The 115,343-nt window shown below is 42.6% G+C and carries 96 protein-coding genes, 3 tRNA genes and 4 pseudogenes (2 of these 103 cut by a window edge); 66 read left to right on the forward strand and 37 right to left on the reverse strand.

The annotated features are described in order from the left end of the window. The 11 genes from rfbD to G7Y45_RS09150 all read left to right on the forward strand — a co-directional run. Nucleotides 1–254: the 3' portion of a dTDP-4-dehydrorhamnose reductase gene (gene rfbD / locus G7Y45_RS09100; RefSeq protein ID WP_022011862.1), read on the forward strand. It extends 610 nt beyond the left edge of the window; the window shows 254 of its 864 coding nt (coding positions 611–864); the start codon falls outside the window, past its left edge; its stop codon occupies nt 252–254. 24 nt (nt 255–278) lie between these two features. Beyond that, nucleotides 279–1,853, forward strand: coding sequence for a peptide chain release factor 3 (locus G7Y45_RS09105; RefSeq protein WP_005809698.1), 1,575 nt, complete (start codon nt 279–281; stop codon nt 1,851–1,853). A gap of 193 nt (nt 1,854–2,046) precedes the next feature. Beyond that, nucleotides 2,047–3,279 (forward strand): Cof-type HAD-IIB family hydrolase, encoded by a 1,233-nt coding sequence (locus tag G7Y45_RS09110; RefSeq protein ID WP_005776021.1) that lies wholly within the window; start codon nt 2,047–2,049, stop codon nt 3,277–3,279. Beyond that, entirely contained in the window at nt 3,276–4,385 is a 1,110-nt protein-coding gene (locus G7Y45_RS09115; RefSeq protein WP_032540687.1) for an isochorismate synthase, read from the forward strand. Before G7Y45_RS09110 ends, G7Y45_RS09115 begins: the two co-directional genes overlap by 4 nt. A 16-nt stretch (nt 4,386–4,401) precedes the next feature. Further along, nucleotides 4,402–6,069: a 2-succinyl-5-enolpyruvyl-6-hydroxy-3-cyclohexene-1-carboxylic-acid synthase gene (gene menD, locus G7Y45_RS09120; protein ID WP_005776024.1), complete on the forward strand. Its 1,668-nt coding sequence runs from the start codon at nt 4,402–4,404 to the stop codon at nt 6,067–6,069. Nucleotides 6,070–6,073: 4 nt separating this feature from the next. After that, nucleotides 6,074–7,078: a hypothetical protein gene (locus tag G7Y45_RS09125; protein ID WP_005809696.1), complete on the forward strand. Its 1,005-nt coding sequence runs from the start codon at nt 6,074–6,076 to the stop codon at nt 7,076–7,078. Nucleotides 7,079–7,096: 18 nt separating this feature from the next. Beyond that, nucleotides 7,097–7,921: a 1,4-dihydroxy-2-naphthoyl-CoA synthase gene (gene menB, locus G7Y45_RS09130; protein WP_005776026.1), complete on the forward strand. Its 825-nt coding sequence runs from the start codon at nt 7,097–7,099 to the stop codon at nt 7,919–7,921. 47 nt (nt 7,922–7,968) lie between these two features. Beyond that, on the forward strand, nt 7,969–8,988 hold the full coding sequence (locus G7Y45_RS09135) for an o-succinylbenzoate synthase (protein WP_032541491.1): 1,020 nt from the start codon (nt 7,969–7,971) through the stop codon (nt 8,986–8,988). 11 nt (nt 8,989–8,999) lie between these two features. Beyond that, a complete protein-coding gene (locus G7Y45_RS09140) occupies nt 9,000–10,094 on the forward strand; it encodes an AMP-binding protein (RefSeq protein WP_165016060.1) in 1,095 nt (364 codons plus the stop codon). Nucleotides 10,095–10,164: 70 nt separating this feature from the next. Further along, nucleotides 10,165–11,022, forward strand: coding sequence for an endonuclease/exonuclease/phosphatase family protein (locus G7Y45_RS09145; protein ID WP_032542956.1), 858 nt, complete (start codon nt 10,165–10,167; stop codon nt 11,020–11,022). A 24-nt stretch (nt 11,023–11,046) separates the two neighbouring features. Beyond that, the gene (locus tag G7Y45_RS09150; RefSeq protein WP_165016062.1) at nt 11,047–13,062 is read left to right on the forward strand and encodes a glycoside hydrolase family 97 protein; all 2,016 of its coding nucleotides are present in this window, start codon (nt 11,047–11,049) and stop codon (nt 13,060–13,062) included. Here the strand turns inward: G7Y45_RS09150 and G7Y45_RS09155 are convergent. Then, nucleotides 13,039–13,638 carry an RNA polymerase sigma-70 factor gene (locus G7Y45_RS09155; protein WP_005776032.1) on the reverse strand — a complete coding sequence of 200 codons (600 nt, stop codon included), beginning with the start codon at nt 13,636–13,638 and terminating at the stop codon, nt 13,039–13,041. The genes G7Y45_RS09150 and G7Y45_RS09155 overlap by 24 nt on opposite strands. A 165-nt stretch (nt 13,639–13,803) precedes the next feature. Between G7Y45_RS09155 and G7Y45_RS09160 the strand changes: the two genes are divergently transcribed. The 8 genes from G7Y45_RS09160 to G7Y45_RS09195 all read left to right on the forward strand — a co-directional run bounded on the left by G7Y45_RS09160 (nt 13,804) and on the right by G7Y45_RS09195 (nt 25,822). Further along, nucleotides 13,804–14,814, forward strand: coding sequence for a FecR family protein (locus tag G7Y45_RS09160; RefSeq protein ID WP_005809688.1), 1,011 nt, complete (start codon nt 13,804–13,806; stop codon nt 14,812–14,814). A gap of 309 nt (nt 14,815–15,123) precedes the next feature. Then, nucleotides 15,124–18,429, forward strand: a complete 3,306-nt coding sequence (locus tag G7Y45_RS09165; protein WP_044299738.1) for a SusC/RagA family TonB-linked outer membrane protein — start codon at nt 15,124–15,126, stop codon at nt 18,427–18,429. Between the two features lie 12 nt (nt 18,430–18,441). Further along, nucleotides 18,442–19,986: a SusD/RagB family nutrient-binding outer membrane lipoprotein gene (locus G7Y45_RS09170; RefSeq protein ID WP_005809684.1), complete on the forward strand. Its 1,545-nt coding sequence runs from the start codon at nt 18,442–18,444 to the stop codon at nt 19,984–19,986. Nucleotides 19,987–20,012: 26 nt separating this feature from the next. Further along, nucleotides 20,013–21,065, forward strand: a complete 1,053-nt coding sequence (locus G7Y45_RS09175) for a glycoside hydrolase family 18 (RefSeq protein ID WP_005818929.1) — start codon at nt 20,013–20,015, stop codon at nt 21,063–21,065. 17 nt (nt 21,066–21,082) lie between these two features. Continuing rightward, complete coding sequence (locus G7Y45_RS09180; protein ID WP_165016066.1) at nt 21,083–22,219, forward strand: DUF1735 and LamG domain-containing protein; 1,137 nt, start codon at nt 21,083–21,085, stop codon at nt 22,217–22,219. A gap of 22 nt (nt 22,220–22,241) precedes the next feature. Beyond that, nucleotides 22,242–23,255 carry a BT_3987 domain-containing protein gene (locus G7Y45_RS09185; RefSeq protein WP_165016069.1) on the forward strand — a complete coding sequence of 338 codons (1,014 nt, stop codon included), beginning with the start codon at nt 22,242–22,244 and terminating at the stop codon, nt 23,253–23,255. Nucleotides 23,256–23,501: 246 nt separating this feature from the next. Beyond that, nucleotides 23,502–24,770, forward strand: a complete 1,269-nt coding sequence (locus tag G7Y45_RS09190; RefSeq protein ID WP_005809672.1) for an MFS transporter — start codon at nt 23,502–23,504, stop codon at nt 24,768–24,770. Nucleotides 24,771–24,823: 53 nt separating this feature from the next. Beyond that, nucleotides 24,824–25,822, forward strand: coding sequence for a glycoside hydrolase family 130 protein (locus G7Y45_RS09195; RefSeq protein ID WP_005776041.1), 999 nt, complete (start codon nt 24,824–24,826; stop codon nt 25,820–25,822). A 103-nt stretch (nt 25,823–25,925) separates the two neighbouring features. Here G7Y45_RS09195 and G7Y45_RS09200 read toward each other — a convergent pair whose 3' ends face one another. After that, nucleotides 25,926–26,399, reverse strand: coding sequence for a Dps family protein (locus G7Y45_RS09200; RefSeq protein ID WP_005818936.1), 474 nt, complete (start codon nt 26,397–26,399; stop codon nt 25,926–25,928). 140 nt (nt 26,400–26,539) lie between these two features. Between G7Y45_RS09200 and G7Y45_RS09205 the strand changes: the two genes are divergently transcribed. Next, complete coding sequence (locus G7Y45_RS09205; RefSeq protein WP_165016072.1) at nt 26,540–27,466, forward strand: hydrogen peroxide-inducible genes activator; 927 nt, start codon at nt 26,540–26,542, stop codon at nt 27,464–27,466. Between the two features lie 103 nt (nt 27,467–27,569). Here the strand turns inward: G7Y45_RS09205 and G7Y45_RS09210 are convergent, their stop codons facing one another. Continuing rightward, the gene (locus G7Y45_RS09210; RefSeq protein WP_165016075.1) at nt 27,570–28,325 is read right to left on the reverse strand and encodes a NigD-like protein; all 756 of its coding nucleotides are present in this window, start codon (nt 28,323–28,325) and stop codon (nt 27,570–27,572) included. A 189-nt stretch (nt 28,326–28,514) separates the two neighbouring features. Here G7Y45_RS09210 and G7Y45_RS09215 point away from each other — a divergent pair, with 189 nt between their 5' ends. Together G7Y45_RS09215 and G7Y45_RS09220 are read left to right on the forward strand one after the other, a co-directional pair. Further along, nucleotides 28,515–29,063: an RNA polymerase sigma factor gene (locus tag G7Y45_RS09215; RefSeq protein WP_005776045.1), complete on the forward strand. Its 549-nt coding sequence runs from the start codon at nt 28,515–28,517 to the stop codon at nt 29,061–29,063. 53 nt (nt 29,064–29,116) lie between these two features. Next, a complete protein-coding gene (locus G7Y45_RS09220; RefSeq protein WP_165016101.1) occupies nt 29,117–30,376 on the forward strand; it encodes a porin family protein in 1,260 nt (419 codons plus the stop codon). Between the two features lie 192 nt (nt 30,377–30,568). On the opposite strand, the gene pflA is transcribed toward G7Y45_RS09220, so the two are convergent. Then, nucleotides 30,569–31,294, reverse strand: coding sequence for a pyruvate formate-lyase-activating protein (gene pflA / locus G7Y45_RS09225; RefSeq protein WP_165016078.1), 726 nt, complete (start codon nt 31,292–31,294; stop codon nt 30,569–30,571). Nucleotides 31,295–31,298: 4 nt separating this feature from the next. Continuing rightward, nucleotides 31,299–33,527, reverse strand: a complete 2,229-nt coding sequence (gene pflB, locus G7Y45_RS09230; RefSeq protein WP_165016081.1) for a formate C-acetyltransferase — start codon at nt 33,525–33,527, stop codon at nt 31,299–31,301. A gap of 814 nt (nt 33,528–34,341) precedes the next feature. Between pflB and G7Y45_RS09235 the strand changes: the two genes are divergently transcribed. The 3 genes from G7Y45_RS09235 to G7Y45_RS09245 all read left to right on the forward strand — a co-directional run bounded on the left by G7Y45_RS09235 (nt 34,342) and on the right by G7Y45_RS09245 (nt 36,369). Beyond that, nucleotides 34,342–34,426: transfer RNA gene (locus G7Y45_RS09235), tRNA-Ser, on the forward strand. A gap of 130 nt (nt 34,427–34,556) precedes the next feature. Next, on the forward strand, nt 34,557–35,120 hold the full coding sequence (locus G7Y45_RS09240; RefSeq protein WP_165016084.1) for a Crp/Fnr family transcriptional regulator: 564 nt from the start codon (nt 34,557–34,559) through the stop codon (nt 35,118–35,120). 109 nt (nt 35,121–35,229) lie between these two features. Beyond that, the gene (locus G7Y45_RS09245) at nt 35,230–36,369 is read left to right on the forward strand and encodes an acyltransferase (RefSeq protein WP_005776051.1); all 1,140 of its coding nucleotides are present in this window, start codon (nt 35,230–35,232) and stop codon (nt 36,367–36,369) included. 189 nt (nt 36,370–36,558) lie between these two features. Here G7Y45_RS09245 and G7Y45_RS09250 read toward each other — a convergent pair whose 3' ends face one another. Together G7Y45_RS09250 and G7Y45_RS09255 are read right to left on the reverse strand one after the other, a co-directional pair. Further along, nucleotides 36,559–39,132 carry a hypothetical protein gene (locus G7Y45_RS09250; RefSeq protein ID WP_165016087.1) on the reverse strand — a complete coding sequence of 858 codons (2,574 nt, stop codon included), beginning with the start codon at nt 39,130–39,132 and terminating at the stop codon, nt 36,559–36,561. Between the two features lie 51 nt (nt 39,133–39,183). Continuing rightward, on the reverse strand, nt 39,184–39,579 hold the full coding sequence (locus tag G7Y45_RS09255; protein ID WP_005776054.1) for a PH domain-containing protein: 396 nt from the start codon (nt 39,577–39,579) through the stop codon (nt 39,184–39,186). Between the two features lie 224 nt (nt 39,580–39,803). On the opposite strand from G7Y45_RS09255, the gene G7Y45_RS09260 reads away from it, so the two are divergent. After that, on the forward strand, nt 39,804–41,393 hold the full coding sequence (locus G7Y45_RS09260; RefSeq protein WP_165016090.1) for a glycoside hydrolase family 31 protein: 1,590 nt from the start codon (nt 39,804–39,806) through the stop codon (nt 41,391–41,393). Nucleotides 41,394–41,472: 79 nt separating this feature from the next. Here the strand turns inward: G7Y45_RS09260 and G7Y45_RS09265 are convergent, their stop codons facing one another. From G7Y45_RS09265 to G7Y45_RS09280, 4 genes are all read right to left on the reverse strand, one after another. Beyond that, complete coding sequence (locus G7Y45_RS09265; protein WP_005776056.1) at nt 41,473–41,946, reverse strand: copper resistance protein NlpE N-terminal domain-containing protein; 474 nt, start codon at nt 41,944–41,946, stop codon at nt 41,473–41,475. 41 nt (nt 41,947–41,987) lie between these two features. Beyond that, the gene (locus G7Y45_RS09270) at nt 41,988–43,274 is read right to left on the reverse strand and encodes a hemolysin family protein (RefSeq protein ID WP_005776058.1); all 1,287 of its coding nucleotides are present in this window, start codon (nt 43,272–43,274) and stop codon (nt 41,988–41,990) included. A 158-nt stretch (nt 43,275–43,432) separates the two neighbouring features. Beyond that, a complete protein-coding gene (locus G7Y45_RS09275) occupies nt 43,433–44,233 on the reverse strand; it encodes a M48 family metallopeptidase (protein WP_005776059.1) in 801 nt (266 codons plus the stop codon). 42 nt (nt 44,234–44,275) lie between these two features. After that, a complete protein-coding gene (locus tag G7Y45_RS09280; RefSeq protein WP_165016093.1) occupies nt 44,276–46,648 on the reverse strand; it encodes a TonB-dependent receptor in 2,373 nt (790 codons plus the stop codon). A gap of 107 nt (nt 46,649–46,755) precedes the next feature. On the opposite strand from G7Y45_RS09280, the gene G7Y45_RS09285 reads away from it, so the two are divergent. Both G7Y45_RS09285 and G7Y45_RS09290 read left to right on the forward strand, forming a co-directional pair. Beyond that, on the forward strand, nt 46,756–47,193 hold the full coding sequence (locus tag G7Y45_RS09285) for a putative signal transducing protein (RefSeq protein ID WP_005809635.1): 438 nt from the start codon (nt 46,756–46,758) through the stop codon (nt 47,191–47,193). A gap of 31 nt (nt 47,194–47,224) precedes the next feature. Then, the gene (locus tag G7Y45_RS09290) at nt 47,225–48,043 is read left to right on the forward strand and encodes an alpha/beta hydrolase family protein (protein WP_165016095.1); all 819 of its coding nucleotides are present in this window, start codon (nt 47,225–47,227) and stop codon (nt 48,041–48,043) included. A 128-nt stretch (nt 48,044–48,171) separates the two neighbouring features. Here G7Y45_RS09290 and G7Y45_RS09295 read toward each other — a convergent pair whose 3' ends face one another. Beyond that, nucleotides 48,172–48,993, reverse strand: coding sequence for a DUF4595 domain-containing protein (locus tag G7Y45_RS09295; protein WP_005809630.1), 822 nt, complete (start codon nt 48,991–48,993; stop codon nt 48,172–48,174). Between the two features lie 168 nt (nt 48,994–49,161). Between G7Y45_RS09295 and G7Y45_RS09300 the strand changes: the two genes are divergently transcribed. Together G7Y45_RS09300 and mnmA are read left to right on the forward strand one after the other, a co-directional pair. After that, nucleotides 49,162–50,448 carry an O-acetylhomoserine aminocarboxypropyltransferase/cysteine synthase family protein gene (locus tag G7Y45_RS09300; protein WP_005809628.1) on the forward strand — a complete coding sequence of 429 codons (1,287 nt, stop codon included), beginning with the start codon at nt 49,162–49,164 and terminating at the stop codon, nt 50,446–50,448. A 3-nt stretch (nt 50,449–50,451) separates the two neighbouring features. Beyond that, nucleotides 50,452–51,513, forward strand: coding sequence for a tRNA 2-thiouridine(34) synthase MnmA (mnmA, locus tag G7Y45_RS09305; RefSeq protein ID WP_005776066.1), 1,062 nt, complete (start codon nt 50,452–50,454; stop codon nt 51,511–51,513). 31 nt (nt 51,514–51,544) lie between these two features. Here mnmA and G7Y45_RS09310 read toward each other — a convergent pair whose 3' ends face one another. The 9 genes from G7Y45_RS09310 to tilS form a co-directional block, all read right to left on the reverse strand. Then, nucleotides 51,545–52,222 carry a response regulator transcription factor gene (locus tag G7Y45_RS09310; protein ID WP_005809625.1) on the reverse strand — a complete coding sequence of 226 codons (678 nt, stop codon included), beginning with the start codon at nt 52,220–52,222 and terminating at the stop codon, nt 51,545–51,547. A gap of 103 nt (nt 52,223–52,325) precedes the next feature. Continuing rightward, nucleotides 52,326–52,916, reverse strand: a complete 591-nt coding sequence (locus tag G7Y45_RS09315) for a DUF4251 domain-containing protein (protein ID WP_005776068.1) — start codon at nt 52,914–52,916, stop codon at nt 52,326–52,328. 68 nt (nt 52,917–52,984) lie between these two features. Then, nucleotides 52,985–54,415, reverse strand: coding sequence for a Na+/H+ antiporter NhaC family protein (locus G7Y45_RS09320; protein WP_005776069.1), 1,431 nt, complete (start codon nt 54,413–54,415; stop codon nt 52,985–52,987). Nucleotides 54,416–54,439: 24 nt separating this feature from the next. Continuing rightward, nucleotides 54,440–55,318 (reverse strand): VIT1/CCC1 transporter family protein, encoded by an 879-nt coding sequence (locus G7Y45_RS09325; protein WP_101602900.1) that lies wholly within the window; start codon nt 55,316–55,318, stop codon nt 54,440–54,442. 5 nt (nt 55,319–55,323) lie between these two features. Continuing rightward, nucleotides 55,324–55,761 carry a hypothetical protein gene (locus G7Y45_RS09330; RefSeq protein WP_005776072.1) on the reverse strand — a complete coding sequence of 146 codons (438 nt, stop codon included), beginning with the start codon at nt 55,759–55,761 and terminating at the stop codon, nt 55,324–55,326. Between the two features lie 31 nt (nt 55,762–55,792). Further along, complete coding sequence (locus tag G7Y45_RS09335; RefSeq protein WP_005809619.1) at nt 55,793–56,968, reverse strand: MFS transporter; 1,176 nt, start codon at nt 56,966–56,968, stop codon at nt 55,793–55,795. A gap of 24 nt (nt 56,969–56,992) precedes the next feature. Continuing rightward, the gene (gene pbpC / locus G7Y45_RS09340) at nt 56,993–59,353 is read right to left on the reverse strand and encodes a penicillin-binding protein 1C (RefSeq protein ID WP_165016097.1); all 2,361 of its coding nucleotides are present in this window, start codon (nt 59,351–59,353) and stop codon (nt 56,993–56,995) included. Nucleotides 59,354–59,372: 19 nt separating this feature from the next. Continuing rightward, nucleotides 59,373–64,961: an alpha-2-macroglobulin gene (locus G7Y45_RS09345; protein WP_165016099.1), complete on the reverse strand. Its 5,589-nt coding sequence runs from the start codon at nt 64,959–64,961 to the stop codon at nt 59,373–59,375. Between the two features lie 325 nt (nt 64,962–65,286). Then, nucleotides 65,287–66,582, reverse strand: a complete 1,296-nt coding sequence (gene tilS / locus G7Y45_RS09350) for a tRNA lysidine(34) synthetase TilS (RefSeq protein ID WP_005809613.1) — start codon at nt 66,580–66,582, stop codon at nt 65,287–65,289. A 124-nt stretch (nt 66,583–66,706) separates the two neighbouring features. Between tilS and feoB the strand changes: the two genes are divergently transcribed. The 3 genes from feoB to G7Y45_RS09365 all read left to right on the forward strand — a co-directional run bounded on the left by feoB (nt 66,707) and on the right by G7Y45_RS09365 (nt 69,522). After that, nucleotides 66,707–69,190, forward strand: coding sequence for a ferrous iron transport protein B (feoB, locus tag G7Y45_RS09355; protein ID WP_005776077.1), 2,484 nt, complete (start codon nt 66,707–66,709; stop codon nt 69,188–69,190). Then, the gene (locus tag G7Y45_RS09360; protein ID WP_005809609.1) at nt 69,187–69,399 is read left to right on the forward strand and encodes a hypothetical protein; all 213 of its coding nucleotides are present in this window, start codon (nt 69,187–69,189) and stop codon (nt 69,397–69,399) included. The genes feoB and G7Y45_RS09360 overlap by 4 nt, the downstream gene beginning before the upstream one ends. Before the next feature lie 51 nt (nt 69,400–69,450). Then, nucleotides 69,451–69,522, forward strand: a tRNA-Cys gene (locus tag G7Y45_RS09365). Nucleotides 69,523–69,623: 101 nt separating this feature from the next. Here G7Y45_RS09365 and G7Y45_RS09370 read toward each other — a convergent pair. The 7 genes and pseudogenes from G7Y45_RS09370 to G7Y45_RS09400 all read right to left on the reverse strand — a co-directional run. Continuing rightward, the gene (locus G7Y45_RS09370) at nt 69,624–70,577 is read right to left on the reverse strand and encodes a transposase (RefSeq protein WP_165018068.1); all 954 of its coding nucleotides are present in this window, start codon (nt 70,575–70,577) and stop codon (nt 69,624–69,626) included. 25 nt (nt 70,578–70,602) lie between these two features. Then, nucleotides 70,603–70,944 (reverse strand): transposase family protein, encoded by a 342-nt coding sequence (locus tag G7Y45_RS09375; protein WP_033572485.1) that lies wholly within the window; start codon nt 70,942–70,944, stop codon nt 70,603–70,605. A 56-nt stretch (nt 70,945–71,000) separates the two neighbouring features. Further along, a complete protein-coding gene (locus G7Y45_RS09380; protein WP_122296943.1) occupies nt 71,001–71,840 on the reverse strand; it encodes a transposase in 840 nt (279 codons plus the stop codon). Beyond that, entirely contained in the window at nt 71,806–72,189 is a 384-nt protein-coding gene (locus G7Y45_RS09385) for a hypothetical protein (RefSeq protein WP_032542196.1), read from the reverse strand. Before G7Y45_RS09385 ends, G7Y45_RS09380 begins: the two co-directional genes overlap by 35 nt. A 515-nt stretch (nt 72,190–72,704) precedes the next feature. Continuing rightward, nucleotides 72,705–73,127, reverse strand: coding sequence for a DUF5053 domain-containing protein (locus G7Y45_RS09390; protein ID WP_010992954.1), 423 nt, complete (start codon nt 73,125–73,127; stop codon nt 72,705–72,707). A gap of 84 nt (nt 73,128–73,211) precedes the next feature. Beyond that, the gene (locus G7Y45_RS09395) at nt 73,212–73,388 is read right to left on the reverse strand and encodes a hypothetical protein (protein WP_155268088.1); all 177 of its coding nucleotides are present in this window, start codon (nt 73,386–73,388) and stop codon (nt 73,212–73,214) included. Nucleotides 73,389–73,630: 242 nt separating this feature from the next. Beyond that, nucleotides 73,631–74,243 (reverse strand): annotated as a pseudogene (locus G7Y45_RS09400) (IS982 family transposase); the annotation flags it as partial. Between G7Y45_RS09400 and G7Y45_RS09405 the strand changes: the two are divergent. The 8 genes and pseudogenes from G7Y45_RS09405 (at nt 74,202) to G7Y45_RS09445 (ending at nt 82,781) form a co-directional block, all read left to right on the forward strand. Continuing rightward, nucleotides 74,202–74,531, forward strand: coding sequence for a tyrosine-type recombinase/integrase (locus G7Y45_RS09405; RefSeq protein WP_080720178.1), 330 nt, complete (start codon nt 74,202–74,204; stop codon nt 74,529–74,531). The pseudogene G7Y45_RS09400 and the gene G7Y45_RS09405 sit on opposite strands and share 42 nt — an antisense overlap. A gap of 483 nt (nt 74,532–75,014) precedes the next feature. Then, nucleotides 75,015–76,928: an endonuclease MutS2 gene (locus tag G7Y45_RS09410; protein ID WP_165017965.1), complete on the forward strand. Its 1,914-nt coding sequence runs from the start codon at nt 75,015–75,017 to the stop codon at nt 76,926–76,928. 195 nt (nt 76,929–77,123) lie between these two features. Next, complete coding sequence (locus G7Y45_RS09415) at nt 77,124–77,723, forward strand: hypothetical protein (RefSeq protein ID WP_050550821.1); 600 nt, start codon at nt 77,124–77,126, stop codon at nt 77,721–77,723. A 391-nt stretch (nt 77,724–78,114) separates the two neighbouring features. Beyond that, the gene (locus G7Y45_RS09425; protein WP_032542192.1) at nt 78,115–78,777 is read left to right on the forward strand and encodes a helix-turn-helix transcriptional regulator; all 663 of its coding nucleotides are present in this window, start codon (nt 78,115–78,117) and stop codon (nt 78,775–78,777) included. Between the two features lie 9 nt (nt 78,778–78,786). After that, nucleotides 78,787–79,527 carry a Fic family protein gene (locus tag G7Y45_RS09430; protein ID WP_032542191.1) on the forward strand — a complete coding sequence of 247 codons (741 nt, stop codon included), beginning with the start codon at nt 78,787–78,789 and terminating at the stop codon, nt 79,525–79,527. Between the two features lie 2 nt (nt 79,528–79,529). Continuing rightward, a pseudogene (locus tag G7Y45_RS09435) lies at nt 79,530–80,291 on the forward strand (Fic family protein). A gap of 501 nt (nt 80,292–80,792) precedes the next feature. After that, the gene (locus G7Y45_RS09440; protein ID WP_005809607.1) at nt 80,793–81,878 is read left to right on the forward strand and encodes a pilus assembly protein N-terminal domain-containing protein; all 1,086 of its coding nucleotides are present in this window, start codon (nt 80,793–80,795) and stop codon (nt 81,876–81,878) included. A 150-nt stretch (nt 81,879–82,028) separates the two neighbouring features. After that, nucleotides 82,029–82,781, forward strand: coding sequence for a GNAT family N-acetyltransferase (locus G7Y45_RS09445; protein ID WP_005809603.1), 753 nt, complete (start codon nt 82,029–82,031; stop codon nt 82,779–82,781). A gap of 160 nt (nt 82,782–82,941) precedes the next feature. Here the strand turns inward: G7Y45_RS09445 and G7Y45_RS09450 are convergent, their stop codons facing one another. Further along, nucleotides 82,942–85,971 carry a glycoside hydrolase domain-containing protein gene (locus G7Y45_RS09450; protein WP_165017968.1) on the reverse strand — a complete coding sequence of 1,010 codons (3,030 nt, stop codon included), beginning with the start codon at nt 85,969–85,971 and terminating at the stop codon, nt 82,942–82,944. 188 nt (nt 85,972–86,159) lie between these two features. On the opposite strand from G7Y45_RS09450, the gene G7Y45_RS09455 reads away from it, so the two are divergent. The 3 genes from G7Y45_RS09455 to G7Y45_RS09465 all read left to right on the forward strand — a co-directional run bounded on the left by G7Y45_RS09455 (nt 86,160) and on the right by G7Y45_RS09465 (nt 89,385). Next, nucleotides 86,160–87,254 carry a hypothetical protein gene (locus tag G7Y45_RS09455; RefSeq protein ID WP_165017971.1) on the forward strand — a complete coding sequence of 365 codons (1,095 nt, stop codon included), beginning with the start codon at nt 86,160–86,162 and terminating at the stop codon, nt 87,252–87,254. Further along, nucleotides 87,251–88,264 (forward strand): hypothetical protein, encoded by a 1,014-nt coding sequence (locus G7Y45_RS09460; RefSeq protein ID WP_165017974.1) that lies wholly within the window; start codon nt 87,251–87,253, stop codon nt 88,262–88,264. The genes G7Y45_RS09455 and G7Y45_RS09460 overlap by 4 nt, the downstream gene beginning before the upstream one ends. Nucleotides 88,265–88,377: 113 nt before the next feature. After that, a complete protein-coding gene (locus tag G7Y45_RS09465; RefSeq protein WP_165017976.1) occupies nt 88,378–89,385 on the forward strand; it encodes a hypothetical protein in 1,008 nt (335 codons plus the stop codon). Nucleotides 89,386–89,435: 50 nt separating this feature from the next. Here the strand turns inward: G7Y45_RS09465 and G7Y45_RS19945 are convergent. Continuing rightward, a pseudogene (locus G7Y45_RS19945) lies at nt 89,436–89,657 on the reverse strand (hypothetical protein). 716 nt (nt 89,658–90,373) lie between these two features. Here G7Y45_RS19945 and upaY point away from each other — a divergent pair. The 19 genes from upaY to G7Y45_RS09560 are packed head-to-tail and all read left to right on the forward strand — an operon-like array spanning nt 90,374 to nt 107,749. Next, the gene (gene upaY / locus G7Y45_RS09470; RefSeq protein WP_005776089.1) at nt 90,374–90,892 is read left to right on the forward strand and encodes a capsular polysaccharide transcription antiterminator UpaY; all 519 of its coding nucleotides are present in this window, start codon (nt 90,374–90,376) and stop codon (nt 90,890–90,892) included. Between the two features lie 19 nt (nt 90,893–90,911). Next, a complete protein-coding gene (locus G7Y45_RS09475; protein WP_022011128.1) occupies nt 90,912–91,385 on the forward strand; it encodes a UpxZ family transcription anti-terminator antagonist in 474 nt (157 codons plus the stop codon). Between the two features lie 31 nt (nt 91,386–91,416). After that, nucleotides 91,417–92,625 carry a UDP-N-acetylglucosamine 4,6-dehydratase gene (locus G7Y45_RS09480; RefSeq protein WP_032540995.1) on the forward strand — a complete coding sequence of 403 codons (1,209 nt, stop codon included), beginning with the start codon at nt 91,417–91,419 and terminating at the stop codon, nt 92,623–92,625. 11 nt (nt 92,626–92,636) lie between these two features. After that, nucleotides 92,637–93,779, forward strand: a complete 1,143-nt coding sequence (locus tag G7Y45_RS09485; RefSeq protein ID WP_209377357.1) for a LegC family aminotransferase — start codon at nt 92,637–92,639, stop codon at nt 93,777–93,779. A 5-nt stretch (nt 93,780–93,784) separates the two neighbouring features. Further along, nucleotides 93,785–94,006 carry a phosphopantetheine-binding protein gene (locus tag G7Y45_RS09490; RefSeq protein WP_005776094.1) on the forward strand — a complete coding sequence of 74 codons (222 nt, stop codon included), beginning with the start codon at nt 93,785–93,787 and terminating at the stop codon, nt 94,004–94,006. Nucleotide 94,007: 1 nt separating this feature from the next. After that, nucleotides 94,008–95,225: a fatty acid--CoA ligase family protein gene (locus G7Y45_RS09495; protein WP_032541327.1), complete on the forward strand. Its 1,218-nt coding sequence runs from the start codon at nt 94,008–94,010 to the stop codon at nt 95,223–95,225. Beyond that, nucleotides 95,222–95,944, forward strand: a complete 723-nt coding sequence (locus G7Y45_RS09500) for an SDR family oxidoreductase (RefSeq protein WP_005776096.1) — start codon at nt 95,222–95,224, stop codon at nt 95,942–95,944. The genes G7Y45_RS09495 and G7Y45_RS09500 overlap by 4 nt, the downstream gene beginning before the upstream one ends. 2 nt (nt 95,945–95,946) lie before the next feature. Beyond that, complete coding sequence (locus tag G7Y45_RS09505; RefSeq protein WP_005795360.1) at nt 95,947–96,588, forward strand: acetyltransferase; 642 nt, start codon at nt 95,947–95,949, stop codon at nt 96,586–96,588. A gap of 14 nt (nt 96,589–96,602) precedes the next feature. Beyond that, nucleotides 96,603–97,652 carry a nucleotidyltransferase family protein gene (locus G7Y45_RS09510; RefSeq protein ID WP_032542185.1) on the forward strand — a complete coding sequence of 350 codons (1,050 nt, stop codon included), beginning with the start codon at nt 96,603–96,605 and terminating at the stop codon, nt 97,650–97,652. Nucleotides 97,653–97,667: 15 nt separating this feature from the next. Then, nucleotides 97,668–98,846 carry a glycosyltransferase gene (locus G7Y45_RS09515; protein WP_022011135.1) on the forward strand — a complete coding sequence of 393 codons (1,179 nt, stop codon included), beginning with the start codon at nt 97,668–97,670 and terminating at the stop codon, nt 98,844–98,846. After that, on the forward strand, nt 98,824–99,348 hold the full coding sequence (locus tag G7Y45_RS09520; RefSeq protein ID WP_005776101.1) for a DapH/DapD/GlmU-related protein: 525 nt from the start codon (nt 98,824–98,826) through the stop codon (nt 99,346–99,348). The genes G7Y45_RS09515 and G7Y45_RS09520 overlap by 23 nt, the downstream gene beginning before the upstream one ends. Then, nucleotides 99,345–100,529: a hypothetical protein gene (locus G7Y45_RS09525; protein ID WP_005776102.1), complete on the forward strand. Its 1,185-nt coding sequence runs from the start codon at nt 99,345–99,347 to the stop codon at nt 100,527–100,529. Before G7Y45_RS09520 ends, G7Y45_RS09525 begins: the two co-directional genes overlap by 4 nt. Continuing rightward, a complete protein-coding gene (locus G7Y45_RS09530) occupies nt 100,516–101,772 on the forward strand; it encodes a lipopolysaccharide biosynthesis protein (RefSeq protein ID WP_101602906.1) in 1,257 nt (418 codons plus the stop codon). Before G7Y45_RS09525 ends, G7Y45_RS09530 begins: the two co-directional genes overlap by 14 nt. Before the next feature lie 6 nt (nt 101,773–101,778). Next, nucleotides 101,779–102,816 carry an EpsG family protein gene (locus tag G7Y45_RS09535; protein ID WP_032543285.1) on the forward strand — a complete coding sequence of 346 codons (1,038 nt, stop codon included), beginning with the start codon at nt 101,779–101,781 and terminating at the stop codon, nt 102,814–102,816. 10 nt (nt 102,817–102,826) lie between these two features. Continuing rightward, a complete protein-coding gene (locus tag G7Y45_RS09540) occupies nt 102,827–104,083 on the forward strand; it encodes a nucleotide sugar dehydrogenase (protein WP_032543284.1) in 1,257 nt (418 codons plus the stop codon). 7 nt (nt 104,084–104,090) lie between these two features. After that, complete coding sequence (locus tag G7Y45_RS09545) at nt 104,091–105,062, forward strand: glycosyltransferase family 2 protein (protein ID WP_032543290.1); 972 nt, start codon at nt 104,091–104,093, stop codon at nt 105,060–105,062. A gap of 8 nt (nt 105,063–105,070) precedes the next feature. Next, complete coding sequence (locus G7Y45_RS09550) at nt 105,071–105,877, forward strand: glycosyltransferase (RefSeq protein WP_032543283.1); 807 nt, start codon at nt 105,071–105,073, stop codon at nt 105,875–105,877. A 29-nt stretch (nt 105,878–105,906) separates the two neighbouring features. Continuing rightward, the gene (locus tag G7Y45_RS09555) at nt 105,907–107,130 is read left to right on the forward strand and encodes a DegT/DnrJ/EryC1/StrS aminotransferase family protein (RefSeq protein ID WP_032530178.1); all 1,224 of its coding nucleotides are present in this window, start codon (nt 105,907–105,909) and stop codon (nt 107,128–107,130) included. Nucleotides 107,131–107,161: 31 nt separating this feature from the next. After that, nucleotides 107,162–107,749 (forward strand): sugar transferase, encoded by a 588-nt coding sequence (locus G7Y45_RS09560; RefSeq protein ID WP_032535971.1) that lies wholly within the window; start codon nt 107,162–107,164, stop codon nt 107,747–107,749. 159 nt (nt 107,750–107,908) lie between these two features. Here the strand turns inward: G7Y45_RS09560 and G7Y45_RS09565 are convergent. After that, nucleotides 107,909–107,982, reverse strand: a tRNA-Thr gene (locus G7Y45_RS09565). 140 nt (nt 107,983–108,122) lie between these two features. Here G7Y45_RS09565 and G7Y45_RS09570 point away from each other — a divergent pair. Together G7Y45_RS09570 and G7Y45_RS09575 are read left to right on the forward strand one after the other, a co-directional pair. After that, complete coding sequence (locus tag G7Y45_RS09570) at nt 108,123–108,719, forward strand: TlpA disulfide reductase family protein (RefSeq protein WP_005776111.1); 597 nt, start codon at nt 108,123–108,125, stop codon at nt 108,717–108,719. A 60-nt stretch (nt 108,720–108,779) separates the two neighbouring features. Beyond that, nucleotides 108,780–110,646, forward strand: a pseudogene (locus G7Y45_RS09575) (SLC13 family permease). A 44-nt stretch (nt 110,647–110,690) separates the two neighbouring features. Here G7Y45_RS09575 and G7Y45_RS09580 read toward each other — a convergent pair. Next, nucleotides 110,691–111,425 (reverse strand): bifunctional 2-polyprenyl-6-hydroxyphenol methylase/3-demethylubiquinol 3-O-methyltransferase UbiG, encoded by a 735-nt coding sequence (locus G7Y45_RS09580; protein ID WP_022011513.1) that lies wholly within the window; start codon nt 111,423–111,425, stop codon nt 110,691–110,693. Between the two features lie 97 nt (nt 111,426–111,522). Between G7Y45_RS09580 and G7Y45_RS09585 the strand changes: the two genes are divergently transcribed. After that, nucleotides 111,523–111,711: a hypothetical protein gene (locus tag G7Y45_RS09585; RefSeq protein ID WP_005776115.1), complete on the forward strand. Its 189-nt coding sequence runs from the start codon at nt 111,523–111,525 to the stop codon at nt 111,709–111,711. Nucleotides 111,712–111,796: 85 nt separating this feature from the next. On the opposite strand, the gene G7Y45_RS09590 is transcribed toward G7Y45_RS09585, so the two are convergent. The 5 genes from G7Y45_RS09590 to G7Y45_RS09610 form a co-directional block, all read right to left on the reverse strand. Then, on the reverse strand, nt 111,797–112,177 hold the full coding sequence (locus G7Y45_RS09590) for a VOC family protein (RefSeq protein WP_005776116.1): 381 nt from the start codon (nt 112,175–112,177) through the stop codon (nt 111,797–111,799). 143 nt (nt 112,178–112,320) lie between these two features. Next, nucleotides 112,321–113,400 (reverse strand): DUF4468 domain-containing protein, encoded by a 1,080-nt coding sequence (locus tag G7Y45_RS09595; RefSeq protein WP_005776117.1) that lies wholly within the window; start codon nt 113,398–113,400, stop codon nt 112,321–112,323. A 19-nt stretch (nt 113,401–113,419) separates the two neighbouring features. Then, a complete protein-coding gene (locus G7Y45_RS09600) occupies nt 113,420–114,145 on the reverse strand; it encodes an MBL fold metallo-hydrolase (RefSeq protein ID WP_165017578.1) in 726 nt (241 codons plus the stop codon). Between the two features lie 71 nt (nt 114,146–114,216). Further along, entirely contained in the window at nt 114,217–114,924 is a 708-nt protein-coding gene (gene pdxH / locus G7Y45_RS09605; protein ID WP_122143564.1) for a pyridoxamine 5'-phosphate oxidase, read from the reverse strand. A 17-nt stretch (nt 114,925–114,941) separates the two neighbouring features. Then, a protein-coding gene (locus G7Y45_RS09610; protein ID WP_165017581.1) for a pirin family protein crosses the window boundary here: on the reverse strand, nt 114,942–115,343 show its 3' portion. Its footprint extends 303 nt past the window's final position; 402 of the gene's 705 nt are visible here — the last part of the coding sequence; its start codon lies off the right edge, out of view; its stop codon occupies nt 114,942–114,944.

The following is a 115,343-nucleotide window of genomic DNA, read 5'->3' on the forward strand; positions in this document are numbered from 1 at the left end:
GTGGTATCTATCACTTTAGCGATGAGGGAGTTTGTTCTTGGTACGACTTTACAATAGCCATTCATCGTTTAGCGGGAATCACTTCATGTAAGGTGAAACCATTGCATACTGCTGATTATCCGGCAAAGGCACCTCGTCCGCATTATTCCGTACTCGATAAGACGAAAATAAAAGAGACATTTGGCATTGAAATCCCGCATTGGGAAGAAAGCCTGAAACGTTGCATTAATCAATTAAGAGTGGAGAATCTGTGATTCTTCATCCTCAATTCTTGAAATATGGCAGATAATACAGAAATATTAAGAAGGCGCACTTTCGCCATTATTGCACACCCGGATGCCGGTAAGACTTCACTGACTGAGAAATTGTTGTTGTTTGGCGGACAGATACAGGTGGCAGGAGCAGTAAAAAGTAACAAGATTAAAAAGACGGCGACTTCCGACTGGATGGAGATCGAAAAACAACGTGGTATCTCAGTCACTACTTCGGTGATGGAATTCGATTACCGGGACTATAAGATTAATATTCTGGACACTCCGGGACACCAGGATTTTGCCGAGGACACATACCGTACCCTGACGGCTGTGGATAGCGTTATCATTGTGGTAGATGGCGCGAAGGGTGTGGAAACTCAGACTCGTAAGTTGATGGAGGTTTGCCGGATGCGGAATACACCGGTGATTATCTTTGTCAACAAGATGGACCGTGAAGGGAAAGATCCGTTTGACCTGCTGGATGAACTGGAAGAAGAACTGATGATTCAGGTGCGCCCATTGTCGTGGCCTATCGAACAGGGTGCCCGTTTCAAAGGAGTTTATAATATTTACGAACAGAAACTCGATCTTTATCAACCCTCTAAACAGGTGGTAACGGAAAAAGTGGAAGTGGATATTCATTCCGAGGAATTGAACAAGCAGATTGGTGATACGCTGGCTGATAAATTACGTGGTGATCTGGAGCTGATTGAAGGTGTGTATCCTGAATTTGATGTAGAAACTTATTTGCAGGGAGAGTGTGCTCCTGTATTTTTCGGTTCGGCTTTGAATAACTTTGGTGTGCAGGAATTGCTCAATTGCTTTGTTGAGATTGCTCCCGCTCCCCGTCCGGTACATGCTGAAGAACGTGAGGTGATTCCCGAAGAACCTAAATTTACCGGTTTTATTTTCAAGATAACAGCTAACATCGACCCTAACCATCGTTCATGTGTGGCATTCTGCAAGATTTGTTCTGGCAAATTTGTAAGAAATGCGCCTTATTTGCATGTGCGCCATGGCAAGACGATGCGTTTCTCTTCGCCCACCCAATTTATGGCACAGCGTAAGACAACTATCGATGAGGCTTGGGCGGGAGATATTATCGGTTTACCGGATAACGGAACGTTTAAAATTGGCGATACGCTTACCGAAGGCGAACAGCTTCATTTCCGTGGTTTACCGAGTTTTTCACCGGAGATGTTCAAGTATATTGAGAATGCCGATCCGATGAAGCAGAAACAGCTTGCCAAGGGCATCGACCAGTTGATGGACGAAGGTGTGGCCCAGTTGTTTGTCAACCAGTTCAATGGCCGCAAGATTATCGGTACAGTGGGGCAATTGCAGTTTGAGGTCATTCAGTATCGTTTGTTGAACGAATACAATGCTTCTTGTCGCTGGGAGCCATTAAGTCTGTACAAAGCATGCTGGATTGAGAGTGATGATCTGGAAGAACTGGAAGCATTCAAAAAGCGTAAATATCAGTATATGGCCAAAGACCGCGAAGGGCGTGATGTCTTTCTGGCCGATTCGAATTATGTGCTTCAGATGGCACAGATGGATTTCAAAAATATTAGGTTCCACTTTACGAGCGAGTTCTGATTCGCTTTACGAAATAAATTGGATTAAGACGGTGGGCGGGTTGCAGAACAGTGCAATTTGTCCACCGTTTGTTCTCTTTCTGACAATATAAAAACACCTTGTTAACGCATTCTTATGGTATAATTTTCCCTAAATAAGGGGCGATGTTGCCTTAAAAATTTTACCTTTGTAATCTAAACAAAAACTCGAAGTCATGAAGTATAAATTGTTAGTCCTTGATGTAGACGGGACATTGCTTAATGATGAAAAGGAGATTACTCCACGTACCCTCGCTACCTTATTGAAAGTGCAGCAGATGGGTGTACATCTTGTTTTAGCATCGGGCAGGCCTACCTATGGGATTTTGCCATTGGCTAAAAAACTGGAATTGGGTAACTATGGCGGATATATCGTGTCTTATAACGGTGCGCAGGTTATTAATGCAAAAAATGGAGAAGTATTGCTTGAGCGGCGTATTAATCCGGAAATGTTGCCCTATTTGGAGAAAAAGGCACGTAAAAACGGATTTTCTATCTTTACATACACCGAAGATCGGATGATTGCCGATTATGCTAATAATGAACATATTCTTTGGGAAGCACGTCTCAATGGGATGGAGCTGATTGAGGAACCCGAATTTTCGGCAGCTGTAGATTTTGCTCCTTCCAAATGTATGTTGGTCAGTGATGATGAAGAAGCATTGGTAGCTTTGGAAGAACATTGGAAGAAACGTTTGAACGGTGCACTCGATGTATTCCGTTCGGAACCTTATTTTCTTGAAGTGTTGCCTTGCGGTATCGATAAGTCTACCTCTTTGGGAGCACTGTTGTCCCACCTTGATATTACACCCGAAGAAACGATTGTGATAGGCGACGGTGTCTGCGATGTTTCGATGATACAGTTTGCCGGATTGGGTATTGCCATGGGGAATGCCCAGGATTCTGTGAAAGTTTGTGCCGATGTGGTGACTGCATCGAACGAAGAAGACGGAGTTGCCCTTGCCGTAGAAAAGGCGATTCTTGCAGAGATCCGTCCTGCCGAGATTCCACTTGATCAGTTAAACGAGCGTGCTCGTCACGCATTGATGGGGAATCTGGGTATTCAATATACTTATGCGTCCGAGGACCGGGTTGAGGCTACCATGCCGGTGGACGAACGAACCCGACAGCCTTTTGGCATTCTGCATGGAGGGGCTACTCTGGCATTGGCCGAAACTGTAGCCGGATTGGGGTCGATGATTCTTTGCCAGCCTGACGAGATTGTCGTTGGTATGCAAGTCAGCGGTAATCACATGTCATCTGCCCACGAAGGAGACACGGTGCGGGCTGTCGGCACCATCATCCACAAAGGTCGTTCATCTCATGTCTGGAATGTGGACGTATTTACGTCGACCGACAAGTTGGTGTCTTCTATTCGGGTGGTGAATAGTATATTAAAGAAGAGATGACGTCAGAAGAAACAAATAATTGTGAGATTATAGATGAGTTGATCCGGCAGGGAAGAAGTTTTGCGATGTATCGCAATCCGGGGGAAGAAGAACCTCACTTTCTGATGCAGACTTACGGAGAAGTACGTTTGGTTCGGGAAATGGAAGAACTAAACGGACAGACAGGTTTTGTTATCGCTCCTTTCCGGGTTACTCCGCAATGTCCTATCATACTGATTCAACCGGACTGTCAAGAAATTCCTTCCTGTGCAGGCAGCCCGCGCAGGAGTGTGCAGCCTGTCTGCACAGAGGTGTGCAGCCTGTCTGCACAAAACGAACGGCCTGTGAGAGCAAAGGAAGCTTATGCAGCCTGTTTTGATATTTTTATCCGGGCTTTACGGGCACATACTTTCGATAAGCTGGTGCTGTCCCGCAAAGTGACGGTGAAGAAAGAACCGGGGTTCTCTCCTGCAAGCGCTTTCTATAAAGCTTGCAGGCGTTATATTTACTCCTATGTCTATCTTTGCTATACTCCGCAAACGGGAGTGTGGATGGGCAGTACACCGGAAATCATTTTATCGGGTGAGAAGGGAGAGTGGAATACTGTGGCATTGGCCGGAACCCAGTCTTTACAAAATGGTGAACTTCCTCAGCATTGGGATGAGAAGAACCGGGAGGAACAGGAATATGTAGCCGCATATATCCGTAATCAACTCCGATCGTTAGGTATTTCTCCGGTGGAGAAGGGACCTTATCCGGCTTTTGCCGGAGCTTTATCGCATCTGAAAACCGATTTCCGTTTCTCACTGAACGATAGTCGTAAATTGGGGGATTTGTTGAAGCTATTGCATCCTACTCCGGCTGTGTGCGGATTACCCAAGGAGGAAGCCTATCGGTTTATTCTCGATAATGAAGGCTATGACCGCAGTTATTATTCCGGATTTATCGGCTGGCTCAAACCGGAGGGGAAGACAGACCTGTATGTCAACCTACGCTGTATGAATGTGAAAGAGGATACTCTGACACTTTATGCCGGAGGTGGGTTACTGGCATCTTCCGAATTGGATGATGAATTTCAAGAGACTGAAAAGAAGATGCAGACGATGAAGAACTTGAACTCTTTATAAATAACTTAATAGAGCGATGTATTCAGATAAGGAAAACATATTGCAGTTGGTAGCGTTGCTTCGGGCACACGGAGTGACGAAAGTGGTCTTATGCCCCGGAAGCCGGAATGCTCCGATTGTACACACACTTGCCGGACATCCTGATTTCACCTGTTATTCGGTAACAGACGAGCGGAGTGCCGGTTTTTTTGCTATCGGGCTTGCCTTACATGGCGGAAAACCTGCGGCAGTCTGTTGCACATCCGGTACGGCTCTGCTGAATTTGCATCCTGCCGTGGCGGAAGCCTATTATCAGAAAGTACCTTTAGTAGTTATTTCTGCCGATCGTCCCGCAGCCTGGATTAACCAGATGGATGGGCAGACTTTACCGCAACCGGGTGTCTTTCAGTCGTTGGTGAAGATGTCTGCGAACTTGCCTGAGATACATACCGACGAAGACAAATGGTATTGTAACCGTTTGCTGAACGAAGCATTACTTGAACTGAATCACCATGGCAAAGGACCTGTGCATATTAATGTACCGGTTTCGGAGCCTTTGTTCCAGTTTACGGCAGATGTTCTTCCCGAAGAGCGTGTTATAACACGTTATCAGGGACTGAATGTTTATGATCGCGATTACGACGGTCTGATTGATCGGCTTAATAAATACAACCGGCGCATGATAATTGTCGGACAGATGAATCTGATTTACCTGTTTGAGAAGAAATATTCAAAGATGCTGTATAAGCAGTTTGCTTGGTTTACCGAACATTTGGGTAACCAGACTGTTCCCGGTATTCCGATCCGGAATTTTGATGCTGCTTTATATGCCATGTCTCCGGAAATGCAGGAAAAGATGATGCCCGAACTGGTAATCACTTATGGAGGACATATCGTCTCCAAGCGGATGAAAAAATTCCTTCGTCAACATCCGCCCAAGGAGCATTGGCATGTGTCGACGGATGGTGAAGTGATTGATCTGTTCCAAGGTTCACTCACGACGGTCATTGAAATGGACCCGTTTGAGTTCCTTGAGAAAATAGCTTTCTTGCTGGACAACCGTACACCAGAGTATCCTCGGCAATGGGAAAATTTTTGCAAAGAACTTCCCCAACCAGAGTTGCCCTATTCGGAGATGTCTGCCATAGGAGCGTTGATAAAGGCTTTGCCTGCTTCATGTGCTTTACACCTGGCCAATAGTTCGGTTGTACGCTATGCTCAACTATACCCTTTACCCGATACAATAGAGGTTTGCTGTAACCGTGGAACAAGTGGTATCGAAGGTTCCTTATCGACAGCAGTCGGTTATGCCGCTGCCTCCGGAAAGTTGAATTTTGTGGTCATTGGGGACCTGAGTTTTTTCTATGACATGAATGCGTTGTGGAATAATCATTTCGGAAGTAATCTCCGCATACTTCTCTTAAATAATGGGGGAGGAGAAATCTTTCATACTCTGCCCGGCTTGGAAATGTCCGGCACTTCGCATCGTTTTGTGACTGCCGTACACAAGACGTCTGCTAAAGGGTGGGCTGAAGAACGTGGCTTCCTTTACCAGGAAGTGCAGGATGAAAATCAGCTGGACGAAGCAATGAAGGTTTTCACCCAAGCCGAGTTATTGACTCAGCCTGTGTTAATGGAAGTTTTCACAAACAAGAATAAAGATGCACGTATTTTGAAAGACTATTATCATCAACTAAAAAAATAAGATTATGATTAAGCAAGGGGTGATGTTGATTGGTGGCTTATTGCTGTTTGTTATAAGCCCACTTGTGGAGAAGGTTGGGGCCATGTCTCCCGGGAATACCGTATTACAGGAGGTGACGGCTCATGTAGATACAATCGATTTTAGGTTGGCCTCTGCCGAAGAAGCTAAACGCCTGATAGTGGTTGAGGATCATTATACGCGTAACTGGACTCCGTTTGATATTGCAGCCCGTCTTGAGAATCCCGAAGGAAAAAGAGAAGATCTTGTCAGTCTGGCTATTGGTGAAGTTCGTGAATGGACTCCCCGGGAGGCGCAACAGATTGAACGGATCAGAAAAAGCCTGAATGACACGATTCGTAAGTATGGTTACCGGATTCCTTTCCCGAAAGAAATAGTATTGGTAAAAACAGCAATGAAAGATGAAGGAGGAGCCGGAGGGTATACTCGCAGTAACTGGATAGCACTGACTGACGTTACTTTTCAGCGGGGAAACGAGCAGTCGCATACTCGTCTGTTGGTGCATGAAATTTTTCATATCCTGACACGTTTCAATCCCGGATTCAAAAAGAAAATGTACGAGGCTATTGAATTTAATATTCTGCCAAAAGAGATTGAATTGCCCGAAGATATTCGGGAATACCGGATTTCCAATCCCGATGTCAGCCGTTGGGACAGCTATGCCACTTTTACAATCGATGGTAAACCTCAGAATTGTACCATGGTTATATATGCCAACAGGCCCTATACCGTTGGTAAGTTCTATCAGTATATCAATGTCGGTTTGATTCCTTTGGATAAAGCATTCAAACCAGTTCGGGAAAATGGCAAGACAGTTATTTATCCGTTGCAGAAAGCTGCCGACTTTTTTGATAAGGTTGGGCGGAATACCGGATACGTTATCGATCCGGAAGAGGTGATGGCAGATAATTTCGCTATCGCAATGTTGAACAACCCCAATGTAAAGACACCCGGACTCCAGAAGAAAGTACAGGAATTATTAAAGAAATAACCATTAAAATGAATAAAGATGGAAACGAAAAGAGAGTGGACTCCTATTAAAGAATATGAAGATATTCTATTTGATTACTATAATGGCATTGCTCGTATTACAATTAACCGCGAGCGTTATCGCAACGCTTTCACACCGACCACAACCGGTGAGATGAGTGATGCTTTGCGTATTTGTCGTGAAGAGCCTGACATTAATGTCGTGGTACTGACCGGTGCCGGTGACAAAGCTTTCTGCTCGGGAGGTGACCAGAATGTAAAAGGACGAGGCGGATACATCGGTAAAGACGGGGTGCCCCGTCTGAGTGTGTTGGACGTACAGAAACAAATCCGTTCGATACCTAAACCGGTTATTGCCGCTGTCAACGGATTTGCTATCGGTGGCGGACATGTACTGCACGTAGTATGTGATCTTTCCATTGCCTCCGAGAATGCAATCTTCGGCCAGACCGGACCGCGTGTAGGTAGCTTCGATGCAGGATTCGGCTCTTCTTATCTTGCCCGTGTGGTGGGACAAAAAAAAGCTCGTGAAATTTGGTTCCTTTGCCGCAAGTATAATGCTCAGGAAGCTTTGGATATGGGACTTGTCAACAAGGTAGTGCCTTTGGAAAAACTGGAAGACGAGTATGTCCAATGGGCCGAAGAGATGATGCAGCTCAGTCCATTGGCGCTCCGCATGATTAAAGCCGGCTTGAATGCCGAACTTGACGGGCAGGCAGGTATTCAAGAGTTAGCCGGTGACGCGACTCTGCTTTATTATCTTACCGATGAAGCACAGGAGGGCAAGAATGCATTCCTTGAAAAGCGCAAACCAGATTTTAAGCAATATCCTAAGTTCCCATAAGTAAAAAAGGCCTTCTTGATGGGAGGCCTTTGCTTTATAGTATTCCTATGTATACAATAAATATTATTCCCCGTATCCTCCATTTCAAGCAGCCGGCAGGAACTTCCCGCGGTACCTATACTACCCGGAAGGTTTGGTATATCTATCTTTCTACGACAGAGTATCCGGAACGTGTCGGAGTGGGAGAGTGTGCTCCGTTGCCTAAACTGAGTTGTGACGACCTGCCGGATTATGAACAAATACTCTGCAATGCTTGCCGGTGTTTGGAGCAGACAGGCGAACTGGATACGGAAGCTTTGCGTGATTATCCTTCGATTCTGTTTGGACTTGAAACAGCTCTTCGTCATTATGAAACTCAGAGTTGGGCATTATGGGATACTCCTTTTTCCCGGGGAGAAACCGGTATACCCATCAACGGACTTATCTGGATGGGCGATTTTGATAGGATGTTGCAACAGATCGAAGTAAAGATGCAGTCAGGATACCGTTGCATCAAACTGAAAATAGGTGCGATAAACTTCGAAGAAGAATTGGCACTGCTGAAGCATATCCGTGCTCATTATTCGGCGAGGGAAATAGAGTTGAGAGTGGATGCCAATGGTGCTTTTTCACCCGTTGACGCTATGGAAAAACTGAATAGGTTGGCTGAATTGGAACTACACTCCATCGAACAGCCCATCCGTGCCGGGCAGTGGGAGGAAATGGCCCGCCTGACGGCAGACACTCCGCTTCCCATTGCATTGGACGAAGAACTGATTGGCTGTAATACTCCCGAAGGAAAACAAGATCTGTTGACGTCTGTCCGTCCTCAATACATTATATTGAAACCATCTTTACATGGTGGAATCAGTGGTGGTAATGAATGGATTGCAGAAGCGGAAAAGCAGCATATCGGTTGGTGGATTACTTCTGCACTGGAATCGAATATCGGACTGAATGCTATTGCACAATGGTGTGCTACTTTCCGTAGTCCGCTGCCTCAGGGATTAGGAACCGGACTGTTGTTTACAGACAATATCGAAATGCCCCTTGAGATTCGAAAAGATTGTTTATGGTTTTGTAAATAAAAGAAATACTTATGATATTTAATCGGGAAGAACAACAGCTGATGCTGGAAGGCAATTTGCTTTCCCGGGAAGATGTAAAAAGACTTGTTGCCAATTGTACAGACGCAACGCCGGTATTTCTGTGTGAACTCTACCGTTTTCTGGACGATTGGTTCAACGATTCTCCTTATCTTACTGTAAAGACGTCCGGTTCTACCGGAACACCCAAACAAATGAAGGTCCTTAAAGACCGGATGATGCAGAGTGCCCGGTTGACTTGTGAGTATCTGGGGCTTCGGCGGGGGGATAGTGCGCTATTGTGTATGCCTTTGCAATACATTGCCGGAAAGATGGTTGTGGTGCGGGCTTTGGTTGCCGGGCTGAATCTGGTTGTCCGCACTCCTTCCGGTCATCCGATGGCGGATTTGGATCAGCCGTTACGTTTCTCGGCCATGGTTCCGCTGCAGGTTTACAATACTTTGCAGATAGCCGCGGAAAGAGAAAGGCTCTGCCGGACCGATATCCTTATAATTGGCGGTGGTGCGATAGATGCCGGCCTGGAAGCTGAGATACGTCAATTACCGGGTGAGGTGTATTCTACGTACGGCATGACGGAAACCCTGTCGCATATTGCTTTAAGACGGCTGAACGGACCGGACGCGAGTACTCTTTATTATCCTTTTCCTTCGGTACGACTTTCTTTGTCACCCGAGCATACATTGATTATTGATGCTCCGCTGGTTTGCGATACGATTTTGGTGACAAATGATGTGGCGGAAATAAATTCGGACGGTAGCTTTTCTATCCTGGGCAGAAAAGACAATACCATCAACACCGGAGGTATCAAAGTGCAGGCGGAGCAGGTGGAAGATATACTGCGTCCTTGGATACATGTTCCCTTTGCCATCACTTCCGTTTCCGATGCCGCATTAGGGGAGGCCGTTGTTCTTTTGATAGAAAATGGAGGGTATACGGAACGGTTGGAGGAGAAGATGAAAGAGCTTCTTACCAAGTACCAGTTGCCTAAAATGGTTTTTTCAGTGGGCACTATACCCTTGACGGAAACAGGGAAAATAAATCGTGCCGGTTGCCGGCAATTAGCTGCTACTTATCAGGTGGGGCGTTAAGTGTTTTTTCTTTTTCAGTTGTATCATATACGGAATGGCTTTAAATTTAATAACCAACACATATAAACTAATGAATAAGATTTACTTTTTTATCGGAGCTTTTATTACCCTGCTTCTGGCGGGTTGCAGTTCCAGTCCGATTTCACATGTCCGTTTGGCTACCTTCAACATCCGTTACGATAATCCGGGCGATAGCCTGAATTCTTGGAAATACCGTAAAGACCGGGTTTGTGAGTTTATCCGTGAAAAACAACCGGATGTACTGGGTATGCAGGAGGTGTTACATCATCAGTTAGAAGACTTGTTGGCCGGACTGCCCGATTATGCCTATGTAGGCGTGGGACGTGAGGATGGAAAAACTCAAGGTGAATATGCTCCGGTTTTCTATCGGAAAGATAAATATGACTTACTGGACAGCAATACATTCTGGTTGTCCGAACATCCGGATAGTGTCGGTAAACTTGGTTGGGATGCTGCCTGTACCCGTGTTGCCACCTGGGCTAAACTGAAGGAGAAATCCACCGGAAAAGAATTCCTGATGGTAAATACTCATTTTGATCACGTAGGGACAGAAGCCCGGAGGAACAGTGCATTGCTTATTATTGATAAGATAAAAGAGATAGCCGGTACACACCCCTCTATGATGACCGGAGATTTTAATGTTTCTGAGGAATGGGAAGCTTATAAAACAATTACATCCAATGAGTTCATATTGAAAGATGCGTGGAAGATAGCTGCGAAACAGACAGGAGAAAGCTATACTTTCCATGATTTTGGAAGGGTACCGGTGGCTGAGCGGGAGAAGATCGATTTTATTTTCGTAACTCCGCAAATAAAGGTGGCGGATGCGGAAATTATTTCTTCCGCGATTACAGACTCTACCTATTTGTCTGATCACAACGCGCATTTGGCCGACCTGGAATTCTAAACCACATAAACAGATTACATGACCATGAAACAAAACTTGCATTTGTTATTTGTCGCTTTTATACTGATGAGTTTTTATAGTTGTACTCCGAAGACTGAGTTATCCTCTCCGGACGGACACATCAAGGTGGCTTTTGCAACAGAACCTGACGGAAAGATGGTTTATCGGGTGGCGGTCAATGATACTCTTTTGTTGGACAACTCATCGCTTGGTTTCGAGGCGAAAGACGGGATCGACCTTAATCAAGGATTTCGTGTCGTGAAAACTACGTTTACAGATAAAGATGAAACCTGGACCCAACCGTGGGGAGAGAATAAAATGAACAGGAATCATTATAATGAAATGGCGGTTTTCTTGAAGAACGATGCCAATATAGAGTTAACTCTTCGTTTTCGTGCATTTGATGACGGTATAGCTTTTCGTTATGAATATGAGGTGCCCGGCGTTGACTCTTTGCTCGTCACCGACGAATTGACTGCTTTCCGCTTTCACGAAGATGGAATTTCCTGGTCAATTCCGGCCAGCTTCGAAACCTATGAATTGTTGTATTCGGAACAGAAGATCAGTGAAGTGAAGAATGCCAATACTCCTTTCACTTTCAAAACTCCCGGTGGGATATATGGCAGCATTCATGAAGCTGCTCTTTATGATTTTCCGGAGATGACACTAAAGCAGGATGGAGGCCATGCTCTAAAGTCGGAACTTGCTTCATGGCCCGACGGTATCAAGGCCCGTAAAGGGAATAATTTCATGACATCATGGCGTACCATTCAGATTGCTCCGGCAGCTGTCGGCCTGATTAATTCGTCCTTGATTCTGAATTTGAATGAACCTTGTAAACTGGAAACTACCGACTGGATTAAACCGATTAAATATGTTGGCGTTTGGTGGGGAATGCATCTGGGGGTAGAAACCTGGAAGATGGATGACCGTCACGGAGCCACAACCGCCAATGCGAAAAAGTATATCGATTTTGCTCATGACAATAATATCGAAGGAGTATTATTCGAGGGGTGGAACGAAGGCTGGGAGAGCTGGGGTGGTATGCAGAATTTTGATTTTACCAAACCGTACGCTGATTTTGATATTGATGAAATAGTCCGTTATGCACGTGAGAAAAATGTTCAGATCATCGGACATCATGAAACCGGAGGAAATATTCCCAACTACGAACGCCAGATGGAAAAAGCGATCAAGTGGTATACCGAAAAAGGTATTCATATACTGAAAACCGGTTATGCGGGTGCTTTTCCCGACGGACATTCGCATCACGGACAATACGGAGTCAATCATTACCAAAAGGTAGTTGAAACGGCTGCTCGTTACCATATGACTTTGGATGCGCACGAGCCTATCAAAGATACGGGAATACGCCGTACCTGGCCCAATATGATGACTCGTGAAGGTGCCCGTGGGATGGAGTGGAATGCCTGGAGTGAGGGAAATCCTCCTTCCCATCACGAGATGTTACCGTTTACCCGTTTACTGGGTGGCCCGATGGATTATACTCCGGGTATTTTCGACATATTGTTTACACAGACGAAAGATTCTCCTAAACGCCAGAAGTGGAATGACCAGGATAAAGGCAATAGCCGTGTCAATACGACACTGGCCAAACAGTTGGCAAATTGGGTTATCTTATATTCCCCGTTACAGATGGCTTCTGATATGATTGAGCATTATGAAGGACATCCCGCTTTCCAGTTCTTTCGTGATTTCGATCCGGACTGTGATGAATCAAAAGCATTGGCCGGTGAGCCGGGAGAATTTGTAGTGATAGTGCGCAAGGCTAAACAGAATTATTTCCTGGGAGCTTCTACGAATGAGGAACCACGGACTTTACCGGTCAGCCTTGATTTTCTGGAAAAGGGGAAGACTTATAAAGCAATAAGCTATGCTGATGGCGAGCAGGCTGACTGGAAAACCAATCCGACCGAATATCAGATTACGGAACAGGAGGTGACGGCAAGAGACACAATAAATATCCGCATGGCCGCCGGTGGTGGGCAAGCCATCTCATTTATGCCCTTGCAGAAATAGAAACAGCATGATAAGAGGGAGGTAGTCCTTCAATTCCGAACGCAATATTTTCAGGGCTTGCCCTATGCGATAATTGACAGTTTGCGGAGAGACGTTTAGTTTCTCCGCAATTTCTTTATGAGTCAGTTGTTGATTTCGGTTCATTTCATATGCCTGACGAAATTCTGCCGGTAGCTTTCTTAAAGCCTCTTCATACAACCTGAAAAGTTCGTTTTCCAGATAAAAGTCAGGTGAAGAAAATTCGCTTTCATATTTTTCGGCAATTTCCAGATGTACCTTACGCTTTATTTCGAAATGGGAGATTTTATTAAGTGCCTTGTTCTTGACAATAGTAAAAAGAAGAGTTTTTAAGGTTAGTTCCGGAATGAGGGTTTTTCTGTTTTCCCATAACCACATCATGGTGTCCTGCACGATTTCTTCCGATTCACTCAGTGTGACGTACTGAGAACAAAAGACGCATAGTCCGCGAAAGTAATGGCGGTAAACATTGTCAAATACTTCTTCGCACCCTTCTCTCAAGGCTGATATAACGGCATTATTATCATTTATGTTTAGGTTAGTCAGAGTCTGTGCCATTCTTTTTTTCATTGTTATTAGCGAACAAACGTAGCTAAATTTTCGGTACTGACAAAATGATTCTTCGAAGAAAAAAAGTTTGTGTTTTTATTTAGTAACTTTGCTTTCTGAAATGTATTATACATAACAACGTATGATATAGGTATAAAAGATTTGGTTAATACAATGGATGAAACAAAACTACTGAACTACTTGAAAGGAGAATCAGATGCTGAAGAGTGTCTGGAAGTAGAGACATGGTACCATGACTCTGCGGAACATAAAAAACAACTTGAACAACTATATTATATGCTTTTTGTCGGTGAGCGCAAAGCGGTGATGGATGCGGTGGACACCGAAAGTTCACTGAGCGCTTTGAAGGATCGGATGAAGCAGAAAGAGCCGGATAGAAAATCGGTGGGTAAAATGCGTGTTTCAAAATGGAAGCGTTATGCAGTACCTTTGGCTGCCTTTTTGTGCGGTTTACTGATTTCTACCGGAGCTTTGTATTGGATGTCTTCCGGCAAGTCTGACGGATATGTTTTTGCTACGGAAGCCGGTCAACGGGCACGTGCTGTTTTGCCGGATGGCACGAAGGTGTGGTTGAATGCTTCAACGCAGCTTGTTTATAAACCTTCTTTCTGGAAGCGGGAAAGATTGGTTGATTTGAATGGTGAGGCTTATTTTGAGGTCTCTCATAATAAGCATAAACCCTTTGTTGTTAATAGTAAAGATGTCAGGACTTGTGTGCTCGGTACAAAATTCAATGTCCGGGCACGCTCGTCCGAAGCAAAGGTTGTGACGACTTTATTGAAAGGATTGGTGCAAGTGCAGCTGCCGGGACAGTCCGAAGAAGAAGGGATCTTACTGAAACCGGGACAAACGTTGAGTGTGGATACCCGTACGATGCAGTTGATGCTTACCGAAGCTGATCGTCCGGGTGATGTGTTGCTTTGGATTAACGGAAAACTGAAATTCGAACAAGCTACACTCGTGGAGATTGTGCAATGTCTGGAAAAGCATTTTGATGTACATTTCATTATTTCTGATGCACAGTTGAAAAAAGAACGTTTCACCTGTACTTTTAGTACGGATGATGATATCAGACAAATTCTTTCTATACTTGCTCTTACCAAACGTTTTGATTATAAATGTGAGGATAATAACATAATATTGACTCCCAAGGCGGGTAGATAGCGATTTATTATTATAACCTAAATCAGTAAAAGGGACTGTTTCCAATGTGGAATGGTTCCTTTTTTTTATTTCTTAATCTGTATTCTTATTCTTTTTTTATTCTTTTTTTGAAAAAAGTCGCCTCTTGATTTAGTATGCTTATAGGTTGAAATGTATTATTAGCAGAAAAGTGAATATAGTTAACCCTAAAATCTGTAACGATGAACAAGGACCCTTAATTAAAAACCAACCTTAATATGAATTAGCAGTTTTCTTTTGCTAAACCTTTCAATTTTTACCTAAAACATTTTCTAATTAAAAAAGAACAAGATGAAGAAATCAGTGAAACACAAGTTTCAGTACTTGCTATTTTTTCTATTGTCGATGCCTGCTTTTATTTTTGCTTCAGCGCAAGATATCCGGGTAAATATCGACTTCACTAAAGCCCCTTTAGGTAATGTCCTGGATGAAATCGGACATCAAACCTCATTATCTATTGTGTATAACACCAGGGATGTTAACCCCAATCAACCCGTTTCCGTTAAAGCTACTAATGAAAATATTACGTCTGTGATGAATCGTTTGCTTCGGGGGACGGGGATTTCCTATTCTATTATGAACAAACACCTCATTCTTTCAGCTAATGATAAGGATAAAGCTATTCAGCAGGAGAAAATTACGGTTACGGGAAATGTCTCGGACGCTAAAGGCGAACCATTGATCGGAGTAAGTATATTGGTGAAAGGAACATCCAACGGGACAATCACCGATATGAACGGACACTTTTCAATATCGGCTGCCAAAGGAGATGTCATCGAGATATCCTATATCGGCTATGCTTCGCAGGCCATTACAGTGACAGACTCTAAGCCACTGAAAATTGTGATGCAAGAAGACACGGAAGTGCTTGACGAGGTTGTTGTAACGGCTTTAGGTATCAAGCGGGCACAAAAGGCATTGAGCTACAATGTGCAACAAGTGGGTGGCGATGCCATCAATACAGTGAAAGATGCCAATTTCATTAACTCTTTGCAGGGCAAAGTTGCCGGAGTAACGATTAACAATTCCGCCGGTGGTGTCGGTTCGGCCTCCAGGGTAGTGATGCGAGGTACTAAGTCTATAACAAAGGATAACAATGCCCTTTATGTAATCGACGGTATTCCAATGTTCAATGTCAGTTTTGGCAAGAGCGAAGGTTCCTTTGCTACTCAGAGTGGTTCGGACGGTGTGGCCGACCTTAATCCAGATGATATTGAAAGTATTAATATGCTGACCGGTCCTTCCGCAGCTGCTTTATACGGCAATGCGGCTGCCAATGGAGTTGTATTGATTAACACGAAAAAGGGATCTGCCGAGAAGACAACTCTGACAGTCAGCAATAATACCATGTTCTCTGATGCGTATATTATGCCGGAGATGCAAAACCGGTATGGAAATAATCCGGGAGAATTTGCAAGCTGGGGCAATAAAACCAGACAGGGTTATGATCCTGCCCGTTTCTTTAATACCGGAGTGAATGTAATTAATGCCATCTCTTTCTCGACCGGAACAAAGAAAAACCAGACTTATGCATCGGCTTCAACAACGAATGCAACCGGTATCCTGCCTAATAACAGTTATAGCCGTTACAACTTCTCAATCCGGAATACGGCTACTTTCCTGAAAGATAAACTGACTCTGGACATCGGTGCCAGTTACATCATCCAGAATGATAAAAATATAACGGCACAGGGACAATATTTCAATCCGTTGCCGGCATTATATCTGTTTCCTCGTAATGATAATTTTGAGGAGATCCGTATGTTCGAACGTTATAGCGAGAGCCGTGGGGTGAATGCGCAGTTCTGGCCTTACGGGCATCAGGGGCTGAGTTTGCAAAACCCGTACTGGATTATGAAACGCATGAACCGTAAAACAGAAAAGAAACGTTACATGATCAATGCAAGCCTGACTTATAAACTTACGGATTGGCTGAACGTTGCGGGCCGTGTTAAAGTAGATAATTCGGATATTCGTTTGACTCAGGAGCGTTATGCATCTACCCTGACTACTTTTGCGGGAGCCAATGGTTTCTACTCGGACCAGAACCGTACAGACCGTAATACATATGCTGATATTATGGTAAATATCGATAAGAGGATAGGGGATTTCTCGCTGAATGCCAATATCGGTGCATCTATTAAAGATTTGGTTTACGAACAAATGGGTAATGAAGGCGATCTGGCCGGTATACCCAATTTCTTTACAGTGAGAAATATTAATTATGAAAGTAATTATAAGCCCAAACAGTTCGGATATCATGACCAGTCCCAGGGGGTATTTGCGAATATAGAATTAGGTTGGCGCAGCATGGCATATCTGACCTTGACCGGACGGAACGACTGGGAGTCGCAGCTTGCCTTTACTAAACACTCCTCTTTCTTCTATCCTTCCATCGGCGGATCTGTCGTTCTGTCGGAGATGTTCCGGTTGCCCGAGTTCATCTCTTATGCGAAACTGCGTGGTTCATACAGTTCGGTGGCTTCGTCTTTCGAACGTTATTTATCGAATCCGGGCTTTGAGTTCAATGAACAGTCCCATCAGTGGGGCTCTTCAACAACTTTGCCTGCCACTAATCTGAAGCCGGAAGACACACGTTCGTGGGAGGTGGGTTTAAATGCCAGATTATGGAACCACTTCAGTATAGATGCCACTTACTATCATTCGAATACGTATAACCAAACCTTTAACATCACCCTGGCGTCGTCGAGCGGTTATTCTTCGGCTATTGTACAGACAGGTAATATCCAGAATTATGGTTTGGAACTGGCATTGGGATATAATAATACATGGAGGGATTTCAGCTGGAACAGCAGCCTGACTTATACCATGAATCGTAATAAGGTGAAACGTCTGGCCAGTGGCGCGACGAATCCGATAACCGGTGAAATCATCGATATGCCGGAGTTGCGTATGGCTGTGTTGGGAGCCGACGGTTATGGTCCCAGAGTCATCCTGAGAGAAGGTGGAACGATGGGGGATCTGTATGTAGATAAAGGGCTTCGTACAGATGGTAACGGAAATATCTGGGTAGATCCCCAGACAGGTAAAGTCGGAGTGCAGGACTATGCCGAACCTAAAAAAATAGGTACGATGAATCCTGATTTCAATATGGGATTCAGCAATACCTTCTCTTATAAAGGCGTTAGTCTGGGCGTGGTTCTGACCGCGCGTGTCGGTGGATTATGCGTGTCGAACACTCAGGGTATACTCGATTATTACGGTGTGTCCAAAGCTACAGCCGATGCACGTGATGCCGGCGGAGTGTGGATCAATAACGGATTCGTAGATGCCAAGTCTTATTTTCAAACCATCGGAGGCTCTACCGGAGGATTGGGACAATACTACACTTATAGTGCGACGAACGTACGCCTTTCCGAGTTGAACCTGAGTTATACATTACCTCGTAAGTGGTTTAACAATAAAGTGGGCATAACGGCAGGTATCGTAGGAAAGAATCTTTGGATGATTTATTGTAAAGCCCCGTTCGATCCGGAAATGACCCCTTCTACTACCAGCAATTTCTATCAGGGGGTAGATTACTTTATGCAGCCGAGCACACGTAATATTGGCTTCAATGTTAAGTTTCAATTTTAAAACAAGTCTATTATGAAAAATAAAATATTAAATATGGCTTTGGCCGCAGCTATCACGCCACTCTTGTGTTGCTGTACCAGTAATTTTGAGGAATACAACACTAATCCGTACGAACCCCATTCACTTAATCCGCCCATGCTGTTTGCAACAATGATTACTACCGGAATCAATGTACAGCAGAATGACAATCAGATGATTGACCAGATGGTAGCGGGACCTTTTAGCGGCTATCTGACAATGGCTAACTCATGGGGTGGTTCTAACTTCAATACATTCAACCAGACGGAATCCTGGAATCAGATTCCTTTCAATACGCCTTTTGAGAAATTCTATTCCAACTACTTTAAATTGGAAACGGCAACCGGCGGAAAAGGTCACTATTGGGCAATGGCGAAGCTGCTTCGCGTAAATACAATGTTGCGTGTGACCGATTGTTACGGCCCCATTCCCTACAGTCAAGTGGCCAATGGCAAAACGGCTGTTGCATACGACAGTCAGGAAGATGTATATAAACACATGTTTGAAGATTTGGATTATGCAGTACAGATATTGGGCGAATTTGTAGACGAGGTCGGCGGATTGAAGCCGTTGGAGGGCTATGATCCGGTCTATAATGGAGATTATAATAAGTGGATGCGTTTTGCTAATTCGCTTAAATTGCGTCTGGCTGTCCGTATCAGTAATGTGGCGCCCGAACTTGCCCGTGCGAAAGCTGAGGAAGCGGTGAAGAGTGCCCGCGGACTGATAGATACGAATGATAATAATGCATATGTCGGTGTAGGTGCCGAACCCAATCCGCTGTGGCTGGTAGCCTCCAGTTGGGGCGAAATCCGTATCAATGCCACTATTGCCAGTTACATGAAAGGGTATTCCGATCCTCGTAGCGCAGTCTATTTCACGACATCCAAGTTGGGAGGCAATAGCCCGTATATGGGTATGCGTTCGGGATTGGAAGGAGTGAAGCCGGCCACTTATGCAGGATACTCTATGCCCAATTACGATCAGAAAGACGATATGTTGATGTTCTGTGCGGCTGAAACAGCCTTTTTGCGTGCTGAAGGTGCTCTGCGTGGTTGGGATATGGGAGGTAGTGCCCGTGACTTCTACGAACAAGGCGTTAAACTTTCATTCGACCAGCGGAAAGTGGGTGGAGCAGAAGAATATCTGGCAAATGCAGTGGCAGTGCCTGAACCTTTTGTCGACCCGACTAACCCGGTTAAATGCAATTATACACCGAAAACCAAGATAACGATTGCGTGGAATGAAGGTGCTCCTACGGAAGAAAAACTGGAGCGTATCATTACTCAGAAATGGATAGCCAATTTCCCTCTGGGCTTTGAAGGTTGGGCCGATTATCGGCGTACAGGTTATCCGGAAGTGTTTCCATCTGTCAGCAATCTGAGTAACGGAGTAATTGACACCAACCGGCAATTGCGGCGTTTGCCTTTCCCATTGTCCGAGAAGCAGGGAAATGCTGCCAATGTTTCGGTAGCCGTCTCAATGTTGGGGGGCCCGGATACTGGGGCTACCGACCTTTGGTGGGCTAAAAAGAATTGATGTTTAAGCTAAAAAGAGAAAAGAAAATGAAAAAGAGATATTTAAATATAGTGGTTTTTGCGTTGTTCGTCAGTATGCTTCTGGGTTGCAGTGACTGGACCAAACCCGAGGCAGAGGATTTTTTTGAAATGCCGGGAAATGACTACTACGAGAATCTGAGAGCTTATAAACGTTCGGAGCATTCGGTTGCGTTTGGCTGGTTTGGAGGCTGGACAGGTGTGGGAGCTTCGATGGTGGGGAGTCTGATGGGACTTCCCGATAGTGTGGACTTCGTTTCCATTTGGGGAAACTGGAAGAATCTGGATGAAGCCCGGATGCTGGATAAGAAAAAAGTGAAAGAACTGAAAGGTACGCGTGCATTGATGTGCTTTATCGTAGCTAATGTAGGCGATCAGTTGACTCCCGAAGAGTATAAAGAGAATTATAAAGAATATTGGGGTTGGAAAGATGGCGATCAGGAAGCTATCGACGGCGCGATCAGAAAATATGCAAATGCCATTTGTGACTCCATCGATAAGTATGGATATGATGGTTTCGATATCGATTATGAACCTAATTATGGATCTCCCGGAAATTTGGCCAGCTATCCCGAAAATATGCTCACTTTCGTAAAGGCGTTAGGAGAGAGAATAGGACCCAAATCGGGCACGGGGCGACTGCTTGTGATCGATGGTGAGCCACAAAGCATTCATCCGGAAACCGGACCTTATTTTGATTACTTCATCGTGCAGGCATACTCCAACCTTGCGGGTAACTCCGATACTAATCTTGACAGGCGGCTGGCCGGTACAATTGCCAATTTTAAAGAGGTACTCACTCCCGAGAAAGTGGCTAATATGTACATCGTCACAGAAAATTTCGAATCCTATGCTCCGACAGGAGGAGGCGATTATGTAGATCGTTACGGAAATAAAATGCGGGCACTTGCCGGAATGGCACGCTGGACTCCGGTCATTGATGGTAAACAAGTTCGAAAGGGCGGAGTAGGGACATATCATATGGAATATGATTATCCGGGCGACGTTGAATACAAATACTTGCGTGAGGCAATCAGAATTATGAATCCCGCTGTAAAATGACTTAAATGAATTTGATTATGAAAAGAATAACAATAAAATCTTATTTGCTTGCTTGTGTTGTTCTGCCGATGATTCTGGCTGGATGCGAAGATGCCGATTACCGTGTGATTGACAATGCTATTTATCTGAATGAAGCATCCGAGAATGGTTCGGCAAAGGTTACGGTTGATCCTGAAAATGTTACCACAACTACTTTGACCGTACGCATGGGGCAGCCTGTTGCCGGAGATGTAACTGCTGTTTTGACGATTGACCCCTCTATTCTTAAAGAGTACAATGAAGCCAATGAAACTTCGTACGAGGTTCTTCCTGAACAATATTTTTCTTATGATAAAGAGATAAAGATTCAGGCGGGTGATGTAAGTGCGGTACCATCAGAATTTAAGGTGAAACCTTATTCGAATGAAAACGGAGAACTCTATGCCATTCCGGTATCCCTCACCGAAATTCAAGGACCGGTGTCTACGATCGGGCTTTCGTCGAAGTTTATTATTTTACTGGACAAGCCGCTGATACAGTCTGTGCCGTTTATGAATACGACAAATGCTGTAAAACCGTCCAAAGAAGGTTTGTGGGGAGTGACAACCAACGAATGGTCGCTTGAAGCCTGGATACAAATGGATGGCTTTGACATTAATAATCAGGCTATCTTCAATTCGGGTAGCAAAGACCATGAGGTATATATCCGTTTTGGTGACGCTATGATTCCTTATAATTCATTGCAGGTGAAAACGCTGGGAAGTCAGGTTAATACGGTGACTTTGTTTGAGAAAGACAAATGGTATCATCTGGCGTTCGTCTATAATTCTTCCGGATTGTTATCGATTTATATTAACGGGGTGCTTGATGTGACTTTACAAACGAAAGGAGGCCCGGTACGGTTCGACACGATGAACATGGTTTCAAGCGGCAGCTACTTCCGGAACAATTGCCAGATGGCTCAGGTACGTCTTTGGAAGACAGCGATCAGCCAGACACAAATTCAGTCTAACATGTATTTTGCCGTGAAACCCGCTGATCCGAACCTGATAGGCTACTGGAAAATGGACGAGGGCAAAGGAAATGCTTTTGCCGATTGTACCGGACACGGATACGACCTCACGGCAGGAGGGACCCTTGTATGGAAAGAGCATGTTCGTTTTGATAAACAATAACTATGTAAAAGAAGAATAAGATATGAATAGACATTTGAATTTTGTGACCTTAATCTGTTTGATAACAGGGTTTGTATCATTGGCTTCGTGTAGTAACGATGATGATGAAATGAACAAATATCAAAAAATATATATCAGAACGGGAGTAGCACCGGGGGCTGAAATGAGTGCTGTAGTAGTGGTAGATCGCGTAAGTAATTCATCTACCGCTGACCGTTCTGATTTTGAAATACAACTGTGTGCCGTACAACCCGTTTCACGGGAGGTCACCGCTACTTTAGGTATCGATACCCTGAAAGTAAATGCTTATAATTCGGCTAAAAAGACGAAATGCGAGTTATTGCCCGGAGATAATTATGACATTGAGAAAAAAGAGTCTACTCTGAAAACCGGACAGACTGTGGCCGAGTCTTCTTTCCGTGTGGTTTTGAAGAACATAGAGAAATTGAGTAACCCTGACGGATACGTACTCCCGGTGATGCTTAAAGAAGTTACCGGTATGGACGGACAGGCTGTAAGTATATCTATGAATACGGTCTATATCCGGATTTATGCCAGCATACTCTATACCGGCTATACGAAGCCTGCAGACTGGGCGGCAGTGGACCGCAGTGCATGGGATGTAAGTTGCAGTAATGCATACGCAAACGATGATGCCAGATATGGTGCACATCTGGCTATCGATGGTGAAGCAAATACATCTTGGTTTTCGTGGGGAGTAGCCAATGCTGAAGAGTGCTGGTGGAATACAGTATTGCCCCGGCCTGTTACTTTGGCAGGATTTTCGGTTACTAAACAGAGTGCTTACGGATCGTCATACAATCTGAAAAGTGCGGAGATCAAAGTCAGGAAAGACGGAGCGACAGAATGGGTGACTTATCAGAGGACTTTGACTTTCAGGAGCTTTAAAGGAAACGAGCCGCAGTATGCAGTCATCGAACCACCTATCGGGGATGTTAAAGAGTTCAGGATTGATTGTCTGAGCCCGGATAGCTATACCGGATTTGCGGAAATAAATTTATTTGTGAAGCAATAGAGGTGTTTAGATTGTAGATAAGGGGGAGAAGCATCGGGGCCATGGGGTTTCGGTGCTTCTTTTGTGTACTTCATCCCGACAGAGCAAAAAAAAAGAACCGGTAAGGATTAGTGATTTTGTGAAGTCAGTTGTATTATTATGTAGTGAATGCAACTTCTTGTCGTAATTTTGGGCTATGTTTTTAATATCCCCTATCTTTGCTTACTGGAATTGTTAACCGATGGAATTATTATAAAAAACTAACTGATGAATAAAAAGCCGATAAGCCCTGTATGTTGGGTGCCTACTGTTTACTTTGCGATGGGATTGCCGTTTGTGGCCCTTTCGATGGTTTCTGTCCTTATGTTTTCCGATATGGAAGTGTCGAATGCACAGATTGCTTTCTGGACTTCTCTCATTATGCTTCCCTGGACATTGAAGCCTTTATGGAGTCCGTTTCTGGAGATGTTTAAGACGAAGAAGTACTTTGTTGTCGCTACAGAAATCATTACCGGACTGGCATTTGCGTTGGTGGCACTTTCGCTGCCGTTGCCCGATTTTTTTCGTTATGCCATCGCTCTGATGGGGATCATTGCTCTCAGTGGTGCGACTCATGACATTGCGGGTGACGGAGTATACCTGACGGAGCTGACTGCTACCCAGCAAGCCAAGTATATCGGTTGGCAGGGAGCTTTTTATAATTTGGCCAAGATACTTGCCAACGGAGGCTTGGTTTGGCTGGCAGGTATGCTGAAGGATGAATTTGGAGTGGTACATGCCTGGATGATTGTGATGTTGATGTGTGCGGGTATTATGATTTTGATCGGCCTTTACCACATTCGGATTCTGCCTTCGGGAGGAGGTGCTTCCGGCGAAGTAAATACGGTGAGAGATGCATTGAACGTGCTTTGGGAAGTCATTCGTTCTTTTTTCCAAAAAAAACATATTGCTTTCTACATTGTCTTTATCATTTTGTACCGATTTGCCGAAGGATACGCCCTGAAGATTGTACCGTTGTTCCTGAAAGCACCGGTTGCAGATGGCGGATTGGGTCTTAGTACTCAGGACATCGGATTGGTATACGGTACGTTCGGAGCAGGAGCATTTATCCTCGGTTCGCTCTTGGCGGGTTATTACATTTCGGCTTACGGACTTCGGAAGACCTTGTTTTCTTTGTGTTGCGCTTTTAATATTCCGTTTTTGGTATACTTCCTGTTGGCACTTTACCAACCCTCTAACCTGTTGATTATCGGTACGGCCATTGTATTTGAATATTTGGGGTACGGATTTGGTTTCGTCGGATTAATGCTCTTTATGATGCAGCAAGTAGCCCCCGGCAAACACCAGATGGCACATTATGCTTTTGCCACCGGTATCATGAATTTAGGAGTAATGCTTCCGGGGATGATGAGTGGATATCTGAGCGACTGGCTGGGTTATCGTGATTTCTTTGTCTGGGTGCTGATCGCTACCATACCGGCTTTTGTCGTCACTTGGCTGGTACCTTTTACGTATCCGGACGGAAAGAAGAAATAAAAGAGAATTTCAATATAAACGAGATATATACATAATATTAATTTAATCGAATCATGGAAGAATTTAAAATTGCAGGTGCTGCTTTGCCGGCCATGCCTTGGGAAGAACGTCCGGCAGGATGCAAAGATGTAGTGTGGCGTTGTTCGGCAAATCCGATTATTCCGCGCGACTTGCTCCCTACTTCAAACAGTATATTCAACAGTGCCGTAGTTCCGTTTAAGGATGGCTATGCAGGAGTGTTCCGTTGTGATGATACCAACCGTCGCATGCGTCTGCATGTGGGGTTCAGTAAAGATGCCGTTCGTTGGGACATCAATGAAGAGCCGTTGAAGTTTCAATGTGACGATGCGGAGATCGGGAACTGGGTTTATGGATATGATCCCAGGGTTTGCTTCATTGAGGACCGCTATTATGTGACTTGGTGCAACGGTTATCATGGTCCTACTATTGGTGTTGCTTATACCTATGACTTTGTAACGTTCCATCAGCTGGAAAACGCCTTTATTCCTTTTAACCGGAATGGAGTTTTGTTTCCTCGTAAGATAAACGGCCGTTTTGCCATGTTGAGTCGTCCGAGCGACAATGGACATACTCCTTTCGGAGATATTTTTTATAGTGAATCTCCCGATATGGAATTTTGGGGACGCCATCGTCATGTAATGTCTCCGGCTCCGTTTGAAGACAGTGCCTGGCAGTGCACCAAGATCGGTGCAGGACCTATTCCGATTGAAACATCAGAAGGCTGGTTGCTGATCTATCACGGTGTATTAGCTTCATGCAATGGTTTTGTGTATAGTTTCGGTTCCGCATTGCTTGACCTTGATGAACCCTGGAAAGTGAAATTCCGTTCGGGACCTTACTTGATTTCACCCCAGAAAGAGTACGAATGCATGGGCGATGTGCCTAATGTCTGCTTCCCGTGCGCGGCGCTTCATGATTCGGAGACCGGACGAATTGCCATCTATTACGGATGTGCAGATACGGTGACGGGACTTGCATTCGGATATATTCCGGAAATTATAGAATTTACAAAACGTACAAGTATCATCTGAATCGGATAAAAGAGAAAGGGTGTAGCTATCCTGCCGGGATGGCTACACCCTTTTGTCTGTATGGCTACACCCTTTAGATAAAAGGGCGTAACCCTGTTTGGAGTTATCCGTTGTATGCTGTCAGCATCCAAACCATTTTTTCCTGTTCCTTCAGATAGTCGCTCATCATAGCCACTGTTACCTCATCGTTGTGTGAAGAGGCGAGAGACAGGACTTTACGCTCTTCTGCTATCAGGTGCCCGTAAGTTTCAAGAATATGATTCAACGCGTCATCGGCTTTGCTCACTCCGTCCACTTCCTTGATTTGTGCCATCTTCAGGTAGTCACTGTACTTATTGGCGGGAGTTCCTCCAAGCATCAATATGCGTTCGGCTATTTCGTCCACCTTTTCGGCAGCTCCGTTATAGAGGTCTTCGAATTTACTGTGTAGTACGAAGAAACCGTGTCCTTTGATATTCCAATGAAATCCTCTTAAGTTTGCATAGTGAATTTGAAAATCGGCAAGTAATTGCTGCAATGATACTACGATGTTGTTAGCTCCCTTTTCATCCAAATGTGTATAATTTAAAGTTTTCATAATGCTATTGTTTTTTTGAGTTAATACTATATATCTTCTTTTTATCTGGAACAAAGATACGGCACAAAATGATTCGTGTCAAACTGAAAATTTCTATCTTTGCATTGATAGATTCTATATCTTTAATAAATCAGAGAACGATGACTATACAACAATTGGAATATATTCTGGCCGTCGATCAGTTCCGGCACTTTGCAAAAGCTGCCGAGTATTGCCGGGTGACGCAACCTACTTTGAGTGCGATGATCCAGAAACTGGAAGACGAATTGGGAGTGAAGCTGTTCGACCGCAGTATGACTCCGGTTTGTCCCACTGCCATCGGTAAGAAGGTGCTGGAACAGGCACGCAAAATCCTTTCGGAAACTACCTGCGTCAAGGAGATTATCAATGAGGAACAGCATTCTTTGTCCGGTACGTTCCGGCTGGCCGTATTGCCTACGATTGCACCTTATCTTTTGCCTCGTTTTTTTCCGCAACTGATGGAGAAATACCCCGATCTTGATATACGGGTTATGGAAATGAAAACACCGGATATCCGCAAGGCTTTGCTGACGGGTGAAGCAGATGCCGCTATCATTGCCAGCCTGCTGGATGATGCTGCATTAACAGAGGAGACTTTGTTTTATGAGCAGTTCTTCGGTTACGTTTCGAAAAAGGAACCATTGTTCAAACACGATGTGATTCGTACGTCCGACGTGACCGGAGAGCGGCTTTGGCTTCTTGACGAAGGACATTGCTTTCGCGATCAGTTGGTCCGTTTCTGCCAGATGGAAGCGGTAAAGGTCAGCCAAATGGCTTATCGCTTGGGCAGTATGGAGACTTTTATGCATATGGTGGAGAGCGGTAAGGGCATTACATTTATTCCGGAGCTGGCAGTGATGCAACTGAGCGAAGAACAGAAGGAACTGGTCCGTCCGTTTGCCATCCCAAGGCCCACTCGCCAGATTGTCCTGGTTACACGAAAAGACTTTATCCGTACCAGCCTGCTGCAAGTATTGAAAGAAGAGATCCAGGCAGCAGTCCCCAAAGAGATGCTTACTTTACAGGCTGTTCAGTGCCTGGTATAAAAAAAACAGCGGCGATATTTTCACAAACATCGCCGCTTTATTTCTTTTATATATCAGAATTATTCTTAGTTTTGTCAAATTTGTGCAGGTGTCTTCTGTTGTTTTATTGAGAATGAAATGATTTTATTTTTAAGTTCTTATCTTCATTGATATCTATTGTGATATACTGTATGTTGTCATAAATCGTGTTTACACGGAGCTTTATTCCTTTTGCTGTCGGCAACAGATCGGCTATATTGGCCAGTTTGAAGGAGACGAGGCTTGAACCCAGTTTACTGGGAGAGTCGTCAAAGGCGTTATGCCTGAATTCCAGACAGATATATCCGTCGTCTTCAACAGGACCTGTAATTTCGTTTTGTACCAGATTCAGCATGTGCTTTTTATTCTCGTCCATACTGCCCAGATACTGGTATTCGATGGTGAGATAATCCTTTGTAAGTGCATGCGCCGTGACGTTGATGCGGTCGTCTCCAATGCTGTCCGCCGTTGCTTCCGTCAGCGGGATGATATCCTTTGTCAGTATATCTTCTATCGTGAATATCTTACCGTTTTCATATCCGGGCTTTTCTTCTTCTTCCATCTTCACGTAACCCACAAAAACCCTCTGTCCTTCTGCGACGGTGTATTTCCAGTTGCGAATATCGGCCGTATCTGCGGGGAATACGTTATTTCCGTTGTCCAGGGCAATAAAAAAATCCCTCGGGGTGTCCGCATTGGGAATTTTCATTGTACCGATGGCCAGTATCCCACCCGGAGGACAAGTGACCCAATAATCATTGTCTTCATTGTCCAGACAAGACTGCAGGATGGGCAGTAGTGCCAGAATGAGGGTAAAAGTTACTAATTTAAATTTTCTCATAAGTTCCTGTTGGTTTTAGTATCCTATTTATTCATTGAGATTTATTCTTCGCTGTATTGAAGAAATGCGGGGAGCCGTGAAATATTGCATCGTAAAATGTTAAAGAAACAAAAGTGATAAAAGAGTTGTTCTCTCAGTGCAGTATTTCTATCTTTGCTGCATTTATAAGGTAAACACGTGTTTAGGAGAATGAATGAATTAGAGCTGTCGGAACGTTGCAGGCAGGGAGATAATCGTGCCCGCAAAGAACTTTATGAGCAGTACGCAGGGCGCATGCTTGGTGTCTGTCTTCGTTATGCCGGAGACAGAGACATGGCACAGGACCTGGTACACGACGGTTTCCTGAAAATTTTCGACTCCTTCGACAAGTTTACCTGGCGGGGTGAAGGCTCTCTTAGAGCATGGATGGAGCGTGTAATGGTGAATACGGCTTTACAGTTCTTAAGAAAGAACGATGTGATGAACCAAACCATGGCACTGGATGAAGTTCCCGAAACTTATGACGAACCCGATGCTTCGGCTGTCGAAGCGATTCCTCAGAAAGTGCTGATGCAATTTATTAACGAACTCCCCGCCGGATATCGTACCGTATTCAACTTATACACCTTTGAAGATAAGTCGCACAAGGAAATCGCACAGATGTTGGGGATTAATGAAAAATCTTCGGCTTCACAACTTTTTCGGGCAAAGAGTGTATTAGCCAAGAAAGTAAAGGAATGGTTGATGATCAACGGTTGACGTATGTCTTCGGACACCAAGTGAACCCGGGATTTCTAAAATAGAATAGAATGATGAAAGAAAACGAAAAATGGATAAAGGCATTCAAAGAGAAGCTCGAGGATTATTCCGAGCCGATACCTGCTTCCGGTTGGGAACGACTGGAAAAGGAACTGATGCCCGTAACCGAAAGACGAATATATCCGTACCGCCGATGGGCCGTTGCCGCGGCTGCCGTAGTGTTGGTGGTGACGACTGCTGTAAGTTTGTATTTCCTGAATAGTCCGGTCGCAGATGAAATTCGCTATGCGACGGCTCCTTCATTGGCTGTCAATCCGGATATATTGCCGGAACCGGCTTTACCGGATGTACAGGTTGCCGTGTCCGAGCCAATGAAGCCGGCGGGAGGGACAGACGTGAGTTCCGCTTCTGGGTATTTGGCGAAAGGGAATGATCCAAAGATCACTCCGGAAGCCTTTCCGGGGGCAGAGAAACATCCGGAGGCTGTGGTGGCGGAGAAGCCTGCCGAATCACACTCTGAAGCAGCTGCTGTAACGGAGAAAAAAGAGAGTACTGCGTCACAAATAGAAAAAAGGAAAGAGGCCCGGAGGCCATCCGGTAAAGACAAATACCAGTTGCCCATTGAGAGTTCTTCTGCAAAGCGGAATGGAAAATGGTCGATGGGAGTAGGGGTAGGCAATGGGGGAGGACCTCCGACGAATGGTTCGGAAAGTTTTGCACCCCGTCCGATGAGCAACAGGGTAGACCTGATGACAATTATGAATGGGGCCGTGAATATTCCCGCAGATCAGGAAGTTGTGTTTGAAGGGGGAGTTCCTTATCTGAAGTCCAGTACGACTACTGTGATGGATTATGAACATCATCAGCCGGTAAGTTTCGGATTGTCCGTACGTAAATCCCTTCCGAAAGGTTTCTCCGTAGAAACCGGATTGACTTATACGTTATTGTCTTCCGATGTCAAGCGACAGGGAGATAACAAGATGCAGACTCAGAAACTGCATTATATCGGTATCCCGGTACGTGGAAACTGGAATTTCCTGGAAAAGAAATACTTTACGCTTTATGTATCTGCCGGTGGAATGGTTGAGAAATGCGTATATGGAAAACTGGCGGGCGATAAAGTGAATGTGAAACCTCTGCAATTTTCTGTAGCAGGTGCAGTAGGAGCTCAGTTCAATGCAACGGAGCATGTGGGATTTTATGTGGAACCGGGAGTTTCGTATTTCTTTGACGATGGTTCGAAAATACAGACTATCCGAAAAGAAACACCTTGTAACTTTAATTTGCAGGCAGGATTGCGATTCACTTATTAAAGTAAGGCAGATGTAAGCCGGAGTGGCGGTGGAGTTTGAACAGAGTGGCGGTGGCATTTAATCGGAATGCCGGTGGCACTTCATTAGAATGGCGGTGGCTCTCTGGAATGATAAAAAAGTAAAGGGGATGGGGCTGTGTCCTCTGTGTTGAAAAGACTTTCGATACACTCTCATCCCCTTCTTAATGATAAGCTAATTTACTTGTACTGTCCGGAAGTATTGCCTGAATAATTTTTCGGCCTTTTCTATTTGCTCCGGAGTGTTTTCTTTCACTCCTTTCAAGAGATATTCTTTGTCCATCGCTTCGTATTTATGAACTCCTAAAGTATGATAAGGCAATATCTCTACACGCTGAATCATCCGGTACGTTCCAAGATGTTCTCCCAACTGCCGGATATCGTCTTCGAAGTCGCTGTAGCCGGGCACTAATACATAGCGCAGCCAGAATGGCTTTTGATTGGCTTCGAGCCAGGCGGCGGTTTTCAGTGTTTGTTCGTTACTTCTTCCGGTCAGAGACTGGTGGTGTTCCGGATTGAACTCTTTGATATCCAATAAAACCAAATCAGTCAACCCCAAGAGTTCTTCAACATCATTGTGCCACAGTCCGCCGTTGGTGTCGAGGCAGATGTGAATTCCAGCTTCCTTCAGTCTTTTAAAAAGTGGGATAAGAGCTTTCGCCTGAAAAGTGGGTTCTCCACCGGAGAAAGTTATTCCTCCTTTCTTACCGAAAAAAGCTTTTTGGCTGACAGCCATGCGGACAATTTCATCCGGATGGGTTGGCGTACCTCCTTTGGCTTCGATTGTGTCCGGATTGGCACAATACAGGCACCGGAAGTTACACCCCTGAAGGAAAACGACGAGCCGGAGACCCGGCCCGTCGAATGTTCCCATTGACTCGTATGAGTGTACGTTTATCATTCAATTACATTCTTTCGTGGAAACTTCGGCTGATAACTTCCAGCTGGTGTTCGCGGCTCAGCTTCACGAAGTTGACGGCATATCCTGAAACGCGGATAGTCAGTTGTGGATACTTTTCGGGATGTTCCATTGCATCCTGTAGCATTTCACGGTTCAGTACGTTCACGTTCAGGTGGTGTGCGCCTTTGGTGAAGTATCCGTCCATCATGGTCACCAGGTTGTCGATACGATCCTCTTGAGTTGCGCCTAATGATTTCGGAACGATAGAGAATGTGTTACTGATGCCATCCTGTGAATCACGGTAGCGCAACTTAGCTACTGAACTGAGCGAAGCAATCGCACCATTCTTGTCACGTCCGTGCATGGGGTTGGCACCCGGTGCAAAGGCGATGCCTTTGGCACGCCCGTCGGGAGTGGCACCTGTTTTCTTGCCATACATCACGTTCGAAGTGATGGTCAGCAACGAGAGGGTAGGACGGGCATTCTTGTATACCGGGAGTTTCTTCAGTTCTTCGCTGAAGAAGTATACCAGGTCTACACCCAAGTGGTCTACACGGTCATCATCGTTACCGAAGCAGGGGAAAGCGCCTTCGATATCGAATCCTTCAGTCAGGCCGATGTCATTGCGGCGCGCTTTCACATGCGCATATTTGATGGCAGACAGTGAATCGATAGCGATTGAAAGTCCGGCTACACCATAAGCAAGGTTAATGCGCGGATCAGTATCTACGAAAGCCATCTGAGCCTTTTCGTAATAATACTTATCGTGCATATAGTGGATGATGTTCATAGCCTCGTTATATACACGGGCGATCTGTACCAATACCTTTTTATAGTTGGCCATTACTTCTTCGAACTTCAGCGTTTCGTCTGTCAATACAGGGATGTCTTTTACCATGACAGTGCCTGTGTTTTCGCAACGTCCTCCGTTGATTGCCAGCAACAATGCTTTTGCAAGGTTGGCACGGGCACCGAAGAACTGAATTTGCTTTCCGATTTCCTGGTAAGAAACACAACAAGCGATACCGTAATCGTCCGATTGGCGGACCTCACGCATCAAGTCATCGTTTTCGTACTGTACGGATGAAGTATCGATGGATACTTGTGCACAGAATGCCTTGAAACCTTCCGGCAGTTCAGGACTCCATAGTACAGTCATGTTAGGTTCCGGTGACGGACCTAAGTTGTAGAGTGTCTGTAAGAAACGGAAAGATGTTTTAGTGACCTTTGTACGCCCGTCGTTGAAACGTCCTCCGATGGATTCGGTTACCCATGTCGGGTCACCTGCAAAAATATCGTTGTACGACTGCATACGCAAGTGACGTACCATACGGAGTTTGATAACGAACTGGTCGATCAACTCCTGAGCGAATGTTTCCGTAATAGTTCCCTGGCTCAGTTCATATTCCAGATAGATATCGAGGAATGAAGACACGTTACCCAATGACATGGCAGCACCGTCCTGCTCTTTTACAGCAGCCAGATAAGCCATGTACACCCATTGTACGGCTTCTTGTGCGGTATATGCCGGGCGGCTGAGATCCAGACCGTAGTATTCACCCAACACCTTGATTTCTTTCAGTGCCTTGATCTGTTCGGCCACCTCTTCGCGGAGGCGAATGCGGGCTTCTGTCATCGGACCTGTAAGATTATGGAGGTCCTCTTTCTTGGCTTCGATCAGACGGTCGAGACCATAAAGGGCAAGGCGGCGATAGTCACCGATGATACGTCCGCGTGCATAATTATCAGGAAGCCCGGTCAGGAATCCCAAAGAACGGAATGAACGGATTTCATCAGTGTATACATCGAATACTCCGTCGTTGTGTGTCTTGCGGTAATGAGTGAAGATATCCTTTACTCTATCATCCACCTCTACTCCGTTTTCACGGCAAGCCTTCATTACTACATTGATTCCGCCGAACGGTTTGATGGCACGTTTCAGTACCTGATCGGTTTGTAATCCGACGATCAGTTCGTTCTCTTTATCGATATAGCCGGCAGGGTGGGAGGTTATAGTAGATACTGTAGTGTAATCAAGTGCGCGAATTCCATTGTTGTTTCTCTCTTCTTCGAGAGCTTTGAGACAGTTGTTCCAGACAGCCTTAGTGCGTTCAGTAGGTCCTTGCAGGAAAGAAGCATCCCCTTCGTAAGGAGTAATGTTGTTACTGACGAAATCTCTGACGTTGATTTCTTTGCTCCAAAGTCCATCTTTAAAGGTCTTATTCAATTCCATAAAATTAATCAGTTAGTGGTTAGTTATCCTTTAGAGCGTGCAAATTTACGATCTTTTTTCGGTTTAGGGATATAAAAGGTTCCTATTTTATGTTGAATAGCATAAAAATACCTACTTATAGGGAGGTTGTGTTCCTCTCTGTTGAAGTACTCTTTCCCACGGCTCTTTCATTTACCCCGCCTTCTTCTCATACAAAAAACACGTTTCGATCTTCCATCTTCCACTTTTTAGAATGCATGTCGTTGATTGTAAGATGTATAGATTGGTGGAAGATGCGGTTTTTATGCCATTTATCTTCCACCCCCATCTTCCATCTTCCACCCGCTGTTTTAGGGTATATTTCAGTAGTAACTATTTGGAAAACAAATTGATATATCCAATTACTTATCCGTTAATCTCTCTAAAAGCATTTCATTTCCCTTATTCTCTTTAGTGCAAATGGTCGGATCTTTATCTCAGTCCGGGCATGCGGGCTCATCGGCCCGGGTATGCGGGCTCATCAGCCCGGGCATGTGGGCTCATCAGCCTGGGTATGCGGGCTGGGATAAAGAGTTGTATGACAATGGTTAATCTACTACACTTCTCCGGTAATAGCCGGCCGGATTCTTTCTTAAAAAAGAAACAACGAAGCGCTGTTTCCGCATCGCTGTGTGCGAATGGAAGGTTTTGCGGGGGGGGACAAGGGAGGAAGGCGGTTGTTAAATGAAAGAGCCGTGACTCTTTCCAAATATTTTTGCGGAAAAATTTGCAGATTAAAAAATGATTCGTACCTTTGCAGCGCTTTAAGAGAAAAGCACTATTGAAAAGTAGTTTTGGAGAGGTGGCAGAGTGGTCGATTGCGGCGGTCTTGAAAACCGTTGTACTGCGAGGTACCCGGGGTTCGAATCCCTGTCTCTCCGCAAGAAACATTGATAATCAATGTTCTACAGGATAAACACCCAACTTTACTTTCAAACTGTAAAGTTGGGTGTTTCTATTTTAAGGCTTAGTCTGAATGACTTTTATAGATATTCAATTATCCGAAGCTTTATGACGAATGTTATAGATAAGATAAATTCTGTGTGTCTGCTTTCTGACGATACAATACAAGCGTTGAAAGAGAGTGTGACCTTATGCCATTTTCCCAAAAAACATTTGTTGATAAAGGAAAATACATTTTGCAAGTTCGCTTATTTTATAGAAAAAGGGATGACCCGTTCTTTCTGGCTTGTGAACGGGGAAGAAATAACTACTTCTTTTTCTTGTGAAGGGGGAATTGTCTTTAGCATGGATGAATTATATTATAATAAGTTGAGTGAAGAATTTGTAGAAACACTTGAAGACGTTGTTGCATACAAAATATCACTGGCTGACTTGAACAGGTTTTTTCAAACCAATATCGAACTGGCTAACTGGGGACGGATTATCCATCAAAATGAATATAGACGTTTGCAGCGTTCACATAAGGAACGGCTTGCATTGCCGGGCAAAGAACGTTACGAAGAGTTTAAGCAGCAGTTTCCTCAAGTGTGCCAACGGGCTAATTTGGGATATATCGCATCATATCTGGGGATCAAGCTTTCTACACTTAGTCGTCTTAGGGCCCAAAAATGATTTTTATACGATAAGATTTTGCCATAGAACAAATTTTATGTTTTTCAAGTTGCGTAACTTTGCCGCATTATTATGTAACCGTTAACAAAAAACAAATTTGTAAATTATCATGCAAAAAGGAACTACTACTGCATTTTTAGACACAAAACCTCATTATGAACTTCTTGACGGATTGAGAGGGGTCGCTGCTCTCATGGTAATATGGTACCATATATTCGAAGGTTTTGCAACAAGTCCCATGGACCAGCGATTTAATCACGGATATCTGGCTGTCGATTTCTTCTTTATCTTATCGGGGTTTGTTATCGGCTATGCTTATGATGACCGTTGGAAAACGATGAAAACAAAAGATTTTTTCAAACGCAGATTAATTCGTTTGCATCCGATGGTGGTTCTGGGAGCTGTTTTGGGTAGCATTACGTTTTGCATACAGGGTTGTGAGAAGTGGGATGGTTCACAGGTTTCCATTTCGATGGTAATGTTGGCTATGCTTATGGGGATATTTTTGATTCCTGTTGCGCCGGGGGCAGGTCCCGAAGTCCGTGGAAACGGTGAGATGTACCCTTTGAATGGTCCCAGTTGGTCTTTGTTTTTTGAGTATATCGGAAACATACTATATGCATTGTTTATTCGCAAGTTGTCTACGAAGGCTCTCACGGTGCTGGTTGTATTGGCCGGAATCGGACTGGCTTCATTTGCCATATTCAATTTTTCCGGTTATGGCCACTTGGGTGTGGGATGGTCAATGGCAGATTATAATCTGATCGGAGGTTTCCTGCGTTTATTGTTTTCATTCTCTATCGGATTGTTGATGACGCGTGTTTTTAAACCGCTTCAGGTTAGAGGTGCCTTTTGGATATGCAGTCTGGCAATTATTGTTTTGCTTTCCATGCCTTATATCGGTGGTAGTGAATTTCCGTGGATGAATGGTATTTATGATTCTGTATGTGCCATCATTATTTTTCCGTTACTTGTCTATCTGGGTGCTTCGGGAAAAACAACAGATAAAAAGTCATCTAAAATCTGTGAATTCTTAGGAAACATATCTTACCCGTTGTATATAGTACACTACCCTTTCATGTATCTGTTTTATGCGTGGGTATGGAGTAAAGAACTCAGCTTTTCACAGGCGTGGCCGATGGCATTGGTTGTATTTTTCGGAAACATCTTACTGGCTTATCTCTGCCTGAAGTTCTATGATGAACCAGTCAGAAGATGGTTGACTAAGAAGTTTCTGGCAAAGAAATAAAAATAACATCACTGTATCATAAATGAAGGGGTTGCAAAAATCGTTTTTTGCAACCCCTTCATTTATGCCCGGCATATAAACTTAAAGTCTGACCCCCTGCTCCCCATTATCCTGCGTACAGAGATGGGCCAAAGAATAAATTTAATCTTTCCATCTTATACAAGACAGATTTCAGTGTATATAAGAAAATCAATTCTCGTATATTCCGATTAGCCCATCCGCCGTGATGGTTTCTGCATTTATTTTTAGTTTCCGGCATCTGCTATTATTGTAGAAGCGGATGTGGGCTTTGCCGTCCTTGTCCGTACTAACTGAGGGATTCCAGTAAAGAGTACGGCGATAATCGGGAACGGGAGGAAGTGCGGAGTAATTCGGCTGATAGAACTCTTTGACCGGACTATATCCGTCAAGCCATGTTTTTCTGACACCTTTGCCTGCCTCTGTCGGTATTTTGCCTTCCGGATAGGTTTCAATCAATACGGCGCAACCATATAAGTCGGATACATCGAAGGGTGAAAGCCGTGGGTCTGCATACCGGCAAATAGTGGAAAGGTTTTCAGTAATATAAATCGATTTGATGGCTTCAAGCCTTATATATTTGTATTTATTATAGTCCATCTCAGTATGTCGGGTACATTCATAATTGATAACGAAGAGCGGCATTTTACTTTTGTAATATAAATAATTCCTTTGTGGGACAGGGCTGAAATTCTTATTCATATTCAGCATCAGTTCGTGTATGTCGTCACCGATGAATTTTCCGCTGTCCTTTATGTCGTCCAGTTCAGAATGGACGTCATAATAAGCTATTGATTTTGAACGACTGTCGTAAATCTCTTTTTCTTTACTTCTTTTTTTAGCTTTGATGGTCACCTCTTTCAATCGATAGTTCTTTTCGTGGTTGCCTGCTTTAGACAGTGAATCTGTATAGGCGGCAAAGAAGGTTTCGATGTCGTCTTCTGTCAAGACATTTGTTTCTTTATCCGGAATAGTATCTTCTTCTTTTTTCGTATTGGCGATGTTCACCTGCATGTCGGCATAATGATATTTTGCGGGGGGAGGGCTGAACAATCTGTCTAATAGAATACGATAATCTTTCTTTTTTCTGTTGACTGTCACTGCCAATATCAAGTCCCATTTCCCATAGATATCCGATATCAGTGAAAAACGTCCTAAACTATCGGTAGTAATAGCCTCGATGAAGCTGCTGTTTTCTTCATTTTCTCCCCGTTTTTTCAAAAAGCACGATACTTCTACGTTGGGTTTTGGAAGTTGCCGGACGAAAGAAACAACCTGGCCCCGTGTTTCGATACCTCTTTCGGGACCATATTTGAGGTTGAGAGGTTCAATTCCGGTCATTTGCTTCCAAGAGTAGCGGCGCCAACCCTGTATCCTCAATAACAGATCGATTGCCATGCGGTGTGTGTCGTCTTCCGCTTCAAAATAATAGCCGGGATTGCGGACATACCCTTTTATCTCGGACATTAATAGGAGGTCGGTCAGCATATTGCGTCCTGATTCCACTTCATTCATGCCATCTCTTACGGATAAAGCAAATGTGTTTTGTACCGGTTGCATTTCAGCTCCGGTTAAGGTAAATTCCAGATTTACTAATTCATAGGGATTGTATGTTTCTTTGTCTGTCCGTGCTTTTATAGATAATCGTTTTTGAGGGTGAATGAATATCAAACGGTCGGACAGGACTTCTCCGCCACCATTGAATAACGCGATACGGGAGACTCCGGGTGTCAATCTGCTCTTATCTATTTTGAAGCGAATGATTTCATTTCCTTCAACGTCGATCAGACAAAACTTGTAAAGCTTTCCTCCGCTGATAACTGCTAATCCCAATAGAGTTGCGGGAGTATTGGGATTCTTTTGCAAAGCAATTTCCACACTGTCTGTGTATGACAGATTATCAACATGTAGCGCATACCCTGCTGGCAGGGCTTCCGGCATATTAAACTGGTGTTTTTTACCATTAAACTCGACGACTGCTTTTTGTTTATCACCTGTAGGTGTGTAATTGAAAACTCCCCGTCCGTCATGGATTGCGGTGAAATGGGCTGTTTCCTGTTTTTCGTCGTTGATAACAGTACCACTCAATGTTATGGGGTTGCCATAGGCATCTGTCGCTTCGAAAGCGATTTGTGACTCTATTCCCTGAATCAGGTTTCCACTTTCGGGGAAGAACTTTAAATTTACTTTTTTGCCTTTTGTCGGTTTGGGGCGCTCCATCGGGTAATTTCCTGTTGAATATTTCCGCATCTCTTTTTCAGCGAAGTTTCCTTCTGTTTGGGGCTTGTCGAAGACCGGCAGAAGTCTTGAAAAAATAATATCTTCCCCAAAGTTAAGCATGTATTTCGTATAGGCACGAACCTCGTAAAAGCCCGAATAAAAGGGTATTTGGTTTAAAGTGAAATCTCCGTGACATTGGCCGTTCTCTATTTTTAATATCCGTTTGTCGATTATTTCACCTCCGGGATTCAATAATTCGACATATAAAGTTTTACTCAGGTTTGTGGCCGGGTATAGATCGGAGGTGACCAGAAAACATTTAAACCAGATATCATCACCTTGATAATAGCTGGTATTATCGAATTGCAGGTAAACTTTCTCCTGTGGAATATGTTTTGAGAAATTTTCTATCAGACAGGCGTATTGGCTCAACTTTTGGACAAGGCTGTCTTTGTTTTGTGCAGATACATGAAGACAAAACAGGCATAGGAATAAGTATCCCGTCCATTTTTTTGTTGTTTTCATCTTATTATAGCTTGGTTAAACGGTTATTCTTATTTTCTGCTATATCTTGTTTCAGGTAAAGTTCCTTACTGTCATGCCGGGATTTACCTCTTGCAGGGCTTTTATCAGTTCCTGAGGTGACTCCGGGTCTACCATGACAAATCCAGTGGCATGTTTGATTTTTATTTTCTGTATACCCAAGGCATGGGGAGTATATGTAATACTGGTGATATGATTGAAAGAGCGTTTTTGATGGAAGCCGTTCACAATTTGCAGCATTCCGTTTTCTTTGACGATGTATCTACTGGTTGCTTGCGAAAAGTAGATTGTCGCACCCGGACCTAAGCATGCAGCGCCTATCCATATTGCCTGAATTGTTATGAAACTGATGACAATGCAAGCTACTATGCCTATAGCGAATAGCCAAAGCCCTATCTTGGGATTTCTTGCTTTAAATGTTTGTTCCATCTTTTTTAAGATTATGTTTGTAACTGTCTGATAAAGATAGGAAAAAATAGAATAAAAGAATGAAATAACTTTCTTTTTTTGAGTATTGGCTATGAAAAGATTGATTTGGGTCCTATCCGTGCAGAGATAGACCGGAAAAATAATTCTTTGCCGGTAAACCATTAATTCTGCCTTTTTATCTATTTTTGCCACTTGAGAATTTTTTTAATATTAATCTAACTATCATGAGACGAAAAGCGACTTTACTATTGCTCGTAACATTCGGACTACTGCTTGGCGCAGTGGCACAGGAAAAAATGAAAACAGTGATCGAACCCTTGAAAAATGAAAGATGGTGGGGAGGATTCGTAGCTTTAGGTAACCAGATGCCGTTTGGTGATCATTTGCGGATGCAGGATATGTCACGCAATAATATGAATAATCAGGTAGTTCCGTTCATGCTTTCTTCCGAAGGCCGATATATATGGGCCGAGAAATCTTTCTGTTTTGAGGTGAAAGACGGACAATTGATTATCTATTCGGATTCGGAAAAGATAGAACCGGTAAAAGCGGGGAATACACTGAAAGAAGCTTTACTGGCAGCTTCGGCGAAACACTTTCCACCTTCGGGACAGATACCGGAACCTGCTTTCTTTTCTCTTCCACAGTATAATACATGGATTGAACTGATGTATGATCAGAATCAGGAGGACATTATGAATTATGCCCATAAAGCCGTAGAAAACGGATTTCCCCAAGGCGTATTCATGGTAGATGATAACTGGCAGAGATATTATGGTAACTTTGACTTCAAATCCGAAAGATTTCCTGACCCGAAAGGAATGACCGACGAACTGCACAAGATGGGATTCAAAGTAATGCTGTGGGTTGCTCCTTATGTATCGCCGGACAGTCCTGAATTCCGTGAACTGGAAGCAAAGGGATATTTATTGAAAGATAAGAATGGACGTACAGCCATCATCCATTGGTGGAATGGTTACAGTGCCTGTTATGACACCACGAATCCGGAGGCTATGAATCATCTGAAGGAACAGTTAAAAGCCAATCAGGAGAAATATGGTATCGACGGATTTAAATTTGATGGTGGAGACGTTGCTTATATGACAGGAGAATATGCTTTTCATGATAAAGAGGCCGATGTGAATACTTTTATGGAGAAATGGGCCGAGATAGGTTTGAGCTTTCCCTACAATGAATTGCGTGCTGCCTGGAAGTTGGGTGGTCAGGCATTGGTACAGAGGCTGGGCGATAAGGATTATTCCTGGCGTGCGACTCAGTTGCTAATTCCCGATATGACTGCTGCGGGATTATTGGGACATTATTATACTTGTCCGGACATGGTAGGCGGAGGCCAGTTTGGTGCTTTTCTGAATGTGAAGAAGTTTGATGAAGAGTTGATTGTACGCTCCTGTCAGGTACACGCCCTGATGCCGATGATGCAATTCTCCGTGGCTCCCTGGCGCATCCTGAGTAAAGAAAATGTAGCGATTTGTGCTAAGTATGCCCATTTGCATCAACAAATGGGAGATTATATTCTGGGATTGGCAAAGCATGCTTCCGAAACGGGTGAACCTATTGTTCGGCACATGGAATACCAGTATCCCCATCAAGGATTTATCGATTGTAAAGACCAGTTTATGTTGGGTGACAAATACTTGGTTGCTCCGATGCTGACTTCCGGGACAAGCCGTACGGTGATGCTGCCCAAAGGTAAATGGAGAGATGATCGGGGGAAGGTATTTAAAGGTCCGAAAACAATAACAATAGATGTCCCGCTGGAGCGCTTGCCGTATTTTGAGAAGCTGACTAAATAGTAATTTCTATAATTAAAGAGAAAAGCCACGCTAACATTACATAGCGTGGCTTTTGTTTTGGGTTTAAACTACTTCTGTGTTATTTTACACGAATGATGTTGTAATTCAGGTCGCTGGCAGATACTTCCAGGCTGTCGTCAGCCAGGGTAAGGGTAGTATCATTAGCGATTACGAAATAAACAGGTTCGCTTCCGTCACTCGGGTTCAGTTTAAGAGCCGTTTTCTTTTTATTCTTTACGGTTTTCTCCACTGTCACCGGTTTTCCTTTAGAAGTGAAGGTTTTGTCTTTACCTTTGCCTTCGGCATCCAGATAAGTGACGTCCAGTGTATACGTTGTATCGGCCGCATTCGCCAGTGTGTTCAAGGTTAACACGTAGCGGATACCCGGACCGTCAGCAGCGGGAAGTACACCTTCGTAAACCTGAGTTTCTTCCATAGTGGGTTCCATAACCACTGCCAAACTGTCTGCGGCTGCTTCTTCAGCTTTTGTTCCTTTTGATTGGCAGGATACCAATGCAGCAACAACGGCTGCCAACATAATTACTTTTTTCATTGTTAAGTGCTTTAAATTAATATAAAAAGTGAGTGCTATTCCTACTCTTCTTCTTTCTTTATGACAAGCAGCTTATCGACCCTCCCGCGGTCCATGTCCACTACTTCGAACTGCAGGTTTTTATAAATGAATATATCTCCGGCTTTTGGAATGCGTCCTATCAGGAACATCGCCAGTCCGCCCAATGTGGTAAAGTCTTCCGACTCGATGTCATCATAGGAGAGAATTCCCATCTCTTCCATAAAGTCCCCGATGTTCATCGAAGCTTCTACCAACAAAGAGCCGTCCTGTCTGCGAACGATTTCCTCTTCTTCAGTATCGTCCTCTTCCAGAATGTCTCCAAAGATACTTTCGGTCAGGTCGTGCAGGGTAATAATGCCCTCCGTGCTGCCATACTCGTTAACAACAACTCCGAACTTATTTTTGTTCTTCTTAAATAGCTCTAAAACTTTTTTTGCGTACAAACTTTCCGGTATAAATAGTGCCGGACGGGTGATTTCTTTCAGATCAAACTCCTGTTCGGTGCCTACCATTAAGATAATATCTTTTACAGAAACGACGCCTGCTATCTCTTCTGTATTATCATCGATCAGCAGGTATTTGCTGAAGTGTTTATCTTCGATGGTCTGAAGGACTTTTTCTTTACTGTCTGTCGTATGCAGAACGATCAGGTCGCGACGATGGGTCATCAGTTCGTTGGCACGTTTATCCGAAAACCGGAATACATCGCGCAACATTTCGGTTTCTTCTTTGTCGATGACTCCCTGTTCCGAACTTTGATGCAGAATCATTTTCAATTCTTCTTGGGTCATCAGCCGCTCTTCACTTTTCAGCCCAATCAGCTTATTAAGCAGGCGGGTAGAGATGCTGAGTAACCATACGAAAGGATAAGAAATTTTAGTCAGCAGAATCATGACGGGGCTTAACAGGGTTGCATAGCGTTCCGGATTACTAAGAGCAATGGATTTGGGAACCAGCTCTCCGATGATCAGCGACAAATAAGTAATGATGACTACTGTGGTAATCATAGCGAGGTCTTTTGCATAAGGTTCGGCTCCCGGAATCATAGCGAAAAGGGGAACTACATCGTCGGCAATGGCCACTCCACCATAAGCACCCGATATGATACCGATCAGCGTAATACCAATCTGGATGGTAGAAAGAAATTTTTCGGGTTCTTCCAATTGTTTCAGTACTCCCCGTGCTGATTTATTTCCTTTGCTTACCAGGGTTTCAAGGCGTGCTTTACTTGAAGATACTAAGGCGATCTCGTACATGGCAAAAATACCATTCAGTACGAGTAAAAGAATAATGATTAAGAATTCCATATAGATGTGAATAGTTTCATGACCGCAAATTACACTAAAGTACGGACTCATGCAAAATCTATCGAAATTATTAATGAATTTTTTCAAAAAAAGTTGAGGCCGACCCTCCGGATGTGGGGGCCGGCCTTATGCAGGATCAGAAAATGTTGTATCCGGGTTTATTTATTCTTGGTGTATTCGTCAGCTTTTTCTTTAGCGCGGGCTACGCGTTTGGCTGTATCCGGATGTGAAGAGAACATTTTCTGGAATTTGGATTCTTTCGGGGCTTCGGCCGATAATTCCAATAATTTGTTCAATGCATTGTACATTGCGTATGGATCGATATTATGTTTGATGCTAAATTCAAAACCATAGTCGTCCGCCTCTGTCTCCTGTTTCTGAGAGTATTGCGCACCGGCCAATGCTTCCGCCATGGCACCCAGTTCAGAATCTGACAGTTTAGCTACAGTCGAGCTGGCAGCTCCTGCGGCATTTTTTACGGCCGAACGGAGATAAGCATTCTTCATTGCATCTTTTGAGTCTGTATGAATCACGTGTCCGATTTCGTGTCCTACTACAGCCATTACTTCATCGTCTGTCATAATGTCCATCAGACCGGCACAAATGCGTACACTGCCGTCACCACATGCAAAAGCGTTCACATCCACAACCTCGTATACGCCGAAATTTACTTTCAGTCCGTCCACTTCTTTGATGTGTCCGGTCAGTTTCTCCAGTCGTTTGCCATACTCACTGTCAGCAGCTGTCAGCGGATTGTGGGTATCCATCCATTGCATATATTCTTTGCTCATAGCTGCAATGTCGGCATCCGACAGCGTGATTGCTTTAGCTGCGTCACTTCCTGCCTGTACCACTTTGCCTACATTGATTTTTTTACCGCCGATTTTAAATTGTGCCGAGGCAGTCGTGAAGCACATTCCACATAACAGTGCTGCGATAAAAACAATTCTCTTTTTCATTTTAGTAAGTTTTTGTAATTAATAATATAGTTGTCTATGTGTTTAATATTCAAATGTGATTCCTAATGTAGGCATTAAAGTTCCGCTTTTTTGAGAGATGTATTTCATCTTATAGCGTTGTTCGGCTATCGGAGCCGACGGATTTTCGATGACTCCCGTACTCATCAATATGTCCGGCTGGCGGAACTTGCTGTTTGTCACATTTTGCAGGTCAATGTAAAAACCGAGCATACAGCGTTTCAAATAGAATGTTTTGTCAACGCGGACATCCAGTTGCCCAAAGGCCGGCAAGCGTCCCGTATTATATTGGCCGTAATCATAATAGGGCCGTCCTTGGGCATTCCATGCCGTCACCAGAGAGGATTTGTCAATATCGTAAGGTGTGTAGGGGGCTCCGCCGATGCAACTGACCTTCATTCCCAGACTCCAGTTGTGAGGAAAGTTATAGGTTCCACTCATATTGAATATGTATCGGTTGTCCCAGGCGGAAGCTATGTACTCGGATTCTTTGTTGTTGCGGTATTCACTTTTGAATAACGTGAACGAAGTGGACAGATTCAGCTTTTTGGCTATCAGCCATTTCATCAGTATTTCTGCTCCATATGCCCTTCCTTGTGAGGTAGAACTTAATGCTTCATTCCCGATCACTCCGTAATCGTTTCCTTTACAGGCCAGAGGTATCCCGTCGACAATAGAGAATGGTATTTTATCATATTTTTTATAGAAACCTTCAATAGATAACTCGAAGGTATTGCGCGGACGCCAACTCAGCCCTATGCTTTCCTGACTGACTCTCATGTAACGGAGGTATTTGTTGACCAGTTTGCCATTGTTATCCTTGAATCCCAATCCGGTATAAGGAGGCAACTGATAATAGAGTCCGGCATTCCCGCTCAAGTAGACTCCATCCGTCAGCCGGTAGGAGAGTGACAGGCGGGGAGACAACTGATCGGACATTCCCTTCATGCCGGAAGAGAAGTTGTTGGCATCAGTCCGTACTCCGAGTGAGGTGGTAAACCGTTCGTCGGGTGTAGCATAACTAATGGTTCCGAATAATCCCCAGCGCCAAAATCCCAAATAGGTATGATAATCGAAGGTCTTGCCTCCATCGATATAAACCCGCTGGAAAGTGGTATTGGTATATTGCGAATAGTCCAGGTTAGCTCCCAAATTTACTTTCCAGTTTCCGAACGTCGAGGCATTTTCTATCCGGAACTTGGTCTCCTGTTCCACCGAGCGTAATTTCAATGACAGGTTTTTTGCACTACTTTCGTCGTTGTTCAGATATTTGGTGTTGCGGTTATTCAGATAACTGTGGCTTATAACAACAGATTGTACATGGGCTCCGGCATAATGACGGTATACCGCTCCCAGTGTGAAGGTTTCCTGCTGAATTTTAGGTAAATAGCTGAGGATATATTCGGCTTTTTCTCCGTCGAGTTTCGTGTTCAGTTTCATGTTGTTGATGCCGCCAAGCCCCAGTACAGTCAGTTCGTTAGTCGTATTGAAACGGGTTTTCAATTTGAATTGCGCATCTGTAAATGTAGGCAGAAATGGTAGGCCCAGCATATCGAACAGGAATTGGAGGTAAGACTGCCGTACTGAAACCAGATAGGAAGTCTTTTTGCCAAGATGTCCGTTAGATGCTAAAGATACCTCCGAGGCACCCAGTGTCGCCTTGAGTGAATTGCGTTCCATGTCGCCGTCACGCAATTTGAAGTCAAGCACCGAGCTGAGTGAATTGCCTTTGTCGGCAGGAAAGGCTCCGGTATAGAAATTCACTTCACGGACCAAGTCGGCATTGATGATTCCTACGGGACCACCCGATGCCCCTTGTGTACTGAAATGATTAATGTTAGGTATTTCCACTCCGTCCAGATAGAATCGGTTTTCGGATGGAGAACCACCCCGGACAATCAGGTCGTTCCTGTATCCTGCCGGAGAGAAAGCAACCCCCGGATATGACTGTACGATGCGTGAAATATCCCGGTTGGCCCCCGGACTTTTCTCAATTTCCTGCAGGCCGATGATGCGTAGTCCGACAGGACTTTCCAGATCACGCCGGAAGGGGGAGGCGGTCACTGTGACTCCTTCCAGTTCGGTCAGGTTCTCTTCCGTTTCGATTTGGATGGTAAGATCTTTAGTGGAGACAATATATTCGGGGGTAAGTACCGTTTTATATCCTACCGCAGATGCCTGAAGGCGATAAATACCGGGGGGGACTTCCTGGATGTTGAAGTGCCCTTCAGCATCTGTCACCGCTCCACGTCCCAGCCCCAAGATCAGTACATTGATAAATTCCAGTGGTTGACGGCTGGCTTTGTCAATTACAGTCCCCTTGATTTTGTGCGTTGGTTGCGCACCGGCTGCCGTGAGCAAGCCCAAAAGAAACAGGAAGAAAACAGTTTTTTTCATTGGCCTGGTTTCGATATACTTTGTGAATTCTGTGCAAAGTTATATAAAAAAGGTTTTGGCTCTCGTTTTTATCTGCTATTTTTGTGGGGAAGTTTTAAATATAAATTATGAAAACCATAAAGCTGATTACTTGTAATGATGCCGTTCAAGCTCATATCATTCAGGGAGCACTTGCTAACGAAGGCATCGACTCTCTGTTACATAATGAAAATATGTCGACATTGTTGCGAGGTTATGTCCGTGACATCTCCGGAGTAGATGTTTTGGTGGCCGATTGTGATTACGAAGCGGCCGTGCGATTGTTACAGCAGAATCAGATGATTCCTGAAGAACAGAAGTTTTGTCCTTTCTGCGGTTCGGATCAAATCAGGTTTGTTCTTAAAAAGGAGCACCGGATGAAAGCCATCAGCGCTGCCATCGCTTCTATGCTGGCAGGTGTTCCGCCGGGAGATAATCATTGGGAATATATTTGCAGCCACTGTGGAAAAGCTTTTGAGAAACCGGTTGCGGAATTCAATCCTGTTGTTCCCGAAGTGGGGGATTAAAATGGTAAACTCTAAAAAACATAGATTAAAAATGAAAAGAAGAAACTTTATTTTGGCTTGTCTGCTCTTACTCGCTTTACCTCTTAGTGCTGCAAAAGTGGATACGCTGATGGTGAAGAGCCCCTCTATGAATAAGGAGGTTCAAGTAGTGGTAGTGACTCCTGATGTTGCTTCTGGAAAACAGGCAGTGGAGTGTCCCGTGCTCTATTTGTTGCACGGTTATGGCGGCCATGCCAAGACTTGGATTCAGATAAAACCGAACTTACCGGAAATCGCGGATGAAAAAGGTATTATTTTTGTATGTCCCGACGGGAAAGACAGTTGGTACTGGGATAGCCCCAAGAATCCGGCGTACCGGTATGAAACATTTGTTTCTTCGGAGTTAGTGAGTTATATTGACCGGAATTATAAAACGATTGCCAACCGTAAGGGGCGTGCCATCACCGGACTCAGTATGGGAGGACATGGGGCTATGTGGCTCGGCATCCGTCATAAAGATGTGTTTGGAGCGGCAGGAAGCACCAGTGGAGGTGTCGATATCCGCCCTTTTCCGCAGAATTGGAGTATGAACAAACAGTTGGGTGAAATGGCTTCCAATAAAAAGGTGTGGGATGAACATACGGTAGTCAATCAACTTGATAAAATTCAGAATGGCGATCTCGCTTTGATTATTGATTGTGGTGAAGATGATTTTTTTCTGAATGTAAACAAAGACTTTCATAACCGGTTGTTGGGGCGCAAGATCAATCATGATTTTATTACCCGTCCCGGTGAACATAACGGGAAATACTGGAATAATTCCATTGATTATCAAATCCTCTTCTTCAGTAAGTTCTTTGCCAAGAAGTAGGGAACAGGTGACAAAGAGTCTTCTGGGATTATAAGTGTCACTTTTCTCCCTCTGTATATGAAGCCTGGGTAGGTTTGGATGGGGCATTACTTCACTACTTCGTGAGGGCAGAGGCAAAGCCGTTCTTCTTATTCAATATTGATATTGATGGTCCTCGTATCTGTTTTCGTTTCATTGTATGCATTACCGTTTATATCGATCACAGTACCCGTAGAGGTAGTCTTTGCTATGATTCCGGTTGGTTTGCCGTCTTTATCCAGTTCATAAGTGTATTTTGTATATTCCTCCTCGTTTCCTTCCGGAGTGTTTCCGATAATCAGATACTTTGACTGGGTGCCCAACAGTCTGGCATAAATAGCGTCGGTGTGGAGGGACAGGGGGTAAATATCACAAACCTGCAGGCAGGGAAGCTGATACAGGTTCTTCGTATTTCCCACCTGATAATTGGTTTGCTGGCCATTGGCTATGATATGGCTTAAATTTCCGTTATCGTATGCCAATTCCACAGAAGAATAAGGTGTACCGTCTATTTCTTCGTCGATCCGGGTAAGATATTCGCTGGAATATGTGAATTTATACTTTCTGATCTGGCTGGACAATTTATAAGTGCATTCGGTGGCATATCCCGTATCTCCTAAAATATAGGTACCCGTATTCCCGTTTTCATCTGTCAACGTCACTTCGTTGCCGGAGTAGGAAAGAGTCACTTCGTGTGTCAGGCTCTGTCCGTAGAACTCCTGTACAGTGGTGTGGGTCGTTAATTTATTGTTATTGAATACGTAAGTATCCGTGCGGTATACATCGCCTCCGTCACTGTGCAAATTTTCCTTCAGGGTCATTTGGTTGAAATCGGGAACCGGGGGAAGATTCTGCTCTTCCTTATCATCGGTACATGCCGAAACAGCCATGACAGAAAATGATAAAAGGAAACAGTATAAAAGTTTATTCATATCAATAATGTTTTATTCGCCTGCAAATGTAGTTAATAACCTCTTTATCTACCACGATTATGGTATAAAAATGCCTTCAATGTGCGATTTCTTCCCCGGTCGGATTCTTCTATCTTTGCAACATATAAAAATTGGACACTGACAATGAACTCTAAATATAGATAGCAAATGGAAACGAAGAAATTACATTTTGAGACTTTACAACTCCATGTTGGACAAGAGACTCCCGATCCGGCAACTGATGCACGTGCCGTACCTATTTATCAGACAACTTCCTATGTATTCCGGGATTCGGCCCACGCTGCCGCACGTTTCGGATTGCAGGACCCGGGGAATATTTATGGACGTCTTACCAATTCCACTCAGGGAGTATTGGAAGAGCGTATAGCAGTTCTCGAGGGTGGAGTAGGCGGTCTTGCCGTTGCTTCCGGAGCCGCAGCCGTGACATATGCTATCGAGAATATCACTCGTTCCGGTGACCATATTGTAGCTGCCAAGACCATTTATGGGGGCACATACAACTTGCTGGCACATACTCTGCCTACTTATGGAGTAACAACCACTTTTGTAGATCCGTCCGACCTTTTTAATTTCGAACGGGCTATTCGTGAAAATACAAAGGCGATATTTATCGAAACTCTGGGAAACCCCAATTCCAATATTATCGATATGGATGCCGTAGCCGCCATTGCCCATAAATATCGGATTCCGCTGATTGTGGATAATACTTTCGGTACGCCTTACCTTATCCGTCCCATTGAGCATGGAGCAGATATCGTAATACATTCTGCCACTAAATTCATTGGTGGACACGGCAGTTCGTTGGGAGGGGTTATTGTCGATTCCGGTAAATTTGATTGGGTCGCTTCCGGTAAATTCCCTCAACTGACCGAACCTGATGCAAGCTATCATGGTGTACGGTTTGTAGATGCTGCCGGGGCAGCTGCCTATATTGTCCGTATACGTGCCGTACTGTTGCGCGATACGGGGGCTGCCATCAGTCCGTTCAATGCTTTTATTCTGTTACAGGGATTAGAGACTTTGTCTTTGCGTGTAGAACGACATGTAGCCAATGCTTTGAAGGTTATTGATTTTCTGGTGAACCATCCGAAGGTAGCAGCTGTTAATCATCCATCGCTGCCCGATCATCCGGATCATACTATCTATCAGCGTTATTTCCCTGATGGAGCAGGTTCTATCTTCACTTTTGAGGTAAAAGGAGGAACGGAGGAAGCGCAGAAATTTATCGATAGTCTGCAGATATTCTCTTTGCTGGCCAATGTGGCCGATGTGAAGTCGCTGGTGATTCATCCGGCCACTACCACACACTCGCAACTGAATGCACAGGAGTTGGCGGAGCAGGGAATTAAGCCCGGAACGGTAAGACTTTCGATAGGTACGGAACATATTGAAGATATTATTGATGACTTGCGTCAGGCATTAGAGAAAATTTAAAAAATGGATATAGCAGCATTATTATCAGGAGGAGTAGACAGTTCGGTTGTGGTACACTTGCTTTGTGAGCAGGGATATAAACCTACACTTTTTTACATAAAAATAGGGATGGACGGAGCGGAATACATGGATTGTTCCGCCGAAGAGGATATCGAGTTATCTACTGCCATAGCCCGGCGTTACGGTTTGGAACTGGAAGTTGTGGACCTGCATCGGGAATATTGGGATAATGTGGCTGCTTATGCCATCGAGAAGATACGGAAGGGACAGACACCGAATCCGGATGTGATGTGCAATAAACTGATCAAGTTTGGATGTTTTGAACAGCAGGTAGGAAAAGATTTCGATCTTACGGCAACTGGGCATTATGCTACGACTTTGCAACTGGGGGAGAAAACTTGGTTGGGTACAGCTAAAGATCCTATAAAAGACCAGACCGATTTTCTGGCTCAGATTGATTATCTGCAAGTTTCAAAGTTACTGTTTCCGATAGGAGGACTGATGAAGCATGAAGTTCGCGAGATAGCTTTGAAGGCCGGGTTGCCCAGTGCCCGCCGGAAAGACAGCCAGGGAATTTGTTTTTTAGGCAAGATAAATTATAACGATTTCGTCCGTCGCTTTCTGGGTGAAAAAGAAGGGGCGGTGATCGAACTCGAAACAGGTAAAAAGATTGGAACCCATCGCGGCTATTGGTTTCATACCATTGGCCAGCGAAAGGGGTTGGGATTGGGGGGAGGCCCCTGGTTCGTTGTGAAAAAGGATATTCAGGATAACATTATTTACGTCTCACATGGGTACGATGCTGATAAACAGTACGGATACGAATTCAGGATGAAAGACTTCAACTTTATCACAAGTAATCCGTGGAAAGATTCGACAGGTGAGGAGGACGTTACGTTTAAGATCCGGCATACACCGGAGTTTATCAAAGGCCGTTTGATACAGGATGCAGACGGTTACCGGATTATCTCTTCCGAGAAATTACAGGGAATTGCTCCGGGACAGTTCGGGGTGATTTACGATGCCGAATCCAGAATTTGTTTCGGGAGTGGTGAAATAGGATGATGCCCCTCCCGAAAATCTTTCTTTCGTTTTTTCAAATATAATATTCCGCCAAGTCAACAATGCCTGCCCGCATGGCATATTTGATGGCCTCGTGCACATTGTTCACTCCCAGTTTACGGAATATATTCTTTCGGTGACTGTTGATGGTATGGAAGCTCAGATTCTTCTCTGCGGCTATCTCTTTGGTCGTTTTTCCCAAAGCTATTTCTTTCAGGATTATTTTTTCTGTCGGTGTAAGCAGGCGGTCTTCCTGCGGCACGAAAGTATGCACGGATGAAGCAGTGTTTGTATTTCCGCTTCCCGATAACAGCAGATTGCTTACGTGATTGCAGATAAAGCGTTCTTTGCGTGATGCGCATTGCAGAGCCGACATAATTTCTTCTTTGGAGTTATCTTTCAACACTACTCCGAACGCATGGCTGCTGAACAAGACCTGCCTCAGGAAGCCGATACTCAATTCGTCGGAGAACAAGAGCCAGTCCGACTCTTTGAATCGTTCCTGAAGGATAATCAGTTCATCCGCACCGGAAAAATCGAACAATGTATAATCTAAAATAACCACCGCTTGCGGATGAATGCGTAATAGCTGAACCAACTCTATTTTATTGTCGGCTTCCAGCAACAGGCTTACTTCTTTCTGCTTGCTTAACAAAAACATCATTCCTGCTTTCGTGATGTCCTGGTTATCTGCGATGATATATTCTCTCATAATCTATCCATAAAAAAACTCCGTTGCAAATGTACACTTTTTGTGCGATTTGCAACGGAGTTATGTGAATTAGTTACGAGTAGAGGGCCACTCGTTACTTTTATTACCATGAACGGCCTTTAAATACATCCGACTGACTCAGCGGAACGAGGTTACCGCTCAGAGTTAATGTATTGGAGTTGAAGTTCGGGTTAATGGTTACAGTAGCGTTATTTCCACCGTTGGTCAATGTGATAAATACCTGAGCCGAGATACCGATACCCTGTACGCTGAAGTTACAGTTTACGTTTCCTCTTTTATCGGTAGTCACTTTTACGTCCGAAGTAGTTCCATCCACAGTTACACCACCAATTCCGTTAGGGCCGGGGTACGGAGTGTTGAATGCCACCTGCACAGTTGCTCTCTGTCCATTCAGCATCACAAAGTTAGTGTTTGACGACACGAAAGCGGTCTGGCCACGTTTGAAAATCACTTGGTCGGCTTCCAGTACAAACTGTTTGTCTTTGATAGCTTGTACGGCTTGTTGATACGCTACTTGGTCGGCAGCCTGTTCTTCGGCTTTCAGTCTGGCTCTTTCGGCGTCTCTTTGTGCCTTGCGGTCTGCCCGACGCACCTCCCTGTTAGACTCTTGTGCATACATCATGGTCGATGCACTTACTAATACCAATGCTACTAATGCAATAAACTTTTTCATAACTTTTTTTTGTTTAGGTTTAAAACTGTTGTTCGTTTATTCCAAGAACAACTCCCTTTTCAGATTGTTCACTTGCGTCTCACAATTTTATATCCGATAGCGGCAATCGTAATGCTCATTAACGGACTGATAATGTTGAAGAAGCAATAAGGAAGATAAACCAGTGTCGGAACACTTAATATCGTGGCCTGTGTCATTCCGCAGGTATTCCATGGTATCAAGACGGAAGTTACTGTAACAGAATCTTCCGTAGTCCGGCTGAGCAGACAGCTTTCATAACCTTTCTTTTCATATATATCCCGGAACATGTTTCCGGTCAGGATAATGCTGATATATTGGTCGGCTGTGGCGAGGTTCAGGAAGATACCCGAACAGACCGTAGAAGCCACCATGCTAACCGTATTTTTCATGAAGCGGACAAATACGGAAGTGATACTTCCCAACATTCCGCTGGCAGTCATGGCTCCTCCGAAGCACATGGCACAGATGATAAGCCATACCGTATTCATCATACCCGCCATGCCACGGGTGGCCACAAGTTCGGTGAGTGCTTCGTTGCTTGTCTGTAGGCTGGTTCCTCCATAAAGGGTCATCATCAATCCTTTAAAGATGGACTGAATACCTTCGGAATTCTGAGCACCGGATATTTCTTGCAATAGATCGGGTTGGAAGAATACCGCAAATACTCCTGCCAATGCTGCCGACAAGAACAAGGTGATAATGGAAGGTACCCGACGGGCAATCAGTATGCCTGTTCCTATCGGTACAATCAGCAACCATGGCGTAATGTGGAATTTTCCTGCCAGTGCTGCCGAGAACTCTGCTATATGTTCTGTATTTCCGGCATTGTGTGACAGCCCGGCTACAGTGAAGATTATCAAGGTGATGATTAATGATGGCACAGTGGTTATCAGCATATAGCGGATGTGCTTGAACAGGGGGGTGTCGGTAACCGAGGCGGCTAATATCGTAGTATCCGATAACGGTGAGATTTTATCTCCGAAGTAAGCTCCCGAAATAATAGCTCCGGCGATCCACCCTTCTTCAAAACCTTGTGCTTTCCCGATTCCCATTAGGGCGATCCCGATGGTGGCAATCGTGGTCCAGGAACTTCCGGTCATAACCGATACCAATGCGCAAATAATGCAGGTAGAGGTCAGGAAAAAACTGGGATGAATGATTTGTATACCGTAATAAATCAGTGTCGGAACTACGCCACTGATCATCCACGCACCACTCAGGGCGCCAATAATTAAGAGGATAATCAGTGCGGAAGATACACCGGTAATATTGTTCGTAATAGCCAGTTCAAAGTCTTTCCATCCTATCTTGTAGAATCCCATGCCGATCAGTACACAAACAGCTGTTGTGGTCAGGAGGGACACCTGGCTGCCTCCGCTGAGTGCATCGCTGCCAAATGTGCGTATGGTGGCAAATAGCAGGGCAACCAGTACGATCAAGGGGATCAACGAGACAAGGGGCGAGGGGATTTTTTTCATGATTCTTCTTTTCCTTTTTTATTTTCAAGCATCTATTCCTGTAAATGTTTTCAGTGCGTAACCTATCAGGAAGCTGATACCGGCTACACTGAAACTGAGTACCGCCATTTCGGTAAATCTTTTGCGAAAGCTCTCTCCGCGTGCCACGGAATAGTAGTAATTGAACAATGCGATGATCATTAAAGCCATGGCCAACATTACCCCTAAAGCTATCAGTACGTTTTCAATCAGGATGAACGGAGCAACCAGTGCCGCCACCGTGATGATATAGGCGATTCCCGTATAGATAGCTGCTTTTACCGGGTGTTTGTTTTCTCCGCCTTCCGATTTGGTCGAGAGGTATTCGGACGAAGCCATTGATAAAGCTGCCGCTATTCCGGTGATGCTTCCGGTCAGGGCAATCAGCCTGGAGTCGCTTAATGCCAAAGTGAAACCGGCCAGTGCTCCGGTAAACTCTACCAAGGCATCATTTAGGCCGAGTACTACCGATCCTATATATTCAAGCCGCTCTTCGTTGATCAGTCCGATTAGTTTCTGTTCGTGGATTTCCTCTTCTTTGGCCAACTGCTGGAGATCCGGAAAATCGGTATATTTGGCATAATCATGATGTGCGTTCTCTTCGCTCGATTCCATCAGCTTAATTGCAAATGTAATACCCAGGACCCGTGCCAACCAGTAGTATTTGGCTATACGCATCCGGTCGGGTGCTACATCGGTTCCTGTATACTTCTTCAGTGTGGCATAATGTGCCTTTTCTTCTGCTGAAATCAGGCGTAATACTCTGCGGTTCGATTCGTCTTTTTCAATAGAGGCCAGCCGTTCGTATACGATGCTTTCGGTTTTTTCGTTTCTTTGGAAACGGATAAACTCTTCATTCATTTCTTTATTCAGGTTCGTTTTCATAACTCTTAATTTTGCAAGATATCCTGTCTTCTGCACCACCAATAGCGGATAAATAATACCCCTGTGAACATAAGTGCCAGTGAGAGTCCGGTGTAGAAAACCGAGATGAACGTATCGGGTAACAGATGTAGCGAACGAATGGTGATTCCCATCGCTATCATGAAGCACATGACAATCCATCCCTTTGCGTCGAAAAAAGAGAAGGGGCAATTCTTTTCCTTTTTCTTTTGTTCGATCCGGCGGGTATGTTTATAGTAGAGCTTTCGGAAGACGAGAATAAAAAACAATAGGAAGACAACCGTAGCTTCGCCTACCTTGAAGTGCCAGTGGCGTGAGTCATTGAGCCAGGTCACAATACCTATACGCAGGAGATTGGCCCCCGCTATTATCCAAACGATACCGGCTGTGATTAATAATACTTGTCTGTTTACTCCGTACTTCATGTCTATATAACAATTATTAGGTGACTTCGGATTATCGTTTTGAGAAAAAAGTAATCAGCAGTGAACCGATGGTCAATGCTATTCCCGTACCAACAACTCCATGCCAACCGAATGCCTGCCAGAATGTTCCTGCCAGAAACGTCCCCGTAGAGGCACCTATGAAGTAAGTGGTCATAAAAATCGTATTAATGCGGTTAGAAGCACTCGGACAGAGTTCGAAGATGCGGGTCTGGTTGCTTAATTGGATACATTGCATACCTATATCGATGATAATGATGCCGGCAACTATACCCCAATAAGAGTTTTCCCCTGCAAACAGCAGGAACCAAGCCAATAAAATCAGTCCGCATCCGATGAAATTGAATCGTCTGACCCCGACTCTCCGTACATACTTTCCTACGAGGGAAGCTGACAAAGCACCGGCAATGCCACACAACCCTAACATACCGATGACATGGCTGTCGGCATAGAACGGGGCACCTCCCATCTTAAATGCCAGACACGACCACATAGCCAGAAATGAACCGAAAGCAAGTGCTGCACGGACAGAGAAAATGCGAAGTTCGGGATATTGCTTCAATAATGAATACAAAGACTTCATTAAGTCGCTATACCTTCCCTGAAAGTTAGGGCGTATGTCCGGCAATACCCGCATGACCACAATGCCACATAACAGCATCATACCTGCGGCGATATAATACATTTCGCGCCAGCCAAACAGTTCTCCTATAAATCCGCTGACCACTCGTGAAGCCAAGATGCCGGTCAGTAATCCCGAAACTACGATCCCTACGTTCCGTCCCTTGTTTTCCGGACGCGAGAACTGAGAGGCTATCGGGATAAATATTTGTGGCATCACCGAACAGATACCTGTGAGAAGCGAAGCACAAAGAATGATATGGATGTTGGGAGCCATTGCGATGACGAGCAACGAGAGAATCAATACGGAGAAACTGGTAAGAATGATACGTTTCCGCTGGTATAAGTCACCTAAAGGAACGATAAACAATAATCCGAGCGCATAACCGATCTGTGTCACCATGGCGATCAGATTGGTTTTAAACTCCGAAACGCCCAGTTCATGGCGAATCATGTTCAGTAAGGGCTGGTTATAGTAAAGGTTGGCTACCGATATGCCTGCAACAATGGCGAGTGTCCAAAGTATTGAAGCCGGTAATCCACCATTTTCTTTCAAAATCTGTTTCATGGCGCAAAGTTACCATTTTGGGGGCTATTCCACAAAGAACGTTGTTGAAATTGTATTTCCTTCGTCGTCTACTGCTGTCAGCGAGTGCTTTCCCGGAGCAGGGCGTAGAGAGAATTTATGGAAGTCCTGTGTCTGCATCAGGTAGGTTTCGTCCAGATGCCAGTAGACAGTTGTGTTGGGATGGCTGTGGACCAATTCGACGGTCAGCTGTCCTTGGTTACCATCCATCTGTTTAGGCAGATGGATCCGCGCTCCCATCGGAGGATAGATAAACTGCATCGGCTGGAAACGGTCTTCTCCGCATCCGGGTTTGAAGGGGGGGAGAGGATGATACTCAGGATGATGCTGTTTATAATACCACTCCCATACGGGTGGAAGGGTAAACCAGTTTCGGCGGACAACCGGTTCACTGTCAGCACAGTTTTCATAGATACGGAACCGTTCATCTGCTGATAGGGTGACCGGGTGGTGATAGGGGCAGGCTTCCGTTCTGAGGCCTTCCGGAAGAATTAGCAGGGTATCTGTTTCTTCACAAAACCGTCCTTTCAAATGTCCGGATTGCCGACAGATCTCTGCTTCAACCAGTTTACCTTGTGGGCGCTCGAACCAGGGAGAGGAGGGGAGCAGATTGAATACATCGAACAGGACAGGCCCCGCTGTACGGGCCCCTACCAGTCCGGGCTTGCCTTCACCCGTAGCATTTCCGACCCATACACCTACGGCATATTTTGGAGTTACCCCCACTGCCCAGGCATCCCGGAAACCATAACTGGTACCCGTTTTCCATGCAATGGTTTGCATGGAAGGAATGGTACGCCAGTCTATCTCTTCGGGGCGGTTTACTTCTTTGATGGCGTCAAATGTCTGCCAGACTGCTCCGGGCTGGAATGGCGGATGTTGAATGATGGCCGGAGATCGGTGGGCGGAGAGGGAGTCCGATAATAATAAGGTACAAGGGGCCTGTACCAGTCCGTTGAGGCTGCGTCCCATATTGGCATAGGCCGAAGTGACATCCCAAAGGGTAGCTTCCGCTCCTCCCAGAATCAAAGAAAGTCCATAGTGTCCTGAGGGACGGTTTAAGGTGGTCAGCCCTATCTGCTTCAGAAAATTGTGGAACTTGGGTACTCCATACCGTTGTAACATTGTGACCGAAGGAATGTTGAGCGAACGTGCGATGGCTTCCGAAGCCGGTACGGCACCTTCGAATTGCTGGTTGAAGTTTTGTGGAGTAAAGCCATTAATGTTGACCGGAACGTCCGGTAACAGAGTATTGGGAAGAATCTCTCCTTCCTGTAGCATTGCATAATAAAGAAAGGGCTTGAGAATGCTTCCTGTGCTGCGTGGTGACCGGATTACATCTACCTGGTTACCGCTCTTTTTCTTGTCGAAGTGTACATTGCCGCAATAAGCAATGGCCTGATTGGTACGAATGTCAATTACGAGGATGGCCATATTTCGGATATCACTTCGCTTGAATTCGCTGTTCCACCGTTCTACCAGACTTTCTATCTGAGTTTGTATACCCTTGTCGATGGTCGATACGGAATATTTTCCATTTCGGGTCTGATAGAAATGGTCTGTCAGATGGGGGGCTATCTGTGGAAGAGGCAAAGGTTCCTGGGGAAGTGGCTCACTGATAGCCAGTTCATAAGTGGAAGTATCGAGAATACCTTTTTGGTGCAGGTGTGTCAGCAGTCGGTTTCGTTTGTCAAGTAATGCTTGCCGGCTTTTCGAAAGGTGGATCATGGCGGGAGAGTTGGGAAGTACGGCAAGCATAGCCGATTCCGCCCAGGACAGTTCTTCTGCCGAGTGTCCGAAATAGCGCCATGCAGCAGCATCCAGTCCCACTACATTACCTCCGAAGGGGGCATGCGAAACATAAAGTGACAATATCTTCTTCTTGGAATAACGGAACTCCAGCCGGGTGGCTCCTATCATCTCGATCAGTTTTTCCTTGAATGTACGCGGCTTGTTCCGTGCCAGCCGAATCGTTTGCATCGTAAGAGTGCTTCCCCCGCTGACGATTCGCTTGTGTCTGAGATTTTGCAGGGCGGCTCTGCCTATTGCCAAGGGGTTGACTCCCCAATGGCGGTAGAATTGACGGTCTTCAAATTCAACCAGACAGGTAGCTACTTTTTCCGGTGTGTTGTCGCGCGGAGGGAAACGCCATTGTCCATCCGTGGCGATACGGGCACCGAGAAGTTCCCCATTACGGTCGACCAAGACAGTAGAATAGGGAGAGGTGAATAATTGCCGGGGAAGACAAAATAAGTATAGGAGAAGTAGGAGGAAGAGAGAAATCTTCCACCAACTTTTGAAATATTTCTTCCACCCCCTCCCTTGTGGGGAGGGGGGAAGATTGTTTGGTTTAAGAATACGGTTCATCAGGTTTTATTTGATAGTTTTACCTGATGACTTGCGTCCTTCCGGCCTGTGTCCTTGCCTGTGCATTAGCATCATACATCGCTTCACACTGGATAGCCGGCATAACAAAATCACCGGCATAGGTCGCCTGTAAGCGGACGGTAAATGTTTTGGCTTGTCCCTGCTGTAAGTTAAAGTAGGTCAGTATCCGGTCATCGCGAATATCCTGATAGCTATAAGGAGCAGAGGTCGTAATCTGTCCTGCCATTCGTTCATTAAAGATCTCCCAGCCGGCAGGAATGATATGTGTCAGTGCCAGATTCGTATAATCCGTCGTACCACTGATGTTGGCTACAGTTACCACTGCCATAAAGTCCGTACCCTGATTCAGAGAACGTGTATCTATCGGCGAGCCGTTATTGTCTAAATACCTTACGTTCAGGCGTAGATTATTGGCCATCGGCGGCAATGTGTCGTTCAGTAATTGGGTACGTGTGATCAGATCTGCGTTTAGAGATCCTTTCCCGTTATTTTTCAGGATTACTTTTCCTTCATGTGGTGAAGTGGGGAGTGATGCCTCGTATATGGCTTTGGCTGATTTTACAGCCGGTTGCTGTTTGCCATTCAACGTCCAGTTAAAGTCCAGCGTACCGGACAGTTTTTCTGCCAAACGTCCCATTGCCATCAATGAAAAGGCAGTAGACTGTGTGCTGAACCATGTCTCTTGTGCCAGGTTGTGTGAAACGATTTTGGCTTGTTCCATGGCCTCACGCTGGCGGTTCATCAGCAATAAGGTTTCAAGTATCATTGCTTCGTCACGATCGGATGAACCGTATACATAGTTATTCGATGAATAAGGTTCTACGGTTGTCTTAGCGCTGAATACCAGTTCACCGGCTGCTTTCTCTTTGCCGTTGAGTGCATAGGCGGCTGCCAAACGCCATTTGGCTTGTTGCGAGAGTGCCGGCAATTCTTTCATCCGGTTCATGGCTCCATGTTCAGGTGATCCCGCCATAGCCAGTGTGTAAAGGCGGAAAGCCTGCTGGAGGTCTGCCTGCCAATGCCACCAGTTCTGCTCTTGTGTGACGGGTTGCCAATTCTGGGAGGCTGCCTTTTGGAAGCGTTTCCATTTGTTCAATACATTGCTGTTCACTGCATAACCCTTTTCTTGTGCCAATACCAGGAACATACCTGCATAAGAGGTGATCCATTCGTTTGCCGAGGCATCTCCCGGCCAATAGACGAAGCCTCCGTTGGGAAGTTGACGCCCGTATAGTTGACGGATGGCTTCCTGTACATTGGTTTTTATCTTTTCCGATTCCTCGTTGTCTACTGTTTTGAACTGGCTGACGAACAGCAGCGGAAGGGCTTTTGAAGTCAGTTGCTCTGTACAGTTGTGCTGATAATTGTATAGGAAATCGAAACGGCGGCTTATGTCGACAGACGGGATGCGTGAGACCTCCAACTGTATACTGTTTCCTTCCGAACCGTTACTTAACTGGTAATGGAGCTCTTCACTCTTTCCGGCTTCCACCCATTTACTCTCACGCAAAGTGACTGCCGGATTCGGATTACGTACCTCTATCTCGATTGTTTCTTTGGTACTTTGTCCGTTACCGTTAGCAGCCAGATGGATGGTAGCTTTCCCGGTTTTCGTACCTGTCTTTAATTTAAAGAAGATAAGCCGGTCACCGGTTTGGTTGAAAGTAAGCGTCTGTTGCTTGCTGCCGTTCACTTGTACTCCGGCACCGGAAGCCTGTATGGATACGTTTACATTCTTCACACTGTTTTCCAATGCGAATACGTTAACAGGAACTTCAATCTCTTCGCCGATACTCAGTACACGTGGCAGTGTCGAAAGAATCATTAACGGAGTGCGTACAGGAGCAGTTTTTTCTACATTTCCGTATGCTCCGTCCTGACCGGCCACTACCATGGCACGTACGGAACCTACATACATCGGTAAAGTGATCTGGTGAGTGCGGCTTTTTCCTTTGGCAATACTGAAAGGACCGATGAATTTCACTACCGGCTTGAAGCGGTTTGCTTTCTGGTCCGATGGCTTCAGGGTTTCATCACCGCCTGTGCTGAACATCGATCCATAGCTTCCCGCTGTGGCTCCCAGTACATCGTCATACATATCCCAAGTACGGATTCCCAGTGCCTCACGGGCATAGAAACTGTTCCAGGGATCCGGTGTCTTGAAGTTGGTTAAATCAAGCAGCCCGTCATCTACAATAGCGAGTGTATAAGTCATCGGTTTACCGTGCCTTTCGCTTACGGTCAGGTTGAATGCCTGTTCGGGACGAAGCACTTCCGGCATCTTGATTTGCGGCTCAAGAACCGTTTGCTTATCAGTTACGAATACCGGCATTATACCGTACATGCGGATAGGGAGGTCGTTTACCGTTTGCGCATGGGGTTGCAGCAGGCTGATATGAAGATAAACATTCGGAGCCATTTCGGGAGTCACCTTAAACTGATATTTGGTGTCCTCCTTCCCCGATACTTCAATCCACTCCCGTTGAATTACGGACGAACCGTTTTCAAGTGTTACCAGTGCTCTTCCTCCTGCGGAAGCCGGCAATATGGCTGTTACGGTTTCTCCCGGTTCATAGGAGTCCTTGTCGATGGAGAAAGATAACATCTTGATACCACTCGGGTCACTCTTGTTGGAACGTCCCCGCCAGTCAGGCCAGTCCACATAGATGGTACCTCCCGTAGCATGTCCGCTTTCGCGGTCTTTCACGTAAACCAGATACCGTCCCCAATCCGGATAATTCACTCTGAAGCTGAATTGTCCCTTTCCGCCTACTGTGTTGAGTCGTCCTGTAGCTACGGGGCTGATGGAGCTGCTGTTAATGTATGTTTCGAATGATTCGTTATCGTTTTCCCACCACCAACTCCAACTGATGCGGTATATTTTGTATTCCAGCCCGGAACGGTTCACCGGTTTTCCGTCGGGACTGACTGTAATGACATCAAACACATGATCTTTATCTGTTTCGATATATCTGCCCTGCGGTTGGTTCAGGTTGATACCTACGTATGACGGGAAAGGAGAGTAGGGGACAGACTGAGTTTGGATACTGGCATCTCCACCCGGCTCGAATACCTGAATCGTGATGTTGGCTTGAAGCATGCCCGGGGCATTTTCCGAGGCAGGAAGTTTCAGCATGAATCCGGCATTGCCACTTTCGTCCAGTGTACCACTGAATACATCGGTTCTTACCGAGGTGAATTCCGTAGCCGGATTATTGAAAATGTAAGTTCCATAATTCTTGAATTGGGTGTTGACTTTCGATAAAGACATTTCTATCTTTGCCTTCAGGCGTGATGCAGTGGCTCCTGTCAGCCATGCTGACGAAAGGTGTGCCTGTACTTCTTTATCTGAAGTTTTCAGGATTTCTCCCGGCAATTTCAGGTTTATTTTCAGTCGGTTCGGCTTGATGGTTTCTACCCGAAGCGCTTTGTGAAAGGCAGTACCTCCCACCTTTATGTACGCATTCCATAGTCCGGTTGGGTCTTCTGCCTGCGTCGGTATCTTGAATGTATAGAATCCATTCAGTCCGTTGGTTGAAATAAGTTTGCTATAAAATTGCCCCCTTGGATTATAGAGCTCCAATGCTACAGGATGTTTGTCCGGAATACGTTTGGTACGATCTTCCAGAATAAACGAGATATGCAGAGTGTCTCCCGGACGCCATACTCCTCTTTCACCGTACACAAATCCTTTCAAGCCTTTTTGAATGTCCTTGCCGCCCACATCAAAGCGGCTGGTGGACTGTTCTTCTCCGTCTGCTACTTTTACGTAGGCTTTTTGCTTGTCTGATTCCGCTACTACGATGAAAGGCACTCCTTTCGTTTCAATTGTGGCGAAACCTTCCGAATCCGTCACTGCTTTGCCTACAGGCTGTAACTGGAAATTGTAAACAGTGACTTGGGCTTTTTCCACCGGTTTGGTATCCAGGATGTTGTTTACTGCTATCCAAAGTTTATTCATTGAATTGCGTTTCACAATCATGCCGATGTTGGAAGCCAGCACATTACAGGTGGCTATCCGGTCAGATGTCATGTAATAAGACGGGTGACAAGGGTTGTTCCGTTCATCCCATCGGTACTGACTCCAGTCGGCATTTTCATTTCCGCTGAAATAATAATATGTTTCGGGTTTGTCCCAGACTGCTTCATCTTCTTCCGGAAGAGTGCCGGATGTGACTTTGGTCAAAGATTCGGTTTCCTCGGAAAATTGCATTCTCGGGCTTTCACCACCACAAGGGTAGGCCGAATACTCCTGTTTGAACGAAAGGATGACACGATAAATAGCACCCGGTTCCTGATGGATCAGACCTGCCAGGTCAATAGAATAGTTTTCCCATTTATGAAGGTCTTTTGATGAATCTTTGCCTAAAAACAATGTTTTTTTGTAAACCAGTCTTCCGGATCTTCTTAATTCATTGGCCGAAGAAAGCGAATTGTTTTGCATAAACATCAGTACATTGTTTTCGAAGATGCGGATAACCCGCAAATCTACTGCATACAGGTTGACGGCCCGGAACGGAATGACAAGGTTTTTTGAGTCGGGAATGATGGCACCTGCAGAGGCTATTTCTACCTGAGGTTTCAGACTCAGTTCGCCGAAAGAGATAGAGTGTGAGTTTCCCAGTGCTTTTCCTTGGCCGTTTTTTATGCCTTCGTGTATTTTCAGTGTAAGCTTGCTGAGCTGACTGGCTTCAAAATAAACATTCACACGGTTATCCGTTACCTGAAAGATATACGAAGAAATCTCCGGTATTTCGATCAGTCCTTTTAAATCCTGAGCATCCGAAACCGGGTCTGAGAAGACGATTTGTATTCCGTTTTCCGGTTGGTCGATGCGTTCGGCAGAAAGGAAGCGGAAACTGTCTTTGGCAGGAATAGTGATTGTTTCACTTTGCTTCCGGTCAATTCCGGCGGACTTTCCGTCTGCTGTGATTTCAAGTTCGTAGTCTTGTTTATTTCTTTGGATATTGCCGATGACGAAGCTATAGGCTGACGGATTGGAGGTGGACTCTACGGTGACTGTCGGAGAAGACAGCCCGCCACTGGCAGAAAGCATTTTTTCTACCTGCTCCTTAGTCGTTTTATCGCTGAAACGGATCTCTCCTTTCACAGTTACTTTATCGGGTGAAGAGGCGGTTATTTCAAGCGGAGCTGTATGTAATGTGAAATTGCTTTCCTGTACCCGGAAGGAGAAGTCGAATGATTTCAATTTGCTATCCACTTCAACGAAATTTCCCAGCTGGAATGTTCCCTGGTACAGTTCTCCCGGTTTCAGTTGTCCCTCTTCCGGAAGAAACTCTACAGTATTATTACTGACCCAATAGGCCTTCCCTTTTATCGAAGGAGTGAAGCGGAACGGATTATCCTTCAGTTCATTGTTTAAGTCCACCATCGGCTGGTCCTGCGTCAACTCAATCCGTATGGGAGAAGATTGAGAAATGACACCGCCCGTATAGGCATTGACGTAAGGAGCGTATTCCGAAGACGGAATAATTTCTTTAGCGCTGCGTGTGCAAGCGAATAATCCTGCGATGATGATCATAAACACACAGGAGAATAGAATTAAAAGATTCTTTTTCCCTTTCATAATGAATCATGTTTAGTTAGTTATTATTTTATCGTCCGTTCGTTTTTATCTCTACTTTCAAGATATGGATTTACAAAGATACAATTTATCCGATAGAAAGTGTCGCGAGGCTCTGTTTTTTGGTTTGCCCGGCAGACGTGTAGCTTACGTCATCTATAGTGAGGGCATGTGGCGCTTCGGATGTAGTCATCATTTACACACCGAGGTAAATGCTTTTACATACCGGGGTAAATGCCTTTACACGCCGGGGTAAATGCTTTTACATGCCGGAGTAAATGCTTTTACATGTGTCGGTAAGGGCTTGGTAAATGTAATCAGTTGATTTTTAGTTGATATCTTTGGGGGAGATTCGGATAATCATTACCCGCTTTGTGTTGTTGCTTACTTTAAACCGATTGTCCGTTCGTTCTCCTATCAACCAGGCAATTCGTTCTCCGCAACACAACACCCATTGTTTCTTCTTGTCACTCAGGGAGAACTTCCGGTCCGTCAAATAGTCGCTTACACGCTTTTTGCCTATCATTCCAAAAGGAATAAACACATCACCTTGTTTCCATTTTCTTATACACCATGCTGCATCCATCTTGTCTGCATCAAAGCAAGCTGTTTTTTTATCTTTGGGAATTATAAATTCAGGAGTATAATCATATACTTCCGTAACCAGACGGAAAGGTGGTTTGGCTTCTTCCTCCTTTATATCTTCTTCAATTAGCAGCAATTCCCTGTCTTTTATGACTTTCCACCCTTTACCGATGAAGACTTTTCCCGGCTGTCCGTCGAGTGATTGCTGTATACTTTCTATTTGGGCGGCGTTGAAACCGAGCGGATGCAACAGTTCGAAGAGGATGGCTCCCGGTACTGGTTCTTGCAGTAAAGCCTCTATCCGGATACCTTCGGAGGTCAGCACGCGTGTCCGTGCTTCTTCTATACCTTTATTGTATAGAGTCGCCGTGTCATTCAGGTAGTTAGTCGTGCGGATAATGCTCTCTTTAACCGATGGATTGATTTCCTGCATCAGAGGTAGCAGGTTCAAACGAATTTTATTCCGGGTATAATCATCCAAAAGATTGGTACTGTCCGTTACGTAATCCTGATTCATGCGTTGCAGGTATGCGATTATTTCATCGCGGCTCAGGCAAAGCAAAGGGCGTACGATATTTCCGTTCTTTGGACGGATTCCGAGCAGTCCGTTAATGCCGGTACCCCGGATCAGATTCAGTAATACGGTCTCTACGCTGTCGTCTTTATGGTGAGCTACTGCGATAACAGCTGCTCCACGCTGTTTCCTGAGCGTTTCGAACCACTCGTAGCGTAATTCACGGGCAGCCATCTCGATAGAAATGTGTTTGTCGGCGGCATATTGAATTGTATCAAAATGTACGGTATGTAAAGGTACTTCCGCTTCATGGCACAACCGGCGTACAAATGCTTCATCTCTGTCCGATTCTTTATCCCGCAGATGGAAATTGCAATGGGTAGCTTCACAGGTGTACCCCATTGATAGCAACAATCGTAGCAAAGCCACAGAATCGGCTCCGCCGCTTAGTGCTACCAATACCTTGTCATTCAGATAAAAGAGCTTCTCTTTTTCGATGTATTGTGCTATTCTATGTTGTATCATATTGCAAAGATAATAGTTTTGTCAATATGGATAAGAATTCTCCCTTATTTAAAAACAATCTAAATAATTTGCATGCCACAAAGTTATGAATTATCTTTGCGCCAAAATTAGAGGTACACACACTATGCGATTGTCCGAATTAAAAACAGGTGAGAAGGGAGTCATAGTCAAAGTGCTGGGACACGGCGGCTTCCGTAAACGGATTGTGGAGATGGGTTTTATCAAGGGAAAAACCGTAGAAGTATTGCTTAATGCTCCACTGAAAGACCCGATCAAATACAAAATAATGGGTTATGAAATCTCTCTGCGGCGACAGGAGGCTGATATGATCGAGATCATCAGCGAGCAGGAGGCTAAGTTACAAACACAGGAATCTGCTTATCATCAGGGATTGACTGAAGATATTGACGTAAAAGAGGAAGATTTGAAGCGGGTTGCCCTTGGAAAACGGCGTACGATAAATGTGGCGCTGGTCGGTAATCCGAACTGTGGTAAGACTTCTCTTTTCAATCTGGCTTCAGGAGCCCACGAACATGTAGGCAATTATAGCGGTGTGACCGTAGATGCCAAAGAAGGATATTTTGATTTCCAGGGTTATCACTTCAAGATAGTCGACTTGCCCGGTACTTACTCTCTGTCAGCTTATACTCCCGAAGAAATTTATGTCCGCCGCCACATCATTGATGAAACGCCGGATGTGATCATTAATGTGGTCGATTCTTCTAACCTGGAGCGTAATCTCTATCTTACTACCCAGCTTATCGATATGAATGTACGCATGGTAGTAGCCCTCAATATGTACGATGAACTGGAAGCCAGCGGTAATACCCTTGATCACCGCCTGCTGGGCAATTTGTTCGGTGTTCCGATGGTACCTACTGTTTGCAAGAAAAATATCGGAGTAGACCGTCTTTTCCATGTCGTTATCAATCTCTACGAAGGTGCCGACTTTATTGATAAAAAAGGGCATATCCATCCGGAAGTGGCTAAGGAAATCATGGATTGGCATCAGACCCTGCCTAACTTTAAGGATCACGGCGAACATCCTGCCGACTATACCCATGGTAAAGAACCGGTGGGCAAAGTATTCCGCCATATTCATATCAATCATGGTCCCGATTTGGAGAAGGCTATCGATGCGGTGAAAGAAGAAATCTCAAAGAACGAATTTATCCGCCATAAATATTCTACCCGTTATCTGGCTATCAAATTACTGGAGAATGATCCTGAAATAGAACGCTTTATTCATACTCTGCCCAATGCCGCAGAGGTGGAAAAGAAACGGGATAAAGCGGCCCGGCGTATACAGGAGACAATGAACGAAGATAGCGAATCTGCTTTGACAGATGCTAAATATGGTTTTATCAGTGGAGCGTTGAAAGAAACTTTCACCGACAATCATCTGGAGCAGGAACAGACAACGAAGGTGCTCGACTCCATTGTGACCCATCGCATTTGGGGATATCCCATTTTCTTCCTTTTTATGTATCTGATGTTCGAGGGTACGTTTGTAATTGGGGAGTACCCGATGATGGGTATCGAGTGGCTTGTCGAGGTGATGGGTAACCTGATTCGGGATAACATGTCCGAGGGCCCGCTGAAGGATATGATGATTGACGGTATCATTGGTGGAGTCGGAGGAGTGATTGTATTTCTGCCCAACATCCTGATATTGTATTTCTGCATTTCCTTGATGGAAGATTCAGGTTATATGGCCCGTGCCGCATTTATTATGGATAAAATCATGCATAAGATGGGCTTGCACGGTAAGTCGTTTATTCCTTTGATAATGGGTTTCGGGTGTAATGTGCCTGCAATAATGGCTTCACGTACCATTGAGAACCGGAAGAGCCGTCTGATCACCATGCTTGTCAATCCGTTGATGTCGTGCAGTGCCCGTCTGCCTATCTACCTGGTATTGGTGGGTGCTTTCTTTCCTAATAATGGCAGTTTGGTTTTATTGGGAATTTATGTTATCGGAATCGCATTGGCGGTTGTTATGGCTCGTTTGTTCAGCCGTTTTCTGGTGAAGGGAGATGATACTCCGTTCGTGATGGAACTTCCACCTTACCGCATGCCGACTATGAAGTCTATCTTCCGGCATACATGGGAAAAAGGCGCGCAATACCTCAAAAAGATGGGAGGTATCATTATGATTGCTTCCATTATCATTTGGTTTTTGGGCTATTATCCGGATCATAATGCTTATCCTACCCAGGCGGAACAGCAGGAAAACTCTTATATCGGGCAGATAGGTCAGGCAGTGGAGCCTGTACTTGAACCGTTAGGATTCGATTGGAAGCTGAGTATCGGTCTTCTTTCCGGTGTGGGTGCCAAGGAGTTGGTAGTAAGTACGCTCGGTGTACTTTATACAAATGATGCCGATGCCGATGCGGTCAGTCTGGCTGAACGGATTCCGATCACTCCGCTTGCAGCATTCAGCTATATGCTGTTTGTGCTGATCTACTTCCCGTGCATTGCCACGTTGGTGGCCATCAAGCAAGAATCCGGTAGTTGGAAGTGGGCTATCTTTACGGCAGGATATACCACAGCATTGGCATGGATTGTTTCATTTGCCGTTTATCAGATAGGAGGATTGTTTTTATGAATTGGCAAGAATGGGTTGTCGGGTTACTGATTATATTGTGTGTAGCCCGCATCCTCTATGGTATTTATGTTTTTTTTCGTCGTGTGAAAGAAAATGATAACCCTTGTGCAAGTTGTGCAAGTGGCTGTGAATTAAAGGATATGATGGAGAAGAAGCGGAAAGAGTGTTCGTCTAAGAAAAAAAAGACAAAGAAAAATTGCTGCGGATAGTTTGGTAGTTTCAAAATTTGTACTACCTTTGCAACCGCAAACGAGAAACAAGGTTCCTTGGATGAGTGGCTTAGTCAGCGGTCTGCAAAACCGTGTACGGCGGTTCGAATCCGCCAGGAACCTCAATAAACCCTCTTAGAGTGATTCTGAGAGGGTTTTTCTTTTAAATTGGGCGAAAATGGTACTAGCGGCGGATCAATGTAAAAATCTGAGGGCTTTTCTTTTTATGCATATAATTTGGCGAGTCTGTACAAGAAAAATGCTTTATCTCTTACTCCTCTGAACTGTGCCCTAAACGCTTTGATTTTAGCATTAAATGATTCTGCTGCTGCATTGGTAGCCCTTCTTTCAAAGAAGTTTATTATATTCAGATAGTGCGTTTGTATAGAGCGCGCTACCCTTCCAAAGGTGAGGAACTCCGATTTGTCTACTTCATCATACCACCTTGCAAGCCTTGTCAAAGCAATATCTTTAAACTTACACTGATGATAGATTGAGCCTAACCGCATGGCCAGATAATATCCCTTCTTTATATCGGGATATTCTTTAAATAGAATCTCGGCCCGTATCCTTTGTGACTGAGTCCATAGCGATTCTTTTTTGTAAAGCAGATAAATACTCCTTGCCAGCAACTGTTTTCTTGTATCTCCATTAGCGAAAACGGGCGCATGATACATCTTTCCGCAGGCCTTTGCGTAAGCAATCTGTATGGACTCTTCGTCCAAAGCCTCCCAGCGAGCTTTCACGCGCATCTCCTGAACAGCTTCATAAGCTAATTTCGGTACATGGAAACGATCTGTAACGCGTTTGGCGGCAGGGAAGCAAGTCCGGGCAATCTGTGCCATATTGGGGGCCATATCCAATGTTATCTCACGTACCTGGTAGCGACGACGACGGGAAAGTTTAAGCAGGACAGAGGTGACTGTACAAACAGCCGTACCTTTAATGATAGCGATAATACTGCCTTTACCACCGTGAGCCTCTTTATTAATCAACACAGTATAGAGTTCTCCACGAGAGAGAGCCACTTCATCAATGCAGACGTAGGCACCAATGTTCTTTTCAAACAAAAGCCAGTTCTCTGCGTGGGCAAGCTGCTCCCAGTGGAGGTAGCCACTTAAATGGTTACGGTATTGACGTTCAAATAAATCCCCGTCAACGCCATATAAAGTACCCAATAACTTGCAGCTGATCGGATAATTATCAATATAGTTCTTTTAAAAAAAACGCAAAATCCTGCGTCATACGAGTACCCTCAGCTAACATGCGCCAGTTACGGCAGATATACTCATTGCTCTTCTTTAATATCCAGCGACGACGGCGAATGTTCAGATACACTTTCTTGCCACGAAGGGGAAAGTCCTGGACAACCACTGGATCATAAAAGCCTTTGCTCTCAGTGCCCTCACCGGCATACTGCTCAGGAACCAGATTCTTCTCTTCAAGGTAAATCACAATCTCATTCACGCTTTCCTTCACATCAACAAGAGCAAAGTAATCCAAGGTGCCTTCAGGAAGAAGAAGGCGATAACCATTTAACTCCATTTTCTATAAATTTGAAGGCAAAGATAAGAATTTATAATTTCACCCCTCAGAGTTATTCATTGATCCCTAGCGGCTATGGTGTTGAATGATTTGAAGCCGGAGTCTGCGACTCGATTGTACCAACGGGCGAGATTCAGACGTGCGCTGTCTTTGGTTGATTGTTTGTTGAATATGACCCTGAGGTTTTGCGATAGCCAATAAGCCTGTTTCAAATCAGGGTAGAGATCGAACAGTATTCTGGCGCGTGTCCGTTGGGTGTCAGTCCAATTTTCAGGTGATTTGAATAAGGCATAGCGCCCTCTTGCCAACAGTTCTTTGAGCGTATTTCCATTCTCTATACGTTCCGCTGTATATTTTCGCCCTTCAAGTTTCGCAGCCTCTCTGGCATCTGTTTCGGCATTGATGGCCTCCCAGCGGTGCTTTATGCGTATTTCCTGGACTGCATCCAAAGCAAGCCTCTGCACATGAAACCTGTCGATTACCCGCGATGCCCGCGGAAAAGCCATACGGCAGATTTTATGCATGCTGTCGGACAAGTCAAGCGTTATCTCGGTGACTTTATTGCGTAGCTCGCTTTTTATTTGACGCAAGGCATGTATGACGGTATCGGCTTCCGTGCCGAGTACTATGGCCACAATGGAGTTCTCTCGACCGTGAGCCTCCTTATTAGTCACGATTGTATATAGCTCTCCGCGACTCAAAGAGGTTTCGTCGATACTCAGATGCGGCCCAATGTTTTGCGGAAATACCCGCCATCGTTCGGCATGAAGCCCCTCTGCCGTGTCTTTCCATTGCCAGTAACCGCTCAGATGACGCTTATACTGGCGTTCAAACAGGTCTCCGTCTATATCGAAAAAACATTCAAGAGAGCGGCCCGTAATCGGGTATTTGTCCAAGCATATCTTTTAAAAAAACCGCAAACTCTTTCGAGAAGCGGGTACCTTCGGCCACTAAATCCCAGCGTCTGCTGACGCTTTTACCCGTCTCAACCTCAATCCACCGGCGACGCTTTACATGAAACGACATCTTACGCCCTCTGACCGGATAATCCCTAACGATGCTCTCTTCATAGAAACCGTTAGACCGAAGCTGTCCTGACTCGTAACCGAAAACCCCATTATTCCGTTCCTCCAAGGTTACGTCAAGCCTTTCTGTGGTTTTATCTACCTTGACCACCTCAAAGTATTCAATCATTTCTTCAGGCAGAAGACATTCAGCCAGCTCTATATAAGCATTCTTTTCCATCGCACTGCGTTTAGTGATCAAAGATAAGTGTTTTACTACATATACACAGGGTTATTACCATGCGCCACTTTGTTCCCACCTTTTCTTTAGAAACATTGTTTTTTCTTCATCCTCTTAATAGGCTGAGGCTTAAAATCCAGTTTAGCTCCTTTACCTTTCCCATGTGCTAATGTTTTATACTCCAATATATCGTTAGTATCGAAACAATTTCGGTGAGAATGCGGGTGCTTGAACATACATTGTCTTCAAGTCTGCCCAACCCTTCATAAGCTGTCGTTTTTCCGTTTGCTACCTGTGTGAAGTCAATTGAGCGAAAACGTATTTGTCTTGGAACATATGCTATCGGATTAATCTGATGCAAAGCTACAAATTCAAGTCCGTTCGCTCGGAAAATCGCTGTAACTAACTAAGTTTCAAATATTTCAAAGAACTCTTTTAGATTTTAATGGGACAGCAATGATTGGAAATAAAAAAAGAGAGGGAGTATCGGCTTCCCTCTCTCGGTTGTGTTAATGTCATTTGATGTTTAATATGGTTTCCGATAGCTTATTTTTTATATCGTTAAGTGCAAACTTGAATAGTTCTAATTCATCATCTGTAAATGCACTGGGTTTCCCGTTGACGATGTTTCCGTTAATGCGTTGAGCTAACCAGCTCCTATCTTTTTGGAAGTAGTGTTGAGCGATATATGATAAGGAAATAACGTCTCCTAAATCTCCGATCTGATTACGTACATCAATATCAGTACGTCTAATTCGCTCTCTCCGGCTTTTCATCTCTTCACGGAGGATTCTTCCCGCTTCGCTACGTTCTTCAAGTGGGATGGATGCAGTCAGCTCTTTCCATATGTTATCAAATTTGATAGCACCTTCTTTGGTACGTAAGAGGTGGAATTGATCTACAAGGCCTCTAATCTTATTTTCCGTCTGCTTATCCATAATGCAATATTATTAATGTAATCTGTAATAAAGAAGATGTTGATAAGGTTGATGGTAGGGATTCATTATGAATCCCTACCTTTTTCATTCTTCGTTGAAGCTCTCGGCAATCATTGTAATGGTGCTGTAGAGTTCATCGTAGAATTCCGATTCGGAATAAAGAATTCCATCTTCAAGAATTTCTTCTTCGTATCGGATGAGGAACCTCAAATGATCAAGCATTTCCTCACGGTCATTTAGACCTTCAACCTTATCAAACATCTCTGTGTCATTAACACCCTGCAAATATAATAACGATTTGTTTATTGTGCAAATAAACAAACCGTTATTTTTTTGTGCGAGAGTGTTTTTTTATTTGTTCTGCATATTTTCATTCAACTCTTGTTATTTTCTCAGAGATTCATCCATCGTATACAGGGCATCGATCAGGAATTCTTTTTTTATTTCGGGCTTTTTGGTCATGTCTGACTGTGCGAGGGAGTCTAAAAGACGCATTTGCGAATCAAAGACGCGACCATTACTCTTTCCGTTAATAGAATCTTATCGGTTATACTCATCAGCATATTCTTCATATTGTTTTTTACCTTAGTTATCAATTGCACTCCATTGACAAATAAAGTTTCAAAGAGCATTTTCCCTATATAGCCCTTATCTGCATATGGTTTCCCTTTGATATTTTTAAAGAAGGTTTCCTGTTTAAGTGGCTCCCTGTCATCCACTCCCCCCGGGAGTAAACATGAAGTTCAGTATTTCTCCTTTGTCATTGATTATCAGGTGTAGTTTGAAGCCGAAAAACCATCCCATTGAACATTTTCCACGTGTGGCTAATCCTTCAAAGGTTTTATGAATATGGATACGTTGGTTACGGCAAACCCGTAATGGAGTGGAATCGGCAAAACTAATACCTGTACACTGCCCAAGGAGCACCTGTTTGATAAATATAGCCAATGGAAGAAGGATCTCTTTTTCCAATTCTACAAAGCGGTTATAGGAAACCCGAACAGGAAACAAATGGGATAAATGCTTGCACACATATTCCGGATAATAATGCTTGAAGCATCTAAAACCACCCGAATGAAAGAGAATCAAAATCACCATAATCTCGGAATCACTCATACTCTGCTTGGGAATGGTGAACCGTGCCAAAAGATTTTCTTGCCTATCTCCAATCAGCCGACAAACCGTTATCTGAAAGATATAATGGCAGATTTGAAGATTGATAAGACAATGACCTTTCACCGGGCACGGCATAGTTTCCGAACTATTGCTGCAAAGAAAGGTATTCGTGACGGGATAGCAGAACGAATAATGGGGCACGCAGAAGGTAACGACATCAAGGATATTTATACGCACTTGCATGATGAGGATATTGTAAAGGAGATGCGAGATAAGTGGGTGGGGTAATATGAGTGCATTTTCCACACTTTCTGCATTTTAATAAATAATATGCTGTAAATCTGTTACTTGATAATGTAAATAAAGTGCGGATAAAATAAAACTGACGAAGAAAAAAGTGATAGTTAGTCTTTTTTTTCGTCAGTTTTTTTTTAAAAGTAACAACCTAACATATTGATTGAGATAAGAAATACAAGACTTTTTGTGTTTTTCCAAGTTGTTTCAAATATAATTCTTACCTTTGCAACCGATAATTTAAAATGTTCACGATTTATGTGTTGTGCTTCCGTGTAAATACCATATTGCGAGTTCGCATCTCTAACCTTTGAGATGTCAATGGTACTAAATAGGCATCCCTTGTCTATCAGAAGTTTAGTATCTTGTCGGAATATGGGCAATCTCAGTTTTATTTAATTTATTTTTTATCAACTGTATATTGGTCTATCAGTTTACTGATGGCTGGTAGCTGATATAGTAATAATATTTGAGATTATGATTTACCCGAATAATTTTGAACAGAGAATTGGAATTGATACAGTTCGTCAATATATTATAGAAAAGTGTTTATGCCCTCTTGGAGAAGAGAAAGTAACAAATATGAGTTTCTCAACAGACTTTGCCACTCTTGAAAAATGGTTAGAGCAAACAGGAGAGTTTGCGCAGATTATACGAAATAAAGAGGATTTTCCTACAGATAATTTTTTGGATGTCCGTGATTCTTTACACAAGATAAAGAATGATGTTACCGCTTGGCTCTCAGAAGAAGAAATTTCAAACTTAATGAATTCATTGCAAGCAATCAATAATATAGTAAACTATTTGCATGCGGCAAAGACAGACAAAGGGGAGTTTAAATACCCTGCTTTAACTATAATGGCAGACAATATCAAAATTTTTCCTGTAATTATAGATAAGGCAAACTCTATATTAGATAAATCATCACACCAAGTTAAAGATAATGCCTCACGTCAGCTTGCAGATATCCGCAGAAATAAGATGGAAACAACAAAAGCTGTATCATGTAATATGCAAAATGCTATGCGTGATGCCCAGAAAGCTGGTTTATTAGGAAAAGATGCAAGTATCAGTTTGCGTGACGGACATATGGTAATCCCTGTTGATGCCGCTAATAAACGAAAAATCAAAGGATGTGTGCATGACGGTTCAGGGAGTGGAAAAACTGTATTTATTGAGCCCGAAGCCGTTGCAGAAGCGAACAACCGACTTCGAGAATTAGAAGCCGATGAACGTCGTGAGGTTGTGAAAATTCTTATAAAATTTACAGACCTTATCCGCCCGCATTTATCAGACCTTTCCCATTCATACAATTTTATGGGAGATATTGATTTTATTCGTGCAAAAGCATTATTTGGAGTACGTATAAATGGCATTAAACCGATTTTTGAGAACAAACAGCAAGTAGAATGGGCACAAGCTATACATCCCTTATTGAACATACAGCTATTTCAACAGGGAAAGCAAGCGCATCCTTTAGATATTGTTCTAAACGAAAAAAATAGATTACTAATCGTTTCAGGAGCAAACGCCGGGGGAAAGTCTCTTTGTCTGAAAACAGTAGCACTCCTACAGTATATGTTACAATGTGGATTACTTATTCCTGTACATGAAAATTCACGAACCGGAATATTTGACCATATATTTGTGGATATAGGTGACGGACAAAGCATGGAGAACAGTCTTAGTACATATACTTCACACCTTACAAATATGAAGTATTTTGTGGAGCAATGCGATAATAAGACGCTAATCTTAATCGATGAATTCGGAAGCGGAACAGAGCCACAAATAGGTGGCGCCATTGCCGAAACTTTGCTTGACAGATTTAATCGAAAAGGCAGCTTCGGAGTTATCACTACACATTTTCAAAACTTAAAACATTTCGCCTATGAGACTGATGGTATTATTAATGGCGCAATGCTTTACGATGCTGAACGTATGCAACCCCTTTATAGACTTTCTATTGGTAATCCGGGTAGCTCTTTTGCCGTTGAGGTCGCAACACGGATTGGTTTACCGAAAGATATTATTATCGAATCCTCCGCAAAGTTAGGAGAAGGTTTTATTAATATGGATAGTTTTTTACAGTCTATAGCCCGTGATAAGATTTTTTGGGAAGATAGAAGAAAAGAGATTTTAGGGAATCGTAATTCAGAACTTGGGAAAGAAGCAACTTTATCTGCTACAATGAAGACAGGTAAACTGATTAAAGAACAATCCTTGAAAAATACCATAATCGAAAAAGGAGATATTGTTAGATTGAAGGGACAAGCCGCTACCGGAAATGTTTTAGAGATACAAGGTAAGCAAGTGATAGTTGCCTTTGGATTACTTAAAAGCACTGTTGCTTTAGACAGATTAGAATTAATAAGTAAAAGAAAATCTTAAAAAAGAAAAGATAATAGCAGCAAGGGGGTATATTCAGTTTTGAAATTTACCCCCCCCCTTGCTATTATATCTCAAAAGAAACATTTAGCTATGTGAGATATTCTTGACACCAAACTATATGCAATATTATCAAATCCTTTATATAAAAGTAGCTCGGATTCTGAAGGGGAATTAAAAGATGTATATAAAGAATTTATGGAAACATTAATTTTATATTTAGATACAGAAAACGATAATAGAAAACGTATTCGTACGCTCAATATAACACAAGTAGAATTTGAAATGATAAAATCTTTGGAATTATCATATGGGAATAAAGGAAATATTTTAAAAATAGTTTATTCAGATAAAGTTTTATTGTTGATTAACAAAGAATTAGAGCTAATATATCGCCAAATGCAATATCCAAAATATTTCATTAATATAGAAAGAAAATGGCAATCTCCTTTATATCTGAATCCGAGTGTTATTAATTACACCGATGTTATGGAAAATATTTGTGGGCTTTATTATTTAAACAGCATTAATGGTATTGATGGAAAAAATATTCCTTTTAGTATGTTAGCTAATGATTTTGAACTTTTATTTAATTTCAAATTTGCGGATATATACAAAAAAAGAGATGAAGTACTTAAGGAAAGCTATCCTCCTTTTTTAGCTCTGATATACAGATATTTGTTTCTTTGGGTATTGTCATGTCAGTTCATTTGTTGGATAGCGTCCCTTTGCAGAAACGCTACCTTGCTTTTTCAAGTGGTGGATGAAAAAGAATTTTCAGTTCAACTTTTAGTTTAGTGAACAGCTTTACTTGTGGTTGTACTCTTTAATAGAACTCTCAAAAATACGGTTATCAGCAGTAGCCTTTAGTACGCCTGCTGCCACAAGGTCTGAAATTTTCTTGTGTGAGCGTCCCATCATTCTGGCTACTTGATTAATACTTATAAGTCTTCTCTATATCCGATTCAGGAGGCTTTGGCAACTTTTTATCTAATACTCTTTCCATTATCTTTTCGATAGCGGATTCTGTAGTTACAATTACTGTTTCCATACTTCTACTTTTTTAGTTAGAAAATCTGTTTATTATTTGAACACTAAATTTTATTTCTTATCTTTGATGCTGCAAATATAGAAATAATATATTAAGGCTAAATTAATAGTTTGGCATTTGTATTTTAAATACACTTATATGGTTCATCTTGAAAGAATAAAGGAGTTGTGCGAAAAGAAAAACGTAACAATGAAACAGGCTGCTGTTGAATTGGGCATGACAGAGCAGAGCTTGCATAAAATCATCAAGGCTAACTCTACTAAAATAGATACATTATTAAGTATGGTTCAATACTTTAATGTAGAACCTGCTTATTTCTTTGATAGCTATTCTACTGGCACATCAGATGGTGTTTGCATCAGTAAAGAAGAAATGGAAGGGCTTATTAAAAAGGTGATAGCTTACTCGATTCATGGCTTTGGAATGGTGAAACTTGAATGGGATGCTAAAGAACAAAAGTTTAATTCCTATTTCGATGTACTAAAAAAACAGTATAGTCCTGATGCTTCGGATTTAAAATATATATCTTCGATGCTTGAAACAGATATTCATATCACCGACAAGACTACTCCTAAAGATGTGGCACGGGTATTGATGACTAAAGATGAATTTGATTTCACTTCTACCTATTATTACGGCATCCGAAAAATGGAAGTACAGGAAGAACTTCAAAAGCTCACAGCTTTTTTGGATAAGCATAATATTCCTATCTCTGATTCCATTAAGAAAGATATTGATGAACTTAAAGGCAGGATTAAGTATTATGAAAGTAAGAGTATTATAGGAAATAACAAGATTTGACCATAAACTATGGAACAGATATTTAATAAAGAGCAACAGGAAAAAGCGCAATTCATTTTGAATCATCCTTTGGCAAAGCTATCGGATTTGCGCTCAAATGAAATAAAGGACTTAGCCGTTGTATGGTGCTACTATTCCGGTAAGATAGAAGGCAATACATATACTTATGTAGAAACAGAAGCATTGCTCAAAGATGGTATTACTTCTGAAAAGAAGTATGAAGATGCCAAGATGTTGAAGAATTTATATAATACCTTCATCTCTGAACTGGAGTATATCAATAAAGGGAAAAATCAGGAAGTGATAGATGAACGCACTTTGTTTAGGGTGCATCAATCTATATCTACAGGGTTGGTTTCTGATGAAGAATCAGGCTTTTTAAGAACAAGGGCTGTCCGTATTAGCGGCACGGGATATATACCGCCAAAGGATTTGCATGATATTCGGGCAAAGTTGAATGAAATACTTTATCAGCAAGAGCAATTAACAAACCCATTGGAGCGAGCCGTTTATCTTCATTGCAACATAGCCAAACTGCAACCTTTCATTGACGGGAACAAACGTACCTCGCGAATGATGGAAAGCATTGTATTGATGAATGCTGATATTATTCCTGTTTATTCTTCAAGGGATGCCGATATACTGAATTACAGGAAAGGGCTGATTGGCTTTTATGAAACAGGAAATTATTCTCCGTATGCCGATTACTTCCTGAATAAACAAGTGGAACGAATTAAAGAAATAGAATAACCATGAGTGAAGATATAAATGTTATGCTGAAAGAGGTGGATGTTCAGAAAGAACAGCTATCAGCTTTGCGTCCATTGCCCGAAGAAGCCTTGAAAAAGATTCAGGATGCTTTGGATATTGAATACACCTACGAAAGTAATCGTATAGAAGGCAATACGCTCACTTTGCAGGAAACAGCCCTTGTGGTAAACGAAGGCGTTACTATTTCGGGGAAATCCATGAGTGAACATCTGGAAGCAATCAATCATGCAGAAGCTATCAGCTATATTAAAGATATTGCTAAACAAGATATAGAGATAAGCTAACGTACCATCAAAGAGATACACGCCCTTATTCTTCATGGAATAGACCGGGAAAATGTCGGAAGATACCGCACCGTTCCTGTTATGATTTCTGGTAGTACACATATGCCACCGCAACCGTATCTGGTAGAGAAGCAAATGGAAGATTTTATTCTTCGTTTCAAGCAAATGGAAAAAGAAAAGATACATCCTGTTCTTATTGCTGCCTACCTGCATGACGAACTGGTGCGGATTCATCCGTTTATAGATGGTAATGGGCGTACTTCTCGTTTGTTGATGAACTTGTATCTTCTTCGTCATGGCTATGTTATTATTACTCTGAAAGGTAGTAATGATGCAAAGGTAAGCTATTACATGGCATTAGAGAAGTCGCATACAGAACATTTGCCGGAAGACTTTCAAAAGTTGGTTGTTGAAGCGGAGATAGCTGCTTTGCAAAAGTACTTGTCTATTATGGCTTAATGAAGAAATAGAATAAATCTTTCCATTTTTTCTTTGCAAATCAAAATTATCAGTTTATCTTTGTGATTATTAATAAACGATTTAAACAGAATATTTGTTTTACAGTAGCGAAGCTAAAGAGATTCTAATCAACTGGAAATAAAAGGATTATCTTGGCAGTTTAAAATCCGCCAGGAACCTCGAACATTACTTTAAATCCCTTGAAAGTCAAGTGCTTTCAAGGGATTTTTCTTTGTTGGATTCCAATCTGGGAACCAATAAATTCATTCTTTCCACACTATTGCAGCAAAAAATATTAGGGAGCAAGTTGCAGAATAGATAATAGGACACAATCCTCTAAATCCATATACAAGCCATTTGAGCATATCCGACAGATGAGGATTCCATATTTCCGTATAATATGTCGTAAGACATATAAAAATGCAGTACATAGTAGAGTGTATTGCATTTTTCTTATATTTGCAAGTACTTTCATGAAAGGTAAAACAAGACTATAAAAAAATGAAAACGAAAAAGTTATCAAAACTACTACTGTTGTTCTTGTGCACAATTAATCTTATTGGTTGCAACAATGAAGAAACGGAATCTGCCTGCCATTTGGAGTTGACTGTAAATTCATGCAAAATCATATTGGGCGGTAGTGAATCTGTAAAGCTGACGGCCCATGAAAACACGACATTGGATATAACTGATGGTGAAGTGGCTGATGCTGTTTATACATGGGGTGGAAATACGGAATATGCCTCTGATATCAAAATTACAGGTAAGCGGGATGGAGAAACCGATATTATCGTTACCGATCATGAAACAGGAGAGACTGCCACGATAAAAGTGGAAGTGACCAAAGCGCCGATGCCTCACCTTGCACTTAAAAAAGGGAATAGGAAAAATGTTTTTGATCGTATGGATTTTTATCTAACAAATGATGGTTCGCAATCTATAACGATGGGATTACTGTCAGAGGTATGCGATTCAATAGTCTGGACAGTGAATGGACAGAAAGGCAGCTATCGGTTGTATGAACGTGAAAGTGGAGAAGGAGTAGTTAAGAGCCATCTGGTTATGGAGTGGGGGCACTGCTTTATATTCCCCGGAGATTATGAAACTTGCCTTACAGCATGGAAGGATAACAAGGTGCTTTACCAAGACATACTTTCGGTTACTATCATTAATGATAAAGATTTTCTGGGATTTAATTGGAAGGATGTGACTAATACTTCACAGGCGTGGACTTCTTATGCCGATGTTATTGGCAGTAACCCTGATTTGATGACTACTTATCGGTTTAATGCTGGTGTCCCATCAGTGGAAGTTGCATACTTTAATGTTACAAGCGATAAATATCTGAGCCAAAGTTATGATGTGCTTTATAACTACTTCTGTTTACTCTATTCGCAACCTACTTACGAAGATAAAAAGGATAAGCAAAAGATCTTTCGATTATATAAGGAACTGTTTTCCGAGCAAAAGGTATATCCGAATGCCTATCCGTGCGCTATATGGGTTACAGATAACGCCAATGCGGTTTTATTACTTGACGAAGACGATTCGGCACGCTATATCGTTTATGCAGAACCAAGACAGTGATAAAATTATTTTTTATGAAGGAAGCCCTCAGTGAAGTTTCTTCATTTAAATTCACTACATTGGTGCTTTGTGATTTATTAATAATAGTCATAAAGTAGCACTATCCCGGTCAGTTGGTTGATAATATCTAAATTTAAAGTGAGGGTGCGTATGGATACTGATTTTGTAAATTTGACAACAGAAAACCTTGCCGGTGAGCATTTATGTTGCATTATCCGCAGTAAAAAGCCACATCAGGGTATTGAAGCAAAGCGGCGATGGCTTTCTGACCGGCTGAATGAAGGTCACGTCTTTAGAAAATTGAATGCAAAGGCTACGGTTTTTATCGAATATGCTCCCCTTGAAACAGCTTGGGTCCCCATAACCGGTGATAACTATTATTACGTATATTGCTTATGGGTTTTAGGTAGTTACAAAGGAAAAGGGTATGCAAAGTCATTGATGGAGTATTGTTTGGCTGATGCCAAAGCAAAGGGTAAATCCGGTATTTGTATGCTGGGAGCAAAAAAACAAAAATCCTGGCTTTCTGACCAATCATTTGCGAAGAAGTTCGGTTTTGAAGTTGTTGATACTACTGATAACGGATATGAATTGCTTGCGCTTTCTTTTGACGGAACAATACCCCGGTTTGCGCAAAATGTAAAGAAGCAGGAGATTGAAAGCAACGAACTGACGATTTACTATGATATGCAATGTCCTTATATCTGTCAAAACATTGAAATAATAAAACAGTATTGCGAAATGAATGACGTTCCCGTATCTTTCATTCAAGTGGATACGTTACAAAAAGCAAAGGAATTGCCCTGCGTTTTCAATAACTGGGCTGTATTCTATAAAGGAAAGTTTGAGACTGTGAATTTATTGTTGGATGTCGACTACTTAAAGAGGATACTCAAAAAGTGAAAATGTAAATTCGGATATGCTTTGTGAGCTTTGCTGTCTGAATTCATATTGAATATTATATAACCCTAAGGTGTCAATCATATTTTAAATGAAGATGCGTCGAAAATGTCAATTCCGCATGGAGACATTCTCGACACACCTTCATTGATTTTATCTATCTTTACTTCAGAATAAAGATATAGCCTTTGTCTTTCGGTATTTTGATTTTATCTTTGGCTGACAGTGTGAATCCTTCCTGGAAACCTTTGATAGCAGGTGCCGTCAGTTTTGCCTTGTCGGGGTCTATCCCCAGTTTCTCCCAGTCAATTTGTAGTTTCACCTCACTGTCTTTCTTTGCCCAGCTGGCAATGGCTATCATCACTTTGCCGTCTTTGACAAACGAAGTGGCCAGAATATCGCTGCGTCCTGTTTTCACCGGATTGTATGATACCCAATACCCCATCATCCGGCTGTCCTTGATACCGAAAGCATCCCATACCTTCCAGAGTTGTGAAGGGACGGACTCCATCGGTTCGCGTGCTGTCATGCCGTATAGCATACCCCGGTAAGGATTGCCACCGTCCTGTAACATTTCGCTCATCATGCCGAAGGGGATACCCGAAACATCTGTCAGCCAGTATTCCGGTGATTTTTCGTATTTGAAGTATTCGCCGAACCAAAGACGGTCCAGGTAAGGCATGTGTTCCATATACAGGAAGATGCTGTTGATGTACCCGTCCGCCGGATTGAACTGGTTGGCGGAATGAACGTCGATGCGCGGGTCGGGACGATTGTTTTCCAGTACCCGGCGGATACGTTTCATGGTGTTGCGGTCGAAAGCCAGGTCGTCGATATATACACCGTCGATACCTACATTCTTTGTCAGCCAGTTCAGCCCTTCCACGTAAAAATTATGCCAGCGTGAAATGCCGGTATTCACGATGGCTGCATCTTTGTAGGCATCTACAAACCATGCGGCGATGTAGTCACCGTCCAGATGCTCTTGCAACCATGCATATCCTCCTCCTTTGCCCGGAGAGAAGATCTCGTGTCCGAGACTTTTCAGGGCAAAAAGCTCCGGTGCGTGATTGTTCAGCTCCCTTACGGTGTAGTAGATTTTCACTTTGTAACCTTTGGCATGCGATTCGTCCACGTACTGCTTCATGAAGGCCGGACGGAAGAACGGATAGTTGATATGCGGGTTGACTGCATTGCCGTGATGCAGGTTGATGACGTTCGCTCCGGTTTCAGCTACTACGTCTACCGCCTGATAAGCATGCGCATCACCCTCTTTCAGTTTCTCGGCAGGCTGGTAACCGTGATAGTAGCGATCGGTCCACTGCTTCATGGTGTCTATCGGTTTGAAAGGTGTCACCAGCACCAGGAAGTCGAAGTTCAGCTCTTCTCCTTTGGTCATGGTCCGCTTTCCGCTGTAGGTTTCGATATCCACTTGTTTCCCTTGTTCCCGGTAGCTGATACCTCCTTTGCCGTCGTTGAACCAGGATGGCGGCATGTTCAGCGGTTGCATTTTGTAGAAATTGGTGTTCAGCGGGCGGCGGTAGTTTTCCGCACGGAACAGGCATTGCATTCCACCGTTTACGTCGCCGAACCAGAAACCTTCCTGATTGCGTTCCACATTCCATTTCCATCGGTCGCTTTTAGGACGCAGAGAACCTTCATATCCCATTCCCAAACGATATTTGGCAGTCGTTGCCGGCATGGAAGTCATCAGAGCTATGTCATCTACCGATGTGTTTTCGGTTGCTTTTACTTTAATCTGATAACTCATGAAACCGTCGAACTCCATGCTGGCATGTACCGTCACATCGAGTGATCCGGCCTTCCCGGCAGCTGTCCAACTAACAATCCCGTCTTCCTTCTTGCCAAATTTCAATGGTGAAGTGATGGTGACGGGCAGTTGTTTTCCATTCCGGCGGATGACGAGCTCCATCGGTTTTGCCAGGATGTCTTTGGCTTCTTTGCCAACGGAGGTCATCTCTTCGGTGAAATAACTCCGGATGGAAGCCGGTAACCCCAGTTCGCCGGCAGTGACGCTTCGTCCCAATACGCTGATTGTGTTGTCTGTCACCGTCATCGGAATGAACGGCTTCACCAGTTGGTCATTTACGGCATATTGTGAATTCAGCCAGCGCAGGCGTGACAAACGCCACAAATCACTGTCTCCTTTGTCTACCAGCACATTGTCGGACAGGTTGATCGTGATCTTTACCTCTTGAGAGGCTCCCGATGAATCGCTGACAATGGCTTTACCGCTATAAATGCCTCTGCCGGCATGTTCCGGCATCTGAATGCCTATCCAAAGCGGCTGTACACGCCCCTTGCCCACGTTTACTTCCGGATGCATCGGGCGCCCTATCCAGTCGGTCCCTTCCGTATTGAAACAAGTGATGGCCGATGCCGGAATCATCCCGTCTTTACCTTTCAGGTCGGTGAAGGTTACTTTGACCCCGTTCACCGGATTCTTGAAAGCCCATAGTCCGAGTTGCAATACATAATATTCGTTTAAGTCTGCTTCACCGAAAAATTCGCCGGTGGCTCCTTGGGTTACCTGACGGTATGAGAGATCGTCGAACATACGGATAGGGAACTTACGGTCTTCGGGCAGCAGCAGGAACGGTTTATTGCTATTGGCTTCTGCCAATGCCTGTTTCTCTTTTGCTGTGGCAATGATTTCCATCGGATAGAAGCTGTTGAAACTGCCTAACGACTCGAATCTGACCAGTTTGGCCCGGGTCACCTTTGTTCCCGGAGTGGAACTGCAGATTGCTTTCCATTGTGCGTCGGCTCTGTCAGGTTGCTTCGGATAGTTCACTTTGGGGTATGGACCTCCCGATGTATGGTAGGGCAGATAGTATACATAGTAATTCCCTGTACCTGTACTGGCATCGAACCGGATACGTCCGTACTCACGGTTGATTTCCACCGGAAGTACATTGTCCACTACTTTGCCGGTAGAAGCATTTATCACAATAATCCCTTTCTGTTCGGGATTGGCGTCGCGTCTGCGCCAGGGGATATAAGCTTCCGCTACGGTGGCGGGAGTATTCATTGAAACAACGGCACGGTGATTACCCAGTGTGTCGGGAGTCCAGTAGTTTTCGCCGTAAAACGAAGCTTCGGGGACGAAGTCCTGAGCAGCTGCCGGAAAGGTTAACAAGGCTGACAGTGCCCATAAAAAGAGTTTTTTCATAATGTTTTGTCTAATAAATAAGTATGTGCAAATTTACAAAGAATCGTTTGGGATCGGATAAGATTTGCCTGTTTTTATTTGAGATGCGGTTTCTCTGTCGATTGGCGGACAGTATTTGGACACCTTTATTTGCATTTTCCCTTTTTGTATTATCTTTGCGCCCTCAAAAAACAAATAAACCCTACACTATGAACAAAAAGAAAGTTTTAGGTATTTCGCTTCTGGCACTCTCTCTGTTTGCTTGCCAGGATGATGATACCGTCGACATTCTCAATGCCTCTGGCACACCGCCTGCCTTGACTAAAATTTCGGCAGAGGAGTTTCTCAATCAGGGAGAACAGATGTTTGAAGATGGTGAGAGCGTTGATGACATTGTTTCGGCCGATCGTGCCTTCTATGTGAACCAACCGCTTAATGTATCGATGACAGACGGAAAGCTCCGCCTGTTCAATGGTATGGCTCACGATTTCAAAGAAGTCTCCGTATGGCTTACGATGCCCCATTTGCGTGATACCATCCATCTGATGCAGTTTGAAGAAGTTCCGGGCTTTTACAACATCCGGTTGGATTCTCCGCTGAAGATGGGCGAGGCAGTCTATCCCTCCAAAAGCGGCAAGCCTGTCCGTGTCAACAATCTGGCTTTGCTTTCTCCCGATCAGTACGAACTGTTGCTTACATGCAACGATTCTGTATTCGATATGTTGAAAACTATCAAGATGAAGACCCGCATTCAGATGGGAAAATACGGTAGTGGTAACTGGGGAGTGATGACGCCCAATGCAGCCCGTTATTATGCCACTTCAGCGGTAAATATGGCCGTTATGTTCAGTTCCGGAATTTTTCGTGATTCATTGATGAATTATAAAGGCAGCATCCATAACGATGCAGGGAAGGAGATTGACCGTGAGGGATTGTTGAAATCCATTCTGAATAAGCAAAGTCTGGTGTTCGGAGTAGTCACCGGACCCGGAATCGCCGGACTTGGCGGAGGAAACGCACTGGGATTGCGTGAGGAATATCTTTCGGGCTTCTTTTACCAGAACCGGGTAGCGATAGATTGCAATTGGGTGCTTCATGTCTGGATTCACGAATTGGGACACTGTCTGGGTTACGGCCATTCCAGCAGCTTGTGTTATGGATCGATGCCCGACGAGATTGTGCCGAAAGTATACCGTTACATGATGAAACACCGGATGTTGCCTTATATCATCAATCCATTCAAGAGTTACAATGATTATAACCCCGGTATCAACGATGCCGATAATCCCGACATAGAGTTATGATGAAAAGATACAGCATTTTTATGGTAGTGGCGACTTTGTTGCTCACTTTTGCCGCATGTGATAAAAACAATATGCCAGGGTTCGGTTTCACTACCGATTCCATCCTTACACTGACTTTTGAGAAAGAGCTGGATGCGGCAGCTATCGGTGTAGGTACACAGAGCTATAATCCTGTGGGAATGCGCCGTTCGGGTGATACCCTTTTTATAGCCAACCGTGCCGACGGATCGGATGGTGTCCGGATTGTTCGTGCCTCCACCGGCGAATTGCTTTACTCGTTGACAGGTTGGACGTATGACGGAAAAGCTGAAAAGTTCGATAATCAAGTGATGGATGTAGCCGTCAACAGCGATTATATTTTTGTGGTGAACCGCTCTTCCCGGATCGACATGTTTCGCCGGAACGATTATACGTATGTAACCACTATCGGGCGTACAGGCTGGCAGTCGAGCTCGTTGTTGCAATGCGAGTCTGCCGAAGTAGCCGGTGACAAACTATTTATTCGTGATAAACAAAAAATCAAGGTGGTACAGCTTTCGGACTGTACACCGGAAAATCGTTTCAAGGTCCCCGTGTTTGCCCAGAACACCGACAGCACAACTTCCAACAATGGATTTAACCTCGAGACCGTGGCACGTTACAAGGAACTTATTTACGTATCGGACTATGAAAGTGCGCGTATCCTCGTAATCGATCCCTCCACCGTTACTACGAAAGGAGAGCCGGTCCGCTTTGTCCGTTCCTACCGTATGCAAAGCAAGCCGTTGAGTATGGGATTCTTTCAGGATGAAATGTACGTTGTCTGTGCCAATAACCGTATCGTAAGAGTGAATCTCCTCACCGGAGAGGAGAAGGACGCTTACTCTTCTTTTGCCGGAGGAATGGGATTCGGTACTCCGGGACGCCTCTTTTTCCATAACGATATGTTCTATCTTTCAGGTCGGAACGCGAACGCTCCGCGCCTGATACAGGGAAAAGTGATGTTTGTTGAAATATCCGAGTTGGACTAAAAAAGCTCACGACAGAGGATCACAGAGTCTCACGGAGTGAAAATATAGAGTACAAAACTCTGTGAGACTCTGTGAAACCCTGTAGTGAATGAAATTCAAAAAAATAAGTAAACATGAATTTAAAATTTTTATATCTGTTATTATTGCTGTCTGCTGCCTGTTGTGTATCCTGTTCCAAGGACGAAGAACCGGCTGATAAAGGCAATACCTCTCCCGAAGAACCGGTTTATACCACGTTTACCGATGCCGGCGAAGTGATTATTCCCGGAGTGCTTCCGGCCAATTTTACTCCCCGGTCCGTACGGGTCAAAGGGGATACATTATTTGTTGCCAACAATAATGCCGCCGACCGTTCTGTTCTTTTGTTGAACTTGACGACAGGCGAGCTGATCGGACGCATCGATTCGTGGATGCGGAAAGATACTAAAGAGACATTTAACGCTGAGATAGGAGATATGGCTGTTTCGGACCGTTATATTTTTGTGGGCATGTACAACTCCCGTATCAACATTTTCGACCGTCGTACCCTTCAGTTCGTCAATGCCATCGGGCGTTCGGACGGAAAGTGGGGTGACGATATTTACAGCATGACTCATTGTTACGGTCTTCGCGAATGCGGCGATAGGCTGATGGTGCGTGATAAAAATACCATTCGCGGTTATTGGATTTATGAAGCTGTTACCGAGCCTGCGTTTCGTGTCCCCTGGATCGGAAAGGTAAAGGTACCCGAAGGAATCGGATATGACTATCAGCCCCGCATTCATGGCATGGCGGAGCATAACGGGCGCATGTACCTCACCGACTGGTACAACAAAAGCCTGCAAGTGTTTACTCCCTCAAAAATGGAGATTGTGTTCGGCGAAGAGACGCATATCACTTCCGATGCCGTATTTAAGTACGACGCCATACAGCCTTTGGGACTGCTGTCCTATGGCGGAGAGCTCCTGATGTCAGTACAAAAGAGCGGGAAGATACAGCGCTATGACCCCGAGACGGGCGATTTGTTGGGGCTGTTAGCCGAATTTCCGGACAAGGAAATCGGGCGTATGGAGATAGCCCGGGGAATGCTTTATTATATTGACCTCAAAGCCGGAAAACTGATGAAGGCAAAAGGAGAATGATTTACCACAGGGTTTCACAGAGTCTCACTGAGTTTTATTCTTCATCATTTTTACTCTGTGAAACCCTGTGGTGAATCTCTTTCCGTTATACATTCATCGCATTTGCTCCGAGTGCACCCAAGTCTTAGAAGTGAATTTATGCCGTCTGAACCGGTATCTTCATCCTTATACCTTTCTTCAATTAACATTGTTAACGCTTTTTTTAGACTGTCTTATTCTTATGCGCAAATAACAAATCTTTTGCATTTAAAGAATTTGTTATTCGCATCCAAAGAACAAGCTTTAACTCTATGTTAAAACAAAGCTTTTAAGAACAGAAATCTTACTTTTTAAAGATGTTGTTTTTCAGATGGTTAAGTCTGAAATTCGCTTCTCCGCCTCACGGATGGACTTTTCGGGCGAAAGTTGGGCTACTTGCTTTTTTGTCAACTATAAACGAGGGTTTACACTTCCGAAACTTGAATAATTTATATAATTCCGGCAAATATATTGTATTTTTTTGAAAAGCAGATGTGCTTACGCGCGCGTAAGAGGAGAAAATCTTGTGTGTAAGTGATAGGAGGGTGGAATACCTATTATGGGGCTACAAACATATGCGTTATGTAGAATTTATAGAAAAAATAGGGGGAAATTGTTTCAAAAAACGTTCGTTTATAAACACAAAGGTAAGGCACATTTTTATAACAACAAAATATTTTTATAAATAAATTGCTTTTTTCTCTTTTTTACTAAAACACACTACTGATAATGAAGGGGTTATGAATAAAAAATAGTGTTTTTATCTATATTTTTTTTCATAAGAACGGGATTTTTCAAAAAGGTCAAAAAAAGGTGTTTCAAATGACGAACGTTTTTTGAAACAATTTCGTCCGTTTTACCACTATAAATATTTTCGGAAATACTTACGGTTTGAATGAGAAAAGATGTCTCGTCCAAACCGCGTAGCGCACCCGAAAGTAACCTATCGAGTTTTAATTTCCAACAATAAATGTCTGAACAACAGGAGTATTGGTTTGCCGCTCGGACAAAGAAGGATCAGGAGTTTGCTATTCGTAATGCTTTAGAAAAGCTTGGAATAGAATACTTTCTTCCTACACAATTTGTCATTCGCCAACTGAAATATCGTCGTCGTAGGGTAGAAGTTCCTGTTATCAAGAATCTTATTTTTGTCCGGACTACCAAAGAGCGTGCCTGGTCCATCACGAAGGATGATCACGTTCCTTTATTTTATATGAAGGATCTTTATACCCATACTTTGCTCATCGTCCCCAACAAGCAGATGGAGGACTTTAAGTTTGTGATGGATTTAGCTCCGGAAAATGTAACTTTTGACGACCTTCCTCTTACCGTGGGTACAAAAGTACAGGTTGTCAAAGGAGAGTTTTGTGGTATCGAAGGTGAGTTATCCAGCCTTGCCAATCGCACCTATGTGGTGATCCGCATTCATGGGGTTCTGTCTGCCAGCGTCAAAGTACCTAAAAGTTACCTTCGTATTCTTTCAGCGTAATTCGTAATTTCAAAATTATATGAATCAAGTCCAAAATCTGCAACACATTGCCCGTGAGTTGCTTTATCTTGGTACGGATGGCTCTCCCATCTATACCGATCATTTCCGTCAACTGAACACCGAAGTTTTTCGCTTGTCCGAAGCCCTTTTCTCTATGAAAGGTGCCACTTTTGAGGAAGAAGCAGCGATTTGTCTATCCCTGTTAATGGGTTATAATGCTACCATTTACAATGATGGCGACAAAGAATCTAAGATACAAAGCATTTTAGATCGCTCTTTTGCTGTGTTAGATCATCTTCCCGCTTCTCTATTAAAATGTCAATTGCTGACATATTGCTATGGCGAGGTATTCGAGGAAGATTTGGCACAAGAAGCACATCAAATAATGGATGGCTGGAAAAGCAGGGCGCTCTCAGAAGAAGAATTGGAAGTGATGGAAACATTGCAGACAATGGAAGAGAATAGCTATCCATGTAGCGAGATAGAAGACTGATTATATGCATTTTTGATGAATAATATAAAATATGCTTAATGTAGATAATTTTATTGGCGATAATATCACTTTTCGTCGTTCCAGCATGTTTGCTCCCGATATTGCAGCAAACAGTGATCGTCTTCGCCAGGAGGTTGAAGGTAAGAGTTTATTGGTAATTGGCGGTGCCGGTTCTATCGGTTCTTCCTATATAAAAGCCATTCTTCCTTTTAAGCCTTCTAAACTTGTTGTGATCGATTTAAACGAGAATGGACTGGCCGAACTTACCCGTGATTTGCGTTCCACTTATGGGCTGCATATTCCGGAAGAGTATCGTACTTATACCTTGAACTTTGCAGATCCCATCTTCGAGCGGATGTTCCGTAAGGAGCAGGGGTTTGATATTGTAGCCAATTTTTCGGCACACAAGCATGTACGGAGTGAGAAAGACGAATATTCTGTACAGGCCTTGATTGAGAATAATGTAATCAAAGCCAAGAAACTGCTTGATCTGTTATCGGAATTTCCTCCCCGTCATTTCTTTTGTGTTTCTACGGATAAGGCTGCCAATCCTGTGAATATAATGGGTGCCAGTAAACGTATCATGGAAGATATGATAATGGCCTACTCCTCTAAATTTAAGGTCACTACTGCCCGCTTTGCCAATGTTGCCTTTTCTAACGGCTCTTTATTGGCCGGTTTTATTGACCGTATCATGAAGAAACAGCCTTTGGCTGCCCCCAATGACGTGAAACGTTATTTCGTTTCACCTGAGGAAAGCGGTCAGATCTGTATGCTTGCCTGTATTCTTGGGAATAACGGAGAGATTTTCTTTCCAAAGTTAGGTGAGGAAAAGATGATCACTTTTTCTTCTATCTGTGACCGTTTCCTTCGTACTCTGGGCTATGAAAAGAAAGAGTGTGCTACAGATGAAGAAGCCAGAAGATATGCTGCCGAAATGCCGGATGACAGCAAGATATATCCTGTTGTTTATTTTGAAAGTGATACCACGGGTGAGAAAGGCTACGAAGAGTTCTATGTGCCCGGTGAGCGGTTGAATCTGGAACGTTTTTCTTCTTTGGGCGTGATTGAGGATGTCAGTAAACGTCCTTTGTCTGAATTGGATTCCTTCTTTGATGAGCTGGAGTCCCTCTTTGCCCTTCCGGATTGCCATAAGTCTGATATCGTGACTGCACTTAAAAGATTCCTTCCCAATTTTGAACACGTGGAGAAAGGAAAGAATCTGGATCAGAAAATGTAATGTTTACAAGTATGTATAATAATATAACTACTTTCATCCATAGCTTGTTTGGTACGGATGAATTTGTTCCGTTGCACGCTCCTTTATTTATCGGTAACGAAAAAAAATACCTTGCAGAATGCATTGATACTACTTTTGTCTCGAGTGTGGGCAAGTTTGTCGATCGCTTTGAGGAGCAGGTTGCTTCCTATACCGGCTCAAAAAGAGCTGTTGTCTGTGTGAGTGGTACTAATGCATTGCACATGGGTATGCTTCTTGTCGGTGTTGAGCGTGATGATGAAGTTTTAACTCAGGCTCTTACTTTTATCGCTACCTGTAACGCCATCAGTTATATTGGCGCACATCCTGTATTTCTTGATGTGGATAGAGATACTTTGGGTCTTTCTCCTCTTGCTGTAAAAAGGTGGTTGTCTACGCATGCGGAAGTAAGGAATGGGCAGTGTTATAATAAGAAGACGGGACGCCGTATCAAGGCTTGTGTTCCTATGCATACGTTCGGGCATCCTATGAAGATTGACGAATTGTCGGCAGTGTGCAACGAATATCATATAGAACTTGTCGAGGATGCGGCCGAAAGTATCGGCAGTTTCTATAAAGGCCGTCATACGGGTACTTTCGGAAGAGTGGGAGCCATCAGTTTTAATGGTAATAAAACGATCACCACCGGTGGTGGGGGTATGTTGCTTTTCCAGGACGAAGAGTTGGGCAAGTTTGCCAAACATTTGACGACCCAGGCCAAAGTTCCGCACCGTTGGGCATTTGTTCATGACCATATCGGTTACAATTACCGTATGCCTAATATCAATGCCGCATTGGGTTGTGCCCAAATGGAGAATCTTGACAGGTATGTTGTCAATAAACGTGAGACAGCAGAACGGTACCGTGAGTTTTTCTCTCGTATTCCTGATGTTGAGTTTGTTGTTGAGCCTGCGAACAGCCGTTCTAACTATTGGTTGAACGCTGTACTTCTGAAAGACCGTCGGGCCCAACAGTCTTTCCTTGAATATACGAATGACCATGGTGTAATGACCCGCCCTGTTTGGGAATTGATGAATAGGCTTGAGATGTTTCGGGGATGCGAGACGGATGGTTTGGAGAATACTGTGTGGTTGGAAGAAAGAATTGTGAATATACCAAGTAGTGTAAGATTATAAAAAATATGGAAGAGAAGATTTTAATTATTATCAATGAGATAAGGAAAGCTAAAAATTTGTCAGAATTGAGTGTTATTAACTTAAGTGATACTTTAAGAGATGATATTGGATTTACTTCATTTGATTTGGCAGAACTTACCGTTCGAATAGAGGATGAATTTGATATTGATATTTTCGAGGATGGGTTAGTAAATACTGTTGGTGAAATAATTGAGAAGTTACGTTAATATGGGACTGTTTTTAGTAGATCAACATAAATCATATACTTATGAAGATCTGTTGCAACGGATAAATGAAGCAAAGTCATACATTCCACTGATGCAGACGAATAATTTATATGATTTCTTTTTGAATATGATCTTATCTTTGATTTCCGATCAGCCTCTAATTCTTTTAGACTCAGATACTAAAATGAATGAATTAGAAGGAATAGAAAATACAGATATAAATAAGCCTAGGAATATTCTTTTTGATGATAAAGCAGATATAGATGATCTGATAAATAGTGTTTTAACCTCAAAATCAGAAATAACTATATTCACATCTGGTACCACAGGGCAGCCCAAAAAAGTAGTACATACTATTGGGACGTTGACTCGTTCGACAAGAGTTTCTTTTAAATATCATTCTCAAATATGGGCTTTTGCTTTTAACCCGACTCACATGGCTGGTTTGCAAGTCTTTTTTCAGGCTTTTGCAAATAAAAATGCTTTAATAAATGTTTTTAATAAAAACCGAGTTGAAGTATATGAATTGCTTTCGGAATACCATGTAACTCATATTTCTGCTACTCCCACCTTTTATCGTTTATTGTTACCAGTAGAGAAATCTTATCCTGAAGTGTGTAGAGTGACTTTAGGAGGGGAGAAATCTAATACTAAACTTTATGAATCAATGCTTTTGATATTTCCGAATGCTCGAATAAATAATATATATGCTTCAACTGAAGCTGGTTCTTTGTTTGCAGCAAAAGGAGATTTATTTCAGATTCCAGTCGAATTGAAGGATAAGATTAAAGTTGAGGATGAAGAATTATTAATTCATAATTCTCTTTTGGGTAAATCTGATAGCTTTTCATGTGTAGGAGATTATTACCATTCTGGTGATTTAATAGAATGGATTGACTCTGATAAAGGATTATTTCGTTTTAAAAGTCGTAAGAATGAACTGATAAATGTTGGTGGGTATAAAATAAATCCTGGAGAGGTTGAGAGCGTCATGATGCAATTTGATGGTGTTCAACAGGCTTTTGTTTATGGCAAACCAAATTCTGTTTTAGGTAATATTCTTTGCGCTGAAATAAAGATTGAGGAGGGATGTAGTTTGTCTGAATTGGATATTCGTCACTGGTTGGCTGATAAGTTACAAGAGTTTAAAATTCCACGTAAAATAAAATTTGTGGAGAATATAGCATTAACAAGAACAGGAAAATTAAAACGAACATGAATATATTAGTTACAGGTTGTTCTCGTGGGGTGGGCCTTGAGATTTGTAGAGTTTTGTTGGAGGAAGGACATGTTGTTTATGGAGTTTCTCGTAGTTATTCGAATGAATTCCGAATACTTGAAGAAAAATATGAAAGTAAACTCTTTTTTAAAAGTGTTGATCTCTCAGATACGACCAATATTCACAAGATCATTTTTAAAGAGTTTCTTACTAACTCAGTCCCATTAGATGGTTATGTAAATAATGCAGCTGTGGCTTATGATGATATTATTACCAACTTACAAATAGATAAGTTAAGGGTAATGTATAACGTGAATGTATTCTCTCCGATGCTGTTGACTAAATATGCAATTCGTAATATGTTATTACATCATATTCAAGGAAGTATAATACATATATCTTCTATAAGTGTTCATACAGGGTATAAAGGGTTATCTATGTATGCTTCTAGTAAAGGGGCATTAGAAGCATTTTCCAAAGATACTGCTAGAGAATGGGGACAGTTAGGTATTCGTTCTAATGTGGTGGTACCTGGTTTTATGGAAACGGCGATGAGCTCTTCTTTAACAGAAGAACAGAAAGATCGTATTTACAAAAGGACTTCTTTAAAACAGGCTACTGATGTACGTTCTGTGGCAGAAACTGTCGCTTTTCTATTATCAAAGAAAGCTTGCTCTATAACAGGACAAAATATATTTGTTGATAACGGTACTATTTAGTGATGAAACCTACTCTTTTTATTGTTGGTGGTAGTAGTACTGCCTTGGAAATCCGAGAAACTGTAGATCAGTTTTTTAAGGATAAATATTTTGCTGTTTATAACGTTATATCAGATGAAGAACCTCCTATTTTACAAACTTATATTAGAGACTCGTCTTTATTAGATAGATTATCTACAATTGAGGTTTCTCATTATATTATAGGATTTACTAACAGAACTTTACGCTTACGGTTTGTTGATCTTTTTGGTGGATTTAACAGTGTACTTGATAATGTCATTCATCCATCTTCTTATATTTCTCCTTCAGCTATATTAGGTAAGGGTAATTATTTGGCTGCTAATGCTGTTATTTCTTCCAATGCTCTTATTGGAAATTCAAATCTGATTAATTACAATGTGACTATTGGGCATGATGTCGTTGTTGGTTCTGATTGTTTCTTTAATCCGGGAGCCAGAATTAGTGGTAATGTAAAAATTGGGAATGGATGTTTATTTGGTGCAAATTCTTTTGTATTTCAAGGACTTGAAATAAAAGATGATTGTCAGATTGATGCATTATGTTACATTGATAGAGTAATAGAAGCAAATAGTATGTGTACAAGTAATGGAGGGAGCTTAAGAGTATATAGGAAACGGTATTAATAGATACTAAAGAAATGGATTACCAACAGTTGATTGTGGATATAAATGTTTCCATATTGCATACATTGGAGCAAATGGATAAATGTAATAGGAAGCTTTTATTAGTGTTTTCAGAAGGAGAATATTTCGGTTTGGTTAGTATTGGAGATATTCAACGCGCTATAATTGGTAATAAATCCTTGGATACGCCTATTAAGAATATTTTACGAGATAGAATTATTACTGCTGACGACACTTTAAGCCTTGATGAAATCAGAACTTTAATGATGTCTTATAGAATGGAGTTTATTCCAATTCTGAATACCGAGAGGAAGCTTGTTAAAGTTTTAATGTGGAGTGAGCTTTTCCCCAATGAAGATAATGCTCCAATAGATCAGTTTGATCTTCCAATAGTAATTATGGCAGGTGGGCAGGGAACACGTTTAAAACCGTTAACAAATATTATTCCTAAGCCATTAATCCCTATTGGAGAAAAAACTTTTATGGAGGATATCATGGATCGTTTTGTTAAATGTGGAAGTAATAACTTTTATGTTTCTGTAAATTATAAAGCAGATGTTATCAAACATTATTTTTCTACTCTCAAAGATTCGTCATATCGAATAAACTATTTTCAAGAGAATGTGCCCTTGGGAACTGCTGGTAGCTTAACATTAATGAGAGATAAAATACACACTACCTTTTTTGTGTCCAATTGTGATATTATAATTAATGAAGATTACAGTCAGATACTGAAGTATCACAAAGAAAATAAAAATGAATTGACTGTTGTTGCGGCTCTTAAAAATTATCCAATAGCTTATGGCGTTCTTTATACTAAGGAAAATGGTCTGTTAGATTCAATCGTAGAAAAGCCTGACTTGACTTTTAAGATAAATACGGGACTGTATATTCTTGAACCCAACTTATTGGATGAGATTCCAGAAGGACAATTTTATCATATAACTTCTCTAATAGATAAACTAAGAAAAGAAAATAGAAGAATAGGGGTTTTTCCTGTTAGTGAAAAATCTTGGATTGATGTAGGTAATTGGAATGAGTATTTCTCAATTATTAATAAATAGTCAATTATTATAGGCATGAAGGTTCTAATAATTGGAAATCGAAGTCATCAGTTTATATACAATTATGTGAAGACTCTAAAAAAAGTTTATCTTAATTCAGATTTAGAAATTGATATTCTTTCTCAAGATAGTTCAGATCTCTTTTTTCCTTCTGATAAATTTTATAATAATATTTATGCTTTAATAGTACCGTCTTTTTTTCAAAAAAATCGTTTCTTAAAAGTTCTTTATCAACATATATTGTTTCGTAAATATATTAAAAGACTTGATTTTTATGATGTAGTTCATATTCATTATGTTGAGAATATAATAGTACGAGATATTAGGTTCTTTTCGAAATATATCCGTGGAAAGTTAATTGTTTCAATATGGGGAAGTGATTTTTTACGTGCATCGGAAGATAGGAAAAAAAATATGACTGTGCTATTTAATAGAGCAGATCATATAACTATTGCATCGGATAAAGTTATAGAAGAATTTAAAGCTTGTTATCAAAAGAGTTCTTTTCTTTCCAAGATCGTTTTATGTCGTTTTGGGTTGGAACCTTTAGAAAGTTTGATTTCGATTTTAAGGAGTGGTGCAAATGCAAGAATTAGTAAATCTAAAATAGGATTATGTGCAGACAAAATAGTAATAACTATTGGATATAATGCTAGTAGGTTACAACATCATATTGATATTATAGAGAATATAGAACGATCTCCTTTGCTGTCTCCCTTTCATGATAAGGTAGAATTTCTTTTACCTGTAACCTATCCCAAAGATGCCGAATATATTGGTATAATAAAAAAAACAGTTCTTAATTCGAAGTTTCATTATAATGTAATTGAACAATTTTTGTCTGATGAAGATATTGCACATTTAAGAGTTGCATCTGATATTTTTATTCAGCTACAACCTACAGATATGCTTTCTGGATCGATGTTAGAACATTTAAGTGCGCAGAATATAGTTATAACAGGTTCGTGGTTACCTTATGATTGTTTAGATCAGTGGGGCGTTTTTTATAGGAAAATAGATTGTTTGGAATTAATATCAAATGAATTACATGATGTTTTGAACAAATTTGTTCCTTATAAAAAGCTCACTTGTAAGAATTCAGATATAATAATAGACAAGTTTAGATGGAATAATGTAATTCACGATTGGCTGGATTTGTACATGAAAAGATATGATAATAAAGAAAGTTTTTAAGAAGGTCTATCATTTAATTTATCCTCCTAGAGTGAGATTTAAGCATGGCCAACGTTTTTACAGTAACTCTTTAATTGATACATTATTTCCAGAACTAGTGGAAATAGGTGATGATTTTATTTCTGCACCAGGATCTATTATATTGGCACATGATGCTAGTACTCTTTGGCATACAGGTAAGTATCGAGTACAAAGGACTAAAATAGGGAATCGTGTTTTTTTAGGAGCTAATAGTATTATTTTACCAGGAGTTGTAGTAGGTGATGATGTGATAATAGGCTCAGGAAGTGTTGTCACTAAAGACATAGCTTCTAATTCTGTTGTAGCAGGAAATCCTGCAAGAGTTGTTTCCACTATTAGTGAATATATTGATAAATGCGAGCAGCGTAAAATTCTTTATGCTCCTAATGAGAAATTTATTGATTTAATTACTAGAGGTGAAATAATTACTGAGGAACGACAAAATGAATTGAGGGACACTATTTATACTCAGCTGAAATGAAAAGAATGTGTTTGTCACTTATAGGTGATATCTGTTTTCCCGAAGAATTTAAACAGATTTTTACTTTAGATGGAAAGTTTCTAATTACAAGAAGTTTAGGATCCGATTGGTGTTTTGAGATGAGTGGGGAAAGTATGTTTTATGCATTATGTGAGATAGAGAAATCTCAAAAAGAATCTCTTTCTGATTATAAATTAAGAATAATAGAAGCCATTGATAGACGTATAACTTGGGGTAATGGAAAACTATTGCATCGTAGCTTTACAGGAGATTATGATATACAATTTCGTTCGACAAATTCTGCATTGAGAACGCTGTTGTATGCTTGTGAAGATGGATTTGATACAGATAAAAATATCAGAATCATAGCAAATGAACAATTTAAATATTTTTTTGAATGGAAAGAAGGTATTTGGTTTTGCCATGATTCAAGTGAGTATGGTGGAAAAACCCCCTTTTCACATATTAGATCAAAAGTGGCAGGTAAGAGTTGGAGGAATACTTTAACCTTGAATACTCATATTGATTCTTTGAATACACTTCTGTTACTAAAATTCTATAGGAAAGAACATCTTCTTAACTTTGATTTAGACTATTGGATAAACAAAGGTCTTATTTCCATAAATCAACTTTTGGAATTAACTAATAAAGGAAAAATGATGAATAAATTGCAGGCAATGGATAATTATTGCTTGAATTTATTTTTGAAAGAACAACATAATTCTTTTTTGATTGATTGCGTATATGAAAAAATTGTTCATCCTATAATTTTTAAACTTGTATTTCCTACTGTCTTTTTTAATAATGGTTTTATTTCCAGGGATTTATCTGTTTTAAATAGGCATATAGATTATCAGTTAGTCAACATTGTTGATTTTGCTCGATTGCTGAATCTCTACAAAAAAAATAGGGAAACAGAGATACTAACTACAAGTATTTTAAACTATAATGAAATAGGGGATAAATTAGAACGAGCTATTGACTTTGTTGAAAATAATAAATCTCTGTTGAATTACATCCAATCTAGTGATTTACAAAGAGCTTGGTATGCAGAGATGTATTATGCAATGTCAAATATAAATTCTAAGTATATAAAAATGGCACAGAATCTTTATTCTGATCAGTTATATTGTTCTGAGAGCCCCTTTTATAAATTGGATTTTTTGAATGAAAAGAATTAATTCAGATTTTATTTCAGGTTTTATCAAGAGAGGAGGTTTTTCTGTCTTTTTCTCTACAGCTTTGGTAAAGATAAGTGCCGCACTACTTTCTATTATTGTTGTGCAATTACTTACTAAAGAAGACTACGGAATATTATCTTACGTATTGTCTATATATGCCATAGCAATCGTTATTGCAGGATTTGGAGGGAATTATTCGTTGTTAAGATTTGGTTCAATTGTGAATTCATTCTTGAAAAAAAAACAGTATTATTATTATACTCAAAGGGTTGGGATAAACTATACTTCAATTGTTGTTGCTATTATAGTTGTTTATTCTTTTTTTCTACCTGAGGGTATGAAGAATGAGTGGCTTTTAATTGTTTATATGTGTCTAGGATTGTATAGCTTTTATATTTTAGAAACAATGCGTAGTTATTTCCGAATTGTGAATTTAAATAGAACCTATTCTAAAATAAACGTGTACAATTCTGTTATATTATTATTACTGACGGTTTGCTTGACTTTGTTTTTTAAGAACTATGGCTATATTACTGCTCTTATATTAGCACCGTTATTGACTTTCTTTTTGTTTAGGAAAAAAATCTCTTATATACAATTTAGTAACCCGATTGAGATTTCTAAAAAAGAATATTGGGGATATGGAATACATACAAGTGTTAGTGCAATTGCTAACCAGATTATTTTCTCTATTGCTCCTTTGCTTTTAGGTATATTGGATGAACCGGAACACAGTATAGCAAGTTTTAGGGTTGCCACTATAATACCTTTTAATCTTTTAACTCTACCTGGAATTTTGATGATCTCTGATTTTAGCTATTTATCTAGGAACTATATGGATAGTAATTGTTTAAAGCGATATTATTATAACTATCTGAAAGTGGTAATTCCTATTTCATTTATAGTCTTTTTATTATTGATTATATATGGGGATTTTGTGGTAGAGAATCTATTTGGGGCACAATATAATGATTGTGTATATATGTATAAGATGTTTATGGTTGCAACATTTGTTACATATATTTTTCGGAATCCATTAGGGAATATATTACTCGCTGTTGGAAAAGCAAAGTGGAATGGATATAATACTTATGCTTTTTGCTTTTTATATATTATTTTCTCACTTATATTTTATCAATATTGGGGTGTTATAGCAATTGTTTATGGTTTGTGCGCTACATTTATTTTGTCAGGTATAGTTTCTCTTTTTTTGTTTTATTACTATATAAAAGGTTTGCGGTAAAGGTCGATGTTTCCTTATTTTCTTATATATTTTTTCTTACTGGTCTTTTGCTCTTTAGGAAGTGTTACTAAAAATCGCTTTTTTCTAATTTGTGTATTTATTCTTTTTTCCATTTTCTCTGGGTTTAGGTATTATGTAGGAGTCGATTATATTAATTATGTGAAAATATATAATCTTGAAGAGGGGTATGGAAGTCGAGAATTAGGATTTAACTTGATTCTAGATTTTTTGCGATATATCGGGGCTAGCTATCAATTCATGTTTTTTATAATGGCTGTTGTCATGCAAATACTGGTATATAATGTTATTAAACGATATAATTACAGTGTTTGGATTTCAGTTTTTATTTATTATTGTATTTCTCCGTTTTATATTGCAACCTTTAATGGGATGAGGCAATACTTAGCAATCGCTGTTTTTATTGTTGCATTAAAGTATATTGAACAAAAAAAAATATTTAAGTATATCGTTTCTCTTTTGTTGGGAGGATTCTTCTTTCATGAATCGATTTTAGTTTTTATTCCTTTATATTATATATTAAATAAGACTATATCTATAAAAGGAAAATTACTTGCGTTTTTGTTGACTATTGCGGGTAGCTTGGCTATAGATAAACTTATTTCCTATACTCCATATATTGTGTATTTGACAAGAGATCGAGAAACTCATATAAGCTCATTCACTTATATTTTTGCGGGCATTTCAATCTTATTTATCATCTTTTGGAATAAGCTTAATTCTTTTAAAAGTAAGCTTATAATGGAGAATATGAATCTTTTTTGTTTTTTGTCATTATTAGTAGTGTTACTTCAATCTAATGGAGTGCTTATTCAAATGACTCTCCGAATGAATAGTTATTTCTTCTTTGTGTATATCATATTGGTTCCAGCCGTTATATCATCTATAAAGAATGTCCATATGCGTATTGGTATGTATTTCAGCCTTCATTTAGTGCTGTTATTATACCTTGTCCGTACCATTTGTTTTAATGGACATTTGTATGATTTGGTTCCTTATTCTATGAATTTCAACTTATTTAAATAAATATCATATTATGAAGATTGCTGTTATTGGCCTTGGATATGTAGGTCTGCCTTTGGCTCGCTTATTTTCAACAAAATATCAAACAATAGGTTTTGATATGAATCAGAAACGAGTAGAATCTTTAATGGGGGGGCATGATACTACTTTAGAAGTTGCTGATGTTTTGTTACAATCAGCTTTAGATAGTGGTTTTAAATGCACTTCTAACTTGGAAGATATACGTGATTGTAATTTTTATGTAATAGCTGTACCAACACCGGTCGATAGAAATAATCGCCCTGATTTAACACCGTTGATATCAGCTAGTGAAACTGTGGGAAAAGTAATTTCAAAGGGCGACATAGTTGTTTATGAATCGACTGTGTATCCGGGGGTTACTGAAGAAGAATGTTTACCTGTTGTAGAACGTGTATCTGGATTAAAATTTAATCTCGATTTTTTTGCTGGCTATTCACCAGAAAGAATAAATCCAGGTGACAAAGAACATACTGTTGAAAAAATAAAGAAGGTGACATCCGGATCTACTCCAGAAATTGCTGACATAGTAGATAAAGTATATAATTCTGTTTTGATAAATGGAACACACAAAGCTCCTTCTATCAGAGTTGCTGAAGCATCTAAAATCATAGAGAACTCTCAACGTGATGTTAATATTGCATTTATGAATGAATTAGCGAAAATATTTAATGCAATGGATATTGATACCAATGATGTGATTGAGGCTGCTTCGTCAAAATGGAATTTTATAAAATTGAGACCAGGATTAGTTGGTGGACATTGTATTAGCGTTGATCCATATTATTTGATACAAAAAGCGCAAGTGTATGGGGTTTTACCAAGAATAATGTCTTCAGCCCGGCGATTAAATGATGGTATGGGCGATTATGTTGCTAATCAAGTAATCAAGTTGATGAATAAAAAGGGAGTATTGGTGAAAGATTCTAATATATTACTACTTGGTATTACTTTCAAAGAGAATTGCCCTGATATACGCAACACAAAAGTTGTTGATATATATTCAACTTTGTTAGAGTATACTAAGAATATTTCCGTTTATGATCCTTGGGCAAATGCAGAAAAAGTGTATGAAGAGTATGGTATTCGTATGATTGATAATGTTAATGAAAAAAAATACGATGCTATAATATTGGCGGTTGGACATAATGAGTTTAAAACAATTGATATAAAAGCACTTGGCAATGATATTTCTGTTGTTTTTGATGTCAAATGCTTCTTAGACAGAGCAATTGTTGATGGACGGCTGTAAGATTAATATGATTTCTGGATTAGTTAGTGTCATTATTCCAACTTATAAACGTCCCAATATGTTGGGACGAGCTATAGACAGTGTACTCGGTCAAAGCTATACTAATATAGAGGTGGTGGTTGTAGATGACAATTCTGATGGTGATAAATATCGATTGGAAACAATCCAATATATGGAAAGGTATGCTAACGATTATAGAGTTAAATATATAAAACATAAAACAAATCAGAATGGCTCTGCCGCTCGTAATACTGGTATTCAAAACTCTGTAGGAGAGTATATTGCTTTTCTTGATGATGATGATTATTTCTTAAAAGATCGAATAAAGGAAGCCATACATTTTCTACAAAATTCAAGTGCGGATTGTGGTGGTACTTGTTGTAATTACGTAAAGAAATATAAAAATAAGATATATAAAGTAAGTCGAAACGTGGGCTGCTTTAATTCATGTTATGAGTTGTTGTCAGCACAAATTGATTATGCTGCTGGTTCTACTTTAATAATTAAAAGGGAGGTATTAAATAAGGTGGGATTGTTTGATATTTCTTTTAAGCGGCATCAGGATTGGGAGTTTTTGATTCGTCTATTTAGATTCTATCAAATAGAAATTCTTCCTTATGTAGATGTAGTAATTTGTGCTGATGGAATAAGAAATACACCTCGTACTGATGTTTTGTTGGAGGTGAAGAGGAAGTTGTTACAAACGTTTGCCACTGATATCGAAATATTGGGGACTCAAGAGCAGGCTGATATTTATCAGGCACAATGGAAAGAAATTATATATAATTATTTAAAAGAGAAAAAATATAGTACAGCTATCGCTTTTGCTCAAAAGAATATTTCAAAGACTTCCTTTAGGAAGAGGGATATACTTAATGCTATATTGTCTTGTATCGTTGGTATCATTCCATCTTTTATGATTGTAGTGTATTCAATTTATGATCTTAAGTTTAACAGATTTAAAAAAGATATTATATAATTATATTCATGTTATATGTTATCATGTCTTTGTATGCGAAAGACACTTTATTGAAAGTTCAAGAAGCGATAGAAAGTTTGCTTAATCAGACATATACTTCTTTTTATTTATATATTATTTGTGATGGTCCTATAGAAAATGGTGTAGCTTCCTATGTAACTAATTTGTTAACAGAACAAATCTGTATAAATACGAGAGAAAAGAATCTGGGGTTGGCTTATTCATTAAATGAGTTGTTAGATGTTATCTTGAAAAAGGAGGATTGTACCTATATTGCTCGTATGGATGCTGATGATATTTCCATGCCGGAACGTTTTGCAAAGCAGATCGCATTTATGGACTCACATCCAGATGTTGATTGTCTTGGTACTTGGGCAATAGAAATTGATAATGAGGGAAAAGAATACTTCCGAAAAAAAATGCCGACAACCCATGAGGAATGTTTGGAACTATTTAAAAAGCGGGATTGTATGATTCATCCTACTGTGATGTTTCGGCGTTCATATTTTGAGAAAGCTGGTTTATATCCGGAAGACACTTACTTTGGAGAAGATACTATGATGTGGGCTAAGGGTTTTAAAAGTGGATGTAAATTTGCCAATGTACCCGAATACTTATTCAAATTTAGATTAGATTTAAACTTTTTCGAAAGAAGGCGGGGGTGGAAACATGCCAAATCTATTTATACCTTACGTCGTCGCGTCAATAGAATGTTGGGGTTTGGATGGAAAGAAGACTGTTATGCTTTGCTGTATGCTATGGCTAAATTAATGCCTAAATCAGTTCTTGATATAATCTACAAAACAGTTCGTTAATTTTACTTTTCTTATAAAATATATAACTCATGAAAATACCATTTTCACCACCTTATATTGACGAGGCGGTCATCAACGAAGTCGTTGATTCGTTACGTTCCGGTTGGATCACATCCGGTCCGAAAGTGAAGGCTTTGGAGGAAGAAATAAAATCTTTCTCGGGAGCAAAGGAAGTACTTTGTGTCAATTCCTGGACATCAGGAGCTATTATGATGTTGCGTTGGCTGGGAGTGAAGGAGGGAGATGAAGTAATTGTTCCTGCTTATACTTATAGCGCAACGGCATTGGCCGTGCTTCATGCCGGGGCTAAACCGGTGATGGTGGATTCCGGAATGGATTTTAATATCTCGGTAGAGGCTGTTCGTAAAGCTATTACTGCTAAAACAAAGGCAATTATCCCGGTAGACATTGCCGGTTTTCCTTGCGATTATGAAAAGATCATGGCACTGGTACAGGAATCTGAAATGATAAAATTGTTCCGTGCGGAATCTCCCGTGCAAGAAAAATTAGGGCGTATCTTGGTGATGAATGATGCTGCCCATTCTTTGGGGGCACGTTACAGTAACCGGCAGCGTACCGGTTGCGAAACTGATGTGGCTATCTTTTCACTCCATGCCGTGAAGAACGTGACTACTGCCGAAGGTGGAGCCATTTGTTTGAACTTGCCCAAGCCGTTCGATAATGCAGAGCTGTATAAAGAACTCCGGATGATGAGCCTGAACTGCCAGACTAAGGATGCTTTTTCGAAATCTAAAGCCGGAGGATGGCGTTATGATATTGTCGGTTTCGGAATGAAAATCAATATGGCCGATGTGAATGCTGCCATCGGACTGGCGCAAATACGGGAATATCCGGAGTTACTGAAGGAGCGGAAGAGGGTGTTCAATACTTACAATGATGCTTTTTCGACTTGTGACTGGGCCATCGTTCCGCCTTCTGTAGATGGAGAAAAGGAAAGCTCTTATCATATTTATGCTTTGCGTGTGAAAGACTTTACAGAAGAGCAACGTGACCGGATGATTGACGAGATCGCTAAACGTGAAGTGGCTGTGAATGTACATTTTATACCGATGCCGATGTTGTCGTTCTTCAAATCGATGGGATATGATATGAATGATTATCCACAGGCTTATCAGAATTTTAAGGGTGAGATATCATTGCCGATATATCCTCAACTGGATAGTGAAAAATTGAATTTCATTATTGATACTGTAAAGGCGGCCTATACGACTGTAATCGCAGAAAACAGATAGTATATTTACAAACACTAAACAGATAAGCTTCTTGATTCGTTTTTTTGATATTGTTTTTTCCCTTTTGGGAATTCTTCTGCTTTCTCCCATTTTTCTCTTTCTTTATATAGCCATCTGCCTTGAAAGTAAAGGAGGCGGTTTCTATAAACAACTTCGTGTGGGACAATACGGGCGGGATTTTTATGTCTATAAATTCCGTTCAATGCGTGTGGGGGCTGATAAGAAGGGACTGATAACGGTGGGGGGGAGAGATCCCAGAATAACCCGTACCGGGTATTTTATCCGGAAGTATAAATTAGATGAATTACCCCAGTTGTTCAATGTACTGAAAGGTGATATGAGTCTGGTGGGACCACGGCCTGAGGTTCGTAAGTATGTGGATTTGTATACTGATGACCAGAAAAAGGTATTGAGCGTACGTCCCGGAATTACGGATTATGCTTCTATTGAATATGTGGATGAAAATACGATTCTTGGAAAGGCTTCGGATCCCGACAAGGCATATATAGAACAGATTATGCCCGATAAAATACGGTATAATATGAAATATATATGTAATCGTTCGGTGAAGGAATATTTAAAAATTATATTTCTGACATTTTGGAGCATCATTCGTTAGATACGTTTTTAAAGAAAGTGGGGAAAATCCTTCTTTTTGTTTTTGTACCTTATTACGTGAGAAAGAAGAAGGAGGAGTAGCTCGGGAGTAAGTTCCGGAAAGAAATTAATTCAATAAAAGAGAAAGGATCAGCAATTGCTGATCCTTTCTCTTTTATTGAGCCTCTTGTCGGATTCGAACCAACGACCCCGAGATTACAAATCACGTGCTCTGGCCAACTGAGCTAAAGAGGCGTCATTTCTGTTTTGCGGGTGCAAAGGTAGGAAAAACTTTTAAACTTGCAAATACTTTGGCAAAAAATGCTTCATAAAAATAGTGTTTGATAAATCGGATTCTTTGTTTACTTTTGCAAATCAATTAATTATAGAAAAGTATGAAGAAGAACTTTTTTTATGTATGTGGTCTGTCATTGCTTCTTTGGGGTATGGCAGCATGTTCCGGACAGGGAAAAGCGGATAAAGCAACCGTTGTTGCGGATAGTGTAGTGGTGAAAACGGATAGTGTTGCGGCAGACAGCACAGGATATATTGTGAGAGTAGGAGAGATGGCCCCCGATTTTACTATTACTCTGACAGACGGAAAGCAGATAGAGCTTTCTGCACTTCGTGGCAAAGTGGTGATGTTGCAATTCACGGCCAGTTGGTGCGGAGTATGTCGTAAAGAGATGCCTTTTATAGAGAAAGATATCTGGCTGAAACATCAAAGCAATCCGGAGTTTGCCTTGATCGGTATTGATCGTGACGAACCTCTTGACAAAGTGATTGCATTTGGTAAGTCGGTAGGGGTGACTTATCCGTTGGGATTGGATCCGGGAGCGGATATATTTGCAAAATATGCATTGCGTGAATCGGGTATCACCCGCAATGTACTGATAGACCGGGAAGGTAAGATTGTGAAGCTGACTCGTTTGTATAACGAAGAGGAATTTACTTCACTGGTAAATCAAATTGATGAAATGCTGAAGAAATAAGTTGAACAAGCAGGGGTGATTTTTTGTTTTTAGCATGGAATCACCCCATCTTTTTATTTTATGGCTATAACGATTATTATTCTCGTACTGTCGGCTGCCTTTTTCATGAGTGGAAAGGTACGGTCTGACTTAGTGGCATTGTGTGCGCTGGTATTATTAATACTTTTCAATATCCTTACTCCGGAGGAAGCGCTTTCGGGCTTTTCCAATTCTGTTGTTATTATGATGATCGGTCTGTTTGTGGTGGGCGGAGCTATTTTCCAAACGGGGCTGGCAAAGATGATCAGTAGCCGTATCCTGAAGTTTGCGGGAACAAGCGAGTTGAAACTCTTTGTACTGATCATATTGGTGACAGCGGCTATCGGCGCTTTTGTCAGCAATACGGGAACGGTGGCGTTGATGCTGCCTATTGTGGTCAGCATGGCCATGAGTGCCAATATCAATGTAAGCCGTCTGCTGATGCCTCTTGCTTTTGCCAGCAGTATGGGTGGTATGATGACGTTGATTGGTACTCCGCCTAACCTTGTGATACAGAATGCCTTGATTCAAGCCGGATATGAACGGCTCTCTTTCTTTACCTTCACTCCCGTGGGACTGGTATGTGTTACTGTCGGTCTGATTGTGCTGATCCCGCTGAGCAAGATATTCCTGACGAAGAAAACAGATAAAGAAACGCGGGGAAAGCATAAGAATAAGTCGCTTCAGGAATTGGCGGGGGAATATCAGTTATCGCAGAACCTGTATAGGGTGGAGGTCGAAGAATCTTCAGGAATTGTCGGTAAAACAATACAGGAGTTAGGGATTCCGCAGAGGTATCATGTGACAATTCTGGAAGTGCGTCGCCGATCGGTTTCATCCCGACACTTTTTTAAGACAAAAAAGCAGGAGATGGCAGAAGCGGGAACCCTGATTGAAGCAGAAGATATTCTTTAATGTATTAGGGGAGTTTGAGAACGTGAAACGTTTTGTCGGTGAGAATCGTCTGGCTTTATTGGATACACATAAGACGGAAGGTAATTTGCATAATACGGATGAAGGTTTCGATTTTCAGGAGATAGGCATTGCCGAAATCTTGTTGCTGCCTACTGCCAATTTGATAAACAAACCGGTAAAAGCTTCCGGATTCAGGGAGAATTACAGCATTAATATATTGGGAATTCAGCGCAAGCGTGACTACTTGTTGAAAAACCTGAAGGATGAAAAAATGCATTCGGGAGATGTCTTGCTGGTACAGGGAAGTTGGGCAAACATTGCCAGGCTTGGTGAAGACCAGTCGCAATGGGTCGTTCTGGGGCAACCATTGGCTGAAGCAGCTAAAGTGACCTTGAACCATAAAGCACCGGTAGCGGCACTGATCATGTTGGGGATGATTATAACCATGATGTTCGACTTTATTCCGGTGGCCCCTGTGACGGCAGTAATTGTCGCAGCTCTGCTGATGGTGCTGACCGGATGTTTCCGCAATGTGGAAGAAGCTTATAAAACAATCAACTGGGAGAGTATTGTATTGATAGCGGGAATGTTGCCCATGTCATTGGCATTGGAGAAAACCGGGGCTTCGGAAGTGGTGTCGCAATCATTGGTGAACGGTCTGGGTACTTACGGGCCTTTTGCTTTGTTGGCAGGCATCTATTTCACTACTTCGCTGATGACGATGTTTATCAGCAATACGGCTACTGCGGTGCTGCTTGCTCCTATTGCGCTTCACTCTGCCGTACAGTTGGGACTGAGTCCCTATCCGTTTCTGTTTGCCGTGACGGTGGCGGCGAGTATGTGTTTTGCCTCACCTTTCTCCACGCCGCCTAATGCACTGGTGATGCCGGCAGGACGCTATACATTTATGGATTATGTAAAAGTTGGTCTTCCGTTGCAGATCATTATGGGCGTGGTAATGGTGTTCGTGTTGCCGTTATTGTTTCCGTTTTAGTCTTTTAGGAGGACCGGTTATCGGGAGTTTTCATGCCTGCCCGGTCACGGGACAACAGTCAGTTTGGCCAGGTAGTCATAATGTTTGCCCTCTTTTATCATTTCGGCCTTGAAGCCATTGTCGGCAGCATAGGCACTGAGGGTCTGGAAGTCGATATACAGCCAGTCGAAAGAATCACCTTGAATGTCTTTGTACTGCATGCGGAAGTCGATTTCTCCATAATAATCTCCGGCCAGGTCGATCAGGAAACTTCCGTCTTCATCTTCGAACAGATAGCGGAGGTCACTTGAATCCATCAGGATGCAACCATTCGGGCGGAGTATTTGTTTCATCTTACGGAAGAAGACAGGCATATTCTCCAAGCGTCCGATGATACCGGAACCGTTCATCAACATTAGTATGGTATCGAAAGTATCGGCAAAGTGTTCGTCGAACAGATTAATCTGGCGGGCATCTTTTACTCCCCGTTGTTTCATTACTTCGACGGCCAGAGGAGATATGTCGATGGCAGAAACGTCTTTGCCGGCTTTCTGAAGAGCAAGGGCGTGGCAGCCACTTCCGGCACCTACGTCGAGTACTCTTCCGGTAGCCATCTGAAGAGCTGTGCGTTCGAGCAGGGGCATCTGTCCGGCTTCGCGGAAAAGTTGTTTGACGGGTATTTCGTCTTCATCGAACTGAGAAGAAAATACACGCAGTCTGTCTGCCTTGTGATTGTGATAATAATCGGCTATGGCGGCACCCATCGGGTCTTTTTCTGCCGGGAGCAGGAATGTATCCATTGATTGTTTTTTAGTTGTTACAGCGGGCAAAGATAGGGAATTCACAGAAAAAGAGTATCTTTGTCCACGGAAAATATAGAATAAGAAAGGAAAGATTATGAGTTTAGAAGATGCAATTATGGGTGGGATTGTCTTTAAAGGAAAGAAAGAAGGCCCGAAAAAAGATGAAAATAAAGTGAAAACAAAAGCGAAGAAAACAACTTATATAAAGGGAACCCATGGTTCCGGAGCAGCCAAGATGAAAGCTGAAATCCGGAGAAAGCGGGCGAATAGACATAAACGGTAAATAACGATGAACGATAAACTGTTTGCAATATTAATGTGCAGCCTGTTTATCGTTCATTGTTTAGAAACATGCGTCGTTTATCGTTTTAGAACCGCTCCGGCAATATTTCGATCCAGTAATCATCCGGATCGTTGATAAAATACAGTCCCATGGCAGTATTCTCAAAGCATACGCAGTTCATTTCTTTGTGATATTGGCGTATGGCATCATAATCTCCCGTTACACGGAAGCAGAGATGGCTTTCGTTCTCTCCCAATTCATATGCTTCGGTATGGTCTCTCAGCCAAGTGAGTTCCAATAAGAATCCGGTGGTGCTATCTGTGAGATATACCAGGATAAAGGAGCCGTCGGCGGCTTCTTTCCGGTGGTGTTCTTTCAGTCCCAGTGCTTTTTCGTAGAAAGCAATGCTGCGTTCCAGATCAGTCACATTGATGTTAAAGTGGTCAAATCTACTTTTTATTTCCATTGTTGCTAAGTTTATTTTGTTTTAGGTTAAAATAGAACTTATAAAGTTGCACCACAGATTATACTGATTAGAGCAGATTGTTTATATTAATAATCTAATTAAAATTCAATCTGTGTTTATCCGTGTAATCTGTGGTGGCTGATTTATTTCATAAATGCTTTTGTTATTTTACCTGCATAAGTTCTGGGCTGTCCTTCCATTGGTGTCGGGGCAGGCAGCTTCTGACATTCCAGTATGACAGACGGCTCGCTTTGTCCTGTAGGATAGAAACGTATGCTATATGTCTCTGCTTTCTCCAATTGCTCGTAAGGCTGGTCGGGCGAGAGGATACTGAATACAACAGGGCTTCCGGAAATTTTTCCTATGGATCCTCCGGCGTTAGCTGTCATCATGGTCATGTTGAAAGGATCGGAGCCGATAGCGATCACCAGTCGGCCTGCACCCATCTGGATGGCGTTGGCAGGAACTTGATCGGGAGCTACCTCTTTATAGCCCGGCATTGTGCTTGGAGGGGTAACAGGGATTGCGGGGGTAACCGTAGCTGCTTTTTCTACCTTTTCAGTTTCTTTTTCACCACCGATTACCACAACTTTCGGAGCGGTCACTACTGCCGGCTTTTTCGGAGCGGCTTCTGCTGCTGCGGCTTCCTGAGGTTTTTGGCTCAGTGCTTTTGCTGCCTCTTCAAAAAGGTTATCGGCAAAGTCTACCGTCTTCCTGCGCCATTTGGCAAGACCACGTACCAGTTTGGTTTTGGTTTTATTCAGAGCAAATTTATCGGTGATCCATTCTTCGGCTGTATATTTTTCTTTTTCACGATAAGTGTAGCGGATTTTTTCTATTTCCATTGTGCACTTCTGCGGCTGGCAGTTGACGGTGATTTGATAGGTCAGCCAAGTACGGTCCAAAGAAAGAGCGGTAGAGCTGAATACCAGCCATTCTTCGCCGGTTGCGGCAATGACACCTTGGTCTTTATATACCACGCGGCTATTGTTTTTGTTCTGGGCCATGCGTCCGTCAAGCCACTTGAGCATCCGTTCATAGATTTCGTCTTGTGACATGCCGGGAATGCTGAATTCGCGGCTGAAAACTACCCGTCCGTCAACTTCGGGCACGGCGCCCGCAAGGTATCTGCTGTCATCATCATCTTTGTCATTGTCTGCCCAAAGGGTTGCAGGCAGGCAAATCATAAATAACACGAGAAAAAATTGTGTCAGTTTGTTCATAATCGTATGTTTTATTTAGTTATATCTCAAAGCTTTCGCCCCGGTGAGTGATGGTGATGAAACGGCATCCACCGGCTTCGGCTATAGACCGGAAAGCATTACCTCCCTCGTAGTCTTCGCTGAAGTGCATGGGTACAAATATAGTAGTTTTTATTCGTTCGATGAATTGTTGGGCGCCTTTCATATAATCTTTTCCCATTCGGCGGTCGACGGGGAACATTACCAGATCGACGGCCGGAGCAGATTCCCGGAGAAATTTCACTTCTGCCAGAAAGTCTCCTTCGGCTTTGCGTATCTCTTGTTCGGTAGACTCTTCGCTCCAATGCCAATTGTTGAGGTCACCGGCATGGAAGATGCTTTTCCCTTGCAGATGAATCAGGAAGGAGATGCCTACGTCCGTAGAACCGAAAGCCTGAATGCGCAGTGTATCATCTTCGTACTCCTCACCTTTATTAATATAGATCGCATCTTCATTTTGTGCCCGATGATGCTTCAGGATATCTTTTGAGAAGATATAGATGATGTCTGGACGTTGCTCTTTCCAGGTCAGTATTTCCCGGTTAAAATGGTCGGGATGAAAATGTGAGGCAAGTACATACAGCTTGCCGGGTCGTTGGAGCAGACGGTCGTGTACGATACCTTTATTTCGTTCCGTTTCCGAAGAGTCCTTGTAATAATCAATGATAAGGGTTACACCTTCTGCTTCGATGGCGAACCCGCTGTGGTATATATAATCCAGAATCATAAGCGGATGTATTTTATGAATGCAATATTACGTATTATTTGTTGGTTGCGCAAGCACAATAACCGGAAATATCAAGGGGCAAGCCTCTCTTTCTGCCAGCTTCCGTCCGCTTGGAGGGTGTAGAGAAAGCGGTCGTGCAGTCGGTTGGCTCTACCCTGCCAGAACTCGATTCGTTCAGGGGTGACGGCATAGCCTCCCCAGTGTACCGGACGTTCCACTTCTCTGCCTACCCATCGGGCAGCTTCTGCAACGAAACTGCGAATCAATTGCATCCGGCTCTTCAACGGACGGCTTTGAGGAGAGATGCGTGCTCCGATGCGACTTTTGTAGGGGCGTTGGTGGAAGTAGGCATCGGATTCACCGGCAGGGACTTTTGAGGAAATACCTTCAATGTGTACCTGTCTTTCCAGCGCGTGCCAGACGAAAGAGAGGGAAATATACGGATTCTTTGCCAGATGACTGCCTTTACGGCTTTCATAATTGGTATAAAAGATAAATTTTCCGTCATGCAAATCTTTCAGCAATACGGTACGGGTCGATGGTCGCCCTTCGGGGGATACGGTACCTACCAGCATGGCTGTAGGTTCTTCTACTTGTGCATCGATAGCTTCGTGCAGCCATCGGTTGAAAAGAGAAAGCGGGTTGTCGGGAAGATCTCCTTCCTTCAGCCCGCCTTTGGTGTACTCCTGCCGGATGGCAGCGAGGTTGATAGTCTCACTCCCGGCCCCTCTTCCGTGAAGAGGGGAATCAGGATGTGTGGACGTATGATCGGTTGACATAAGCAATTACTTTAAATTTACATCGGTACTTCTATCAGTAATATCTTGGAGTCTTTCAGGGTTTCTATCTCAAAGCTTTTGGTTTCAGAGATTCCCAATCCGTCGCGGTGGGTCAGGATGATATCGTCTATTTTTATTTCTCCTTCGATGAGGAAAACGTAGACTCCCGTATCCGTTCCATGTATCTTGTATTCAAGCGTTTTTCCGGCTTCTGCTTCACCCATCGAGAACCAGGTGTCCTGTAGCAGTTTGGCTGGTGTACTGCCATCCGGTGACAGAATCAGGGCCAGTTCGTTTTTCTTCAGCAACCCCCGGATGTCGTAGTCCTGATAGAGTGGGTGGGTGTTTCGCTCTTTGGGCATGATCCATATTTGTAGAAACTCCACAGGTTCCGACTTGCTGCCGTTCATTTCACTATG

Source organism: Bacteroides sp. ZJ-18 (assembly GCF_011038705.2).
GTDB lineage: Bacteria > Bacteroidota > Bacteroidia > Bacteroidales > Bacteroidaceae > Bacteroides > Bacteroides hominis.

Coding starts and splice junctions, on each gene's coding strand:
- G7Y45_RS09105 (WP_005809698.1), top strand. CDS start 279: ATGGCAGATAATACAGAAATATTAAGAAGGCGCACTTTCGCCATTATT.
- G7Y45_RS09110 (WP_005776021.1), top strand. CDS start 2,047: ATGAAGTATAAATTGTTAGTCCTTGATGTAGACGGGACATTGCTTAAT.
- G7Y45_RS09115 (WP_032540687.1), top strand. CDS start 3,276: ATGACGTCAGAAGAAACAAATAATTGTGAGATTATAGATGAGTTGATC.
- menD (WP_005776024.1), top strand. CDS start 4,402: ATGTATTCAGATAAGGAAAACATATTGCAGTTGGTAGCGTTGCTTCGG.
- G7Y45_RS09125 (WP_005809696.1), top strand. CDS start 6,074: ATGATTAAGCAAGGGGTGATGTTGATTGGTGGCTTATTGCTGTTTGTT.
- menB (WP_005776026.1), top strand. CDS start 7,097: ATGGAAACGAAAAGAGAGTGGACTCCTATTAAAGAATATGAAGATATT.
- G7Y45_RS09135 (WP_032541491.1), top strand. CDS start 7,969: ATGTATACAATAAATATTATTCCCCGTATCCTCCATTTCAAGCAGCCG.
- G7Y45_RS09140 (WP_165016060.1), top strand. CDS start 9,000: ATGATATTTAATCGGGAAGAACAACAGCTGATGCTGGAAGGCAATTTG.
- G7Y45_RS09145 (WP_032542956.1), top strand. CDS start 10,165: ATGAATAAGATTTACTTTTTTATCGGAGCTTTTATTACCCTGCTTCTG.
- G7Y45_RS09150 (WP_165016062.1), top strand. CDS start 11,047: ATGAAACAAAACTTGCATTTGTTATTTGTCGCTTTTATACTGATGAGT.
- G7Y45_RS09155 (WP_005776032.1), bottom strand. CDS start 13,638: ATGGCACAGACTCTGACTAACCTAAACATAAATGATAATAATGCCGTT.
- G7Y45_RS09160 (WP_005809688.1), top strand. CDS start 13,804: ATGGATGAAACAAAACTACTGAACTACTTGAAAGGAGAATCAGATGCT.
- G7Y45_RS09165 (WP_044299738.1), top strand. CDS start 15,124: ATGAAGAAATCAGTGAAACACAAGTTTCAGTACTTGCTATTTTTTCTA.
- G7Y45_RS09170 (WP_005809684.1), top strand. CDS start 18,442: ATGAAAAATAAAATATTAAATATGGCTTTGGCCGCAGCTATCACGCCA.
- G7Y45_RS09175 (WP_005818929.1), top strand. CDS start 20,013: ATGAAAAAGAGATATTTAAATATAGTGGTTTTTGCGTTGTTCGTCAGT.
- G7Y45_RS09180 (WP_165016066.1), top strand. CDS start 21,083: ATGAAAAGAATAACAATAAAATCTTATTTGCTTGCTTGTGTTGTTCTG.
- G7Y45_RS09185 (WP_165016069.1), top strand. CDS start 22,242: ATGAATAGACATTTGAATTTTGTGACCTTAATCTGTTTGATAACAGGG.
- G7Y45_RS09190 (WP_005809672.1), top strand. CDS start 23,502: ATGAATAAAAAGCCGATAAGCCCTGTATGTTGGGTGCCTACTGTTTAC.
- G7Y45_RS09195 (WP_005776041.1), top strand. CDS start 24,824: ATGGAAGAATTTAAAATTGCAGGTGCTGCTTTGCCGGCCATGCCTTGG.
- G7Y45_RS09200 (WP_005818936.1), bottom strand. CDS start 26,399: ATGAAAACTTTAAATTATACACATTTGGATGAAAAGGGAGCTAACAAC.
- G7Y45_RS09205 (WP_165016072.1), top strand. CDS start 26,540: ATGACTATACAACAATTGGAATATATTCTGGCCGTCGATCAGTTCCGG.
- G7Y45_RS09210 (WP_165016075.1), bottom strand. CDS start 28,325: ATGAGAAAATTTAAATTAGTAACTTTTACCCTCATTCTGGCACTACTG.
- G7Y45_RS09215 (WP_005776045.1), top strand. CDS start 28,515: ATGAATGAATTAGAGCTGTCGGAACGTTGCAGGCAGGGAGATAATCGT.
- G7Y45_RS09220 (WP_165016101.1), top strand. CDS start 29,117: ATGAAAGAAAACGAAAAATGGATAAAGGCATTCAAAGAGAAGCTCGAG.
- pflA (WP_165016078.1), bottom strand. CDS start 31,294: ATGATAAACGTACACTCATACGAGTCAATGGGAACATTCGACGGGCCG.
- pflB (WP_165016081.1), bottom strand. CDS start 33,527: ATGGAATTGAATAAGACCTTTAAAGATGGACTTTGGAGCAAAGAAATC.
- G7Y45_RS09240 (WP_165016084.1), top strand. CDS start 34,557: ATGACGAATGTTATAGATAAGATAAATTCTGTGTGTCTGCTTTCTGAC.
- G7Y45_RS09245 (WP_005776051.1), top strand. CDS start 35,230: ATGCAAAAAGGAACTACTACTGCATTTTTAGACACAAAACCTCATTAT.
- G7Y45_RS09250 (WP_165016087.1), bottom strand. CDS start 39,132: ATGAAAACAACAAAAAAATGGACGGGATACTTATTCCTATGCCTGTTT.
- G7Y45_RS09255 (WP_005776054.1), bottom strand. CDS start 39,579: ATGGAACAAACATTTAAAGCAAGAAATCCCAAGATAGGGCTTTGGCTA.
- G7Y45_RS09260 (WP_165016090.1), top strand. CDS start 39,804: ATGAGACGAAAAGCGACTTTACTATTGCTCGTAACATTCGGACTACTG.
- G7Y45_RS09265 (WP_005776056.1), bottom strand. CDS start 41,946: ATGAAAAAAGTAATTATGTTGGCAGCCGTTGTTGCTGCATTGGTATCC.
- G7Y45_RS09270 (WP_005776058.1), bottom strand. CDS start 43,274: ATGGAATTCTTAATCATTATTCTTTTACTCGTACTGAATGGTATTTTT.
- G7Y45_RS09275 (WP_005776059.1), bottom strand. CDS start 44,233: ATGAAAAAGAGAATTGTTTTTATCGCAGCACTGTTATGTGGAATGTGC.
- G7Y45_RS09280 (WP_165016093.1), bottom strand. CDS start 46,648: ATGAAAAAAACTGTTTTCTTCCTGTTTCTTTTGGGCTTGCTCACGGCA.
- G7Y45_RS09285 (WP_005809635.1), top strand. CDS start 46,756: ATGAAAACCATAAAGCTGATTACTTGTAATGATGCCGTTCAAGCTCAT.
- G7Y45_RS09290 (WP_165016095.1), top strand. CDS start 47,225: ATGAAAAGAAGAAACTTTATTTTGGCTTGTCTGCTCTTACTCGCTTTA.
- G7Y45_RS09295 (WP_005809630.1), bottom strand. CDS start 48,993: ATGAATAAACTTTTATACTGTTTCCTTTTATCATTTTCTGTCATGGCT.
- G7Y45_RS09300 (WP_005809628.1), top strand. CDS start 49,162: ATGGAAACGAAGAAATTACATTTTGAGACTTTACAACTCCATGTTGGA.
- mnmA (WP_005776066.1), top strand. CDS start 50,452: ATGGATATAGCAGCATTATTATCAGGAGGAGTAGACAGTTCGGTTGTG.
- G7Y45_RS09310 (WP_005809625.1), bottom strand. CDS start 52,222: ATGAGAGAATATATCATCGCAGATAACCAGGACATCACGAAAGCAGGA.
- G7Y45_RS09315 (WP_005776068.1), bottom strand. CDS start 52,916: ATGAAAAAGTTTATTGCATTAGTAGCATTGGTATTAGTAAGTGCATCG.
- G7Y45_RS09320 (WP_005776069.1), bottom strand. CDS start 54,415: ATGAAAAAAATCCCCTCGCCCCTTGTCTCGTTGATCCCCTTGATCGTA.
- G7Y45_RS09325 (WP_101602900.1), bottom strand. CDS start 55,318: ATGAAAACGAACCTGAATAAAGAAATGAATGAAGAGTTTATCCGTTTC.
- G7Y45_RS09330 (WP_005776072.1), bottom strand. CDS start 55,761: ATGAAGTACGGAGTAAACAGACAAGTATTATTAATCACAGCCGGTATC.
- G7Y45_RS09335 (WP_005809619.1), bottom strand. CDS start 56,968: ATGAAACAGATTTTGAAAGAAAATGGTGGATTACCGGCTTCAATACTT.
- pbpC (WP_165016097.1), bottom strand. CDS start 59,353: ATGAACCGTATTCTTAAACCAAACAATCTTCCCCCCTCCCCACAAGGG.
- G7Y45_RS09345 (WP_165016099.1), bottom strand. CDS start 64,961: ATGAAAGGGAAAAAGAATCTTTTAATTCTATTCTCCTGTGTGTTTATG.
- tilS (WP_005809613.1), bottom strand. CDS start 66,582: ATGATACAACATAGAATAGCACAATACATCGAAAAAGAGAAGCTCTTT.
- feoB (WP_005776077.1), top strand. CDS start 66,707: ATGCGATTGTCCGAATTAAAAACAGGTGAGAAGGGAGTCATAGTCAAA.
- G7Y45_RS09360 (WP_005809609.1), top strand. CDS start 69,187: ATGAATTGGCAAGAATGGGTTGTCGGGTTACTGATTATATTGTGTGTA.
- G7Y45_RS09375 (WP_033572485.1), bottom strand. CDS start 70,944: ATGGAGTTAAATGGTTATCGCCTTCTTCTTCCTGAAGGCACCTTGGAT.
- G7Y45_RS09385 (WP_032542196.1), bottom strand. CDS start 72,189: ATGGAAAAGAATGCTTATATAGAGCTGGCTGAATGTCTTCTGCCTGAA.
- G7Y45_RS09390 (WP_010992954.1), bottom strand. CDS start 73,127: ATGGATAAGCAGACGGAAAATAAGATTAGAGGCCTTGTAGATCAATTC.
- G7Y45_RS09395 (WP_155268088.1), bottom strand. CDS start 73,388: ATGTTTGATAAGGTTGAAGGTCTAAATGACCGTGAGGAAATGCTTGAT.
- G7Y45_RS09405 (WP_080720178.1), top strand. CDS start 74,202: ATGAAAGAGAATCAAAATCACCATAATCTCGGAATCACTCATACTCTG.
- G7Y45_RS09410 (WP_165017965.1), top strand. CDS start 75,015: ATGATTTACCCGAATAATTTTGAACAGAGAATTGGAATTGATACAGTT.
- G7Y45_RS09415 (WP_050550821.1), top strand. CDS start 77,124: ATGGAAACATTAATTTTATATTTAGATACAGAAAACGATAATAGAAAA.
- G7Y45_RS09425 (WP_032542192.1), top strand. CDS start 78,115: ATGGTTCATCTTGAAAGAATAAAGGAGTTGTGCGAAAAGAAAAACGTA.
- G7Y45_RS09430 (WP_032542191.1), top strand. CDS start 78,787: ATGGAACAGATATTTAATAAAGAGCAACAGGAAAAAGCGCAATTCATT.
- G7Y45_RS09440 (WP_005809607.1), top strand. CDS start 80,793: ATGAAAACGAAAAAGTTATCAAAACTACTACTGTTGTTCTTGTGCACA.
- G7Y45_RS09445 (WP_005809603.1), top strand. CDS start 82,029: ATGGATACTGATTTTGTAAATTTGACAACAGAAAACCTTGCCGGTGAG.
- G7Y45_RS09450 (WP_165017968.1), bottom strand. CDS start 85,971: ATGAAAAAACTCTTTTTATGGGCACTGTCAGCCTTGTTAACCTTTCCG.
- G7Y45_RS09455 (WP_165017971.1), top strand. CDS start 86,160: ATGAACAAAAAGAAAGTTTTAGGTATTTCGCTTCTGGCACTCTCTCTG.
- G7Y45_RS09460 (WP_165017974.1), top strand. CDS start 87,251: ATGATGAAAAGATACAGCATTTTTATGGTAGTGGCGACTTTGTTGCTC.
- G7Y45_RS09465 (WP_165017976.1), top strand. CDS start 88,378: ATGAATTTAAAATTTTTATATCTGTTATTATTGCTGTCTGCTGCCTGT.
- upaY (WP_005776089.1), top strand. CDS start 90,374: ATGTCTGAACAACAGGAGTATTGGTTTGCCGCTCGGACAAAGAAGGAT.
- G7Y45_RS09475 (WP_022011128.1), top strand. CDS start 90,912: ATGAATCAAGTCCAAAATCTGCAACACATTGCCCGTGAGTTGCTTTAT.
- G7Y45_RS09480 (WP_032540995.1), top strand. CDS start 91,417: ATGCTTAATGTAGATAATTTTATTGGCGATAATATCACTTTTCGTCGT.
- G7Y45_RS09485 (WP_209377357.1), top strand. CDS start 92,637: ATGTATAATAATATAACTACTTTCATCCATAGCTTGTTTGGTACGGAT.
- G7Y45_RS09490 (WP_005776094.1), top strand. CDS start 93,785: ATGGAAGAGAAGATTTTAATTATTATCAATGAGATAAGGAAAGCTAAA.
- G7Y45_RS09495 (WP_032541327.1), top strand. CDS start 94,008: ATGGGACTGTTTTTAGTAGATCAACATAAATCATATACTTATGAAGAT.
- G7Y45_RS09500 (WP_005776096.1), top strand. CDS start 95,222: ATGAATATATTAGTTACAGGTTGTTCTCGTGGGGTGGGCCTTGAGATT.
- G7Y45_RS09505 (WP_005795360.1), top strand. CDS start 95,947: ATGAAACCTACTCTTTTTATTGTTGGTGGTAGTAGTACTGCCTTGGAA.
- G7Y45_RS09510 (WP_032542185.1), top strand. CDS start 96,603: ATGGATTACCAACAGTTGATTGTGGATATAAATGTTTCCATATTGCAT.
- G7Y45_RS09515 (WP_022011135.1), top strand. CDS start 97,668: ATGAAGGTTCTAATAATTGGAAATCGAAGTCATCAGTTTATATACAAT.
- G7Y45_RS09520 (WP_005776101.1), top strand. CDS start 98,824: ATGATAATAAAGAAAGTTTTTAAGAAGGTCTATCATTTAATTTATCCT.
- G7Y45_RS09525 (WP_005776102.1), top strand. CDS start 99,345: ATGAAAAGAATGTGTTTGTCACTTATAGGTGATATCTGTTTTCCCGAA.
- G7Y45_RS09530 (WP_101602906.1), top strand. CDS start 100,516: ATGAAAAGAATTAATTCAGATTTTATTTCAGGTTTTATCAAGAGAGGA.
- G7Y45_RS09535 (WP_032543285.1), top strand. CDS start 101,779: ATGTTTCCTTATTTTCTTATATATTTTTTCTTACTGGTCTTTTGCTCT.
- G7Y45_RS09540 (WP_032543284.1), top strand. CDS start 102,827: ATGAAGATTGCTGTTATTGGCCTTGGATATGTAGGTCTGCCTTTGGCT.
- G7Y45_RS09545 (WP_032543290.1), top strand. CDS start 104,091: ATGATTTCTGGATTAGTTAGTGTCATTATTCCAACTTATAAACGTCCC.
- G7Y45_RS09550 (WP_032543283.1), top strand. CDS start 105,071: ATGTTATATGTTATCATGTCTTTGTATGCGAAAGACACTTTATTGAAA.
- G7Y45_RS09555 (WP_032530178.1), top strand. CDS start 105,907: ATGAAAATACCATTTTCACCACCTTATATTGACGAGGCGGTCATCAAC.
- G7Y45_RS09570 (WP_005776111.1), top strand. CDS start 108,123: ATGAAGAAGAACTTTTTTTATGTATGTGGTCTGTCATTGCTTCTTTGG.
- G7Y45_RS09580 (WP_022011513.1), bottom strand. CDS start 111,425: ATGGATACATTCCTGCTCCCGGCAGAAAAAGACCCGATGGGTGCCGCC.
- G7Y45_RS09585 (WP_005776115.1), top strand. CDS start 111,523: ATGAGTTTAGAAGATGCAATTATGGGTGGGATTGTCTTTAAAGGAAAG.
- G7Y45_RS09590 (WP_005776116.1), bottom strand. CDS start 112,177: ATGGAAATAAAAAGTAGATTTGACCACTTTAACATCAATGTGACTGAT.
- G7Y45_RS09595 (WP_005776117.1), bottom strand. CDS start 113,400: ATGAACAAACTGACACAATTTTTTCTCGTGTTATTTATGATTTGCCTG.
- G7Y45_RS09600 (WP_165017578.1), bottom strand. CDS start 114,145: ATGATTCTGGATTATATATACCACAGCGGGTTCGCCATCGAAGCAGAA.
- pdxH (WP_122143564.1), bottom strand. CDS start 114,924: ATGTCAACCGATCATACGTCCACACATCCTGATTCCCCTCTTCACGGA.